Raw genomic sequence first — 113,094 nt, 5'->3', positions numbered from 1 at the left:
GTTCCACCGCCGTTTCGACCGCCAGCTTCGCCTGGGCGGCGCTGACGCGGGTGTAGTGCGCCACGCCGCGCTCGGCCCGCCCGCGCGGCAGGAAGGAGTGGCCGCCCTGCTGCGCGGCCTGTTGCAGCGCGTACACGGCGGCGGCGGTCAGGCGGCGTGGGTCGTCCTGCGCCCCGCCCTGCGCGGCCCACAGCTTGTCGGCGGTCAGGAAGCCGATGCCCTCCACCTCGGTCAAGGCGAACAGGTCGGCACTCAGGCGTTCCAGCGCCGCCTCCCCGAAGTGCTTGACCGCTCGCTGTGCCTGACTGATGCTCAGACCCAGGCCCTGCAACCCCGCCAGCAGGCGCCGCTCCAGCCCCTGCTGGGACCAGCTGCTGACCATCTTGTGCAGCGTAGAGGCCGTGACGCCCGGCACCTGCAGCAGCCGGTCTGGATCGTTCTCCAACACGTCGAAGGTGCTCGGGCCGAACATCCCGGCAATCCTCTTGGCCAGCACCTTGCCCACGCCGCCTACGCGGGCTTCGAGATACGCGGCCACCCCGGCCTCGGTCAGGTCGGCGGGCGCGGCCTCCAGCACCATGTTCAGCACGCGGTACTGGTAGCCGTACTCGCGGTGTTCTTCCATCAGCACGTCGGCGCTGAAGGTGTCCCCGGCGTCCAGCGGGGGCATCACGCCGATCACGGTGGCGTCAGGGTCTTCACCCTCGTCGTTGACGATGCGGGCCGTCATGACGGTAAAGCCCGAGTCGGCGCGGTAACGCACGCGGTTGACCCCGCCGGTCACGCGGAAGGCTTCGGCGGGCGGCGAAAAAGCGGTCACAGGCCAAGTCTAACGTCAGGCCAGGAGGAGGACTGCGAGGGCAGCACGTCGCTCGGACACCGGCGGCTCAGCAGGCCACCCGCCGGTAGTCCGCCTCACGCCCCCCGCGCAGGTACAGGTCCCTGAACATCGAGTTAATGCCCAGGCGACGGGCCTCGGCACAGTTGAGGAACTTCTGCTTATATTCCACGTTCAGCGCGGGTTTGCCACGCCGGACGTACTCGGCCAGCGGCGCACACTCGTCGAACTCCTGGCAGCTCTCGTTCAGGATGCCGTCGAACTTGTCCACCAGCCGCTGCCCGGTGCGGTCCCGGAGCAGCACCTTGTCGGGGCCGTTCTTCTGAAAGATCGCCAGTCCCAGCGCGTGCGCCTCGTCGGCCAGCCAGCCGTTGAAATCGATCTGCTGCTGCGGACTGATCACGCCGCCGGGCACGTTCTCGTCGTTCTGGAGGTTGTCTGGTTCCACGGCGGCAAATCCCTTGTCGCGGCACATCGCCAGCCGCCTGCGCAGAATATCGGCCAGCACGGAGTCGGGCCGGAACACGTCGCGCACGTCCACGAACGCCTCGTCGGTCCAGTCCGGGTCCACGCCCAGTTTCAGCCGGGCCGGGTAGCGCGTGGCATCTGGGCGGTACGGCTCGTAGCTGCCCGCGTTGAGGTAACAGACCAGGTACAGGCCCTGCCCTTTCAGCTCAGCCACGGTGGCCGCAGAGGTCTCGAAGCCGTCCAGGTCAATCAGCCTGATTCCAGCCGGAAGGCTGACCAGTGCCGCCGTCTGCGCCCCGATCTGCCAGTCCCAGCCGTACAGCCCCGCCGGGGGCGGCCCGGTGCGTGGAACCGGCAGCCCCAGCCCGGATTCGCCGATCAGGCCACACGCCACCGCCACGCCCAGGACCAGCCTCACTTTGCTCACCCCCCCACCTTATCCCTCTGGCCGCCCCTTCCGGCGTACAGTGGACGGACCAACAATTCACACCTCTGGGGGACCACCATGGCAGCGAAGTTCATCTTGAAGACGTCCGGCGATCAGTTCATGTTCAATCTGCAATCCGGTAATGGTCAGACAGTCCTGACCAGCGAGCGCTACACCACGAAAGCGGCGGCCACCGGCGGCATTGCCTCGGTCAAGAAGAACGCCGCCGACGACCGGATGTACGAACGGACCGCCAGTGGCCTGCGCTTTAACCTCAAGGCAGCCAACGGTCAGGTCATCGGTGTCAGCCAGAATTACGCCAGCGAGGCCTCGGCAAAAGACGGCATGGACGCCGTGAAGCGTGCGGCGGCAGAAGCCCTGGTCGACGACCAGACCTGAAGTTCAGGCCGGATCAGCGTTCGCCGGTGACCAGCTGCGGGGCAGGCTGCCCCTCGTCGGGCCGGCGCGTCTGGTTGGGGGTGGGCTCGGGAAACTGGGGGTTGGCCTTGCGGTCCGGGGTCCGGGGGTAGGTGCGGGCGTTCACCTCGACGCCGCCGATCATGGCGGGTTCGCGGAGTTTCAGGCGGGTGGTGCGGGCGGGCAGGCCCATGGCAATGCCGTGCGGCTCGATGTCGCCGCGCAACAGGGCGTGGGTGGCCAGTAGGGCGTCGTCGCTGACCACGCTGCCGGCCAGCACCGTGCTGTGGTAAGTGATGCGCGCCCCGCGTCCGATCACCGTGCGCCGCAGGGTCACGTCAGGGCCGTCCAGCACGCTGTGGGTGTGGCTGTAGATGTTGACGTAGTCGCTGATGCTGGCGTTGTCGTGCAGCTCGATGCCGCCGATGTCGTCCAGCAGCACATGGCGGTGGATCACCACGTCGTCGCCGACCTCCATGTTGTAGCCCACGCTGAATTCCACGTTCTGCCAGCACTTGAAATCCCGGCCCACCCGCTTGAAGATGCGCCCTGCCAGAAGGCGCCGCAGCGGGATGGCGATCACCGGATTCTGGCCCACCGGGGTCTGGTCCAGCCCCTTCCACAGCCACAGCAGCGGCTTGACCCGGTCAAACTGCGCCGCGTCGGTCGCCAGGTAGTATTCGGCCTCAAAGGTCACGTTGCGGGCGTCCAGATTCAGGGCGGCGATGGGCGCGTCGCTCAGCAGGTCTGCGTAGCTGCGGCCATACATCGCCTGTGCCAGGACATCGCGGGCCAGGGCATACCGGTCACATTCGGGATCGCTCAGACGGGCGTCGAGATCTCCCAGGAAGGTGGTGTACGCGTCCTGGGCGTCCTGCGCAATGTTTACCGGTTTAAGCCAAGTCACGTCCGATACTTTACCCGCCTGCTGTGAAAAGTAAAGTAGTGTGATGCGCCCACGCCGGACCAGAAGCTCCGCCCTTCCCTGGGTGCATGTGAATCACCCACAGGCAGGCTGGGTGGCGGACTATACCGCCTCCCTATGGGTGGGTGGCTGTGTGGCGGGTAGATAGGCTCGGCTTCTGGAGGCAAGAAGGCGCGCAGTTCGTGTGCCGCCCCCGGCTTTTGTCCGCGCTCAGTTCCCCAGTCCGGTGGCCGTTTGTAGCGGGCCGACCACCACGTTCGCAGCCGTCAGTTTGTTCTGCCACAGCGCCAGTTCCCCGCGTTCGGTCTGGTCGTCGACGACTGTCGAGCGGTTGTTGCTGCAGACACTACGGTTGGCGCTGGTGCAACTGGGCGTCCACAGGTTGTTGTACCAGGTATTGCCGTTGCTGCGAAAGCGCGTCCAGCCGATCAGGTTGTCCTGAATGGAATTGTTGAAGAAGGTGGGTGGCGACTGGCTGGCGCCGCCCTGGATGTCCCACATGTAGGCCCCGACATTCGCCGTGGGAATGATTTCGCCGCCCGGCAGACGACCCGTGGACAAGATGCGGTTCTGCCAGACATGTTGATCGTGGCCGCCCGCGATGGCGACCCCCTGGTTGGAGGTGTTGATGATCTGGTTGCGGTAGACCTCGATGTAGCCTCCCGACACCGCCAGATCCTTGTGTTTGCCGTCCCCGAGCATGATGCCGCCGCCAGAATATGACTTGTCGTTCAGCGGATCCACCGCGTAGGCCCCGTGAATGTAATTGTTGTGAATCCGGATGGGGCTGTCCGGGGTGCCGCTGCTCTCGTACAGGTTGATGTTTTCCTCGGGCGCGCTCTTGCCGGGCTGGTTGACCATCTCGTTCCAGGCAATCTCGATGTTGGGCACCCGGACGACGTGGTTGAGCTGAACGGCCTGCACGTAGTAGCGGCGGCCCGTCGGGCGGCCTGTATGGTCCACGTAGCGCCCGTCGACGTCCTGGACCTTGTTGCGCAGGATCTTGATGGTCTGCCCCTTGGCGGCGTCACCCTGAAACCTGTTGACGTACATGCCGGACGTGCCCTGCATAAAATTGTTCTCGGCCCGCAGGTTGAAGATGAATTCGACCGCCAGAAAGCGGCCCGGAAACGCCTGATCTGCCTGGGGATTCAGGCCATACCCACGGGTATTGCGCACCGTCAGGTCAACGTTGAAGCCGCGGATCAGATCGCCCCGTCCCCGAAGGTTGGAGTTCTCGATGATCACCGGTTCACGCGTTTTGATGGTCACGGCGGGCACTTTGGGATTCAGACTCTGCCAGTTGCCGCGGTAGATGCCGCCCCTGGTGATCACCAGCGGATCACTATAGGAAGGCCCTGCCCCTGGCCCTGCAGGGCCATTCGTGGCCGAGAGGGCCAGAGCTGCGAAACCCAGACCCAGCGTCCATGTCATTGCCACCCGCGTCCCTCTGGAAGCTCGCTTCACGTTGTATACCTCCAGAAGATCTTAATCGATTCCAGAGCATTGGCAGCTTGATGACCGCCGGTCAGCACTAGCCGCATTCTTAGAGCGAGATGGCGTGCTTATTGCTTTGGGCAAGGGCTTGACGCTCTCAGGCGAGGCGAGGCGGCCTGCGGCATGATTGGTTCAGTGGGGCGGTGATTCTGAGGGTGCCAGGGCAATTCAAAGCTCGGCCCTACACCCGTTTCCCGGCTGAAAAGAAGAGGGCGGAGCGCCTCATACGCTCCGCCCCCTCCCGTCCGAATATTCAGTCCGCGAAGCGCTTCAGTACGTCGCGGCTGATCACCAGACGCTGCACCTCATCGGTGCCCTCGCCGATACGGGTCAGGCGGTTGTCGCGCCAGAAACGTTCGACGGGGTATTCCTTGACGTAGCCGTAACCGCCCAGCATCTGAATGGCCTCGTCGCAGGCCTCGACGCCCACCGTGGTGGCGAACAGCTTGGCGCGGGCCACGGGCGTGGTGAAGTTCTCGCCCGCGTCCTTCAGGTCAGCGGCCTTGCGAATCAGCAGGCGGGCTGCTTCCAGTTTGGTGTCCATGTTCGCCAGTCGGAAGGAAATGTCCTGGTTGTGGGCAATGGGCTTGCCGAACTGCTCGCGCCCCAGCGTGTATTTCGCGGCGAACTCGAAGGCGGCGCGGCCCAGGCCCAGGCCCATCGCGGCGATGCCCACGCGCCCGCCGTCCAGCACCTTCATCACGTCCTTGAAGGCGTTGCCGCGCTCGCCCAGCAGCGCCTCGGCCGGCAGGTGGATGTCCTCGAAGATCAGTTGGGCGGTGTCGCTGCTGCGCAGGCCCAGCTTGTCTTCCTTGCGGCCAATCGAGAAGCCCTCAACCTCATCCCGGTTGAACACGAAGGCGCTGATGCCGTCGTTCTTGCCCTTGCCCTCGCGGGCGGCGTCGGTGCGGGCCAGCACGACGTAGGTGCCGCCCACGCTGCCCTGCGTGATGAAGTTCTTGGAGCCGTTCAAAATCCACGAGCCGTCCGCCTGCTCCACCGCCCTGGTCTGAAGGCCGCCGCTGTCGCTGCCGCTGCCCGGCTCGGTCAGGCCCCACGCCCCCAGCTTCTTTGCGCTGGCGAGGTCAGGCAGGAACTTCTGCTTCTGCGCTTCGGTGCCGCCGATCAGAATGTGGCCCTGGCACAGCGAGTTGTGGCTGGCGACGGTCAGGCACAGCGAGCCGTCCACCGCCGCAATCTCCTCGATGATCATGGCGAAGGTGGCGGTGTCCAGCGCCGAGCCGCCGTACTCCTCGGGCGTCTGCGCGCCCATGATGCCCATCTCGCCCAGTTCCTTCACGATCCCCATGGGGAATTCGCCCGTCTGATCGCGCTCGGCGGCGCCCGGCTCCACCTTGTTCTTCAGGAAGGACTTGAGGGCGCCGACAATCGTGCGCTGATCGTCGTTCATGGGCTGGACGTTGGGGCTGATGGCGGCGGCTGAGCGGTCAAGGGTGCTGGTCATGGGTGTTCCCTCCGGAAAGGTCTAAAGGTCTAAGGGTCAAAAGGTCTAAGACGGGATCAAAGCGAGGGTTTGGAGAACGGAGTTCGTCTGGCTGGGAGTAGAGGTCACTGAGTCCGGTCTTTTCCTTAGACCTTTAGACTGTTGACCCTTGGACGCCGCCGTCAGGCGGCCCTCACACCTGAAACACGCCCACCCGCAGTTCGTCCTGATGCGGATTGACCGCACAGGCGTCCAGCGCGCGGATCAGGCGCTCACGGGTGTCGTTCGGCGGGATGATCTCATCCACCCACAGGCGGGCGGCGGCGTAGCGGGGATCGAGTTCGGTGTCGTATTTGGACTTGACCTCGTCGTACAGGCGCTGCAATTCCTCGTCGTCCGGTTCGTGTCCGGCGCGTTTGAGGGCCGCGAGTTGAATGTCCAGCAGCGTCTTGGCCGCCGCGTTGCCGCTCATGACGGCGTACTTGGCGCTGGGCCACGCGAAGATGAAGCGCGGGCCGAAGGCCTTGCCATTCATGGCGTAGTTACCCGCGCCGAAAGACCCGCCGGTAATAATGGTGATTTTGGGCACGACGCTGTTGCTCACGGCGTTCACCAGCTTGGCGCCCCGGCGGATAATTCCCTCCTGCTCGGAGTCGCGGCCCACCATGAAGCCGGTCACGTCGCTCAGGAACACCAGCGGCACCCCCGCCTGATTGGCGTCCAGAATAAAGCGGGCGGCCTTGTCGGCGCTGTCGCCGTAGATCACGCCGCCCACCTCGATGCGCGTCCTGAGTCCCGGCTCACCGCCCGCCTTGAGCTTCTTCTTGATCACGGTGCGCTGGTTGGCGACAAAGGCCACCGGATAGCCGCCCACCCGCGAGAAGCCGCACACGATGGTCTCGCCGTATTCCGGCTTGAACTCGTGGAATTCGCCCCCGTCCGTAATCGAGGTGATCAAGTCGCGCACGTCGTAGGTCTTGCCGCTCTCGAAGCCCACCAGTTCCGTGAGGTCACGCCCGGACGCCTCCCGCACCTCCGCGCGGCGTCTGGCCCACGGGGCAGCGTCGCCCTGCGCGTACAAGTCGGCCAGCGCCCGCACGCGTGCCAATGCCGCGTCGTCGTCCGGCTCCTTGTAGTCCACGGTGCCGGCGATGGCGGCGTGCATGTCGGCCCCGCCCAGTTCCTCGGAGTCCACCACCTGACCGATCGCGGCCTTCACCAGCGCCGGCCCCGCCAGGTACAGGCCCGAACCCTCGGTCATGATCAGGGTGTCGCACATCACCGGCAGGTACGCCCCGCCCGCCACGCAATTGCCCATGATCGCGGCGATCTGCGGAATGCCCCGCGCGCTCATGCGGGCGTTCAGGTAAAAGACGCGGCCGAAGTCGTCCTGATCGGGGAAGATCTCGTCCTGCATGGGCAGGTAGACGCCCGCTGAATCCACCAGGTAGATCAGCGGCAGATGGTTTTCCAGGGCGATGGTCTGCGCCCGGATCACCTTCTTGGCGGTGATGGGGAAGAAAGCCCCCGCCTTGACGGTGGCGTCGTTGGCGATGATCATCCACGGGCGGCCCGCCACGGTGCCGATGCCCGTCACGACGCCGCCGCTGGGACAGCCGCCGACATCGGCGTACATCTCCCACCCGGCGAAGGTCATCAGCTCGTCGAAGGGCGTGCCGTCGTCGGTCAGGCGGGCGATGCGCTCGCGGGCGGTCAGGCGGTTCTTGTCGTGCTGGCGGGCCTGGGCCTTGGCGCCGCCGCCTGCGCGAACCGTGTCCTGATCGGCGGCGAGACGGGCCAGTGCGTCCGCCCAGGCTGAACTGGCGGCAGCCGGCGCTGAAGTGCTGGTGTCGGTGTCGGTCATCTGTAGGCCACAGTCTAACAAACGGTTGTTAGGTCATGGCGCAAGGCGGGGCACAGTCTGGAAATAGACAGTCTGGCAATAGGAGGAGGGCGAAGACAGAACACTGACAGACTGGCGACGAACTTTGGATGCAGGAATGCTTTGTGAATGGTGCCTCACCTGCGTGCCAGCCTAACGGGCGTTTGGCCCGGCCTCCGCTTGTTAAACTGCCCCATGACCGTAACTGACGCGCCCGTTCCTGCCGAGAGTGGGATGACCAGCGGTATGGGCTTTGCCCTGAACGACGACAGCCGCATGATCCTGCAACACGTCCGCGACTTCTGCCGCGCCGAGATCGCTCCCCTTGCCGCCGACTATGACCGCAGCGGCGAGTTTCCGCACCCGCAGTTGCGCGGGCTGGCCGAGATGGGCCTGCTGGGGGCCACCGTGCCCGAAGCGTGGGGCGGCGCCGCTCTGGACAGCGTGACCTACGCGCTGTGCCTGGAGGAGATTTCGGCGGCGGACGCCAGCGTGGGCGTGATCGTCAGCGTGCAGAACGGCCTGCCCGAGCAGATGATCCTGAAGTACGGCACCGACGCCCAGCGCGAGACGTACCTCAAGCCCCTGGCCAGCGGCGAGAGGATCGGTGCGTTCTGCCTGACCGAGGCCAGCGCGGGCAGCGACGCCGCCAGCCTGCGCCTGAGGGCAGTGCGCGACGGCGATGACTGGGTACTGGACGGCGCGAAAGCCTGGATCACCAGCGGCGGTCAGGCAGAAACCTACCTGGTCATGGCCCGTACCGGGGGCAGCGGCGCACGCGGCGTGAGCTGCTTTATCGTCGAGAAGGGCATGGACGGCCTGGGCTTCGGCAAGCCGGAGGAAAAGATGGGTCTGCACGCCGCGCACACCACCACCGTCACCTTTGACGGCGTGCGCGTGCCGCACGCAAACATGGTGGGCGAGGAGGGCCAGGGCCTGATCGTGGCCCTCGCCAGCCTGGACGCCGGGCGCATCGGGATTGCCATGCAGGCCATCGGTATTGCCCGCGCGGCGCTGGAACACGCCAGCAAATACGCGAACGAGCGCGAGCAGTTCGGCAAGAAGCTGCGCGAGTTCGAGGGCGTGTCGTTCAAGATCGCCCGCATGGCCGCCCGCATCGAGAGTGCGCGGCTGGTGGCCCTGAAAGCCGCGTGGCTCAAGGATCAGGGGCAGCCCTACGGCAAGGAGGCCAGCATGGCCAAACTGCTGGCCTCCGAGGCGGCGGTGGACTGCGCCAGGGACGCCATCCAGATTTTCGGTGGCAACGGCTACAGCCGCGACTACCCGGTGGAACGCCTGTTCCGCGACGCCAAGGTCACCGAGATCTACGAGGGCACCTCTGAAATCCAGCAACTGGTGATCAGCCGAGCCGTGTTCGCGGAGCTGGAGGGCTGAGCGGCCCGGCTGACCCGCTGGTCCGGTGATGGACGCCCTGCGCCATCTGCTGTGGCTGCCTGGTGCGGCGCTGGTGCTGGCCGTGCTGCTCGACGCCCTGATGTCCGGGTTGCAGGCGGGCGAGGGGCTGCTGAGCCGCTGGATTCACCGGCTGGTCTACGCCGCCGTTCGCTGGCTGGCCCGCGTCACGCGCCTCCGCTCGGTGCTGGCCTGGAGCACGCTGGCGCTGATCTCGGGCACGCTGAACACCTGGACGGCGCTGCTGTGGCTGGGCTGGAGTCTGGTGTTCTGGGCGCAGCCCGGCGCGCTGGAAGTCGCCAGCACCGAGCAGACCGCCAACTTCGGCGAGGTGGTGTATTTCGTGGGCTACAGCATCAGCACGCTGGGCCTGGGCGACATCATTGCCACCGACAACCTGTGGCGGGTGCTGACGGACGTCGCTGCCATTTCCGGTTTCTTCCTGCTGACCTTCGCCATCACCTTTATCGTCCCGGTGGCCCAGGCCCGCAGCGCCCGGCGGCAGTTTGCCCTGCTGCTGCACCGCGCCGGCCCCGATGCCCAGACGCTCGTGCTGGACGCCGTTCAGGGGTATCCGGATGGGGTGCAAGGACTGCTCAAAGACCTGCACACCCAGCTCAACAGCCTGGACGCGCAGCATCTCAGCACGCCCAACCTGCACCGCTTTCACGAGCAGGAGCGGCGGCAGGCGCTGGACGCCGCCCTGCCCATGCTGGGCGAGGCTCTGCTCGTCATTGGCGGGGCGCTGGACATGGAAGCTCCGCGTGGCCTGCGCCGCAGCCTGGACAGCGTGGACAGCCTGAGCCGTTCTTACGGCTGCGTCTACAGCGGCCCGGATGCCCCCATACCGCCGCCGCCTGACCTGCAACCGCTCAGGGAGGCGGGGCTGCCCGTCCGTTCCGCCGCCGAGTTTGCCGCCTACCTGCAAGAGCATCAGGCTCTGCGCCGCCGACTGCACGGGATGGCCCGCTCCGGCGGCTGGCGCTGGGCCGAGATCGTGCGGGTTGACGCGTCCGGGCACTGAAGCCTGCTTTATGCCGCCGAAATGCGCGTCCCATACCTGTGGCGCAGACTCTGGAGATGTCCGCCTTGAATCCTCTGGCCGCCGCCGTCGCCTTGAGCGTAGGACTGGCCGACGCCGCCCCCTTTATCCTCCAGACCGCGCAGGGTCAGCCGTGGTCACTGGCCAGCGTGCTGGGCAAGGAGCGGGTGCTGATCGTGGGCAATCCGCCCGCCGCCTATCTGGCCGAGGTGCGGCGACAGGACGCGGCCTTACAGGTGCGTGACCTGCGCGTGGTGGCGCTGCTGCCGCCCGGCGACGCCCGGCTGAACGGCCCGCAGACGCTGATGCTGACCCTGCTGGCTGATCCCGATGGCACGGTAGGCGCTCAGTACGGCCGCGCCGCGCTGATCGGCAAAGATACGGGGATCAAGGCGCGTTACCAGACGTTCCCGGCCCTGAACACCGTCGCCGCGCTGATCGACACCATGCCCATGCGGCGGCAGGAGCAGCGGGTGCGGGGGCGCTGAGCGCCCGGAGGCCAGCATTGTTCAGCCCATCCGATTTTTTGAACCGCGTCGAGACGAGGGGGTGGGGGAGGGGATTGTGGTCTTCCGGAGGGCACGTCTTCGTTTAAGCTCGGAGACATGGCCAACCTCCGAGCCCCAGCCCGCCGCTCCCGCCTGCCCGCGCTGGGGGTGGGTGCCCTGCTGATCGTCGGCGCGCTGGCTGGAGCCACGGCGTACACCAGTTCTCAGACCGCGCAGACCCAGCAGTCCCTGGCCAAGACGCTCGAAGCGCAACTGGAGGCCACAGGCTATGTCAGGGTGAAGTCCTCCACCTATCAACGCGGCCTGCTGAGCAGCACCCAGACCATGAACGTGACGCTGGGCAAAGGCACAGAGGACGTGGCTCTGATCGTCGTCAACCATATTCAGCACGGCCCCTTACCGGGTTTCCGCGCGGTGGGGAACGCCGTCGTCGACACTGAGGTCCGCTTTGCTGACCCAGCCCTGCAAGCCAGAGCCGAAAAAGCGTTTGGCAACCGGAAGCCCACCATCCGGACCGTCGTGGGGCTGGGCGGCGGCACCTCCACCCACCTCGACATTCCGGCTGGCATGCTGCTTGAGGAGGGCGACGTGGGAAGTTCCACGTTGAGCTGGCAGTCTCTGATCGGCGACATCGAGAACAGTGGCCTGAAGTCCAGCACGCGGCTCAGCTGGCCCGAATTCAAGCTCACCTCGCAGGAAGGGGCGCTGACCATCAGCGGTATGGCCCTGAACGGCAACGCGGTCAAGCAGAACGATGACGATCCGCTGGGCGTGGGCGAGCAGGTGCTGACGTTGGGGTCCGCGACCTACAGCGGGCTGTCTGGCGGGACGCAGGACGCACTGACCCTCAAGGACCTCAAGGTGAGCAGTTCCAGCACGCTGAGGGATGGTTTTTACAGCGGCGGCGTTCAGTACGACATCGGGCAGCTCGGCTTCGTCATGCCTGACGGCGAGCAGCGCCTGAACAACGTGCAATTCCACCTGAGCCTGGGTCACCTGAGCCGCGAACCGCTGGCCCGCATGGTCACCACCCTGCAAAGCCTGGGCCAGCAGCCCCAGGATGATGTCGAATCGGCGGACCTGACGGAGGCTCAGCGGCAGGCCCTCACTGACGACGCGCTGGCGCTGCTGCGGGCCGGGCCAGTGTTTGCCGTCGATCGCCTGAGCCTCACGCAGCCGGGCGGCGACATCGTGCTGACTGCAAAGGCCGAACTGCCCGGAGCCAGTGAAGTGGACGCCGAAACGGCCCAGAGGCTGGTGTCCAGCCCAGCCCTCGCACTGGGGATGGTCCGGGTACAGGCACAGTTGAAGGCGGCCGAGCCTGCGCTGCGTGAATTACTGGGTGCGCTGGCCCCCGATGCTGCCGCTGGCCTTCAATCCCTGATCGAAATGGGTTATCTGGAGCGACAGGGCAACGATCTGGTCAGCACTCTGGCACTCGGCGGCGGCGAGGCTACCCTCAACGGTCAGGCGCTGGGCGGCGGGTTCTGAAGCTGAAGCCTCACCGGCTTTCCCGCACCAGCAGCCTTACCTCTTCGCTACCTTCGCCCACGCTTTCGCGTTCCAGAAAACCGACTTTCGCGGCCAGCCGCAGGGACGCCAGATTTTCTGGCTGGATCAGACAGAAGGTCTCGTTGCCTGGCAATTGACCGTCCCGCCAGTCCAGCACCGCCGTCACGGCCTCGTGGGCGTAGCCCCGCCCATGCGCCCAGGGCAGCAGCACCCAGCCGGCTTCCGGCACCTTTGCCAGTTCCGCACGTCCGGCCAGCACGTCGCGTTTGAAGCGGCCCAGGCCCACCTCGCCCATTAATCGGCCCGACTCGCGCTCCTCGGCCACCCAGTACCCGAAGCCCAGCAGCGCCCAGTGGCCGGGATGCCGCAGCAGCCGCGTCCACACGTCCTGCCGGGTCAGCGGCCTGCCCGTCGTGTGGCGCGTGACCACCGGGTCTTGCCACAGCTCCACGCATGAAGCCAAGTCGTCGGCGCGGTGCGGGCGCAGGCGCAGGCGCGGGGTGAGGAGGGTGGGGGCAGCGTTGATGTTGGTCAACATGTTGTCGGCCTCGGCATCACTTCTCCTGTTCGGCCAATGCCTTGAACGTCGCATCCATCAGCAACCCTAGATCTCGGGTGTGGTGGTAACGGTTCAGCCCGCCCAGGTAAGCGGCACGATCTGTGTACTGCGGTGCGCGCTGCCCAAAGCTCCAGCACAGCCAGGTCTGTACGGCGCGGGCCAGCCTGCCGTTGCCATCCCAGAAGGGATGAATACGAATCAGTTCGGCGTGTACCCGGGTGGCATGTTCCACGATCTGGTCAGAGGTCAGCGAGGGCAATTTATCGAGATGAACTGAACGTAGGGCGCTTAGCTCGGCCTGTAGCTGGGCAGGAGCTGTCCCCAGGAAAGAACCAAAGGTGATGTTCGCATCTCGCAGCAGACCGGGGCGCATCCGCTCTATTCCAGCGGAAAGCTGGATGTGCCAGGACTTGAGCAGGGCGGAATCCAACGCTTCTGGCGCGGTACTGAGCATTGGTCGGTGCAACAAAAGAAGCGCCCATTCAAGGCGCTCCATGTCGGCAGCACTAAACGGTTTGCCGTCGCTGCCGAGGTTGCCCATGCACCAACTCGTTTCGCCCTCTCCTCTCCAGTTCCCTCAACCGCTCCGGCGTGGTTTCAAACCCTTCCAGGCGCAGGCTGGCCGCAACCTGTCGGTACAATTCCTCGTCTGTCGGCACGAATTGTTTCGGATTTTCAGTCACGGTCAGCCCCCCTTTCGCGGACATTTTACCTCAGTCCGTGTAGGCCCCCACCGCCGCGCTGCTCACCAGCTTGGCGTATTTCGCCAGCACGCCGCGTTTGTACCTCGGCTCCGGCTGCACCCACTGTGCGCGGCGGCGCTCCAACTCGGCGTCGTCCACATGTAGCGTCAGTTCGCAGGTTTCGGCGTTCAGCTCAATGGTGTCGCCCTCATGCACCAGAGCAATCGGGCCGCCCACGTAGGCTTCGGGGGCGACGTGGCCCACCACGAGGCCGAAGGTGCCGCCCGAGAAGCGTCCGTCGGTGATCAGGCCCACGCTGTCGCCCAGGCCCTTGCCGATGATCGCGCTGGTGGGCGACAGCATCTCGCGCATGCCCGGCCCGCCCTTCGGCCCCTCGTAGCGGATCACCAGCACGTCGCCGGGGTTGATCTGATCGTCCATGATGGCGTGCATGCTCTCTTCCTCGGACTCGAAGACGCGCGCCGGGCCGGTGATCTTGATGCTCTTCAGGCCGCTGATCTTGGCGACGCTGCCCTCCGGGGCCAGGTTGCCGCGCAGGATGGCGAGGTGGCCCTGCGTGTACAGCGGCTCCGAGTAGGGGCGGATCACATCCTGTCCGGCGTCCGGCACATCCTTCTCGTCGGCCAAGTTCTCCGCAATCGTCTTGCCGGTCACGGTCAGGCAGTCGCCGTGCAGCAGGCCCTCTTTCAGCAGCATCTTCATCACGCGCGGAATGCCGCCCACCTCGTGCAGGTCGGTGGCGACGTACTGCCCGCTGGGCTTCAGGTCACAGAAGACCGGGGTGGCCTCGCGGATGCGCTCGAAGTCGGCCAGCGTCAGATCGATGTCGCAGGCGTGGGCAATCGCCATCAGATGCAGCACGGCGTTGGTGCTGCCGCCCACGGCCATGATCACGGTGATGGCGTTTTCGAAGGCTTTCTTCGTCAGGATGTCCAGCGGGCGGATGTCACGCTCAATCAGCCCCAGCAACGCGCGGGCGCTGTCGGCGCTGGAGGTGGCCTTTTCGGCGTCCACCGCGCTCATGGTGCTGGAAAAGGGCAGGCTCATGCCCATCGCCTCGAAGGCGCTGCTCATGGTGTTGGCGGTGTACATGCCGCCGCACGAGCCGTTGCCGGGGCAGGCTTTCTTCTCGATCTGGGTGAAGTCCTCGCGGCTGATCTTGCCCGCCCCAAAGGCCCCCACCGCCTCGAACACGCTGACAATCGTGAGGTCTTTGCCCTCGTAGTGCCCCGGCTTGATGGTGCCGCCGTAGACGAAGATGGCCGGAATATTCAGGCGCGCAATGCCGATCATCGCCCCCGGCATGTTCTTGTCGCAGCCGCCCACCACGATCACGCCGTCGTGAGACTGGCCCCGGCTGACCGTTTCGATGCTGTCGGCGATGACCTCGCGGCTGACCAGACTACACTTCATGCCCTCGGTGCCCATCGAAATCCCGTCCGACACGGTGATCGTGCCGTAGACCTGCGGCATGCCACCGCCCTCGTGAATGGCGTCGGTGATGTGCCCGGCCAGCTCGCCCAACCCGTTGTTGCACGGCGTGATGTTGCTCTGCGCGTGCGCCACGCCGATAATCGGCTTCTCGAAATCGCCGTCACCAAAGCCCACCGCCCGCAGCATGGCCCGGTTCGGGGCGCGCTCGTCGCCCTGCGTGACCTGGTGAGAGTTCCAGTTGAGCCTGCGCTTGTTGGCGGTGTCGGTCATGCCCCAGGGTAGCGCCGCCGCCCAGCCGGATAGCCGGGAGACTCAGACAGGTTCCCGGCCTGCTTATACGGACTCCGATTGAAGGGTGTTGAAAACACCCGGAAATCCGAGCGAAGCGAGCAGGAGAAAAACGGGTTCCGGACGTGGAGTGTGGACATCGGAGCTGTCCCGATTTCTACACGAAACAAACGGAATCCGTATTACTCCTGACTGGTGATAAACGGCAGGTTGCGGTCGTACTGCGAGCGATCCAGCCCGTAGCCGTACACAAAGGCGTCGGGGATGGTAAAGCCCAGGTATTCCACCGGCACCTCCACCTTGCGGCGGCTGGGCTTGGACAGCAGCGCGGCGATCTTGATGGTGGCCGGGCCACGCCCTTCCAGGTAATGCAGCAGGTAGTTCATGGTGATGCCGGTGTCCACGATGTCCTCCACCAGAATCACGTGGCGGTCGCTGATCGGGAACTGCAAGTCCTTGACCAGCCGCACCTCGCCGCTGCTCTGTTTGGCGCTGCCGTAGCTGCTGGCCTGCAGGAAATCCATGGTGCACGGCATGTCCAGCGCGCGCACCAGATCGGCGTGGAACATGAACGCGCCGTTCAAGACGCAGATCAGGTGCGGCTCACGGCCCGCGTACTCCTGGCGGATGCGGGCGGCCAGTTCACCCACGCGTGCCTGAATCTGCTCACTGGTGATCTGCACGGGGCCGGGGCCGGGCACAAGGCTGGCCGTGGAAGGGGAGCCGGAAGCAAGACTCATATGGCCGTCAGGCTAACATGCGCCCTCCCCATGTCGCGTGCTCTATCTGGCGTTCTCTGTGGGGCGGCCCCGTATACTCCGGCGCGTGAATGGCCTGCCTCCCCTTGACTTGAGCCGCGTGCCGGGTGTGCTGGGCCGCATCGTGCAGGAGCGGGCCGGGGACTACCGGGAGGCCAGCCCCGAACCCGGCCCCGCCCGCCCCGCCGCCCGCCGCTTCGAGGCGTCGCTGAATGGCCCACAACTGGCTTTAATCGCCGAGGTCAAACGCGCCAGCCCCAGCCAGGGCGCGATTGCCCCGCTGGACCCGGCGCTGTCGGCGCGGGCCTACGAGGCGGGCGGCGCATCGGCCATCAGCGTGCTGACCGAACCCCGGCACTTCGACGGCAACCCGCAGGCGCTGCACAGCGTGACTGGCGCCGTGGACTTGCCCGTGCTGCGAAAGGATTTCGTGGTGCACCCCGCCATGCTGCGCGAGGCTGCCGAGTGGAACGCGGCGGCGGCGCTGCTGATGGTCAGCGTGCTGGGCACGGCCACCGGGGCGTATCTGGAGATGACCCATCATCTTGGCCTGGACGCCCTGGTGGAAGTCCACGACGAGGCCGAGCTGGACGTGGCGCTGGCGGCGGGGGCGCGCATCATCGGGGTCAACAACCGGGACCTCACGACGCTGAACATCGACTTGTCGGTCAGCCCGCGCCTGATCCGGCTGGCCCGGCGGCGCGGCTTTGCCGGCGTGCTGGTGGCCGAGAGCGGTTACCGCAGCCCGGATCAGATCGCGCAGGTTCGCGGGCTGGCCGACGCGGTGCTGGTGGGCAGCAGTCTGGCGGGCAGCGGCGATCTGGCGCGGGCCGCGCGGGATCTGCTGGCAGTCTGATACGGACTCCGATTGAATCGTTTGCAAGAACGATGAAAATCCGAGCGAAGCGAGCAGGAGAAAAGCGGGTTCCGGGCGTGGAGTTTGCAAATCGGCGCTGTCCCGATTTGTAAACGAAACAGACGGAATCCGTATGAGGGGCCGAGACCCCGTCTTCCCGCCCCGGTTTCCGGCGGTGTGGATACTGTCTTCAACCTTCAACTTGCCGTGCCGGCATCCGGGGTACACTGCCGCTTAGTCAATGTCCATCCCTGATGCCCAAACTGTCTTCGTGGTCTGCGCGGACCGCGCCCGCGCCTCGCAGCTGGCGCCGCTGCTGGCCCGGGCCGCCGTCGTGCATGTCGCCGACGCCGAGACCCTGCTGCGCGAGGCGCATGTCCAGCCGCCGGCGGTGGCGCTGCTGTACACCGACCTGCCCGGCGTGCCGCTGTCCCAGGTGCTGCCCATCCTGCGTCAGCGCGCCGAGCTGGCCGGCACGCAGTGGCTGGCAGTGGGCACCCGTGGCCTGGGCGCCCTGCTGTCTGCCGGGGCCGACGCCCTGATCAGCGATACCACCGCGCCCGACGCGCTGGCGCTGCAGGTGAGCAACATGCTGGTCCGCGCCCAGCAGCACCGTGAGTTGCAGGGCCGGGTGGCCGCTCTGCAACGCCGCAGCGACGACTGGGACCACGAGGAACAGGTGCGCGATCAGCTGATCCACATGCTGGTTCACGACCTAAAAAACCCGATCGCCGCCGTGATGGGCCTGCTGGAAATCGTGCAGGACGACGCCCGCGTGCCCGACGACTCGCGCGAACTGCTCAAGGTGGCCCGCGACGAGACCCAGCACCTGCTGCACCTGACTGTCAACATGCTCGACATTCGCAAGATTCAGGCGGGCAAGATGAACCTGCGGCGCGAGCTGATGTTCTCGCCGATGTTTCAGGAGGTCATCGCGCTGGCCAGTGGCGACGTGGGCAGCGGCCTGCGCGACCGCGTGATGCGGACCGAGGTCGAGAGCAACCTCAGTCCGGCCAGTGCCGATCCGGAAATCCTGCGGCGGGTGATGGCCAACCTGATCAGCAACGCCATGAAGCACACCAGCGGGGGCGGCCACATCGCCGTGACGGTCCGCTCGGTGGGCGGGGCCGTGCAGATCAGCGTGCAGGACGACGGCGAGGGCATCCCCGCCGATGATCTCCCCAACCTGTTCGCGGCCTTCGAGCAGTCGCGACTGACCCTGCATGGACGCTTCGACACCGGCATGGGACTGGCCTTCTGCAAGCTGGCCGTGGAGGAACACGGCGGCACCATTGGAGTGCAGTCCGAGCGCGGCCACGGGGCCACTTTCGCCTTCACCCTGCCGCTGGCCCAGGATGCCGACGACGACGATTTCGTGGAACTGCTGAACTGACCTGACCCCTCGTCCGGCTGGTCGGGTGCCGCTCACCGCTGCTCCGGGTCGGCCCGTTGCGTCGCCTGCCGGAGGCGGGGTGGTCTTTCGCTATCAGGCTGGGACAGCGCCCCGGCGCTCAGCCCACAGCGAAGGCGGTCAGCGCGCAGCGAGAGGGGGAAGAAACGCGCCCGATAAGCGTAAACGTGATAAAACGGAGGGGTAACATAACCCACCGTTTTATTCGTTTGCCTCTCTTTTTTTGATGTTACTCGTGCCGTTTTTCACGAACTCATCTGGGATCAGAAAAGAGCCGGGGCAGAAAGGAGCATCGTTATCGAATACCTCAACTTCGTGATCATGTTGCTGGTGGCCGTGGGCATTGGCGTGCTGGCCGTCATCGTCAGCGCCATCCTGGGGCCGAAGAAGGGCAGCCGCGCCAAGCTGATGGCCTACGAGTCGGGCAACGATCCGGAACACGGCGGCGTGGGCACAGGGCAGCGCTTCCCGGTGCATTTCTACCTGGTGGCGATGCTGTTCATCGTGTTCGACATCGAGACGGCCTTTTTCTACCCGCTGGCCGTGGCCTACCAGAAGCTGATTCCCTTCGCCTTCTTCGAGGCCCTGACCTTCGTGCTGCTGCTGCTGGTGGGCTACGTGTACGTGCTGAAAAAGCGGGTTTTGGAATGGGCGTGATAGGCGCTGCGCGCCGTCAAACTGTCAAACCGTCTAAAGGTCTAAAGGCCAAAGGCAAAGCGGTTAGACCCTTAGACCTTTTGACCCTTAGACCGACACCGGAGGTGTCCCCATGCCCCTGAAAGAACTGATCGACCGCGACTGGCAGGAACTGGAATCGGAAGGCATCCTGTTTTCCAGCCTGGAGAAACTGGTGGCCTGGGGCCGCAGCAACAGCCTGTGGCCGGCCACCTTTGGGCTGGCGTGCTGCGCGATCGAGATGATGAGCAGCACCAACGGGCGCAACGACATGGCCCGCTTCGGCTCGGAAGTGTTCCGCGCTTCGCCCCGGCAGGCGGACGTGATGATCGTGGCCGGCCGCCTGAGCAAGAAGATGGCCCCGATCATGCGCCGGGTCTACGACCAGATGCCCGATCCCAAATGGGTGATCAGCATGGGCGCGTGCGCCAGCAGCGGGGGCATGTTCAACAACTACGCCATCGTGCAGAACGTGGACAGCGTGGTGCCGGTGGACATCTTCGTGCCGGGCTGCCCACCGCGCCCGGAAGCGCTGATCTACGCCGTGATGCAACTGCAAAAGAAGGTGCGCGGCGAGGCCTTTGATCAGCTGGGCCACCAGCTGCCGATGGTGGATGCGTGGACCAGATGACGGGCGATCAGGGCGACAAGAAAACCGCTCCGGAGTCCGAGCGGCTGACCGGGCGCGGCGGGGGGATGCAGTCCTCGCAGTCGCAGGCCCAGGGTCAGACCTCCAAACCGCAGCCCCCGCAGACCGTCGCTCGCACTGACCCACCCGACATCACGGTCACGGCGGACGTGGCTGCACCTGTGGCGGTCACGGCCAGCGGCGCAGCGGTGGGCCGGACGTCCGCACCCGCTTTGCCCGCAGACCCGCGCGACGTGACCGGGCTGATCGACGAACTGGGCCTGATCCGGGACGAGACTGGGGAGCCCACCGCCGTCGTTCCGCCGGAGCGGCTGCGCGAGGTGGCGCAGGCCCTCAAGGAACGCGGCTTCATGCTGATGGATACGGTGGGGCTGGATTACCTGGCCTACAACCAGCCCCGCCCCAAGAGATTCGCCGTGCTGCACAACATCTACCACCCGCGCGACCACCGCCGCCTGTTCCTGCGGGTGTGGCTGGATGACGGTCAGCCGCTTGACAGCCTGTACCCGGTGTGGAAGGCCGCCAATTACCTGGAGCGCGAGGTCTACGACCTGCTGGGCGTGGAGTTCGTGGGCCACCCGGACCTGCGCAAGATCCTGACCCCGGACGACCTGGAGGGCCATCCCCTCCGCAAGGACTTTCCGCTGGGCGAAACGCCCACGCTGTTCCGCGACGGACGTTTCCTCGATCCCGCTGCCTTCCGGGCCGGGGTGACCGGGCAGCAGACGGGCCTGACCGGCTACCGGGGCGAACTGCGGCGCGGGCGCGGCGAGGACCGATTGCCGCCCGTGATGCCAGAGGGAGGGCCGAAGTGAGCGCCGGGCCATTGTTCTCCGCCGACTATTTCCGTGAAGGAGGGTTCGCATGACCGGCAAGGACCGCACCACCGTCAAGGAGCGCGATACCCTGCGTGACCTGAGGCAGGACCCGGATTCCGGCACCCTGCCACGCCGCCAGATGACCCCGGACCACCAGGAGTCCACCTCCGGCGAGCGCCTGCAGGGGCAGACCGGGGCGCTGCTGCACACCGAGATCATGTCGCTGAACGTGGGGCCGCAGCACCCCAGCACGCACGGCGTGTTGCGCCTGGTGGTGGACATGGACGGCGAGTACGTGGTCAAGGTCACGCCGCACATGGGCTACCTGCACACCGGCTTCGAGAAGACCTTCGAGAACCGCACGTACCAGCAGGGCGTGACCTACGCGCCGCGCACCGACTACCTGCACAGTTTCGGCCACGAGCTGTCCTACGTCCTCAGCGTGGAAAAACTGCTGGGGGCCGAGGTGCCCGAGCGCGCCATCACCGTCCGCGTGATCCTGCACGAGCTGGGGCGCATCCACAGCCATCTGGTGTTCGTGGGCACGGGGCTGCTGGATCTGGGGGCGCTGACGCCCTTCTTCTACGCCTTCCGCGAGAAGGAGAGCGTGCAGGACCTGTTCGAGGCGGTATGCGGCTACCGCATGAACCAGGGCTATTTCCGGGTGGGTGGCCTGAGCCGCGACATTCCCGAGGGCTGGCCCGCGATGGTCTCGCGCTTTCTGGACCAGATGGAAAAGGGCGTGCAGGAGTACACCACGCTGTTCGCCGAGAACCCCATCTTTCAGGATCGGGCGCGCGGGGTGGGCATCATTCCACCCGAGGTGGCCCTCGATCTGGGCCTGACCGGGCCGAACCTGCGCGCCTCGGGCGTGCCGATGGACAACCGCAAGGACAACCCGTACTGCGGCTACGAGACCTACGATTTCAACGTCGTGACCAGCACGGACGGCGATAGCCTCGCCCGTTTCAACATGCGGCTGTGGGAGTTCGGCGAGAGCATCAAGATCATCCGGCAGGCGCTGGAGCGGCTCAGGCCCGGCCCGGTCAAGGATCCCAACCGCAAGATCAGCCTGCCGCCGCGCCACGAGCTGGAAACCAGCATGGAAGCGGTGATCCACCACTTCAAGCTGGTCACCGAGGGCTTTCACCCCCCGGTGGGCGAGGTCTACGTGCCCACCGAATCGGCGCGCGGCGAGGTGGGCTACTACATCGTCAGCGACGGCGGCAGCATGCCGTACCGGGTCAAGATTCGCGCGCCCAGCTTCGTGAACCTGCAGGCGCTGGAATACGCCTGCGTGGGCGCACAGTTCGCCGACTTGATCACCATTCTCGCCACCATTGACCCCGTACTCGGGGACGTGGACCGGTAAGGAGCCACAGCTTGAGTTACTTCGCCGATAAACAACCCCTGGTGGCCGATATCTTTAGCCGCTATCCCGATTCCCCGCAGGGCCGCCGCTCGGCGCTGATGCCGCTGCTGCGCGAGGTTCAGGACGCCGAGGGCTTCGTGAACGGTTCGCGCATGGACGAGATCGCCGCCCTGTGCGGCACCACCGCCACCGAGGTCCGCAGCGTCATGAGCTTCTATTCCACGTACCACACGCTGCCCACCGGCAGGTACCACCTCCAGGTGTGCAGCACGGTGATGTGTTCGCTGGCCGGTTCGGACGAGCTGTGGGATCACCTGGTGGCCGAGCTGGACGTGCAGTCCGGCGAGGTCAGCGCGGACGGGCGCTTCAGCGTGCAGAAGGTGGAGTGCCTGGGCTCGTGCGGCACCGCCCCGCTGATGCAGATCAACGACGACGGCTACTACGAGAACGTGACGCCGGGCAAGTGCGCCCGCATCCTGGCCTCCCTGCGCGCCGATCTTCAGCCGCTGCCCGACAACCCGGTGCCCGTGACCGTCAACGCCGAGGGCCGTCAGGTGCTGGCGAGCGGCGAGGCGGTGGGGGCCAGCGTGACGGGGCTGAGCCAGTTGCCGGCCATCTCTGGAGGTGAAGCATGACCGCCGTGGCCCCCAACCCACCCAAGCCGATTACCAGCGGCAAAGACCCGCGTTTCGCCCCCACCCTCTACGCCCACGTCGGGCAGCCGGACAGCTGGACGCTGGCGTACTACCGGCGCAACGGCGGCTATGAGGCGGTCAAACGTGCGTTTGGCATGGGCGCGGACGCCGTGATCGACGAGGTCAAGAAGTCCGGCCTGCGCGGACGCGGCGGCGCGGGCTTCGCCACGGGCCTGAAGTGGTCGTTCATGCCGCTGAACGACGGCAAGCCGCACTACATCATCTGCAACGCCGACGAGTCCGAGCCGGGCAGCTTCAAAGACCGGTACCTGCTCTCGGAAGACCCGCACCAGCTGATCGAGGGCATGCTCATCGGCGGGTACGCCATGCGCGCCAGCGTGGGCTACATCTACATCCGGGGCGAATACGTCCACGCCGCCGAACGCATTCAGGCGGCCATCGAGGAGGCCAGGGAAGCCGGACTGCTGGGCAAGAACGTCCTGAACAGCGGCTTCGACTTCCAGCTGTACCTGCACCGGGGCGCGGGCGCGTACATCTGCGGCGAGGAAACCGCGCTGATGAACAGCCTGGAAGGGCTGCGGGCCAATCCAAGGCTCAAGCCGCCGTTTCCCGCCGCCGCCGGGTTGTACGGGCTGCCCACCACCATCAACAATGTGGAGACCTTCTGTGCCGCCACCCAGATCCTGAAGTACGGCGCGGAGTGGCACGCCGAGATGGGCACCGAGAAGAGCAAGGGCATGAAGCTGTTTCAGGTGTCCGGCCCGGTGGCGCGGCCCGGCGTCTACGAGCTGCCGCTGGGCACCACCTTTCGCGAGCTGATCTACGACTGGGCCGGCGGCCCGCTGGAGGAGATGAAGGCCATCATCCCCGGCGGTTCCAGCTGCCCGATGCTGCGCTGGGACGATCGTGTGCTGGACACCCCGATGGACTACGAGAGCGTGGCCGCCGCCGGCTCCATGCTGGGCACCGGGGGCGTGACCGTGATTCCGAAGGCCGATTGCATCGTCAACGCCACCTGGAACATGGTGCGTTTCTACGGGCACGAGTCCTGCGGCAAATGCACGCCGTGCCGCGAGGGCATTTCCAGCTGGATGACCCGCATGTACGAGAAGCTGGTGCGCGGCCACGGCCAGCCCGGCGACGTGCAGCTGATTCTGGACATGTCCGAGAACATCGGGGGCCGCAGCTTCTGCGCCCTGGCCGACGCCTGCCTGGGGCCGGTGCTGAGCAGCATCGCGCTGTTTCGCGAGGAGTACGACTCGCTGGCGCAGTTTCAGACGCCGACGTATCCGCCCCGCAACCGCTGGAAGGACGCATGATTCGCTGCGCTCATCGTCTAAAAGTCAAACCGTCTTACCGTCAAACCGCCTCATCTTTTGCGGTTAGACCTTTAGACCTTCAGACCGTTAGACGCGCCACTGGAGGCGCTGTATGAAAGTCAACGTAGACGGCGTAGAACTCGAACTCCCCGCCGGAACGTCCGCCATCGACGCGGTGTTCGAGGCGGGGGGGGACGTGCCGTATTTCTGTGCCCACAAGTACCTCTCGCCGGTGGGCGCGTGCCGCATGTGCCTGGTGGAAAGCGGCTCGCCGCGCAAGGAAAAGGACGGCTCGTTCGTGATGGACGACGCCACCGGTCAGCCCAAGATCTTCTGGTTCCCCAAGCCGATGGCGTCGTGCACCATGCAGGCCACCGACGGCATGCACATCAAGACCGCCCGCAGCAGCGAGGTCGTCGCCAAGGCGCAGGCCGGGATGATGGAGTTCACCCTCCTGAACCACCCGCTGGACTGCCCCACCTGCGACAAGGGCGGCGCCTGCGAATTGCAGGATCGCGCCTTCGAGTACGGCTACGGGGCCAGCCGCTTCGGCTTTGACCGCCGCCACGCCGACAAGCACTACCCACTCTCGGACTTCGTGATTCTCGATCAGGAACGCTGCATTCACTGCAAGCGCTGCGTGCGCTACTTCGAGGAAGTGCCGGGTCAGGAAGTGCTGGACTTCATCGAGCGCGGCGGCCACACCTTCATCGACACCGAGGAGGGCGGCCTGCCCACCGGCTTTCAGGGCAACATCACGGACATCTGCCCGGTGGGGGCGCTGCTGGACAACGTGGCGCGTTTCCGGGGCCGCAACTGGGAGTATGACCACACGCCCACCACCTGCACCCTGTGCCCGGTGGGCTGCTCGATCACGGTGGACGCCCGCAACGGCCGGCTGGAGCGCATCGTGGCCCGCGAGAACCGCGAGGTGAATGAGGCGTGGATCTGCGACGCGGGCCGCTTCGGTCACGCCTTCGCCTCCGAGCGGCGGCTGACCGTGCCGCTGGTTCGCGTGAATGGCGAGTTGCAGGAGACGAGCTGGGACGGGGCGATTGCCGCCATCCGGGCCGGTATGGCCGGGCGCAACGCCGCCGATCTGGCCCTGTACCTGAACGCCGACAGCACGCTGGAAGAGGGCGTGGCCCTGGAAGCCCTGGCCGACGCGATGGGCACCCGGCACGTCGATCACTGGCCGCGCTACGAGGTGGCGCTGGATGCCATGCCAAACGGCGCGGCGACTTTAAGCGACGTGGCGACTGCCGACGCCGTGGTGGTGGTGGGCGCCGATCTGGGCGAGGAAGCCCCGATTCTGGAACTCCGCATCCTGGAAATGCTGCGCGGCGGCCTCCTCCCGCCCGAGTACACGCACGGCACGGCCATCGCTGACCTGCGGCTGGTGGAGCGCCCGGCGCGTGATCCGCAGAAGCTGGCTGTTGTCGGCAAGGAGTCGAGGCTGTGGGGGCACGCGGGCATCCGCGCGTCCTCCAACGGGCATAACGCCCTGGAGAGGCTGAGCCAGCCGGACACCGCCGAACTGCAGGCGGCGCTGAAACTGCTGACCGACAGCGAGAAAGCGATCATCGTGCTGGGGGCGGACGTGCTGAACGGCGCTTCCGGCTCGTTCGCGGCGCAGCTGAGCGATCTGGCGACGCGCACGGGGGCGAAGGTCATGGCGATTCCCGCGGGGGCCAACAGCAAGGGCCTGGCCGCGCTGAATCTGGTGCCGCGTGAAGGTGGCCTACCGTATGCCCGCGTGGCCGAGGCGCCCGCCGCCTTCATCAGCCGCCTTGATCCGGGCGTGCGGGCACGGGGCCTGACCATCGTCCACGACTCGCACCTGACCGCCACGGCGCGGCTGGCCGACGTGGTGCTGCCCGCCGTGACGGGCTACGAGAAGCGCGGCACCACCGTCAACCTCGAAGGCCGCCTGCTGGAGCTGGAACAGGCTGCCCTGAGCGCGGGCGAGGCCGCTGACCTGATCCGCACGCTGTCCGCCGTTTCTGAAGCGCTGGGCCTGCGCGCCCCGGTGCGCGGCCTGAAGGGAGCGCGGGACCTGGCGGCGCAGCGGCTGGGGATCAAGCTGGGCGGCCTGCCGGAGCGCGGCGTCATCCACCCCCTCCGCACGGCCCACGTCGCCCCCACCGAGCAGGTCTATACCCCACAGCTGTGGACGGAGCGCATGCAGCCCTCCATCCAGACCCTGATTCCCGCCAACCTCCAGCCGCTGCCGATGCTGGGCGCGGCCCCCGTGGGAGGGGATGACTGATGGGGGGCGGTACGCGGTGCGCGGCGCGCGGTGAAAAGAGGGTGAGTGGCAAGTGGCCAGTGGTGGGTGGAAAAAGCCGTCTGCCATTTGTCCTCTGCCTTCTGCGCTCTTTCCATCACCCATCACCCATCACCCATCAACCACCCCGGAGGGTCCCCCATGCCTGACTGGCTGATCGCCGCCCTCATCACCCTGCTCAAGGCCGTGCTGGTGGCGCTGGCGCTGCTGACCACCTTCGCGTACATGACCCTCATCGAGCGCCGCATCCTGGCCCGCATGCAGATTCGCTGGGGGCCGAACCGCGTCGGGCCTTTGGGGCTGCTGCAACCCCTGGCCGACGCCATCAAGAGCATCTTCAAGGAAGACCTGCAGGTCACCATGGCCGACAAGCTGGTCTATACCCTCGCGCCGATCATCGCCATCGGCATGGCGCTGACCGCCTTCGGGGGCATTCCGGCTGGCCCGGCGGGCAGCCTGTTTGGTGAAAATCCCTGGGTGTATAACCTGGACGCCGGGCTGCTGGCCCTGCTGGCCCTGACCTCAATGGGCGTGTACGGCATCTTCCTGGGCGGCTGGGCCTCGGGCAGCAAGTACCCGATCCTGGGCGGTCTGCGCAGCAGCGCGCAGATGATCAGCTACGAACTGGGCATGGGCCTGAGCATCCTGGGCACGCTGATGCTGATCGGTTCCCTGAACTTCCGCGTGATCGTGGAGTGGCAGGCGCTGGCCGGCTGGACGGTGCTGTATCAGGTCTTCGCCTTCGCGCTGTTCCTGGTCAGCTCGTTTGCCGAAGTCAACCGCACCCCCTTTGACCTGCCCGAAGCCGAGCAGGAGATCGTGGCGGGGTACCTGACCGAGTACACCGCGATCAAGTGGGCGCTGTTCCAGATGGCCGAGTACGTCAACATGATCACCGCCTCCGCGCTGATGGCGACGCTGTTCTTCGGCGGCTACCGGGGGCCGGTGTTCCTCGATGGGCTGATCCCCGGCATCAGCGGCGTGCCGATCATCTGGCTGGTGGTCAAGATTGCCTTCTTCCTGTTCCTGTTCATCTGGGTGCGCGCCACCCTGCCGCGGTTCCGTTATGACCAGCTGATGCGCCTGGGCTGGAAGCTGATCCTGCCGCTGGCCCTGGGCAACACCATGCTGGTGGCGTTTTACCTGGCCTTCCTGAAGCCTGCGGGCCTGGGCTACTGGTTCCTGGGGCTGCTGAGCCTGGCCGCGCTGCTGGGCCTGTTCCTGATGAGTGACCGCGTGCGCGGCCTGTGGAGCGCGCCCGCCGCGCCCAAGGTGCCCGAGAAGGGCGCGCGGCCCGTGGGGGGCGATTGAGATGGATGGTCTTGTGAGCGTCCCCTCGCCTTTTTCCGCATCCCTGACCACGCTTAACTCACCCCCTCAAGGAGTTTCACATGGGCGTTCTTGACATTGCCAAGGGCATGGGCCTGACACTGGGCAAGCTGTTCCAGAAGCCCGTGACCGTCAGTTACCCGGAAGAGCGGGCCACCCTGCAGCCGCGCTTCCGGGGGCGGCACATCCTGACCCGGCACCCCGGCACCGGCCTGGAAAAGTGCATCGGCTGCTCGCTGTGCGCCGCCGCCTGTCCGGCCTACGCCATCTACGTGGAGGCCGCCGAGAACGATCCGGCGTCCCCCCACAGCCCCGGCGAGCGCTACGCCAAGGTCTACGAGATCAACATGCTGCGCTGCATCTTCTGCGGCATGTGCGAGGAAGCCTGCCCCACGGGGGCGGTGGTGATGGGCAACGAGTTCGAGATGGCCGACTACCGCTACGGCGATTTCGTGTACGCCAAGGAAGACATGCTGGTGGGTGTGACCGGCTCACTGCCCCAGCGCCGCGAGGCCGCCAGGAGCGGCAAGCCGGTGCGCCTGGGCTTCCAGCTCGACGGCCCGCCGAGGGCGGAACTGGAGGGGGTGGAGTACAAGTGATTTGCTGGTGCAAATGTCAAACGGTCAAACGGTCAAACCGTCTCACCGCTCCTGCACTCTCTTTTGCCGTTAGACCTTTAGACGGTTGGACGGTTAGACCCGCCGTCAAAGGCGGCCAACCATGATGACCGCCTTCATCCTCCTCGGCGCACTGACCCTGGTCGGCGGCATCATCACCATCTCGGCCAAGAACGCGGTGCATGCGGCGCTGGGCCTGGTGGGCACGCTGATCAGCGTGGCCGGGCTGTTCGCCACCCTGAACGCCTCGTTCCTGGCGGCCACCCAGGTGATCGTGTACGCCGGGGCGATCATGGTGCTGTTTCTGTTCGTGATCATGCTGCTCAACGCCAACGCGCCGATCACCGGGCGCGATCCGATTCCCTTCGTGCGTGAACTGGCCGGGCTGGGCGGCGTGGTGCTGGCCGGCTCGTTCACGGTGCTGGCCTTCTCGTACAAGGATCCGCGTCCGGTGGCCGAGGCCACGGCGGCGCTGGGCGGCGGCTCGGCGTCGGTGGTGGGGGAGACCCTGCTGACCCGCTTCCTGCTGCCGTTCGAGGCGGTCAGCATCCTGCTGCTCGTCGCCATCGTGGGCGCAGTGTCGCTGGTCAACCGGCCCGCGCCGCAGCCGGACAACGTGCCGGACAGCGAGGCCGAACCGCTGGCCCCGCAGGTGGGTTCGGCCTCCAGGGGCGGCGGTCAACCCGTGCTTCAGCATCAGGGTCTTCAGCACCGAAACGACGAAGGGGAGGTGCGCGCGTAATGGTGCCCACCGGTTATTACATCGCCCTGTCGGGCATTCTTTTTGCCCTGGGCATGATCGGCGTGCTGACCCGCCGCACCGCCATCATGGTCTTCCTGAGCGTCGAACTGATGCTGAACGCCGCCAACATTGCGCTGGTGGCTTTTGCCCGTTCGTGGGGTGACCTGACTGGGCAAACGGCCGTGTTTATCGTGATGACCCTGGCCGCCGCCGAGGTGGCGATTGGTCTGGCCATCATCGTCGCCATCTTCCGCAAGCGCGAGACCACCAACGTGGACGATCTCGCGGCGATGAAAGGCTGAGTGCTGAGGATGTTGCCCCTTCTGTATCTGCTGCCCCTGCTGCCCCTCATCGGCTTCGCCCTGCTGATGGTCTTTCCGCGCCTGTTTCCCGGCAAAACCGGCGGCTGGCTGGCGACGGGCCTGATCGGCGCGGCCTTCATCGTCGCCGTGCTGCGCTACCTGGGTCAGGGTGACGTGCCCGCGCAGGAAACGCTGTGGACGTGGCTGCCCAACATGGCGCTGAACGCCAACCTAAGCGTCGGCTTCTACCTCGATCAACTGAGCGCCCTGATGGCCCTGATCATCACCGGCATCGGCTTCCTGATCCACCTGTATTCCATCAGCTACATGGGGCATGACCCCAAATTCACGCGCTTCTTTGCCTTCCTGAATTTCTTCGTCGCCATGATGCTGATTCTGGTGCTGGCCGACTCCTACCCGCTGATGTTCGTCGGCTGGGAGGGGGTGGGCATGGCGTCCTACCTGCTGATCGGCTTCTGGTTCAGCGGGCGCGGCAGCGAGTCGTCCGATAAAGACCTGCGCGCGGCGGGCGAGCGCGAGGGCGTCAACAACTCCAACGCCGCCCGCAAGGCGTTCATCATGAACCGCATCGGCGATCTGGGCTTCATGCTGGGCATGTTCCTGCTGTACAAGCTGTACGGCACCCTGAGCATTCCCGAACTCGCCACGCGGGTGGAAGGCGTGAGCGTCGCCACCGCCGGGGTGGAACTGGCCTGCCTGTTCCTGCTGGTGGGCGCGATTGGCAAGAGCGGTCAGTTGCCGCTGACCACCTGGCTGCCCGACGCGATGGCCGGCCCGACGCCCGTTTCCGCCCTGATCCACGCCGCCACGATGGTCACGGCGGGCGTGTACCTGATCACCCGCAGCCACTTCCTGTACGAACTGGCCCCCAACGCCTCGCTGTGGGTGGCCTGGGTGGGCGGCCTGACTGCGCTGTACGGCGCGCTGGCGGCCCTGAATCAGCACGACATCAAGAAGATTCTGGCGTTCTCCACCGTCTCGCAGCTGGGGTACATGTTCCTGGCGGTGGGCGTGGGGGCGTACTCGGCGGGCGTGTTCCACCTGCTGAGCCACGCGTTTTTTAAGGCGCTGCTGTTCCTGGCGGCGGGCGCGGTGATTCACGCCCTGCACGACGAACAGGACGTGCGGCGCATGGGCGGCCTGCGGAAATTCATGCCGTTCACGCATCTGGTGTCCATCGCGGGCGTGCTGGCGATCAGCGGCATTCCCATCTGGAGCGGCTTCTTCTCCAAGGACGCGATTCTGGCCGCCGCCTTCGAGACGCAGCCGGTGCTGTACGCCATCGGCCTGCTGGTGGCGCTGCTCACCGCCTTCTACATGGGCCGCTGGTACTTCCTGGTGTGGCGTGGCGAGTACCGTGGGGCTGCCGCCACCGGCGTCACGCACCCGCACGAGGCCGACACCATCACCAAGATTCCGCTGGGCATTCTGGCGGCGGGCGCAACTTTAATCGGTTTCCTGAACATCCCCACCTTCCTGGGCGGCGGGCACGCCTTCGACGCCTACCTGGGCCGCGCCATTCCGCAGGAGGCGCACGAAATCGCGGCCTCCACCGAATGGCTGCTGACCGTGATCGCCGTGCTGGTGGGCGTGGCCGGGCTGGGCTGGGCCTACCTTCAGCACCGCAAGAACAATCTGGCGAATGGCCCGCTGGGACAGTTCAGCGCCAGCGCCCTGTATCTGGACAACGTGTACGACGGTGTGGTGGCCGCGCCCAGCCGGGCGATTGCCGGGGCACTGGACACGGTTGACCGGGGCACCGACGGCCTGATCGGCAGCATTTCCCGCAATGCGGCGGCTCCCGGCGGGCTGTTCACGCTGTGGCAGAGCGGTTTCGTGCGGGCCTACGCGGTCAGCATGCTGCTGGGCACCGCTGGCATCATCGGCTACTGGGCGCTGAAGATGATCGGGAGCGGGGCGTGAGGGGGTTGATGGCTGATGGTGGATGGTTGATGGCAGACGCAGCTGACGGCGGGCAGAGGGCGGACGGCTTTTCCCGCGTCCCGCCCACCCTGTCCCGCTCCCATCCTTTCCCCATACCCCACACCCCACAGCCCACACCCCACCCGGAGGCCCCCCATGTTTGATCCCCAATGGCTTCCCACCATCATGATCTTTCTGCCGCTGCTGGGCAGTCTGCTGGTCTTCGTGACCCCCAACCGCTGGCGCGACGAGGTGGCCGGGTTCATGGCCGCCGTGACGCTGGGCATCGGATTGATGATCTGGTACGCGGGCGGCTCCGGGCTGCTGAGCCTGAACTGGATTCCGGCGCTGGGCATCACCTACAGCGTGGAGTTGTCTGGCGTCAGTCTGGCGCTGGCGATGGTGACGGCGTTCATGTCGTTCATTGCCGTCCTGTACGCGGCGCGGCGCATTCCCAACCCCGGCACCATGCTGGCGCTGATCCTGGCGATGGAAACCGGGCTGCTGGGCATCTTCGCGGCGCGTGACCTGATCCTGTTCTACGTCTTCTTCGAGGACGCGCTGCTGCCCTCGCTGCTGATGCTGGCGATCTACGGCAAGGCGCACCGGATGCGGGCGCTGGTCAAGTTCGCGGCCTACACGCTGTTCGGCAGCCTGCTGATGCTGGTCTCGATCATCGGCGTGCGTTACCTGGGCGGCAGCCCGACGTTCGCCCTGGTGGATCTGAAACAGAATCTGGTCACCGGCCCGGCGCAGACGTGGCTGTACCTGGGCTTCCTGACCGCGATGGCCGTCAAGCTGCCGCTGTGGCCGCTGCACGCGTGGCTGCCCGATTTTCACGAGCAGAACCACGACAGCGGCATCCCCGACGTGATGGGCACGCTGTACAAGGTGGGCGGCTACGGGCTGTTCACCTTCGCCATCCCGCTGTTTCCCGACGCCTCGCTGGAACTGCGCCCGATCCTGATGGGTCTGGCCGCCTTCACCGCGCTGTATTCCGCGTGGATCGCCTTCGGGCAGAAGGACTGGAAACGCCTGCTGGCCTACGCGGGCCTCTCGCACATGGGCTTCGTGGCGCTGGGCGTGTTCTCGCTGAACGAAACGGCAGTCATCGGCGCGATGTACCTGCTGGCCTTCCAGAACCTGTACACCGGGGCGCTGTTTCTCAGTGTGGGCATGGTGCAGGAGCGCATCGGCAGCCTGGACACCCGCGTGGGCGGCCTGATGACCGGGGCCGGGGCGCTGGGCGGCCTGACCATAGCGCTGTGGTTCGCTTCCATCGCCGTGCCGGGCTTTGCCGGGTTCATCGGCGAGTTCTCGGTGCTGCTGGGCGCGTATCAGGTGTCGCCGTGGCTGGCCTTCATGGCCGGCATCACCACCATTGCCGCCGCCGCCTACGCCCTGACCGCGTTTCAGACCACCTTCTGGCAGGCGCGTCCGCTGGGCAGCGTGGCGGTGCGTGACCTCGTGCACACCGAGTGGCTGATCCTGGGACTGCCGCTGGTCGTCGCCATCTTCTTCGGGGTGTACAGCGCCCCGGCCCTGAACCTGATGCAACCCGCCGTGAAATCCGTTCTCGCTGCCCTGGGAGGCAACTGATATGCCTCAACTCGTCCCGCCCGATGTGGCCTTTCTGCCGCTGCTGCCCATCCTGCTGGTGCTGGCGGGCGCCCTGATCAGCACCCTGCTGGGCTTCTGGGTGGGCCGCCGCACCCTGACCATGATCAACATCGTGACCGTGATCCTGTCGGGCGCGAGCATGATGTCCCTGTGGAACGGGGGCCTGACCTCCTTTGCCGGAAGCCTGCAGGCCGACAACGCCGCCATTCTGCTGGGCCTGATCGTGCTGGTGGGTACGTTAATGTCCCTGCTGGTGTCGCTGGACACCGCGTGGCGCGAGCGGGTGTCCTTCCCCGAATTCGACGCCATGATGATGTACGCCGTGACCGGCTGCCTGCTGATCGTGTTTTCCGGTGACCTGATTGTGATGCTGATCGGGCTGGAGATCATGAGCCTGGCGGGCTACGTGCTGGCCACCTTCCAGGGCTCGCGCCGCGCCGAGGAATCGGGCCTGAAGTACTTCCTGCTGGGCGCGGTGGGCAGCGCTATCCTGATCTACGGCATCGCCTTCGTGTACGGCGCCACCGGCACCCTGAACTACGCCGCCATTGCCGCCAAGGTGGGCAGCGTGAGCAACCTGACCCCCGAAAACGTGGGCATTCTGGTGGGCGGCAGCCTGCTGCTGCTGGCGGGCTTCGGCTTCAAGATCGCCCTGGTGCCCTTTCACCAGTGGACGCCGGACGTGTACAGCGGCGCGCCCACCACCACCTTCCTGTTCCTGAGCACGGTGGTCAAGGTGGCCGCCTTCGCCGGCATGATGCGCGTGTTCGGCGGCGCGCTGACCGACGCCCCCGGCTGGTCGAGTGTCCTACAGATTCTGACGGCGGCCACCCTGATCATCGGCAACACAGCGGCGCTGTTCCAGACCAATTTCAAGCGCATGTTGGCGTACTCGGCGGTGGCCCACACCGGCTTCCTGGCGATGTGCCTGCTGGGCACCCCCGAACTGGGCGGCGCGGCGCTGGGCTACTACCTGCTGGTCTACACCCTGATGACCGGCGCGGCCCTGGCCGTGGTGGCCGCGTTGCAGCGTACGGAAGCCGGATTTGAGATGGGCGACATGCGCGGGCTGTATTACCGCCATCCCGGCTACGCCGTGGCGCTGTCGGTGTGTCTGGCCTCTCTGGCGGGCCTGCCGCCTTTCGCGGGCTTCTTCGGCAAGTATCTGGCGTTCCAGGCCGCCTTCCAGAACGGCTACGTGTGGATCAGCGTGCTGGCCGCCGTCACCAGTGTGGCCGCGCTGGTGTACTACCTGCGCCCCGCCATGCTGATGTTCATGCCTGACCGCACCCCGGCGCGGGAATACGCCCACGGCCAGCGCTTCCCCACCACCTTCACCGTGGGGCTGGGCGTCGCCAGCATCACCGTGCTGGGGATCCTGCCCAACGTCTGGTACAGCTGGGTGGCAAATCCGGCCATCTGGAGTTTCCTGGCCGGACGCTAGGGCATTGGTCAACGAGGCGACCTACCCCCTCGGCCCCCTCCCGCGCGGAGGGGGCTTTTTTGTGGCCCGGACTGTTGGGAGTGTCTAAAGCCTCCCCGTAGGCGTTCACGCAGGACGGGCACAGGGGTGTGCCTAGACTGGAGAAGATGTTGAACTTGACAGGCAGTCTGCGGGTGTTGCCGTGACGGTGGGAGAGAGGGAAGCCATCCTCGCCCTGCTGAATTCTCCGCATGTCACGGCTCCGACGCGGCGGGCGTTGCTGGAACGGCTGGACGCCCGGTACGCGCGTCAGTTTTTTGACGAGGCTGAGTTCGGGCGGTTGCGTGCCCTGTCTGTGCGCCTCGTGCCCCATGACCCGGCCGAGATGGATCTGGCCGGCACGGTGGATCACCGCCTGCACAGCGGCGTGGGCGACGGCTGGCGCTACGCCGACGCGCCGCCGGACGGGGAGGCGTACCGGGCGCTGCTGGCCGCGTTGCCGGAAGGTTTTGAGGCTTTGGGTGGAGAGGCGCAGGACGCCGCCATCCCATCTATTCAGTCCTCCCACCCGTACGCCTTTGAAGACCTGCTGGCCGAGCTGACCGAGGCGTTCATGGCCCACCCGCTGACGCAGTACCGCTTCGGCTACGCGGGTTTTGCGGACGCCCCGGAGTGGCCGCGCGTCGGCCCCAACGAGCTGGAACCCCGCGAGGTGGCGTATGGCCCCCGCTAACGCCCTGCCCACCGATCTGGACGTGCTGGTCATCGGCACCGGGGCGGGAGGCGCACCGCTGCTGGCGCGGTTGGCGGGGGCGGGCCTGAAGGTGGCGGCCCTGGAAGCGGGCGTGCGTCATCCGCCCGAGGGGATCGCCACCGATGAAGTCGCACAGGCGGGCATTTTCTGGCTGGACGAGCGGCTGTCGGCGGGCAACGATCCCGTCTCCTTTGGGCGCAACAACAGCGGGCGCGGGGTGGGGGGCAGCACGCTGCACTACACCGCCTACACGCCGCGCGCCCAGCCGGACGACTTGAAACTGAAAACCGAGTTCGGCGTGGGCGAGGACTGGCCGCTGGAATTTGCCGAGCTGGAGCCGTACTACGACGAGCTGGAATACTTTCTGGGCGTCTCCGGCCCCGCCGAATACCCGTGGGGGCCGCCGCGCCAGCGGGCCTACCGCCACCCGCCGCTGCCGCTGAACGGGGCCGCCCGCCTGATGCAGAAAGCCTGCGCCGAGATCGGCATGAAAACCTCGCCCGCCGCCAACGCCGCCCTGAGCCGCCCGCAGGAGCAGCCCGGCTACGGCACGCGCCACACCTGTACCAACCGAGGCTTTTGCCAGGCGGGCTGTTCGGTGGGCGCGAAGGCCAGCATGGACGTGACGTTTCTGGCGCTGGCCGAATTCCACGGCGCGCGGATCGTGGACGGCGCGCAGGTCACGGCGCTGACGGTGAAGGGCGGGCGCGTGACCGGCGCGGAATTCATGCGCGGCGACGAGGTGGAACACCTTTCCGCCAAAACCGTCATTCTTGCCGCCGGAGCGGTAGAAACGCCACGCCTGCTGCTGATGAACGGCCTCGCCAACAGCAGCGGGCAGGTGGGGCGCAACTTCATGGCGCATGTGGGCGTGCAGGTTTGGGGACAGGTGGAGGATGACCTGCGCCCGTACAAGGGCATTCCCGGCGGCCTGATCAGCGAGGACACCCACCGCGTCCCCGGTTTGGTCGGCGGCTACCTGCTGCAATCGCTGGGCGTGATGCCCGTGACCTACGCCACCCAGTACGCACGCGGCACGCTGAAGTGGGGGCCGGAACTGGTGCGGCACCTGAGCGGCTACAACCACGTCGCGGGAATTAACGTGCTGGGCGAGTGCCTGCCCTACGAGCACAATTACCTGGAACTCTCGGACGAACTCGACGCGCGGGGGCTGCCCAAGCCGCGCGTCCACTTCTCCTTCGGCGAGAACGAGAAGCGGATGACCGCCCACGCCGAGGCCCTGATGCGTGACCTGTGGGGCCGCATCGGCGCGCGGGACGTGTGGGCGCTGCCCCGCGCCGCGCACACGCTGGGCACAGCCCGTATGGGCCGCGATCCCGAGACCAGCGTGGTCAACCCGGTGGGCCGCAGCCACGACATCGAAAACCTGTGGATCTGCGACAACTCCACCTACCCCTCCTCGCTGAGCGTCAACCCCGCCCTGACCCAGATGGCCCTGAGCCTGCGGACGGCGGACGCGCTGCTGGACGGCCTGAAGCAGGCCTGACTCCAAGACACCTCCCCTTAACACCCCCCGAGGAGCCTCATGACCAAACCAAACACCGCCGAACGCAAAGACCTTCAGCCCCTGCCCGAGGCCAGAACGGAACAGGTGGGCTACGCTGTGCTGGGCATCGGCACGCTGACCATCGACGAACTGTTGCCCGCCTTCGCCGTGGGCCAGCGCTCCAGGCTGGCGGCGGTGGTCAGCGATGACCACGAGAAAGCCGTGGCCACTGCTCTGGCTTACGGCCTGACCGAGGCGGATGCCTACGACTATGACCGTTTCGAGGAATTGCAGTCGCGGGACGACGTTCACGCCGTGTACATCGTGCTGCCCAACAGCCTGCATCGTCAGTACACCGAGCGGGCCGCGCGAATCGGCAAGCATGTGCTGTGCGAGAAACCGCTGGCCGCCAATCCCGAGGACGCCGAGGCGATGGTGGGGGTCTGCGCCGAGCACAGGGTCAAGCTGATGACCGCCTACCGCTGCCAGTACACCCCGCACCACTGGCGGGCGCGCGATCTGATCCAGAACGGCAAACTGGGCCAGATCAAGCTGATTCACTCGGTCAACGTGCAGGTGGAGCCGAATGACGGTCAGTGGCGCCTGAGGGACGGGCTGGCGGGCGGCGGTTCGCTGCTGGACGTGGGGCTGTACTGCCTGAACACCATCCGCTTCCTGCTGGCCGAGGAGCCGTCTTCAGTGTACGCCCAGACCTTCAGCACGCCCGGCGACGAGCGCTTCGAGGAAGTCGAGGAAACCGTGGCGTGGCAGATGACCTTCCCCAGCGGCGTGATCGCGCACTGCTCTTGCTCCTACGGCGCGGCGCACGCCCGCACGCTGGACGTGTTCGGCGTGGACGCCCGCCTGACGCTTGACCCGGCCTTCGATTACACCGATCTGCGCCTGACGGTTCAGACCCCCGAGACCATCACCGAACACCGCCTGCCCGAAACCGATCAGTTCGCGCTGGAAATTGACCATTTCTCGGCGTGCATCGAGGAAGACCGCGAGCCGTTCACCCCCGGCGAGGAGGGCTTGCAGGATCAGCGGCTGATGGCCGCCATCTACCAGTCGGCGCGTGAAGGGCGGCCTATCAAGCTGGAGAAGATCGAGAAGAAGGATGCCTTCCGGGGTTCACCGCCCAGTCAGGACTTCGCCGAGCGGGCCTAGGATGAGGCCAACGGTTCTCGTGCACGGTTTCGGCACCTCGCGCCACGTCTGGCGGCGGGTGCTGGAGGGGGTGGATGCGCTGGCCGTCGATCTGATTGGTTTCGGGGACGCGGCGGAGGCGGGCCGGGCCGGGCAGACGGTGGAGGAGATGGCGCAGGCATTGGCTGCAACCCTGCGTGGGGCGGGTGCGGGGCCGTCCCGTGTGGTGGCGCATTCGATGGGCGGGAAGGTGGCCCTCCTGCTGGCCGCCCGACACCCTGAACTCGTGTCCGAGCTGCTGCTGATCGCCCCCTCGCCCCCCACGCCCGAACCGATGGAACCGGAAGGGCGGGCCAAGCTGCGCGCCGCCTACGGGAACCGCGACGCCCTGACCGCCCAGTACCACGACATCACCCATCAGTCCATCCCCGAACGGGACTTCGGGCAACTGATCGCTGACGGCCTGCGCGCCAGCCACGACGCCTGGAACGCCTGGACGGACGTGGGCAGCCGCGAGGACATTTCCGGCGAACTGGGCGGCCTGAAGTTGCCCATCACCGTCCTGTATTCAGAAGATGATCCGGCCATCTCGCCCGACACCATCCGTTCGGAAGTGCTGGCGCGGCTGCCGGGGGCCAGGGCGGTGCCCATCCACGGCAGCGGCCACCTGATTCCGCTGGAAGACCCGCAGGCGGTGCTGAGGCTGCTGGCGGCAAAGGAGACACCATGACCCTGAATTTCAAGGCCAGTGACGTGACCGACGGTGGCATGCACACCTTCGAGGTGGGCGAGCGCAAAGTTCTCGTGACCCGCGACGGCGACGACTTCCATGCCTTCGATGCCATATGCCCTCACGCCGGGGCCAACCTGGGCGACGGCGTGCGCTGCGGCTCCCGCATCGTCTGCCCGTGGCACCACGCGACATTCCATGCGGGCGACGGCTCCCTGATCGAGCCGCCTGCGTTGGAGGGCTTGAAACAGTACCGTGTGCAGCGCGACGGCGACGGGCTGAGTGTCGATCTGGACGATGTGGTTCCCCCAGAGAGGCCAGCCCCCAGCCATCAGGATCACCACACCGTCATCATCGGCGGCGGCGCGTCCGGTTTTATGGCGGCCCAGACGCTGCGGGACGGCGGCTACGAAGGCAAAATCACCATGCTGACCGCCGAGAACCGCGCCCCGTATGACCGCACGGCGCTGAGCAAGGCGTACCTGAGTGGCAAGAAACCCGCCGACAAACTGCCGCTGGGCGGGGCCGACTGGGCGCAGGAAAACAAGATTGATCTGCGTGAGGGCGTGAAGGTCACGAAACTGGATCGGGACACCCGCGCGGTGCATCTGGACGGCAGTGATTCCCTCGGGTTTGACGCGGTGATCGTCGCCACCGGGGCCACGCCCCACACCCTGAAGGTCCCCGGCGCGGAGCTGGACGGCCAGTACCCGCTGCGCTCCTTCCGCGACGCTCAGGCATTGAGGGATGCGGCGCAGGGCAAGCACATCGTCATCATCGGCTCCAGCTTTATCGGCCTGGAAGCGGCGTCCAGCTTGGTGGAAGGAGCCGCGTCGGTCACGGTGATCGGCCAGGACGCTGAAGTTCTGAGCCGCGCCCTGACGCCGAAAGTGGGGCGGGCCATCCGCAAACTGCACGAGGACAACGGCGTCAAGTTCCATCTGGATGCCGAAGTGACGGCCATCGAGGGTTCGGCTAAGGCGGAGGCTGTGCGCCTGAAAAGCGGAGAGAGCGTCAAGGCGGATCTGGTCTTGCTGGGCATCGGCGTGAAACCCAATTCCGATTTGCTCTCAGCCCTCGCCAACGAGAAGGGTGCCGTGCCCGTGGACGCCGAACTGCGGGCCGCGCCGAAGGTCTACGCGGTGGGCGACATCGCCCTGTCTCTCACCGTGCTGGGCGAGATGCGCGTGGAACACTGGCGCGTGGCCTTGCAGGAGGGCATGACCGCCGCGCAGAGCATTCTCAAATCTTCCGATCTGGAGCCGATGAACAGACGTGTGCCGTTCTTCTGGACCCAGCAGTACGGCAAGAGCCTGCGCTACGTGGGGCACGCCGAGAATCTGGACGACACCCACCTCTGGGGCAACCCGGACGAGCTGAAGTTTATCGAGTTTGCCTTCAAGGACGGGCAGGCCGTCGCCGCCAGCGGCATGGGCATGGACAAAGACCTCGCCGCATTTGAGGAGTTGCTGCTGTTGGGGCGTGCGCCGGGGGCGGGGGAAGTTAGAGCGGGGGAATTCAGTCTGGCAGAGCGGCTGAAATAAACCTGAACACCACAGCGCCACCTCCGAAGAAGTGGCGTGTGGTGGGGGCGCGGCGCGCGTCGAAGCCGTGGAAGTGAAGGGTGAAACGTGCGGTGTCAGCGGTGCAGGGTGCTGGGCGTGCCCGGTGAGAGGGTTGACGCCGCCCCGGCGTCCCTGGCTCGCCGAAGCGAGTGGTGCAGCCTTATCCCCGCTGCGAGGTAGGTTTCCGCCCGCACGGACGCGGCCCCGCCCCTACTGTGCGCCTAGACAGGCAGTTCGGTCAACCAGTTGAGTTGCTGAATCTGCGTTTCCAGTTCCCGCCGCACTTTTGCCAGCGCGTCCACCTGCTTTTGCAGGTCGCGGGCGGGGATCACGGACAGGATGCGGACCTCGCTGTTGCTGTAGCGGGTCTGGCGCTCGGAGGCGGTGGCGGCGGCGCGGCGCAGCACTTGCAGGCGCAGATCCAGTATGTCGCGGCGGGTCAGGGCGGCGGTCAGGCTCATGCCGTCGGGCAGCGTGGCGCTCAGGTTGGCGCGGTGGATGCGGGGGATCAGCACCTCCAGTGCGTCCGTGACTTCCATGAATTCCCTGAGCAGTTGTTGCGGGTCTTCGCTGGGTTTTTCCCTCTCCTGAACCAGCATGTTTCTGACGATGCGTTCTTCAAGCTGGGCGGCGCGCTTTTGCAGGTCGGCGCGCTCGATCAGGGCTTCGGCCAGTTTCATGACGGCATCTTAAAGCGTGATCTGCCCGCCTAAGCCACAAGGCGCACGATTTATAAGTCCTGGCATTGTTATGCTCCCTTCTAAGATGCCGTTCGATGCCCGCGCCCTGACCGCCCTGGATTTTCCCCGTATTCGTGAAGCCCTCGCCGAGCGCAGCAGCACCTCGCTGGGCGCAGAGCGGGCCAGGGCGCTGTCGCCTTCGGGCGATGCGGGCCGCATTGCCCGCGAGCTGGACGAGGTGGAGGACGCCCTGTTCGGTGTCAGCCTGAGCCTGGGCGGCATTCAGGACATCCGCGAGCTGCACGCCCGCACGCAGGACGGACGGGTGCTGAGCGGCCAGGAACTGCTGACGGCGGCCTACTCGCTGGACGGCGCGATGACCGTCAAGCGCGCCATCCACGCCAATTCACGCGGCCCGCTGCGCGAGGTGGCCCTGGGCCTGGGCGAACACTCCGAGCTGATCCGGCGCGTGCTGTCGGCCCTCGACCGCGACGGCGGCGTGCGCGACGACGCCTCCCACCGCCTGCGCGACCTGCGCAAACGCATTGAGCCGTTGCGCGGGCGCATCCGCGAGAAGCTGGCCGCCACGCTGGAAAAATGGGCCGACATCCTGCAGGAAAACATCGTCACCATCCGCCGCGACCGCTACGTGCTGCCGGTGCAGGCCAGCCGCGTGGGACAGGTGCAGGGCATCATCGTGGACGCCAGCGCGACGGGGCAGACCTACTTCGTGGAACCGGCGGCGGTCACGCAACTGAACAACGAGCTGACCCGCCTGATCTTGGACGAGGAGGCCGAGGTTCGCCGCATCCTCATTGAATTGTCGGGTCTGCTGGCTGCCGACGCCGACGTGCCGATGACCCTGAACACCATCGGTGAGCTTGACCTGATCGCCGCCCGCGCCCGGCTGGCGCGCGACTGGCGCCTGAACCGCCCCGAGCCGGTGACCGACGGCAGCTACGACCTGCGCGAGGCGCGGCACCCGCTGATCGACAACCCCGTGCCCAACGACATCCGGCTGGGCGACACCAAGCTGCTGCTGATCACCGGCCCCAACATGGGCGGCAAGACGGCCACCCTCAAAACGCTGGGGCTGGCCGTTTTGATGCATCAATGTGGGCTGTACGTGGCGGCGGCCAGCGCCAAGTTGCCCGTCGTCAGCGACGTGCTGGTGGACATCGGCGACGAGCAGAGCATCGAGGCGTCCCTCAGTACCTTCGCCTCTCACCTGATGCACCTGCGCTACGTGCTGAAACACGCCTCGCCGGACACGCTGGTGCTGGTGGACGAGCTGGGCAGCGGCACCGACCCCAACGAGGGGGCGGCCCTCTCGCAGAGCATCATTGAGGCGCTGCTGGCGCAGGACGCGCGCGGCATCGTGACCTCGCACCTGTCGCCGCTGAAGCTGTTCGCGCTGGAAACGCCGGGCCTGAAGAACGCCAGCATGGGCTTCGATCTGGAGACGCTGGCCCCCACCTACGCCCTGCAGGTGGGGCAGCCGGGCCGCAGCTACGCGCTGGCGATTGCGGGGCGCATGGGTCTGCCCGAGGGCGTGCTGGAGCGGGCCACCGGGCTGCTGGGCGAGGACGCCGGCATCATGGAACGCATGCTGGAGGGCCTGGAGCGCGAGCGCGAGGGTCTGGCCGCGCAGTTGGAGGCCACCGCCAGCGCCCGCCGCGAGGCCGAGGCCGAGCTGGGCCGCGTGCGCCAGGAGCGCGAGACCCTGGACACCCGCCGGGGTGAAATGCTGGCCGAGGCGTCGCAGAAGGCCGAATCGCTGTACGCCGACGCCATCGAGCGGGTTCGCACCCTGCGCGCCCGCGCCCAGGAGGACAGCGCCCGCCCCCGCGTGATGCAGGAACTGCGCGAATTGCGGGTGGCCGCCCAGAAATCCCGCCCTGCCCCCGCCGTGCGCGAGGAACGTGGCGATCCGATCCGGGTGGGCAACATGGTGGACGTGCCCGCCTACAACGCGGGCGGGCAGGTGCTGGAGCTGCGCGGCGACGATCTGGTGGTCCAGCTGGGCGTGATGAAGGTGGGCGTCAAGCGCCGCGACGTGCGTCTGCGCCCTGAACCCAAGGTCACGGCTCCGAAACAGAAAAGCCGGGGACTGCGCACGGCGTTCGCGGGAACCACCCCCAGCAATTTCGCCTCCGAGCTGCAACTGCGCGGCCTGGGCGTCGAGGAAGCCGTCGAGGAGCTGCGAACCGCGATCCTGGAGGCGTCCGCCCTCAAGGAAACGCCGCTGCGGGTGGTCCACGGCAAGGGCCAGGGCGTGCTGCGCCGGCTGCTGCGCGAGTACCTCAAGAACGACAAGAAAGTGGAGTCCTTTCACGACGCCGAACCCAACCAGGGCGGGCACGGCGTCACGGTGGTGAACATCCGGGTCTGAGCTTCGGCTGTGAGGTTTTGCGCTGGACACGCACGGGCTGTCATGCAGTGGACAGAAAGATTCGGCAAGATGGAGGCGTGAGCTTTCGCCGTTCCATCTCCCGAACTTCCGCTGCCCGGCGGTTGCGCTTTCGCCCCAAGCTGCTCTCTGCCTGCCTGCTGAGCCTGGCGGCCGGGTCAACCGCTGGGGCGCAGGCCACGTCAAGCGACAGTTCGCTGTTCGGTCTGAAATTCCCCTCCGGCTACTTCAGCCGTTTTGACCGCGTCGAGGTGCTGGCCTCCAATACGGACGGCTACGGCGCCCGCTTTCTGCCGGTACCAGTCACGGCTGACCTGCGCGTGACCCTGGTCAAGACGCCCACGGGGCTGGACTACGGCGTGGGCAGCCAGCTGGGCAATCTGAACGTCCTGGTGGGCGTCTTCGGCGGCGTGCCCAAAGCCGAGATGAACCAGAGCCTGCCGTCGGGCTTCCAGTGGAACGGCTTGGTGCAGGGCAAGGGGGCGCTGTCGCGTTTTGCCTTCGGCTACACCCACAGCGGGAACGATGGGCGATTCCGGCTGCTGAATGCGGTGGGGCTGGCCGCCGAAGCGGGCGTCGGTGCCCCCTACGGTTACTCGGAAGTCAGCGGCTTCGCCCCGCGCTCCTTCGGCAAGCTGAACACGGCGGTGGGACTGACCGGGCGCCTGTACACCTTCCCCCTGCAGATGGACGCCCAGGCCAGCTTCGATCTCAGCCTCAGCGCCAACTATTCGCCCCTGCCAGGGCTGCTGCTGGAAGCGTCGCATCTGGAACGCGGCGTGGCGGGGAGGGTGCCCATCGGGGGCTTCGGGCTGGGCCGGGTGCAGGAGAGCAACTTCGCGGCAACATACCGGCTGGCTGGCCCCGACACGGCGCTGCGGGTGGGGGCGCTGCGCAGCCGGGTGGCCCGCAACTGGGCCGGCGACAGGACCACCCTGCTCGGCGATGTCCTGCTGCGCAGCTCCGCACTGCCCAGCATGCTCGGCCCCAGCGTCGGCTATCAGTGGGGGCCGGGGGGCCAGGACGGCCACTGGTTGGTCAGTCTGGTGGCACTGCCCAAATAGGCGGCGAAAGGCAGGAGAGGGCGTGCTACCTTCTCCCCCGTGATGGCCCCGTGACCCGCCCATGACTGCCCACCACCCGCCTCCGCCGCTGACGCTGACCCTGCTGGCAGCCGGCACGGCGGCGTTCTTCACGCTGGGCGTCATCCAGGCGATGTACGGCCCCGCGTTCACGCTGTTTCAGGACCGCTACGGGGTCTCCACCGCCGGGGTGGGCCTGATCGCCAGCGCGCATTTTGTGGGCTCGGCGCTGGCCCCGCCGCTGGTGGGCATTCTCCTGATCCGCTTCAGCCTGCGCCGGGTGGTGGTGGCGGCGCTGCTGACCCTGGCGCTGGGCGTCACGCTGGTGGCGCTGGCCCCCAGCTGGCCGCTGGCGATTGCCGGGGCGCTGCTGGGCGGCTTCGGGCTGGGCGGGGTCAGCGGCGGCCTGAACGCGGCCTATGCCAGCATCGGCACGCGGGCGGTGAATCTGGTCAACGCGGTGTTCGGGCTGGGCAGCATCCTGTCGCCGCTGCTGGTGGCCGGGGCAGGCGGCAACCTGGCACTGCCCTTCCTGACGGTGGCGGCCCTGTGCGGCCTGACCCTGCTGAGCGCGCGGGTCTGGGGCTTTCCGGCCATGCGCGAACAGGTGCTGCCGCCCTCGCCGGGCCGGGCCGGGGTGCAGGTGGGGTTCTTCCTGGCGCTGCTGGCGTGCTACGTGGGTCTGGAAGTCGGCTTCGGCGCGTGGGCGGGCCGCCACCTGCAAAGCCTGGGCTACGCTTCGTTCGCCGTGATCGTCGCCGGGTACTGGGGCGGCATGACGGTGGCCCGCGTGCTGACCGGGCTGTTCGGGGCGCGGGTGCGGCCGGAGCGGCTGGTGCTGGCCTGCGCGGCGCTCACGGTGGGGTGTGGGTTGGCGGCCACGCAGGCGGCGTTGGCCCCCTTCGCGTACATCCTGGCCGGGCTGGCGCTGGGGCCGGTGTTCGGCACGACGCTGGTGTGGACCACCCGCAGCCTGCCCGCGCGCTGGGTGCCGTTTCTGCTGACCTCCGGCAGCGTGGGCGGGATTGTGGCCCCGTACGTGCTGGGCGTGCTGGCGGCGAAATTCGGCCAGGGTGCCATTCCCCTGGCGCTTGCGGCGCTGGCCGCCATGCTGGTGGCGGTGGTCTGGGGCACCCTGCGCGTGACCCGGCAGGCTCCGTCCGTTCGCCTGACCGCATGAAAATGGATTGCCACTTCGTGGGGGGTGTGCCACAATGCGCGCTACTTCTCACATTCGCCGATTTATTCCAGTCCCGCCGGTCAAGGCCGGCGGCGTAACGGAGGACCCACAATGACGCAAGCAACCAAGACAGTCAGATTGACCCGCGAAGGCTACGAGCGGCTGCAGCGCGCCCTCGGTCAGGAGCAGGCCCGGCTGGCGGAGGCCACCCGCATCCTGCAGGAGCAGATGGAGACCAGTTCCGACACCGAGGACACGGGCCTGGAGGACGCCAAGCGCGAGAAGATGAACATCGAGGCCCGGATCGACGAGCTGGAAGACACCCTGGGCCTGGCCACCATCATCGAGGAACACGAGAACGACGGCCGGGTGGAACTCGGGGCCATCGTGGTTCTGAGCAACGAGACCACCAAGAAGGAAACGAAGGTCATGGTGGTCAGCGCCCCCGAGGCAGCCGTCACCGGGGGCAGCCTGCCGCGCGTCAGCGAGGACAGCCCGGTGGGCAAGGAACTGATGGGCCGCAAGAAGGGCGAGGCCTTCGTGGTCAACCTGGACAACGGCAAGCAGATGAAATACAAGGTCAAGAGCATCGAGTACTGAGGCGGGCGGCCAGCCACAGGCAGAGGGCTGAGTCGCGCGTCCTCTGCCTGTGGCCTTTGGCCTTCAGCCCGCCGTGGTCATGCCCTCCGCCACCCGCCTCAGTTGCCCGTTCGCATCGTCCTGCACCACGCCGCCGTGGTAGGTCACGGCAGTCTGCACGTCCAGTTCGGCCATCTTGTTCACCGACTGGCCCGCCGCAGCCATCTCCGGCGTGAGCTGCGCCCTGGGGGGCTGAAGCTGTCCACCCTCTGAAACCAGCGCGTCGCCAGTAATCAACGTGCCCGTGCCTTCCAGGTACAGGCTCAGGTGGCCGGGGGTGTGGCCCGGTGTCAGGATCACGCGCACGCCCCCGGCCAGCGGCAGCCGTTCACCCTCGTGCAGGGTGCGGTCTACTCTGACGGCCACGCGCGGCAGGCTCAGGCGGGCGCGGACGTGGGGCGGGGTCTGTGGATCGGCCAGCAGGGCCGCCACCCGTTCCTGCGGCGGCATCTTCTGGGGCCATTCCTCGCCCTGAATGAAGGGGGTCTCGCGCTCGGAAGCCCACACCTGCGCGCCACTGGTCTTCACGATGGCCTCCAGACTGCCGATGTGATCCAGATCGTGGTGCGTCACGATCACCTGGCGGACGTCCTTCAGCGTGGCGCCCACCTCGGCCAGCGCCGCCTCGATTGCCCCCTCCATGCCGGGAACGCCGGTATCCACCAGGGTGTGCCCGGCCTGCGCGTCCAGGATCAGCACCGGGTGCAGCAGGGTGGGGCCAGTGCCGAAGTCGGTGCCCAGTTCCAGCACCAGCAGGTCATCGTTGAGTCGCATGCGGCAAGTATGGTTTGTGGCCGAGAGGAGAGCTGAAGGCGGGGCCACAAACCCTGTGGCTGACGCGGCGGCGGCTATACTCGCCCCCATGTCTGATGTTCCCGCCACCCCTGCGCCTGATGGCCCGCCCCGCCCCGACAATCTGCACGAGCAAACGGTCAGCCGCCTGAACAACCTGGACGCGCAGGTGGCCGCCGGCTTCGAGGCGTCGCCGTACTCGTACCCGCGCACCCACAGCACCCGCGACGTGCTGGCTGCCCATCCCGCCAGCGATGAAAATGGTCTGGAAGCCGGGCAGGACTGGCCCGACGAAACCTACGCGCTGGCCGGGCGCGTCACGCTGCTGCGGCACATGGGCAAGGCGGCGTTTGCCGATCTGACCGACGAACACGGCCGCCTGCAACTGCATTTCTCGAAACAGGACACCGAGAACTTTGGTCCCACCAAGAAGATCGATCTGGGCGACATCATCGGCGTGCGCGGAGTTCCCTTCGTGACCCGCACCGGGCAACTGACCCTGCGCGTGACCTCGTGGCAGCCGCTGGTCAAGAGCCTGCACCCGCTGCCCAGCAAGTTTCACGGCCTCCAGGACGAGGAACTGCGCGCCCGCCGCCGCTACCTGGACCTGATGATCAACCCCGAGCGCCGCGCCGCCTTCCGCACCCGCTCGCGTGCCATCCGGTACATCCGCAACTTTCTGGATGAGCGCGAGTTCATGGAGGTGGAGGGACCGACGCTACAGGTGGTGGCGGGCGGCACCGAGGCCAAGCCCTTCAAGACGCACCACAATGCCCTGTCGCACGATTTCAGCCTGCGCATCAGCCTGGAGCTGTACCTCAAGCGGCTGCTGGTGGGCGGCTTCGAGCGCGTCTACGAGATTGGGCGCAACTACCGCAACGAGGGCATCGACCGCACCCACAATCCCGAATTCACCATGCTGGAGGCGTATTTCGCCTATGGCGACTACCAGGACATGATGCGGCTGGTAGAGGAGATGGTCTCCGGGCTGGTGCAGGAAGTCACGGGTTCTGATCGGCTCACGTATCAAGGCAAGGAAATCAGCTTCGCCCTGCCGTTCAAGCGGCTGGATTTCGTGACCGCGCTGAAGGAGGCGGCAGAGCTGGACTTCGAGCCGACGGACCTCGCCAGACTGCGCGAGTGGACCGACGCCAAGCACCCGGACCTGCGCAAGGTGCCGGATTACAAGCTACTGGACAAGCTGTTCGGCGAGTACGTCGAGGACAACCTGATCCAGCCCACCTTCGTGACCGACGTGCCGCTGGCGATCAGCCCCCTCGTCAAGGCGCACCGCAGCCGCCCCGATCTGGCCGAGCGTGCGGACCTGTTCGTGGCTGGTTTCGAGCTGGCCCCGATCTATTCCGAGCTGAACGACGCCCTGGACCAGCGCGCCCGCTTCGAGGCCCAGAGTGCGCGCCGCGACGCTGGTGACGATGAGGCCCACGAACAGGACGAGGACTTCCTGCTGGCCCTGGAATACGGCATGCCGCCCGCCGCCGGCATGGGCATGGGCATGGACAGATTGGCGATGCTGCTGACCGACAGCGACAGTATCCGCGACGTGTTGCTGTTCCCGCTGCTGCGCCCCGAGGGGCAGGCGGGCGAGGCCGAAGCGCAGGTTTGAGCTGGACCGGCCCTGCGGCCTGCCGCCTCAGGACCACGGGATCTGGACACTTTTTGCTGCCCCCGCCGCAACGGTGGACCGGTATCAGGAAAAAAGGTCACATTGAATTGACAAACATGTCGCAATTGGCGCAGCATGAGGTCTGTACCTGTTTGACAGACAAGCGAACCCGGTTCGTCCACGAGGCCCCCGCACCCGGCGTGCGCCGCTGCCTCCCTCTTTTTCTGTTGCCTTTTTGCTGTCCCACTTTCTCCGGAGGAACCCATGATCAAGACCCCTATTAAAAAAGCCCTGCTGATCGCCGCCGCCCTGGCCACCACCACCAGCGCCCTGGCCGCCGGAAAGCTGGAAATCTTCTCATGGTGGGCCGGCGATGAGGGCCCGGCCCTGGAAGCCCTGATCAAGCTGTACAAGCAGAAGTACCCCAATGTGGCTGTGGACAACGCCACCGTCACGGGCGGCGCGGGCACCAACGCGCGGGCGGTGCTCAAAACCCGCATGCTGGGCGGCACCCCGCCCGACTCCTTCCAGGTTCACGCCGGGCAGGAACTGATCGGCACCTGGGTGGTGGCCGGGCGCATGGAAGACCTGAGCAGCCTGTTTAAATCCGAGGGCTGGAGCAAGGTGTTCCCCGCCGACGTCATCAAGCTGATCAGCTCCAAGGGCGGCATCTGGAGCGTGCCGGTCAACGTCCACCGCAGCAACGTGATGTGGTACAATCCCGCCAAGCTCAAGGCCTGGGGCGTCACCGTGCCCAAAACGTGGCCCGAATTCATCAGCACCTGCGCCACCCTGAAGAAGAAGGGCGTGGCCGCGCCGCTGGTGGTGGGCGAGAACTGGACGCAGCAGCACCTGTGGGAGAACGTGATGATCGGCACGCTGGGCGCGCAGGGCTGGGAAAACCTGTGGGCCGGCAAGACCAAATTCACCGATCCCAAGGTTGTGGGCGCGTTTACCACCTTCGGCAAGGTCATGGACTGCGCCAACAAGGACGCCTCGGGTCTGAGCTGGCAGCAGGCCAGTGACCGCATCGTCAGCGGCCAGAGTGCCTTCAACATCATGGGCGACTGGGCCGCCGGGTACTTCACCACCACCAAGAAGCTGGAACCCGGCAAGGGCTTCGGCTGGGCCACCGCCCCCGGCACGTCCAAGACCTTCGTGATGCTGGCCGATTCCTTCGGGCTGCCCAAGGGCGCCAAGGACCGCGCCGAGGCCATCAACTGGCTCAAGCTGCTGGGCAGCCGTGAAGGCCAGGACACCTTCAACCCCCTCAAGGGCAGCATCGCCGCGCGCACCGACAGCGACCTGAGCAAGTACAACACCTACTCGCGCAGCGCCGCCACCGACTGGAAGAACAGCAAGATCGTCGGCAGCATGGCCCACGGCGCCGTCGCGCCCGAGAGCTTCACCAGCGCCTTCGGGGCCGTGATCGATCAGTTCGTCGCCACCAAGAACAGCGCCGGGGCCGCCGCCGCCGCGCAGGCGCTGGCCGTCCGCTCGGGCTTCGGCAAGTAACGACTGAGGACGTAGTTGGCGGTGCGCGGGACGCGGTGAGAGAGACCGCGTCCCGCGCACCGCTTCCCGCTGTCCCGACGAAGGAGGCCCTATGAAACGCCTGAGCAAAGACCGCCTGTGGGCCATCGCCGTGCTGACGCCCAGCATTCTGCTGATCGGCATTTTCGTGTATTACTTTATCGGGCGTACCGTGTACGTCAGCCTGACCGACTGGGGCAACGATCCGGCGCAGGCGCTGGCGCTCAATCCCATCATCCGCTGGGTGGGCCTGCAGAACTACTCCGAACTGTTTACGGGCTTCCTGCAGGGCCGCTTCCGGCAGGAACTGGTGAACACGCTGTTCTTCACCCTGTTTTTCATCCTGGGCTGCCTGGGCGTGGGCCTGGGGCTGGCGCTGATCCTGGATCGCAACCCCCGGGGCGAGGGCCTGTGGCGCACCATCTTCCTGTTTCCCATGAGCCTGTCGTTCATCGTGACTGGCACCATCTGGCGCTGGATGCTGCAACCGCAGGGCGGGGTGAATCAGGCTCCCACCCTGCTGGGGGGGCAGCCCTCCACCTTCGGGTGGCTGAGCAGCAACGACTCGGCCCTCAAATTCGACTGGAACAACCTGCCGCTCATCACCGCCGCCGTGGTGGGCGCGGTGCTGATCGTGGTGGCCGTGCGCGCCGCCCGCGAGGGCCAGCGCACCCGCACCCTGGTGGCCGCCGCCTGCGCCGCGCTGCTGATCGGCTGGGCCATCTTTGTCGGGCCGAACGTGAAGCTGCTGGCCGCGCCAGAGTTGCACGGCTTCAACTTTGCCATGATCGGCATCATCATCGCCGCCGTGTGGCAGATGAGCGGCTACACCATGGCGCTGTATCTGGCCGGGCTGCGCGGCATCCCCGAGGAACTGCGCGAGGCCGCCAAGGTGGACGGGGCACGGGACGCCCAGATGTACCGCTTCGTGATCTTCCCGCTGCTGTCGCCCATCACCCTCAGCGCCATGATCATCCTGGGACACATCAGCCTGAAGATCTTCGATCTGGTGTACGCGATGGCCGGCCCCGACAACGTCGCCGCCAGCGTTCCGGCGCTGAACATGTACCTGACCAGCTTCCGCCAGAACCAGTTCGCGCTGGGCGCAGCCATCGGCACCATTCTGCTGATTCTGGTGGCCTTCGTGATCGTGCCGTATCTGGCGAATCAGTTCAAGGGTGAGGAGGGCCACGCGTGAGGGGGGAGGTTGTCGATGGTGGATGGGTGATGGTTGATGGGAACAGCCAGGGCGACTTGCTTCCAGCGAGGGCTTGCTTCGTGGCCCCCTCTCGTGCCGAGCTGTCGCAGTTCCCCCGTCCGCTCCGGGCTGTCCCGATCAACCACACGGGGCACACGGATAAGGCTTCGCCCATCTTTTCCCACAAGCCACAAGCCACGCGCCACCTGCCGCGCCGGAGGCCCTCATGACCGCTGTTCCCCAGCCCACCGTCTCTGCCACCCAGGCACGCCGGGCGGGTGGCCTGGGCCGCGCCGTCACGTACCTGCTGCTCGTCGTGGCCGCGCTGTTCTTCCTGATTCCCATCTATCTGGTGTTCGCCACCGCGCTGAAAACGCCGGACGCCATTGCTTTGCCGACGGCGTGGCACTGGCCCGCGCAGCTCAACTGGGCCAGTTTCTCGGAGGCGTGGGACAAGGTGGGCGGCAACATGCTCAACAGCCTGTTCCTGGCGGTGACCGCCACCCTCCTGAGTGCCCTGCTGGGCAGCCTGAACGGCTACGCGCTGAGCAAATGGCGTTTCCGGGGGGCCAATACCCTGTTCGCGCTGATGCTGTTCGGCATGTTCATTCCGTATCAGGCGGTGCTGATTCCGCTGTTCCAGTTCATCAAGGGGCTGGGGCTGTACGGCAGCATCTGGGGCCTGATCCTGGCCCATGTGGTGTACGGCATTCCGATCACCACCCTGATCTTCCGCAACTTCTACGCCGACGTGCCCGACGCGCTGGTGGAGGCCGCCACCATCGACGGCGCGGGCTTCTGGGAGATCTATGCCCGCGTCATCTTCCCGATCAGCATTCCCGGCTTCGTGGTGGTGATCATCTGGCAGTTCACGCAGGTCTGGAACGAGTTCCTGTTCGCGGCCACGCTGACCAACACCGGCAGCCAGCCCGTGACCTACGCGCTGTCGCAGCTGGCCGGGGGTCAGGCGGTGTCGTGGAACCTGCCGATGGCCGGGGCGATTCTGGCAGCGCTGCCCACCCTGCTGGTGTACATCGTGCTGGGGCGCTATTTCGTGCGCGGTCTGCTGGCCGGAAGCGTGAAGGGATGAGAGGGACGGCTTGGCGCGTCTGGTGCACATCAGCTGACGTCACACTTTTTGAAGTGGTTAGAAAATATTGAGAGGATTGAGGCGAGGCGTAAGATAACAGAATGATCCCAGCCTCAAATTCCCTGAGATCACAACATTTTTGTGGAGTGACAGTTCGGGCGGGGGGGGGGTTGTTCTTCAAGAGCGGTCGGTATCCCTCTGAACCGGACATCTTGCTTTCAAGTCGCGCCTGGCACGCGAAAGGGCGTGCTCAGCAGCCTGATCAGTCCGGGTAACTTGGGTAGGTTCCACCGGAGGGCATGGCACCGCTGTTCCGCGCCGTACCGCACGAGGCTCATGGCCGTTCGGCCATGGGCCTTCACCTTGACTGGCACCTGTGCCTGGAGCCACACGCCCACCCGCAGGCAGCTGACCCACGCCAGGATGACCAGCCCGAACAAGCGTTCCAGTCGGTCCGGTCGAGTGCTGCCCATGCGCTCTAGGTCAAAGCCGCGCACTTTGATGCTGGCGAAGGTGCACTCCGCGGACCAGCGAGCTCGGTACAGCACACACGTGTCCCACGCGCTAAAATCCGTGATCACGACCTGCATCACCTCGCCAAAGATGTTGGCCTGCTCGGCAAGGTACCGCACCTCCCCGACCTTCAAATCGCCGAACCACTCGTCCACGCGCAGCTGATCGATGACGGCGTTTTCTCGGATGCGGATGGCCCGTTTGGTCTGTGATTAGCGCCCCCCCGAGTGCCCGGCTTCCAGCCGGGCACTGCTGCCGCTACCATGCTGTCCATGGGCGCTGGGATGACCGAGAAGGATCTCTTCGAGATCATCCGTCGCCAGTCCGAACAGATCGACCAACTGATCGCCGAAAACAAAGCTCTCAAGGCCGAAATCGCTCGCCTGAAGAAACGCATCGAAGAACTCGAACGGCGGGAACGCAAGTACGTTGCCCCCTTCAGCCGGGAGCAATGCACCACCGATCCCAAATCACCAGGACGCCGTCCTGGTGAGGGCACCTTCGTGCACAAGGCCCCACCCACGCCGCAACAGATCACTCAGACCGTGCAGATTGACACGCCCAATACCTGTCCTCGCTGTGGGTTCATGGGGCCGCTGATCTTCACCCGTCAGGACAAGGCCTGGGTCACGGAACTCGCCCCTCGGAACGCCATGCAGGTCACCGAGCATCACGTGCCCATCATGGAATGCCCGCAGTGTCACCACGCGGTGCGTGGTGACCATCCCAACCTGAAAGCCGATCAGGTCGGTGCCACGCGCCACCGACTCGGCCCTGTTCTGCACGCCACCCTTCAGACCCTGCATCACGAGCTGGGCCTTCCAGTCCGCCACATCGGGCGGGTCATGAATCTCCTCGGCGGCATCCAGGTCATGCAGAGTGCGATCACGCAAGCCGCCCAGCGGCTTGCGGCTGACGGCAGCGCCTTGTCTGCCCACGTCGATGGACTACAGACACAGCTCCAACAGGCACCGTTCGTGCATCACGACGACACCGGCTGGCGGATCGGCGCCCAGAACGCCTGGGTGGGCACCTTCCGCAGTGCGGACACCGTGATGTTCCGCGCCAACCTGCGGCATACGAACGTGGAAGTCCGAGAAGGTCTGGGGCAGAATTTCACGGGCGTGCTGGTCAGTGACCGCTTCTCCTCGTACGACAGCCGTTTCCTGCAGGACGTCCAGCAACAGAAGTGCCTGGCGCACCTGATCCGCAATGCAGATGAGGTCGCCGCTGGAGAACAGCGGCGACCTGGGCGGGGAGAGCTGTACGGACAGCGGGTTGCGCAGGTCTTCCGGGATGGCATCCGACTGCATCGGGACGTGACAACGGGTGTATGCACGCGAGAGGAGTACGGGCAGCAGGGTGAGTTCCTCACCCTGCTGCTGGACGCCCTGCTGAATCGGGCGCCGCTCCAGTCGAAAGCGAACGAGCGACTTCGACTGGGCATCCTGAAGCAGCGCGTGCTGGATCGGTTGTGGCGGTTCCTGAAGGACCCGGACATTCCACCGACGAACAATGCGGCCGAACGTAGCTTGCGGACGGTGGTGATGGCGAGGAAGGTCTCGCAGTGCAGCAAGAATGCAGTGGGCGCGCAGACGTACATGCGGATCAAGCCACCGTGGAGACCGCGCGATTGCGCCGTCAGGACCCCGTCGCGGTCCTGACCGGCCTGATGCGCTGACCGGGTGCTCGGCCTTTCGACCGACCGCTAATCACAGACCCCGTTTGATGCCCTTGCGTCTCAGGAACCGGAACCACCAGCCGCCGACTGGAGACCAGTTGGATTCGCCTGACCGTGCCGCTGTTTCCGTCGTGATCGAGGGCAGTCCAGACGAGAGGCACCGTGTACCCGTGCAGCACGACGCCGAGCACCAGAAGGTCCAGCGGTGAATCCCCACGTTCCCAGGTAGTGCGGTTCATGCTGAGCAGCAGTTTTCCGGGAGGCAGCAGAGCCAGCAGGAACGCGAGAAAGACGGATTCCGTGAGCTGTGAATCCCGGCAGCCACGTTCCACCCGGCGTCGCTTGGCCTCGGTGGAGTTGGCCCCGGAAAGATGGGCGCAGAGACCGCTCTGGTTCACGCTTCGGGCCGTGACCATGGCGAAGACGAGATTGACGACACGCAGTCTTTGAAGTGGCGGGTGAGTTCGGTATGCTGGAGGGCGGCGGGTTTTGAGGGCGTCACACACCCAAAACACCGCCGTTTGGCGTGCCGGTTCGCGATTTATCATACGTCCAGGAATTTCCCGTTCAGCACAAGTTCAATCTGAAGATGTCCGGTAAAGAGGGCGTTAGGTTTAGATTGGCGTGAACACTGCCTTCTCATCTACTTGAGGCAACCTTGGGAATGTTGTGATCTATTCCCAGAGGGTCTGAGGTGCATTTTTTTGGTTAAAAATCAGGAAGAAGCCTTTCCCGGACAAGCAGAATCAATTTTTCTCACCCCCCCTTTAAAATCGAAGTCGTAGGCTGTGCTGACGCCCGCCTTAAACGTGTGGAGTTTTCATATGCAAACAGCAGCCATGACCCGATTGAGTGCCGCGCGAGCTATTTTCCGTTTCACAGCACTCTCTTCCTGCCGCCAGCAAGACAGTGGGACGGGGGTGCGCTTCACCAACGCGTGTCGGGGCTTACTTGTGACGCATCCGGTCTGCGCTCCAGTGGTCTGCCAGAATGCGCCTTTCGAGGTGCAAGTTAACCGGGTCATGCACTGGAGTTTCATTAACCTCATCCTTAAGGTGCCTCGCGCTGGGAAGAGCACTTTCAAGCGTGTGGTGCGGTATATCAGGGTAGGCCCAGTTCTGGGGGTATCGGCGTGAGTGCCCCCCTCCCTTCGGCGCCTCAGTTCGGCGCTTTCCAGCAGGATCTCCGCGGGCAGGGACAGGAGACAGAGCTCGAGATCAATCTGGTCTCGCTGTGGCTGGGTATGCGCCGCGTCTTGCCCCTGGTGGTCCTGGTGGCGGCCAGTCTGGCGCTGGCGGCCTACCTATGGACACGCGCTCAGCCGGTCGTCTACGAAGCGTCTGCCACTGTGATCGCTTCCAGCGCACAGAGCCAGATCGGCGTGGTGGGCGGCACTGTCGTCTCGCCGTTGCCAGTGGCTACGGTAGAAAAGGTTCTCCAGAGTCCACTTGTTCTGCGCCCGCTGATTGCGGCCATACAGGACAATGCGGCCATCGCACCTGCTGAGCGACAGGAGATTGTCGTGAACCTGGAGCAGGAACTGTCTGCCGCACCGGCCGCCTCGCGCCAGCGTACAGTTTCGGTCAGTGCCGATCCGGTTACAGGCGAGAACAGCGTTTACACCCTACATGCCCGCGCACCCTCAGCCAGGGCGGCACAGGTGCTGGCAGATCAGGCCAGTGCTGTGCTGCTGGCCTGGGACGCTCAGCGGACCTCGCGCGACGTGGCCCTGGCCCGGACCAACTTTACCCTTCAGCTGGCCCAGGTGGACCGGCGGCTGGCCCTGCCTGGCCTGTCTACCCTGGAACGGCAGACCCTGGTGTATCGCCGCGCGACTATGCAGGACAATCTGGCCCAGCTGGCCTTTCTGGCCTCCGCACGGACGGGCAGCCTGAAACCGCTGTCTAGTGCGGTCGCTCCGGTTGATCCCGTCTCGCCGTCTGCAGCGCGCAACGCCGCCCTGCTGGGCGTGCTGGGTTTAATTCTAGGCACGGGCCTAGTGGCTGTATGGTCCGTGATGCAGCCGTATATTCAGACGGAAGATGATCTGCTGGGACTGGGACTGCCGGTTCTGGGTCTCTTGCCTGGGCGCAGAGCAGGGAGAGCATTCCGCCAGCGGGACAGCGTGGCCCAGGACGCCCTGGGTTTCTTGCAGATGCGGCTGCTGGGTGCCCTGCGCGGCAAGGCCCATCCGGTGGTGCTGGTGGCCGGAGTCAGGGCGAGAGGCCCCGGGGACGGTGCGGGGGTCAGCCGTCTGACCACCGAACTGGCAATCAGCCTGGCGCAGTCGGGCAAGCGGGTGCTGATTGTCGAGGTGGCGGGACGGCGTGGGGAGCCATCTCTGTTCCCTTCCATGCTGGAAGGGTCGGAGACGTTGCCGTGGCACCCGCTGGACCATGTTCAGGTGGCCGAGCTCCGTGAGGGTGTTCACCTGTTGCCCGCTGCCCCGTACGCGGGGCGTGGGACCGAACAGACCGGGCGGCCTGACCTAGGCCAGTGCCTGCGCTCGTGGAGTCAGAGTTATGATCTGGTACTGCTGAACACCCCGCCGCTGCTGGATCAGGCCCAGGGGTTGACGCTGAGCGAACAGACAGACGGCGTCCTGCTTGTGGTCAGAACGGGGCGGACTTCGCTGAGCGATCTCAGACGTGTGCTGCGCTCCGTTTCCGGGGTGGGGCTGCCGCTGGTGGGCTGCGTCCTTGATCGGACGTCCGCCTCCCCTCGCCGGATGTCTTCCACGCCACTCCTGCCCCCGATAACCGCCTTGGCAGAAGCCCGCACCGGGGAGACGCGCTAACTATGGGCGTGCGGATGTCCAGTGGGGCCGCGCCTCTGCGGACGGCGGGTCGGGCCGCCTCAACCCGGCTGGCTGGACTGCCCCAGGCGGCGGCGCTGCTGCTGGGCGACGTTCTCAGTGCCCTGCTGGCGCTGGCGCTGGCCTCATGGTTGCTGGTGCTCCTGGGTCGTCCCCCTCTGCGTCCTGAAGAACCACTGATCTGGATGGGCCTGTGGATCGCGTGGCGCGCCCATCAGGGGCTGTATCCGGGCTATGGCCGTTCCCCTCAGACGGAACTGAGGTTGCATACCGTGGGCACGGTGCAGGTAGCGTTGGCCCAGCTTGCGGCAGCTTTTGCTACCCATCGTCTGGCCCCCAGCGTGACTGGCCTGATTTTGCTGTGGGCCTCACTGCTTGTGCTGGCCCTGATTTTCCGTTACGGCGTCCGTGCCCTGCTGGTGCACTGGGGCCAGTACGGCCGCGATATCAGCGTTATTGGTGCGGGGCGTACGGCGGCCCTGACCATTGCGCATCTGCGCGCCCATCCCACATACGGCCTGCGGCCTGTTGCAACTTACGATGACAATCCTGTGTTACACGGCACAGGTGTTCATGGGGTGCCGGTGGTCGGTCCGATTGCTCTGGCGCTGACCGATCCTCTCACTGAACAGGCCCTGATCACTATTCCCGGCGCACGGGCCGAAATCCAGCGTCAGCTGGTGAACAGCATCTATGCCGCGTTCCCCATTACCTGGGTGGTGCCGGACCTGTTCGGGGTGCCCAATCAGGCCCTGCAACCCCACAATATTGGTACGGTGGCCAGCCTGGAAATCCGCAACAATCTCAGGAGTGGGCGTGCGCGCCTGACCAAGGGCATGATCGATGTGTTGGCGGCGTGCATCTTGACGGCGCTGTTGCTGCCCTGTCTGCTGGTGATTGTGGTGGCGATCAAGCTCGATAGTCCTGGTCCCGCTGTATACCGTGCCCGTCGGCTGGGCCATGGCGGCCGCCCCTTTAACTGCTACAAGTTCCGCAGCATGCACAGCGACGCAGAGACCAAGTTGCGTGATGTCCTGGCAAACTGCACTGACCTGAAAGCCGAGTTTGACGCTACCCATAAACTGAAGGACGACCCACGCGTAACGCGGGTCGGGGCTTTTCTGCGCCGAACCAGTCTGGACGAGTTGCCGCAGTTGTTCAATGTTCTGCGTGGCGAGATGAGCCTGGTGGGGCCGCGGCCTATCGTCCAGGCAGAGATTGTGAAATACGGCGCGGTCTATGGGATCTATAAGCAGGTCCGCCCCGGCATGACGGGCTACTGGCAGGTCAATGGGCGCAGTGACACCACTTACGACGAGCGCGTGGGGATGGATCAGTTCTATGTGACCAACTGGAGTCCATGGCTGGATCTGTTGCTGATGATCCAAACTGTACGCGTGGTCGTGGTCGGCAAAGGAGCGTACTGAATGGGACATAGCTCTATCCCGGCTGTGCGGCAGGCGGGATTGGGCAGCAATACGGCGTGGATGTTGCTGGGGCTGGCGGCGCGCTTTACGCTACAGTTGATTTCCTTCGTCCTCTTGGCCCGTTCCCTCGGCGCCGCAGCTTTTGGCGCCTTTTCCGGTGCTCTGGCCCTGTCTACTCTACTCTCTCCTGTCGTGGAGTTGGGGGGCTACAGCATGATTGTGCGGGACCTCAGCCGGGGTGTGGTGGCGCGCCTGGCCCTGGGGCGCGCATTGTATGCGATGATCTTCAACGTTCTGCCGGGTTTAGGCTTGCTGGCCGTCATCAAGTGGCTGGCCCTTCCAACAGTGCCTTGGCAGGTGGCGCTGTGTGTGGGGGCAGCAGAACTCATAGGTGCGCGCTGGTTGTCCCTGGTGAGTGCCGTTCACGTGGGGCAGGGCATGCTATGGCGCAATGCGGTTCTCGAAGTGGTGTCGGGGGCGACTCGCCTCCTGCTGGTGGTGGCCCTGACGGCCACACCCTCACTCTCTTTGTGGGCCTGGTTGTACCTGCTGCAGAGTGTGCTGATCGGTGCAGCAGCCCTGAGTTGGACCATCATGAGCTACGGCCGGCCTAGCGTTGGCCGCGTCGATCTTCGGGAGCGTTTTCAGGAAGGACTGCACTTTGCTGTCGGAACTTCAGCCCAGAATGCCTATACTGACGTTGATAAAATTATGTTGCCGCGTCTGGCAGGGCTGGAAGCGGTGGGGATCTATACCGGGGCTTTCCGCTTTGTGGTGGTCGCGTTTCTGCCACTCAACGCATTTCTCGGAGCGCTCTATCCCCGGTTTTTCGAGGCTGGACAGTATGGTTATTCGGCCGCCCGACAGGTGGCGTGGCGGGCGCTGCCCATCACGGCAGCCTATGGCCTCCTGGCCTGTACCGGTTTATGGCTGGCTGCGCCCCTGTTGCCGCGTTTATTGGGACCAGGCTTCGGAGAGTCGGTACAGGCGCTGCGTGCCCTGTCTGTCCTGTTATTGGTACAGAGCCTTTACTTCCCCTTCGCCGACGCCCTGACAGGAAGCGGATTACAGCGCGTCCGGACGGCTGGGCAGGTGGGCAGCCTGATCTGCAATATAGGCCTGAATCTTGTGCTGATTCCTCGTCTGGGTTGGTTGGGGGCGGTATATAGCAGTATCACGACGCAAGTCATGCTGTTGTTCATCTGGGGAGGGTATTACGGTGTTCGATCACCAAAACAGTGAGGCTCTGGTGCTTGTTCCCAGAGAAAGTCATCCGACCGGGGGGGTCAGCAGTCATCTCGAGCTGCTCAGGCATACGCTGTCTGCCCATGTCAGTCATGCGTACTGGCATCTCCCCCCGGTGAGCAAGGTGCACAAAGCGCTGCTCGTGGCCAAGCATAGTGGAGATGTTGACGCCGCCCGGCGAGACAACGTTCGCCGTAAAGTTGCGCAGTTGGAAGCGCAACTTCGGGTCCGTGCTATGGCCTGGCCTTTCGCGAGACTGATTCATGTTCACGACGTGATTGCCGGTCTGGCCGCTGTCAATTTTCGTGACAGCTTCGGGCGTTCCCTGCCTGTGTTATATACAGCGCACGGTCCGCTTTCCAGAGAGATTCGCATGGATACGGGCGATGAGGAATTGGCCAAGTTCATTGAGCAATTGGAGGGCAAATTCTATGCTCGCCTTGATCGTGCCATTGCCGTGGACACTGGGCAGGCCGAGATCCTGAGCGGTGATTTCGGTGTGCCACGAGGCAAGATTACAGTGATTCATAATGCGGTCGATGTGGTAAACGTCGGCCGCCCTACTCCGGAGTTTCAGGTGCGGCGAGAAACGGCGCAGAGAATTCTGGTGCTTCCTCGTCGCCTGGTAGAGAAGAATGGTCCCCTGGTGGCTCTGGAGGCGCTCGCCCTGCTGCCCCCGTATTATCGGCTTTGGGTTGTGGGAAACGGTCCACTGCGCTCCCAGTTTGAGGCCAGGACAGCCAGCCTGGGTCTGGAAGGGCGGGTTCGCCTGTGGGGCGAGCAACCTCGCAGCAATGTGATGGAGTTGATGCGGCAGGCGGATGTAATTGTGGTGCCTTCTGTTCCTGCACATGGCGTGGTAGAGGCTACCTCGATTGCGGCACTGGAAGGAATGGCGCTGGGCAAGCCGGTTGTCGCGTCGGCCATCGGCGGTCTGGTCGAACTAATCCAGTCGGGCCAGACAGGGTTGTTGGTGCCGCCCGGTGACGCCCGAGCGCTGGCTAGAGCCGTCCTGTCCCTAGAGCAGTCTGATTTCGGTGGGGCACTGGGTAGACAGGCCGCCGACTTCATCCGGCGCTCCTGGTCTTCGGACCATTGGGCGGCGCTCACCTACGCTGAATACCAGCGCCTACTGTGAAGTTCTCCCTGATCGTGTGTACCCTGGGGCGGGTGGCGGAATTAGAGCACCTGCTGGCTTCCCTGGCCAGCCAGTCCTACACAAATTTCGAAGTCATCCTGGTAGACCAGAATATTGATGGGAGACTGGACTCGCTGCTGGCAGCCTACGCTTCATGTTTTGCGTTGCGTCATCTGCACTCTGCTCCAGGCCTGTCGCGCAGCCGCAATCTGGGATTGTCGTATGCCACGGGCGAGATCATTGCCTTCCCTGACGATGACTGCTGGTATCCGGACGACTTGCTCGCGCAGGTGGCCGAATTCTTTGATGATCATGCACTGGTGGGTGGTCTGTCTGGCCGGGCTACCGATGGCAGAGGCAAAAACGTGGCGGGCCGGTGGGACCGGCAGGCGGGACTGCTCACCCTCGAAAACGTCTGGAGCCGCGCCATTTCCATCACCATCTTTCTGCGCCGGGCGGTGGTCACGCGCGTGGGGCCGTTCGACGAAACGTTGGGGGTTGGTGCGGGCACTCCATTCGGGTCCGGTGAGGAAACCGAGTATCTGATTCGGGCCTTGAAGGCCGGAACTGCGCTGTTTTACTCTCCCCGGTACGTGGTGTACCACCCTGAGCCTGCCGCTGAATACGGTGATTGGGCAGTGGCCAGGGCCATGGGTTACGGTCTTGGCATGGGGCGGGTGCTCAGCATGCACGGGTATGGCGTCGGCTTTGTCCTCAAAAGCCTGATTCGTCCTTTGGGAGGCAGTCTGCTTTTTTTCCTGATGGGACAGGAGGGCCGGGCCAGATTTCATCTGAATGTCGCCAGGGGCCGCTGGGCTGGCTGGCGGCAGCGCCCATGATTTTTGCCTCAGGGACCAGGGGCATGGCTGCGTCCTCCGCGGCCTGGAACACTCCAGCGAGGTTGACGCTGGGCGTGGTCTTGCTGCTGTTGCCACTGAGCTCAGCCGTTAAACCTCTCCTAGGGCTCTCCGATGACGCGTTGTGGATTGATCCCTCGCTGCTACTGGCACCCCTGCTCCTGCTGATGATCCCACGCGTCCGGATTTCGCTGCTGACGCTGTTGCTCCTGCTGGCAGCGCTCCTTGCCATGTGTCACGGCGCTGTGCTCGCTGACCTGACCCTGGGCGGCAAGCAGGGCCTCTATGACCTCGTGCGGGAGCCCGCCCGATTGGCGCTGTGCCTGATGCTTTTCACGGGCGTCGCCCACTTCGCGCGGAAACAGCCCATCCTGGTGGTCCAGTACCTCCATTTCAGCGTCTTGCTTCAAATGGCTTTTGCGGCTGTGGTCTGGTTAGGAAGTTCCAGAATCTTGACCCTGCCTGATCCGCTGGGACAGTACGCGGTGGATCTGGGCAACAGACAGGCGCTGTGGCTGGAGTCGGGGGCCATCGCACGGTTGAGTGGCAGTTTCCCGGAGTCCCCCCCTTTCGGGCTTTTCATGCTGTCTTGCCTGTTCGTCTTCTACGCCGCTCGGAAGCTTCCCGGTCTCCGGGGCCTAACCCGTTCAGGCATGGTCGTGGCAGCTCTGGGCGCGGCCCTATCGCTGTCCGATCAGATCGTCATTGCCCTGGGGGTCTTTCTGACCTGGGTGATTCTCGGAGTGCTGCGCCAGTTTCTCACTCGCCGCAGCGTCAAATTGCTGCCGCTGCTGATTCCGCTGGCGCTGCTCTGTGCAGCGGGAGTTTTTTCGGCCCAGCGGGTGCTGGCCAAGTTCTCCGAAGTCGGCAAGACCGGGGCCAGTATCGTTGCCACCAGTGGCGGTGAACGGAGTTTTCATACCCAATACGCCCTCGGTCTGCTGGGCGAGCATCCCAGCGCCGCCGTATTTGGTATGGGTCCGGGACGCTATGGGGCCTACGCCGCTAGAACAGGTCTTTTTCCAGACACAGTGACCATTCAGGTGACGCCATTAGAGTGGCTGGTGGAAGATGGGGCGCTGGGACTGGTGGCAGTGACCGCATTTCTTTACGCCGTCTGGAAGCGTGCTCGCCGCACGCTGGGCAACATGGCCTTTCCGGTGATGCTCTCGCTCCTGCTGGGCATTTTGTTCCAGGCCAACTGGAAATGGAGTGGCTGGTTTATAGCGCTGGCATTCCTGTATGGTTTGGGCCGACATGTGACCGACAGCAAGTTACCGTTGAAGGAAGTCGTTGAATGAAGATCATGATGGACAGCCGATGGGATGGACCGCACGGTATAGGCCGCTTCGCGCAGGAATTAAAGAGTCGCCTCTCGCCCCGCTTTGCGTTGTCGGGCTTCCCCCTATTGCATCCGCTCGAAGGCATCTGGCTGAGTTGGCAAGCCTGGCAGGCCCGTCCGGACGTTTATTTTTCGCCCGGCTTCAATCCGCCGCTGTTCTGCCCAGTCCCTGTGGTGTTCACCATTCATGATCTGATTCATCTCAAGGTGCCTGAGGAAGGCAATCCGCTCAAGGCGCGGCTCAGGGCGCTCTACTACCAGTACATTCTGCGGCCTGCAGCGCGGCGGGCTGCCCGGGTGCTGACGGTTTCCGAGTATTCACGCCGCCAGATCATGGCATGGGGCAGTCTGAACCCCGAACAGGTGGTGGTGGTGGGCAACGGCGTGGACGCGGCCTTCAGTCCGCACGGCCCACGTCACCAGCCTGGCTTTCCCTACCTGCTGTATTTCTGGAACGGCAAGCCGCATAAGAACGCGCTCCGGTTGCTTCAAGCGTTCGCTGGTCTGGGCGATGGGCAGGTACGCCTGCTGGTTTCCAGCGCCCCGGATGACGAACTGCGCCACCAGGCCCTGCGGCTGGGCGTGGCCGACCGCGTGGTGTTCGCGGGCGGCATTCCCGAAGCCGAATTGCCCTCCTATTACCGGGGAGCAGAGGCTCTGGCGTTTCCAAGTCTTTATGAGGGCTTCGGGCTGCCTGCGCTGGAAGCCCTGGCCTGCGGTACGCCAGTGGTGACCTCGAATGTCACCTCGCTTCCAGAGGTTGTGGGAGACGCGGCGGTTCTGGTCAACCCCTACGATCCGGCGTCCATTACTCAGGGGCTCCAGCACGTCATGGAGGATCAAGGTCTGCGTGCCAGCCTGAGGGCAGCCGGACTGGAACGTGCCCGGTGTTTCTCGTGGGCCACCACGGCGGTGCGGGTCCAGGCAGCTCTGGCTGAGGCGGCGCGGTGAAGACGGCCCTTGTGCATGATTGGCTGGTGGCCTACGCAGGCTCGGAGAAGGTGGTCGAGGAACTGGCGGCGCTGTGGCCCACGGCACCGATCTATACCTTGTTCCACGATCCGGCTTCCATGCTCGCCACACCTTTTGAAGGCCGCGATATTCGTGTTTCCAGCCTGAACCGTCTGCCCGGTTCGGCGCGGCGCTACCGCAGTTTCCTGCCGTTGATGCCCTTTGCAGCGGAGCAGTTTGACCTACGCGGTTACGATGTGGTGATCTCCAGCAGTCATGCAGTCGCCAAGGGAGTGCTGGTCAGTGCCGAACAGCTTCATCTCAGCTACGTGCATTCGCCGATGCGCTACGCCTGGGACCTGTATCAGCAGTATCTGGAAGAAGCCAACCTGACAAGTGGCGCGCGGGCCATGCTGGCGAAAGTGATTCTGCACTACCTGCGGCTGTGGGACAGCACCACGGCCAACCGGGTGGACGTGTTCATGGCGAATTCGCAGTATGTGGCACGCCGGATCTGGCGCACCTACCGCCGTCCGGCGCGGGTGCTGTATCCCCCCGTTCAGGTAGAGCGCTTTGACCCGGGGCGCCCGCGCGAGGACTTTTACCTGACCCTCTCACGAATGGTGCCTTACAAGAAAATGGACCTGATCGTGGAGGCTTTCGCGCGGAGCGGTAAGCCGTTGGTGGTGCTTGGGGACGGGCCAGACCGTGCCAAGATTGAGGCGCTTGCCACTCCCAATGTCACCCTGCTGGGCCGCCAGTCCGACGCTGTGGTCGCCGATTTGATGGAACGTTGCCGGGCTTTCGTGTTCGCTGCCGATGAGGATTTCGGGATCACGCCGGTGGAGGCCCAGGCGGCTGGGGCACCAGTCATCGCCTACGGAAAGGGTGGTGTGCTGGAAAGTGTGGTTCCCAACCGGACCGGTGTCTTTTTTGGTCAGCAGCAGGTCACCAGTCTGAACCGGGCCGTGGAACTGTTCGAGACCCATCCCGGATTCGACGCGCGAATTATCCGGCAGCAGGCCGAGTGTTTCGGCCCAGCACAGTTTGCCACCGGGGCCACCATGATAGTGGACGCCGCCTACGCCGCATTTCAACGTCAGGAAGACCCGGAGCGCGCGGTTATGAAGCTGGATGCTCTGGTGAAAGAAGAGTGACTTCCCGTTCCGGGGGGAGCGCCGTAACCACGTCACCGGGAGCCTTCGAGAATATTGATCTGAACAGGCCGCTTCCGTCTGGCTGGAAATTGATGGGCCTATCCGCTCCCATTTCGGATGGAGACAACCTGTTTCGCAGTATGACCGGGTCCTCAAGTTCCATTGCGTTTCCTTCTGATCAGGCCAAATACCTGCTCCTGCGCTTTCAGCTCTTCTCACCTGCCACGGATGTCAGGTCAGAGGTTTATTTGAACGGCACGCTTTTGGGTGAGACCCGTTTTCCCAGAAACCATTATGCTGGCGTAACTGAAATGGGTGGGTTCACTCGGCAAGGCCAGAATGTCCTGACCATCGACTACCACTGTGGGGGGCAGACGTGCAGGACGCCAGTCTTACAGTATTGGACCAGCCTGGAGTTTCGCCTTCCTGTGAACACGCATGCGAGGGAGCAAGTCGGTCTTGCCGCTGAGCGCTGGCAGCTGAATGTGCCGGACACGCCACTGAACATCATTGGCGCGAGCCCAATGCTTTTTGATGGGGCCAATTATTTTCGTCAGGTCAAGGGGGAGGGCTTTCGGCTGAGCTGGGCTGAACACGCCCGTCCCCTCAACGTCACTTTTCAGATTGAGGCTGCCGAGCCAGTGCGGGTGATCAGTCGCGTCGGCGAGCAGACGGTCTCGGTGGTCTCATCGGAGGCTCGGGAGGAGGGACGGCAGACGGTGTCTCCCGCCGTATCGCTGCTGACTCATGGTGAAGCCCAGGCGCTAAACGTCGAAATCCAGTGTCTGCAATCAGGAATAGGTTGCGCTGCCCTCTATTTTCCCAGTGTGACGGTGCTTCCAGAGCCGGTGAATGCGCCGTTTCATGCATGGGCGGCGGTCCTGGTGGCGGCCCTTCTTATTCTGGTCCTCAAATTTCTTCTGAATCTGCGGCGCATTTGGTAGTGAAGATGTGTATGGGGCGCGGGGCTGACAGATACAGCAGGCTGCGCTCCTTTACTCTTCCTGTTCTGCAGGAAGCAGGTCTCACGGCTTCTGCTCCCTCGGCGGTCCAAAAGGGTGGGTTGGCTTCGTCAGCGCTGTGCGTAATAGCTGGCTTATGATGTTGGCGCCGGAATAGTCCGTATTCTCAGACTGAGACCCACGCCCACCCACCACAGTTCAGCAAAGTGCTGGCTGGGAACAGCAATCACCACATCCACCACGTTCATGGCTGTAAAACCGTAGAGCACTGCGACGATCAGGAGGTCACCCATCAGCGCAGCACGCCACAGCGCGTACCCCATGACGCTCAGCAGGCCCAGTGTACCGACCACACCGGTTTCCAGCATCCAATGCAGCCAAGCGTTGTGGGCAATCAGCCACACGCTCGACCAGCGACTCAAACCATCAGGACAAGCGACGTCGTTCCGGGCCAGGGTGGGGGTCAGTTGACAGCCATCCTTAAACAGGTAGGTCAGGTAAGGGCCGCCCTGATAGGGCCCGACGCCCCCTACTGGCGAAGTTTGCCAGCCCTGTACGGCGTCACGCCAGACAAATTCGCGCCCGCTGGTCTGGTCGTTGAGCAGTCGTTCGACGGGTTTGAATGGGATATTCAGTGTGGTGTTCAGGGTGGCCAATGCCAGAATCAGTGCGGCCGGCAGGAGTACCCACCATTGTCGCCCACGCCTTGCAAAGACCAAGGCGGCCACAGTGCCCACCCCCAGCGCCAGCAGCGGCCCCCGGCTGCCCGCCGCCAACAGGGTCACCAGCGCCAGCGCCCCGGCGGGCCAGCGCCACCAGCCCCCGCCCCGCCAGAACACGCTGATCCACAGGGCCACCACCGCCACCAGCCCCAGCGAAACCACGTAATAGTACGGGTGGCCCAGCCGCTCCTGAACCCCGGTCCAGCCCTGGGTGAACAGCGTGTAGCCCCAGGCGGTCCCAAAGATCACCAGCTGGCCCCACAGCAGCGGCCGCAGGTTGCGGCTCTCGCGCAGATACACCCCTGCCGCGATCATCGCCAGGATCAGCAGGGTTCGGGCGGCGGCCAATCCCAGCGACAGCAGCGGGCGCGGCGTGAACAGCGCGGCCACCAGCTGGGTGCTGGCGAAGAAAAAGAGAATGTACCGGGCGGTCAGCGGCAGCGTTCTGAGCCGGCCCAGCGCACCGAAGGCTGCCAGATACAGGGGTGGAAAGACGGGAATCAGCGCGATCAGCCAGCTCACCTGACGGGGCGGTGTGACAGGGTGGGAGCGGGAACTCACGCGGCAGTGTAGGGCATCTGGCGAAGGGCCTTCCACAGCACGGGCTGAGCGCAAAAGCCAGAGGGCCTGGCCGCGCGAAAACTTGCGCGGCCAGGCCCAGAGTCTTCACTATTTTGAGAAATTACAGCTCCTGCCGTCTTACTCCACCGTCACGCTTTTCGCCAGATTCCTCGGCTTGTCCACGTCCTTGCCCAGCGCCGTGGCCGTGAAGTAGGCCAGCAGTTGCATCGCCACCGCGTTGACCACCGGGCTGACCATCTCGTGGGCGCGGGGCACGTAGATCACGTCGTCGCCGTGGCGGGCGTTCTCGGTGTCGCCGTCGCTCAGGAACAGGATGACCTTGCCGGCGCGGGCGCGCACCTCCTGCACGTTGCTGATGGTCTTTTCCAGCAAGCGGCTCTCGGTGGCGATCACGGCCACCGGCAGATTGGCGTCGATCAGGGCAATCGGGCCGTGCTTCATCTCGCCCGCCGCGTAGGCCTCGGCGTGGATGTAGCTGATCTCTTTGAGCTTCAGCGCGCCCTCGTAGGCGGTGGGGCTGTTGACGCCGCGCCCCAGGAACAGGTAGTCGCGGGCCTGGTGGTACTTCTCGGCCACCTGCTTAATGGCCTCCACCCGTTCGGGGGCCAGCGCTTCCTCCACCAGCCGGGGCAGCTCGCGGGCCGCCTTGAGCAGCTCGGCGCCCTGCTCCTCGCTTAACGTGCCGCGCGCCCGGCCCAGCCAAAGTGCGAGCATCACGAAGGCGCTGACCATCGAGGTGTACGCCTTGGTGCTGGCGACGCCGATTTCCGGCCCGGCGTGGATGTACAGCGTGTCGTCCAGCTCGCGGGTCATGCTGCTGCCCTTGGCGTTGATCACGCCCAGCGTTTTCGCGCCGTGCTTCTTGGCCTCGCGCAGGGCTTCGAGGGTGTCGATGGTCTCGCCGGACTGGCTGACCACAATCGCCAGCGTGTGTTCGGACACCAGCGGATCGCGGTAGCGGTACTCGCTCGCCACGTCCACCTCCACCGGAATGCGGGCCAGTTGCTCGATCAGGTATTCGCCCACCAGCCCGGCGTAAAAGGCAGTGCCGCAGGCGATGATGCTGATGCGCTTGAACGAGGAGGGATCGAGGTTGATGTCCAGATTGACCTCGCCGGTGTCGTCGTGCAGGCGGCCGATCAAGGTGTTGGTCAGGGCGGTGGGCTGCTCGTAGATTTCCTTGAGCATGTAGGTGTCGTACCCGCCCTTCTCGGCGGCCTCGGCGTCCCAGTCGATGTGTTCCACGGCGCGCGTCTGCTCGTTGCCGTCCAGATCGGTCACGCGGAAGCCGTCGTCGTTCAGCACCACCATGTCGCCGTCGTGCAGGAAGACCATCTTGCGGGTGTAGGCCAGCAGGGCCGGCACGTCACTTGCCAGGAACATCTCGCCCTCGCCGACGCCCATCACCAGGGGGCTGACCGTGCGGGCCGCGACGATCTCGCGGTGATCGACGTGCGTGACCACGATGCCGTAGGCCCCACGCACCTGCCCCAGCGCCGTGCGAACGGCTTCGTACAGGTCACCGCTGTACGCCTCCTCGATCAGGTGGGCCAAGACCTCGCTGTCGGTCTCGCTCTTGAACTCGTGGCCGCGCGACATCAGGGCCTCTTTCAGCTTCAGGTAATTCTCGATGATGCCGTTGTGGATGATGACGATCTGGCCGTCCTCGGTGGCGTGTGGGTGCGCGTTGGTGTCGTTGGGCAGCCCGTGGGTGGCCCAGCGCGTGTGCCCGATGCCCAGCGTGCCGCTCAGGGGCGCGCTGCCCAGTTCCGCTTCCAGGTTGGCGAGTTTGCCCGCCTTCTTCTTGACCGCGATGCACGCGCCGTCGCCAATCGCCACGCCCGCGCTGTCGTAGCCCCGGTATTCCAGCTTGGAGAGGCCCGAAATCAACACGTCCTGCGCCTGCCTGCTGCCGATATAACCCACGATTCCGCACATAAGAACTCCGCCCCGCCTCTTCAGGTGAAAAGTACGGGAATGCCTGTGTCATTTTGTCGGGTCGTGTCCGGCCTTATGCCCGCGTTACCGCTGGGTTTATCGCCGCGACTTCCCGCATCTGCTGTGCAGACCCGGCGGGTAGGTGTCGCCCACACCTGGAGGCATCCGCAGAAAAATCGCTGACCTCCACCTCGTTTCCCACCCAGACGTTGCGGGTGGGCCTTGCGCTGCCCTGTTGGTGCAAAGCCCCCGGCATGAGAGGGGTTTGCCGCCAGATCATAACATCCCTATGTGGCCTCCGGTGAGCACAATGCTCAGGTGACGCGGGTCACTATCGCTGCCCGGCTGTCCCGGCGAACCGCACAGTGAGGGCCGTCTCCCGTTTGTCCCGGCTGCGCTTGCTAGGCTATACGCCGGTTGGGCCGCTGTACGGAGAATTCCTGTCCGGCCCGCTCCCCGATCTGCTTCCCCCGCCCACCTCCCCGCTTCAAGGAATCCTGCCATGCCCACCTACCTGTACAAGAACACCGACACCGGAGAAATCTACGAGTTGCGCCAGAGCATGCGCGACGACGCCTACACCGCCCATCCCGAAACCGGCGTGCCGATCAAGCGCGTGCTGGCGCGGCCCAGCATCGCCTTTAAGGGCAGCGGCTTTTACGCCAACGACTCGCGCCCCCGCGAAAAGTCCGAGGGCGGCGGCAGCAGCGAGAGCAAGCCCGCACCCAAAACCGAGAGCAAGAGCGGGGCCAGCAGCAAGGGCGGCGGCGAGGGGTGAACGCTGCCCGCGTTGTGGGTGCGGCGCTGCTGCTGACGGCGGCCGTGGCGGGCGCGTATGTCACGGGCCGGGTCAGCGCCCAGCGCGCCCTGGTCACGCCGGACGAGATCAACACCGTCGAGGTCACGCAGAACGCGCTGCAGGCGGTGGTGCGGATCGACAACCGCCTGCAGCGCGATCAGCTCCAGCCCGGCGACGATCCGGTCGAGACCGGCACCGGCTTTTTCTACAAGAAAGACCTGATCGTGACCAACTACCACGTCATCGAGTTTCAGGACTCGCTGAGCGTCACGCTGTACAACGGGCGCAAGGTCTCGGCCAAGATCGAGGGCGTCGATCCGGGCATCGATATCGCCATTCTGCGCGTGACCGGCGTGACGGCTCCCAAGACGCTGAGCTTCGGCAGCAGCGCCCGCCTGATTCCGGGGCAGAAGCTGACCGCGATGGGCACGCCCCTCAAGATTCCCAACTTTGTCAGCACCGGGATCTTCAGCGTGATGGCGACGGCGGACAACGTGCCGCGCAACGACCCGCTGGGAACGGAAATCGGCGAGTACCTGATGACCACCGCCAGCATCCAGCAGGGCAACAGCGGCGGCCCGCTGCTGGATTCGCGCGGCTTGGTGGTGGGGGTGGCCGACGCCAACGCGGCCCCTAACAACCTGATCCCCGGCGTGATCGGCATCGCCATTCCCGGCGATCTGGTCAAGCAGAGCCTGGACGATCTGGAGAAGATCGGGGTTCCGCAGCGCGGCACGCTGGGCGCCACCCTGATCGATCTGTCCACCCTGCCGCCGGCCCTGCGTCAGCTCGCGGGCCTGTCGAGTTCCGAGGGCGCGCTGGTCATGGACGTGCCGGCGGGCAGCGCCGCCGCCCGTGCGGGGTTGCGCGGCAGCCTGCGCAACAGCAGCGATCAGTTGCTGGCCCCGCTGGGCGACATCATCGTGGCGGTGGACGGCGTGCGCGTGCAGAACTCCTTTGACGTGACCCGGCTGGTGGCCGCCAAACGTCCCGGTCAGACCGTGAATCTGCGCGTGTGGCGCAACAAGAAGAGCGTGGACGTGAAGGTCACGCTGCTCAAGCGGACGTTGCAACAGACTGGACGCTAGAAGCTCGGCGGAGATCGAAAAGGGGAGACGGGAGGCGGTATGGCCCCGTCTCTTCTGCTGTTTGCGGGCAGGACGAGCGGTAGGCTCTGCGGCTGCTCCTTCGCCGGGAACTTTTTCTTTCCATCCTCGTATCACAGTGATATCACCCTGAGAGGAGGGAACCGGTATGAGTGAACTGAAAAAAGCGTCCCTGGAAAGAGCGCCGGAAGTGGTCGGCCCCGAAGGTGGAATCTCCACCCGCAGCGGCGTGGCGAGCGTGGAGCGTCCCGCCTTTGGCCTGCCCGGTGTGCCGATCTTCCTGCTATGGCTGGCGCTGGTGGCCTTGGCGGTGTGGCTACTGGTGGCCGGTCGATTCCTGCTGAGCGTGGTGCTGGGCGCACTGCTGTTCTTCGCCGTGATCGGGTTTTTCATCGTGCAGCCCAATCAGGCCAAGGTGCTGACCCTGTTCGGGCGTTACGTGGGCACCGAGCGGCGCAATGGCATGTACTGGACGAACCCTCTGACGGTACGCAAGAACGTGTCGCTGCGCATTCGCAACTTCAACTCCGAGCGGCTGAAGGTCAACGACCTGTCGGGCAATCCCATCGAGATCGCCGCCGTGATCGTGTGGCGCGTGGTGGATTCGGCGCGGGCCACCTTCGACGTCGAGGACTACGCCGAGTTCGTCGCCATCCAGTCCGAGACGGCGCTGCGCCACCTGGCCTCGCAGTACCCCTACGACAACTACGAGGAAAGCGGCATGAGCCTGCGCGGCAACGCCGACGAGGTGGCCGAGGCGCTGGGCCGCGAACTGGCCGCCCGCTTAGGCCACGCCGGGGTGGAAGTGCTGGAAGCCCGGCTGTCGCACCTGGCCTACTCGCCGGAAATCGCCGGGGCGATGCTGCAGCGCCAGCAGGCCAGCGCGATCATCGCCGCCCGGCAGCAGATCGTGCAGGGCGCGGTGGGCATGGTGCAGATGGCCCTGCGCGAACTGGCTGATCAGAACATCGTGGAGCTGGACGAGGAACGCAAGGCCCAGATGGTCAGCAACCTGCTGGTGGTGTTGACCAGCGAGCGCGGCACCCAGCCCATCGTGAACGCCGGGAGCCTGTACTAGCGCGCCCCTGAAGGCAGAGGAGGCACGCATGGCCCGGAAGAATTACCCCCTGCGGATCAGCCCCGAACTCTACGCCGCCCTGGAACGCTGGGCCGCCGATGACCTGAGAAGCGTCAATGCCCAGATCGAATATTTACTCACCCAGGCAGCGCGCGAGGCGGGACGGCTGAAGCCAGGAGCAGAGCAGAAGAAGGCGGAGACGCCCGATTGACCAGAAATCCAAAAATAGGTGTGGGAGGCAGTGAATACTCGCCTCCTACACCTGTTCTACGTCCGTGAGAACCACACGAAGATGAACACCCAGGACACCACCGCCAGCCCCACGCTGAAGAGCAGGTAGTTGCGGAGCCACGGGCGAACCTCCACGAACTGCGGGCTGATCACGGCGGCGAGCAGCACGAACAGCGCGGGCGTGACCAGCAGGGCGGGCAGGGTGATCCCGCTGGGGTAGATGAAGCCGGCGAAGAGCAGCGTGAAGATCAGCAGCGCCCCCGCCGCCGACAGCAGCCGCAGTTGCAGGGCCAGTTCAAAGGAGAGGCGGGCCGGTTTGCGGGACATGGCCCAGTGTAGCTGCCGGCCTCCTTCCGGTTGTTGTCAAGCCCGGCCCGGCCCCTTCCCCGGCGGCAGACCGCGCTATGCTCCCCCCTGGTTATGTATCTGGTGATTGAAGGCCCCATCGGGGTGGGAAAAACGAGCCTGGCCCGGCGGCTCTCGGCGCGCTACGGCGCGGAACTGAACCTGGAGGTGGTGGAGGAAAATCCCTTCCTGGCCCGGTTCTACGAGCAGCCGGAGGCCTACGCCTTCCAGGTGCAGGTGTTCTTCCTGCTGTCGCGCTTCAAGCAGCTCTCGGCGCTGGCCCAGCCGGGGCTGTTCAGCGGCAACGTGGTCAGCGACTACCTGTTCGCCAAGGACTTCATCTTCGCCGCCATGAACCTCAAGGACGCTGAATTCGCGCTGTACGAGGATCTGTACTCGCACCTGTCGCCGCGCCTGCCCACCCCCGATCTGGTGGTGTACCTGCGCGCCGACACCGACGAGCTGCTGCGCCGCATCGCCCGCCGGGGCCGGCCCTTCGAGCAGGACATGCAGGCCGCCTACCTGGCCGAGCTGACCGCCCGCTACGACGAGTATTTCCGCACCTACGCCGGGCCGCTGCTGACCGTGCAGGCTGGGGACATCGACTTTGTGGGCAACCCAGAACACGAGGAACTGATCCTGGCCCGTGTCCACGAGGCGCTGACGGCGGGGCAGGCGGCGGACTGATGCGCCGCACCCTAGGGAAGGGCTGATGTACCTCGCGGTCTCGGGCAACATCGGCAGCGGGAAAAGCACGCTGACGCGCATGCTCTCGGAGCGCTACGGGTTGCGCCCAGTGTACGAGCCCTATGCCGACAACCCGTACCTAGAAGACTTTTACCGCGACATGCGGCGCTATTCCTTCCACTCGCAGGTCTACTTCCTGTCGCGCCGGCTGGAGCAGCACCTGAATCTGGTGACGGGGGCGCGGTACGTCATTCAGGATCGCACCGTCTTCGAGGACGCCAACATCTTCGCCCGCAACCTGTTCGAAAGCGGCCAGATGGAGGCGCGCGACTGGGCCACCTACGGCGGGCTGTACGAGGGCATTCTGCCGGCCCTGCGCGTGCCGGACCTGCTGATTCACATCGACGCGGGGCTGCCCACCCTGCGCCGCCGCATCGCCCTGCGGGGCCGCAGCTACGAGCAGGACATTCCCGACGCGTATCTGGCGGGCCTGAACCGCCTGTACGACGCCTGGATCGCGGACTTCGACGCCTGCCCGGTGCTGCGCGTGCCTGGGGACGAGCTGGATTTCGTGGCCGATCCACACGCCTTCGAGCGTGTCTGCGCCCGTGTGGGCGCGCACGGCTTCGGCCTGCCGCTGCCGCGCTGACACGGTGCGCGTCCTGAACGTTCCGGTCTCCGCCGAGTTGCGGGCGCTGTGGCGCGGCTGGCTTGCCCCCGCACGCCAGCCGCTCTTTCTGACAGGGGAGGAGGCTGCCGCGTTTGATCTTCAAACCCTCCCGCGTGCCGAACTGACGCTGACGCCCGAGGAACGCGACACCCATGCCGTCTGGGGCATCTCGGCGGCGGCAGACCGGGTGGCGTGGCTCGAATTGGCCGACTGGCACGGCCTCGGGTCAAAGCGTCAGCGCGAGTTACTGGCGCTTCAAGTGGGGTACAAACGCGGTAACATCCCCCGCCGCCGCGACTTTGCCGATCTGCTGCCCGGCCTGCCGGAAGCCCACTTTCTCTGGACGCCTGATCGCCTGACCGACGCCGTGCTGCAACGCGTCGTCACGCTCAGCGCCGGAGACACCCCCTGTCAGAAGTCCGGGGTGCCGGAAAGCGTGTGGGAGGCGGCCTCCGCTCACCTGCCCCGTGTCCGTGAACTGGCTGGAACCTTCGCTCGCCACAGCGGCGCGAACTGCTTCGGCGCGGTGATGGGCGCGGCGGGCGTGCCTGGGGCCGAGAACGAATGGATGGGGCGCGAGCCGTTCGGGGCATTCTTGCAGGAGCGCACCCGTTCCGGTGGCGACGATACCCAGCCCGGCACGGTGCTGCTGTGGCGCAGCGCCGATGGGCTGGCCCAGCACGCCGCCGTCACGCTGGGGGAGGGCTGGGCCTTTCAGAAAGCGTCGCAGGTCTGGACGTCACCTCGCGTCGTGCTGCGCGTGAACGAGTTGAAACGGGCAGTGCGTCAGCGGGGCCAGCGTCGGAGTCGCCTGACTTTGCGCTAGCTATCTGCCCTTGCGGGTCAACTGGTACAGCGTGTAGGCGTTGAACACGGCCAGCACCAGACTGACAATCGCCAGCGGCCAGTTGTTCGTGGTCGCGAACCGGATGGTCAGGATGCCCCAACCGCACACCAGCGCCGTGACCAGCCAGATGCGCCATGCAGGAGCGTTCATGCTTGAAACCTCATGCGCCCATCCTAGCGGCCAGGACGCGGGACATGGGTTGGCGGACGAACAGTTGGGCGGCTTGCCGGGTCACCCCAGCTTCATTTTCCCAGGCTGGAGGCCAGCGCCGCGCGCACGGCGGCCCCGGCATTCAGGGTGCCGCTGCCGCAGCTGCGGGCCGGCTCGGGATCGCAGTGCCCGCCGGGAAACGGGGTGGCGGTGCGGGTCAGCAGGCCCCGCAGTTGCGCGGGCGTCAGGCGGGGGCGGGCGCTCAGGAGCAGGCTGGCGCCGCCGCTGACGTGTGGGGCGGCCATGCTGGTGCCGTCCGGCGTCCGCACGCCCCCCGGCCCGCTCAGGCTGCTGACCGGAATGCCGTGGCCGGTCTCGCCCCCCGGCGCGGCCAGGGCCACGCTGCGCCCCCAGTTGGCGTAGGCGGGGCGCGTGCCCACCTGCGTGGCGCTGGTCACGGTCAGCACGTTCCGGCACCCTGCGGGCGAGTAACCAGCCGCGTCCGCGCCGTCGTTGGCGGCCCCCACCACCACCAGCGCGCCAGCAGCGGTCACGGCATTGACCGCGTTCTGAATGCGGGCGTCGCAGCCAGTCAGCGGGATGAAGTCCGCGAACAGGCTCAGGTTCAGCACTTTCGCCGGGTTGGGATTGGCCGAGACGCCTGGCACCGCGATTCCCGCCGCCCAGCGCAGGCCATCAGCCAGATCCTGCGGATCGATCAGGCCGTCCACCCCCGCCACCCGCACGTGGACGATGCGCGCCGAGGGATTGATCCCGGCCATGCCCCGGCCGTCGTGGGCGGCGGCGATGATGTTGGCGACCACCTCGCCGTGGTAGGCGAACTGGCCCACCCCGCTGGCGTCTGCGTCCCGCCCATTGCCGTCCCCGGCCCGCGCGGGGTCACGCACGAAGTCGTAGCCGTTCACCACCCGTCCGGCCAGTTCCGGCGAGTTGACAAATCCGGTGTCCAGCACGGCCACGGTGATAGAGGGCGTCTTGGAGGTGCTGACCTTTCGCACCGTTTCGGGCAACAGCGTCCAGGCCTGCGGCATGCCGATGGTGGTCATGTCCCACTGGCGGGGGTACAGCGGATCGCCCGGCTGGTACGCGGCGGGCGGAGCGGGAGGCGTGACGGGCAGCGGCACCAGGGGCGGCGCGGGTTGGGGCCGGGTGGGCGCGGACGGCGCGATCTCGGGTGGGGGCTGTGTCGCTGGCGACTGAGGCCTGGGGGGTTGAGGCACGGGGGCGGTCTGCCCCGGCGGCAGTGCGGGAATGGTGCCCAGCGTGGCGGCCTGCCCCCCCACACTCAGCAGGGCAGCGCACAGCAGGGGCAGGGTGGAGGCGGACAGTTTCACCCCGTCAGTCTGCCGCTTGCGCCTGATGCCCGGCTGAGGAGCCGAGGTTCGCCCTGGGCGCTAGCATCCACGTCATGACTTCAAAAACATCGTCTGGCCGCCGTGTGGTGGTGCTGACCGGCGCGTCCAGCGGTATTGGGCTGGCGACGGCGCGTGAACTGGCAGGGCGCGGGCACGCGCTGGTGCTGGCCGCGCGCCGCGAGGATCAACTCACTGCCCTGGCCCGCGAACTCGATCCCAGCGGCTCGCGCGTGATCGCCGTGCCCACCGACGTGACCGACGCTGCCTCGCGCCGCGCCCTGATTGAGGCCGCCCACGCGCAGTTCGGGCGCATCGACGTGCTGATCAACAACGCCGGGGTCACGGTGGAGCGCGGCTGGTGGTGGGACGATTCCGATCCGCTGCGGGTGATTCGCGTCAACCTGGAAGCGCCCATCGAACTGGTGCGGCTGGTGCTGCCCCAGATGCGCTCGCGCGGCAGCGGCCACATCGTCAACATCGGCTCGGTGGCGGGGCGAGCGGCCACCAACGGCATGTACAGCGCCAGCAAATTCGGTATTCGCGGCTTCTCCCTGGGGTTGCGGCGCGAGCTGCTGGGCAGCGGCGTGGACGTCAGCCTCGTTTCTCCCGGCTTCGTGAAGAGCGAGATGACGGCCCGCGCCCGCCTGCCCATGCCGGGGCCGGAAGTGGTAGCCCGCGCCGTGGCCGGGGTGCTGGAACGCCCGCGCCGGGAAGTGACCGTGCCGGGCATCTACCGCGCGGTGGCGCTGCTGAACGGGCTGTTGCCTGGGCTGGCCGACCGCCTCGTGCGCCGGGTGGTAATCGCGCGGCGCTACGGAAGCCAGTGAGGGTTCAGGCTTTACTCTCCCAGATACCGCCGCAACTCGTCGATGTTGTGGCTGGTGCCGATCAACACCAGTTTGTCGTGGGGGCGCAGCTCATCCTCGGCGCGAGGGGTGACCTCGATCTTGCCCGAGCGGCTGACCGCGATGATCTGCACGCCGAAGCGCCCGGTCAGGTTCAGATCGCGCAGGCTGCCTTTGAGGCGCTCGTTGGCCTCGATTTCCACGATGGCGTAGTCGCCGCCCAGATCCAGCGTGTCCACGATGTTGGGTGTGGCGATCTGGCGGGCCAGCCGCACGCCCATGTCGTGTTCGGGCCGGATCACCAGATCGGCCCCGATACGCTCCAGCACGCGCCGGGCCATCTCGTCCACCGCCTTGGTCACCACGTAGGGCGCTCCCAGGCTCTTGGCGTTCATGGTGGCCAGGATATTGGCCTGCACGTCGGTGCCGATGGCCACCACCACCACGTCGAAGTCGCCCACGCCAATCGAGCGCAGCGCCCGCTCGTCACTGGCGTCCACGATGGCCGCGTGCGTCACCAGGTTCATCACCCGTTCCACGTTCTCCTCGTTGTGATCCACCGCCACAACTTCATGGCCCATCTCGTAGAGGGTGGTGGCAACGGCGGTGCCGAAACGGCCCAGGCCGATCACGAGGCATTGTTTGGTCTTCATGGGGTGGGGGGTTTCCTTTGGGTCGTGGGGATTTGATGGTGCGGTAGAGAGGTCTAAGGGTCTGAGAGTCTAAGGGTCAAAGCGAAAAGATGCTGGCTCCCGTCCTTGGACCTTTAGCCCCTTGACCCTTAGACGGCCTCGCAGAGGCCACTCACCCCACCAGAATATCCCGCTCCGGCGGGTACTTGATGTTGCGCTTCTGGGTGCTGCGCAGGCTGAAGGCCACCGCGAAGGTCAGCGGCCCGATGCGGCCCAGGTACATCAGCGCGGTCAGGATCAACAGGCCCGGATCGTTGAGCAGGTGGGTGGTGTTCATGCTCAGGCCCACGGTGGCGGCGGCGCTGACCGTCTCGAACAGCAGGTGCGTGAATCCCAGTTTGGGATTGGTGGCCAGCAGGGCAAAAAAGGCGGTGGCGACCAGCAGCGTGTACAACGTCGTAATGCTTCCGGCCCGCACCACGTTCTCGTTCAGCACCCGCCGCTGAAAGACGATCAGCTCGCCGCGCCCACGCACCATGTTCCATGCGCTGCCCACCAGAATGGCAAAGGTGCTGGTCTTGATGCCGCCCCCGGTGGAGCCGCTGTTGGCCCCGATAAACATCAGCCCGATCATGGTGAAGATGGTGGCGGTGTTCATGGCCTCGATGTTGACGGTGGAGAATCCGGCCGAGCGCGGTGTCACACTCTGAAAGAAGGCGGCCAGGAACTTGCCCGGTGTGGACAGCGCCCCGAGCGTCTTGGTGTTCTGCCACTCCACCAGGAGAATGACCAGCGTGCCCAGGGCCAGCAGAATGGCGGTGGTCAACACGGTCAGGCGACTGTAGACCAGCAGGCGGTTCTTGCGCGGGCTGAACAGGTGCGAGACGTAGTTGAGCTGCACCAGGAAACCCAGCCCGCCCAGAATCACCAGAACGGCCAGGGTCAGGCTGACCAGCGGGTCCTGTGCGTAGGGGGCCATGCCGCCGGCCAGCACCACGAAGCCGCCATTGTTGTACGCGCTGACCGCGTGAAAGACCGCCTGGTACAGTCCCTCGCCCAGCCCGTACTGCGGCACGAAGCGAAAGGACAGCAGCACCGCCCCCACCAGTTCGGTGACCAGCGTGTACGTCAGGATGGCCCGCAGCAGCGGCAGCACGCCGCCCACGCTCAGCGCGTTCAGCTGGGCCACCAGCCCCTGCCGCTCGCTGAAGTTCAACCGCCGACCCGTCAGGAAGGCGAACAGGGTCCCGAAGGTCAGGATGCCCAGCCCGCCGATCTGCACCAGAATGATGATGATGACCTGCCCCAGCCGCGTAAAGGCCTCGCCGGTGTCGGCCACCACCAGACCGGTGATACAGATGGCGCTGGTGGCCGTGAACAGCAGGTCGATGCTGGTCAGCGCCTGCGCCCCGGCCCGCTGAACCCCCGGCAGGTGCAGCAGTCCGGTACCGATCAGGATGCCTGCGGCGTACACCAGCGCCAGCAGTTGAGCGGGCGTCAGCCGGGCGCTCAGGGCGCGGCGGGGCAGGGGATCGGGGCGGCTCACAGGAGAGGGCAGTCTAAGAGGCGGGGGGCAGCGGGTCAAACCGGATATCCTTCAGGCAACACAAGGGGCCGGACACCCGCAGGTCTCCGGCCCTCATGGGGTGCGCCGTCAATCAGTCGGCAGCGATTTCGGTGGGGGCAGCGTTCACGGCTTCGATGCTGATGAAGCGGCCCGTGTTGCCCCGGTTGGTGAACACGACGCGGCCGTGCTCCAGCGCGAACAGGGTGTGGTCACGGCCCATGCCCACGCCGGGACCCGCCTTGAACTTGGTGCCGCGCTGGCGGACCAGGATGTTGCCGGCCTTGACGACTTCGCCGCCGAACTTCTTGACGCCCAGGTACTTGGGCTGGCTGTCGCGTCCGTTCTTGGACGAACCTACGCCTTTCTTATGTGCCATGTCGTTCTACCTCCCCTTAACCCTTGATCCCGGTGATCTTAATCGCCGTGAAATCCTGGCGGTGGCCGGTGCGGCGGCGGTACTGGATGCCGCTCTTGTACTTGCGGATGTAGATCTTGGGGCCACGGCCGTGTTCCACCACTTCGGCGTTCACCACGTAGTTGCTCACGGCGTCGCCGAACAGCGCGTTCTCGCCGCCCACGAAGATGGGGGTCAGGTCCAGCGTGTCGCCGGCCTCGCCTGCCAGGCTCTCCACGCGGATCACGTCGCCTTCCTGCACGCGGTACTGCTTGCCGCCGGTCTGAATAATTGCAAACATCGTCTACCTTCCTTGTGCTGCCGCCGCCGGAACGCTGCCGGACGTGGCCTCTCTTGCTGCCGCGCCCGTGAGGCGCAGCACACCAACTTGGAACTGTAACACAAACGGGACCGCCCCGTTGCCGTGTGGAAGAAAACCCTTCCAGACAACGGGGATGCACAGGTCACACGCCCCGGCAGGCAGGGCAAAAAGAGGTGTGGTGTGCGTGTTCCCGTGTCTGTGGAGGTGTCCTCGCGGTACACCTGGACTCAGTAATGAGCCGCGTTTTCTCTGTCCTCCGGCGCGGCCTGTTTTGGGGCCGCTGCGAAGACACAGCATAGCAAAGGAGGGCCGCGTTCGGCCAGAGGGGGGAACTTCATTTCGCCCCGCCGCGTACTGGGGCTGTGATCACCCGCCTCAAACCCATCTGGCGCGACGCGCTGGCCCTGCTGTTCGCGGTGTGGGACGCCCGCACGCCCATGACGGCGCGGCTGGGGGCGGTGCTGGCGCTGGCCTATGCCCTGAGCCCGGTTGACCTGATTCCCGATGCGATTCCGGTGCTGGGCCTGGGCGACGACTTGCTGGTGGTTCCGGCCATTCTGGCGGTGGCGGCCCGTTCGTTGCCCGCTCCGGTGCTATTGAGTGCCCGCGCCCGCAGCGCCGCGCTGCAAAGGCGTTTGCCGTGGCTGTTGCCCGCGTTGGGGGTCAGTTTGATTCTGGGCATGGTCTTGCTGGTCTGGGCGCTGTGGCGGGGCCTGAGCGGGTAGACGGGAGCCTGTGTTGACGGCCAGTTTTCAGAGCCCGCAAATCTGCACCTCGGCATCAAATATTCATGCTAATTTCGCGCCGTATGAAACCCCCCCTTGCCCTGCTGCTGGTGCCTGCCCTTCTGCTGGCCGCCTGTAACCCCGAAAAGCCGCCTGTCGTCAATGCCCTGAGTGGGACAATGGCGGAGGGCGAACTGGTCCCGGATTCCGAAAACAATAACAATCTGGTCTTCAAGAGCAGTGCCTGGACTGGGGGTGCCGGGACGGTCAAGACGGTGGTGCTGCCCGATATGTCCGATCTGGCTCTGATGCTGACATCCACGCCATTGAGTGCCGACGGAAAATTCTCTTTCGCCACTCTTCCAGCACCCCCAGCGGACACGCTCACCCCTATTTCGGCAGGCTCTCAGACACAGCCGGACTGCACAGGCGAAATCAAATTCAGTGATCCCGCAACACAGGGCATTGATCTGTTCATCTCGGTTAAAACGGATCTGCGGGCAGGCCTGGCGCGCCAGCTGGTCATCGATACCACTGGTAACATCACCAAGACTTCGGGGCTCGTCTATGTCGACAGGGATCTGAAAGTGAGCGGCACACTGCGCTGTACCTTTACTGGAACAGACAACCTCACTCGCGTCTCTGTCAACGACAACGATGTCCAGCTGCATAAAGGATGGAACTCCTTGGTCGGCTCAGTTAAGACGGAGACTGTCGGCACTGTCATGACCACCACCACCACGACAAGAGCAGGAACTCTGGGCGATGCCAAATGGTATCTGCTTGGGGGCAGCAGCGCTCAACCGCTCAGCCTGCAGAAGTCCAGGCTGCCTTCCTTCTCCTTCTTCCGCTGAATCCCCCTCCGCTCAAGGCCCGCCCGCTCCGTGCAGGCGGGTTTTTCGTTGTCGCCTAACCCCGCGTTAACCCGGCCCGCTACACTGGCGCCCATATGCGCTTACTGCTGGTGGAGGACGATCCGCGCATCGCCGAGCCGACGGTGGACGCGCTGCGCGAGGCGGGCTACGCCGTGACCTGGGCGCAGACTGGACCCGAGGGGCTGGAGGCCGCGCTGCTGGGCGACTTTCCTCTAATCGTGCTGGATGTGATGCTGCCCGGTCTGGACGGCTTTGAAATCGCGAGGGAACTGCGCGCTGGCGGCGTCGAAGCGGCCATCCTGTTCCTCACCGCGCGTGGCGATCTGGGCGACCGGGTGCAGGGGCTGGACCTGGGCGGCGACGCGTATCTGGTCAAGCCGTTCGCCGTGCCGGAGCTGCTGGCGACGCTGCGGGCGCTGTCACGCCGCGAGCGGGGGCAGACCGCGCCGCAGGTCTCGTTCGCGGACGGGCGCGGCGGGCTGGACACGGTGGCCCGCACGGTGGTCTGGGACGGCGCGGAGGTGGCGGTCACGGGCCGCGAATACTCGCTGCTGGAGGCCCTGGCGCTGACCCCCGAGCGCTGGTTCACCCGTGAAGAGCTGCTGGACCGCGTGTGGGGGCCGGAGTTTGGCGGCGAGGCCCGCATTGTGGACGTGTACGTGCGCTACGTGCGCCGCAAGCTGGCCCCCGAGGCCATCACCAGTGAGCGCGGGCGTGGGTACCGGGTGGAGCGGTGACGGCTGGGCTATGGGCCGCTGGGCGGCGGGCGGTGAGCCGCCGGGTGTGGGGACAGGTCATCGCCCCGCATCCGTGATGCGCCTGACCCTGCGGCTGCGGCTGGCGCTGTTCTCAGCGCTGGCCACCGGGCTGGCCGTGTTGCTGGTGGCGACGGGCCTGTTCTTCGCCGTCAACAGTTTTCTGCGCCAGGCCCAGGTCGAGCGGCTGCTGACCACCAGCGCGGTGATCGCGGTGCAGTTGGACGCCGCGCTGCAACGGGCCAGCGACCGCAACTGGCCTTTTGGCCTGACCAAGGTGGGCATCACGCAAGAAACCCTGGAAACGCTGATCGACACCCGGGGCCAGAACCGCACGGTGGAGGTCCGGCTTGAGCTTCCGGGCGGCGGCCCGCTCTCTGAAGTCCACACCACGCGCTTTCCGAGGGGCGTGCCGCTGGACCTGCCCCTGGGCGTGGGCGTCAGCGGCGATCAACTGCTGACCGTTCAGGACCTGCGTGGCTCGGACCTGCGCCTGACCGTGATCTCGGACGCGCGGGCGCTGGGCGAGGCGCGGGAGGCGTTCACGCGGGCGCTGGCGTGGCTGCTGCCGCTGGCGCTGCTGCTGGCGCTGGGGGTGGGCTTTTTTGTGGCGGGCCGGCTGCTGCGCCCGGTGCGGACCCTGGAAAATGCGGCGCGCGAGGTGGGCGAGGGCGCGCAGCTGCGCCGCCCCCTGCCCGGCGCGGGAGAGGACGACGAGCTGTCCCGGCTGGCGCTGACGCTACAGGGCACCTTTGCCCGGCTGGCCGACGCCCGTGACCGCGAGCAGGCGTTTATGCGGGCCGCCGCGCACGATCTGCGTAGTCCGCTGGCCGCCCTGACCGCCCGGGTGGAGGGCAGTCTGGCCCGTGACCGTGACCCGGCCCGCTACCGCACGGACCTGCAGGAGATCGGCACGGACCTCACCCGCCTGTCCACGCTGACCAACCACCTGCTGCTGCTGGCCCGTGACGCCTCACAGCTGGCCCGCGCGCCGGTGTCGCTGCGCGAGCTGGCCGCCGACGCCGTGGACCGCGCCCGCGAACTGGCCCCCGAGGCGGACGTGGACCTGATCGCCCCAGAGCCACTGACCGTGTTGGGGGACCGGGTGCTGCTGGGACAGGCGATCTGGAACCTGACCATGAACGCGGTGCGCCACGCTCCCGGCGCCACCGTGACGGTCACGCTGGGCCGGGCAGACGGGTGGGCCACCGCCACCGTCCACGACGACGGTCCCGGCGTGGACGCCGAGGTGCTGGCCCGGCTCGGCGAGGCCTTCTACCGCCCCGACGCCAGCCGCAGCGGCGAGGGCCACGGGCTGGGACTGGCGCTGGTCCGCCGCGCCGCCGAACTGCACGGCGGCACGCTGACCCTGCACAGCGCGCCGGGCGAGGGCTTCACGGCGGCGCTGCGCCTGCCGGTCTCCGCCGGGTCGGCCATCAGCTGAACCCCTCATGGGCAGCACGTGGTGGGCGCTGGCGGTTCCCCTGCTGGACGCGGTTTCCCATCCCGGTACGGGCTGATCTCCCGTGCCCTCACCCTCACTTCTTGCAGGTCAGCTGAACGCGCAGGCTGGGGTCTGGCACGCTGTACTTCACCCCTAGATAAGGGGGAAGGTCACTGTTGATCTGCAGGATGAACTTGCTGGGCTTCAGGGCCTGCGCCTGTGCCTCGGTCGTTCCCGTGGGGTAGGAAAAACGCAGGGTAAACGTGTTGACCCCGCCCTGCAGCACGTCCTGACTCCAGGGCTTCAGGAAATCAGAGTCGTTCAGGGCCAGGGTGCTGCCGTCCGTCAGGACCAGGGCCGGCTGGCTTCCGCCGCTGCTTGCCCCGAAGCCGGTGCTCATCAGGGAGGTGGTCTTCTGGGTGCCGTTTCGGACCTCAAGCTTGACCGCCCAGCCGGGCGTGTCTGGACCCCCGGGATCCGCAGTGTGAATCGGGCTGAGCGACACGACCTTGACGCGCCAGATGCCGTTGAACAGCGTCTGGTTGATACAGCCCTCAAGCGCCGTGATCTGGTTGGCCCCGCCGGCCGCTGTGGGGGCTGCCGAAGCGGCGCTCTTCTGGGTCAGGGTCAGGGTATTGCCCTTGACGCTGCCCGTGATGCCCAGCCCTTTCAGCGCCGAGAGCGGCACGTATGTCTCGCCGTTCATGACGACCGCGGGTTTGGTGGCGACCTGCCCATTGACGATGATGCTGTAACTGCCCGCCGCCAGGGCCAGACCTGTGAGCCCCAGGGCAAGTCCGCCGACCACTCCCCATCTCCTGCGTGTGACCATATTTTCCCCTGTGCCGCCAATCCCAAGGAGTGACACTGGTGGGCGCTCCGTCCCTGAGACGTGAACGCGAAGGGATCTACGCGGTACGGCTTCAGCATACCCTCCGGCCGCGGGAGCACCAGCACAAAGGGCCGGTGGATGTTCCGGCGGCGCTGAAGTCACCGCTCCACTGCCGCTGCCCTTGTGTGGGGTATGGAAGACCCGTGGGGTGATCTGAGACAACAAAAAACCCCGCATCATGCGGGATTTTTCTTTGGCGGGCCCTGCAGGACTTGAACCTACGACCCTCGGTTTTGGAGACCGATGCTCTACCAACTGAGCTAAGGACCCTCGCCCACTGCGGATCGGCCATCACCGCAAAATGCGGCACCGGCTCGCGGGCGTGTACAGGTTAGCAGAGGCGGGGAAACGGTGCAAGGCGGGTGGGCCTCTGCAGGCCGCCTAGCTCGGGGCGGCCCCGGCGTCGTTTCTCGGCGCCTCTTCTTCCGGGGGCAGGATCAGCGGGAAGGTGTGCAGTTCCTGCACCTCGCCCCGCTCCTCACGGGTCAGGCTCAGGGCCTGCACGGTGAAGCGGTCCAGCGGGGGCGTCAGGGCCTGCACCTGTTCCCACAGCAGGTCCTCGGCCCACGGCAGGATGCCCAGCGCCAGCGTCAGGTGCGGGCGGTAGTCGGCGCCGTCGTACGGGGCTCGGCTGGATGGCCCGATGCTCAGCACGCGGGCATGCAAATTGGCCAGCGCCGCGTCCAGCTCGAATTCCAAGAAGATCACGCCGCTCAGGCGTTTCCAGCCGCGCACCCGGACCTCCAGCGCCGGCTCGCCGCGCAGGCCCTCGCGGAAGGCCGCCACCAGTTCACTGCCCTCCAGGCTGGTCTGAAACGGGGCGCGTAGGTTCAGGTGGGGCAGGCCGAAGCCGCTCACGTTCAGCGCCGCCTGGGTGCGGCGCATCCAGGTGTCCAGCACCTGCGGCGGCCACGCCACCAGGCTGAACAGCGGCCGGGCCGGCTCAGGAAGGGGAGGCAGGGAGTGGGTCATGGCACAGTCCTGGGCCTACTGTACTCGCTCATGTTCCCGTCAGCCCTGCTCCGGTCAGCCTGGCCGGCCCGCGTCAGCCGACGATCCGGTAGCGGCACGCGCTCTGCCCACAGGCGATGCGGGTCTCGCGGACCACGGGCGTGCCCAGCAGGCCGGCGTACAGCTGCAGCTCGGAGTCGCACAGCTGGCCGTACTGCCGGGCCACCGTCAGGTTGGGGCAGTTGCGCTGGGTCAGGCACCAGTCCGGACCGTCCTGCTCCAGCACGGTGTCGAAGCCCATGTCGGTCAGCAGCGCCGCGAGCCGCTGAATGCGGTCTTCCAGCGGCAGATGGGTGGGCAGTTCAGTCTCCAGCCGCGCCGCGATCTCGGCGTTGCGGGCGTCCAGCACCTTCAGGACCGCGCCCTCGCCGAACAGGCCCTCGACGTGGCGCAGCACGTCCACGCACAGGCCGGAATAGGTGCGCGGAAAGGCCGCCTCGCCGCGCTCGGTCAGGCTGAAGACGTGCTGGGGCCGGCCGCGCCCGCCGGGCCGCTCGGTGCGCGACTGCAGCAGGCCCTGGTCCTGCAGGTCCCCCAGGTGACGGCGGGCCGCCGGAATGCTGACCTCCAGCCGCGCGGCCAGATCCTGCGCGGTCTGCGGTCCGTGGCGTTTGACCAGTTCCAGCAGCCGCACCTTGGTGCGTTCGGGCGGGGCAGGCGGCGGTGGTTCCGGGGCCGCCATGTGGGCCGCGCCGCCGCTCATACGACGGTCAGCTGGTCCGGCAGATCGGCCAGCGACTGCGCGAGTTCCTTGTTCACCGCCAGCACGCTGACCTGTCCGGCCAGATTGCGGGCCACCCCGATCAGCGCCCGTGCGGCGGGGGTGTCCGGATGCGCCAGCACGGCGGGGATTCCGGCGTCGCCGTCCTGACGCACTTCCATGTCGATCGGCACCTCGCCCAGCAGCGGGTACCCCTCGCCCAGCTTGCGGCTGCCCCCGCGCCCGAACAGGTCATAGACGTTGCCAGTGTCCGGCGCGACAAAGTAACTCATGTTCTCCACCACGCCCAGCACCGGCACGCTGGCCTTGCGGAACATATCGATGGCCCGCGCCGCGTCGATTAACGCCACGTCCTGCGGGGTGGTGACGATCACGGCCCCGGTGACCTGCACGGTCTGGGTCAGCGACAGCTGCACGTCCCCGGTGCCCGGCGGCAGGTCCACGATCAGGTAATCGAGTTCACCCCAGGCCGCGTCCTTGACGAACTGCTGCACCGCCGAATGCAGCATCGGCCCGCGCCACACCAGCGCCTGCCCGGCGGGGGAGAGGTTGGCCATGCTGATGAACTTCATCCCAAAAGCCTCGATGGGCTGCATCTTGCGCTCGGCGTTGGCGGTCACGCGGGCCGCCCCCTGCCCCAGCATGTGCGCCACGCTGGGACCGTACACGTCGGCGTCCAGCAGGCCCACCCGCGCGCCGTCCGCCGCCAGCGAGGCGGCCAGGTTCACCGCCACGCTGCTCTTGCCCACGCCGCCCTTGCCGCTGCCCACCAGCAGCACGTGCTTGACCCCCGGCAGCGCCGGTTGCGCGGCCATCCGCACGGTGGCGCCGAAGGTCACCACCGCCTCGCTCACGCCGGGCACGGTCAGCGCCGCCTCGCGGACCTCGCGCTCGATCTGGCCCTTGAGCGGGCAGGCCGGGGTGGTCAGGTTGACCTTGATCTGGGCCACGCCGCCGGTCACCTCGGCCCGCTCGATCATGCCCAGGGACACCAGATCGCGGTGCAGTTCCGGGTCGTTCACGGTGCTCAGGGCAGCCATCAAGGCGTCATGCATACGGCCATTAGTAGCGCAAAGCCGGGCTGAGGGACAAGCCACACGCTCACAGTGGGCGTGCCGTGGGATGGTTCTGGGGGCGCCGCATCTGGGGCGGGGGAGATGGGTGGAGACGGGCAAGAGGAGCCGGCACACGCCCTCGGCTCCGCCCTCCCACTGGCCCTGCTTTTTGCCGGCATTCCCTCTGCCGTCCTGCTGGGCAGGCCGTCTATACTGGGCCGTGTGAAGCCCATTGGCCCCTACGTGGCAGTTCAGGCCCTGCCTCCCCCGGCGAGTGGTGTGGCGGCGGCGGACAGCATGATCCAGACGCTGCGGGCCACCGACCGGCTGACCGGCATTCCGGTGCTGCTGCATGTGCTGCCCCAGGCCCAGAGCCTCCCCGAAGTGCCGGCTTCGCCGCACCTGCTGCCGGTGGTGGACAGCGGGGTAGACGGCGAGCAGGCATACCTGGTGACCGAACTGCCGCTGCAGGCCCATCCCGCCCTCGATCCGTTGCTGGCCGCACGCGGCGCACTGGCCGCGCTGGACACGCTGCATGGGCAGGGCCTGGCCCACGGCGGCGTGAGCCAGTCGCAGCTCTGGAACCACGACGGCGGCGTGGCGCTGGCCGGAGCGGGCCTGCCCTGGCGCGAGGACGCCACGCCCCAGGCGGACCTGAGCGATCTGGCCCTGACCCTGCAGGCCATGGGCGCGCTGCCCGAGGCCCTGGCCCCGCTGCGTGACCAGCCCGGCACCCTGAGTGCGCGTGCGGCGCTGGCGCGGCTGGCCGACGCGGCCCCGGATGGCCCGCAGGGTGTTGTGGCGGGGTCCGGTGGGTCCCTCCCCCCGGCAGCGGCGGCGCCACTTCCAGAACCGGGAACGCGTGGCGCTGACCCGACACGCACAGCAGAGGCCGTTGGCCTGTCCCGGACCCCGGCGGTCCGGGTGGTGGCCCGGTCCCAGGCGCAGGAAGCGGACGAGGGGCAGGCGGCGGCCTCTTCCACATCGGGTGTGGCCGCGCCGTCCGGGGCGGGTGGGCCAGAGCAACTGGCAGGCAAGGCCGAGCAAAAGGCGGCTGGGCAAGGGGAGGCCACCGGGCAACTGGGCCGTGACGCCCCGGCTCCGGCGCCTCTGGTGTCGCCCTTTTCCAATGCCCCCACGGGCCAGCCCGAGACGCCGCAGGAGCGCCGCAAGCGCCAGAACGACGAGCGGCGCGAGCAGGCCATGCTGGACAGTCAGGCCGCCGCCCAGCGCAAGGCCGCCCGGCTGAAGGCCCAGCAGGAAGAGGAGGCGCGCCACGCCGCCAGCGCGGCGGAACAGGCGGCGCTGGGGGTGCCGGTGCCCGAACCGTTCCAGATGGGCTTCGTGCCCACCCAGCCAGCGGGCGAGGCCCGCGCAGGAGCGGACGTTCAGAGCCGTCAGATCGAGCGCCTGCCCGCCTCGTTGCGCCGTCCGTCCGGCCCGCCGCAGGACGCGGTGCAGCGGCTCCCCGGCGGCGAGTCTGCTCCGGCCCGTGCCTCGGCGCGCAACCTCACGCCCATTCGCATCGGCTGGGACGAGGACGATTCCTGGCGGGTGGTGCGCACAGCGCCCGAGACGCGTCCCACCCCGCCGCTCATGCGCTGGGTGCCGCTGGCGCTGGCCCTAGTCGTGCTGCTGGTCCTGGCGCTGGTGTGGGCGCTGGGGGCCCGCACGCCCAGTGCCGCCGGCGCCGATCCGGTCAGCGCAGGCCGCAGCGTCTCCAGCCGGGCCGTCACCTTCACCGTGCGCGGCGCCGCCGGGGTCACGGCCCAGCTCAGCGTGGTCTCGGCCCCCGACGGCGCAAACCTGAACGCCGGTCAGAACCTGGGCGCCGTGCCCGGCCAGATCCAGTTCCCGGTGGAGGGCCCCTACCGCCTCAAGGTGGTGGCCCAGGGGTACCGCCCCGCCACCCTGGACCTCAAGGTTCCGCGCACGCAGCCCGTGACGATTGATCTGGGCAACTGAAAGCGGGGAAACGTCCCCACGTCTTCCAGCGCGACGCACGGAAAAATACAGGACAACAGCGGGTGATACGGACTCCGATTGGAAGGTGTTGAAAACACCTGACAATCCGAGCGAGACTCGCAGAGCTGCGCTAGCAGAGGAATAGCGTCCTCTCTTCGAGCTGTCCCAGTCATGGGCGTCTGTCCATGACGACAGCGAGCAGGAGAAAAACATCCCTCCGGACGTAGAGTGTGGACATCGGAGCTGTCCCGATTTCTGTCGCGTTACAAACGGCAGTCCGTATGACCTGAGTGTCACGGCCTCGGCAGTCGGACGCCGGCGTGCCGCACTCCGGCAGGCTCTGGCCCACCCGCGCTCAATGCGGATGACGGCCCTGGGCAGGCTGCACCGCGCCGCGCCAGGGATCATGGACCGGGGTGGCCGGGCTGCCGGGGCGTCCAGCGTCCAGCACCGTGGCGACATTCATGGCAAAACCGCGTGACCACGCCATCAGCAGGGTCAGCAGCGCATAGATGGCCGCGCCCGCCAGCATCGCCCCTGCGCCCAACAGCAGGGTGCGGCGCAGGAAGCTGGGCGTCAGACCCAGCGAGACCAACTCTGGATCATCCACTGGCGCGCCGCCCACGAAGGCGGAGACCGCCAGCAGCGGTAGTCCACCCAGCAGCAGCCCCGCCAGGCCCAGAATCAGCAGGATCAGCGTGAACAGCAGCCACGGCTCGACACCGCGCGCGGCGGGACGCACCGGCACCGGCCGGTGGGCCCGCGCCACCACCGCGTCCAGCCAGCGCCGGATGGCGGCCAGGATCAGCCAGGTGAGGATGATGGTGGGCAGGCTCTGCACCACCACGCCCAGCACGATGGCCCCCACCTCCACCGGGCCGAAGGCCATCGCCCCAAGGGTCTGCGGATCGAGTGGGCGGATCAGGCCGAAGGTGAGGGGCAACACCAGCAGCGGGACCAGCGCCTGCAAGATCGGCGCGATCTGCCCCAGCGTGATCCAGGGCCGCACCGTGCGGGCGCTGCGCTCCTGCGCCGCAAGGTGGGCCGCGCTCGGGCTGAGGGTCTGGTCCCGCACCGCTCCCACCGCCTGCCGGGCCACCAGCACCGCCCACACGGCGAGGGCCGTGCCCAGCAGGGTCAGGCCCAGCAGCGTCGGCTGCGCCCAGGCGGGCACCAGTTCCGCGAAGTCCAGGTTGGGCAAATCCCCGCTGCTCAGCTCGTTCAACGCGGCTAGTCGGCCCGGCAGTGCCTCAAACCCCCACCGCAACGCCCAGGCGCCCGCCAGACCAGCGGACACCCATAGGATTGCCAGCAGGCCCAGCGCGCCCTGAATGCGCCCGGCACGGAGCGTCACCCCGGCACGGGCCGCCGCGAGTTCGGCGGCGGTGACGGGCAGGTCTGGAGAACCAGTCGGCGCGGCAGGAGGCGGCTGAGTCATGCCCGTATGGTGGCACGCCCCGCCACATGCGGATCACGGTGGGCGCCTGCGCTCCGCTCAGTCCGCCGTGACCTCCACGCCCTTCCAGAAGGCCACGCGGTCCCGGATCTGCTGCGCGGCGTCCTTGGGCTGGGGGTAGTACCACACGGCGTCCGGATTGCGCTGGCCGTCCACCTCCAGCGTGTGGTAGCTGGCCGTGCCCTTCCAGGGGCAGACGGAATGCGTGTCGCTGGGGCGTAAATATTCTGACTTCACGCTGTCGGCGGGAAAGTAGTGGTTGCCCTCCACCACCACTGTGTCGTCCGACTGCGCGATGACCGTGCCGTTCCAGGTGGCTTTCATGCCCCAGGGTACGGCGGCCCGGTGGGAGAGACCGTCGCCGCGCCTTCACTCATGGTTCTGCCGCTCACGATTCTGGGCGCCTGTCTATTCTTCCCGGCATTGACAGCGGATCACCCTGGGCATTCAATAGAGGCCGCATGAAAACCCTTCCCCTGCTGGGGCGCGTCAGCGCCGTCACGGTTCTGAGTCTCTCGCTGGCGGCGTGCGGCCTGTTCAAGGCGCCAGACAAAGGCCCGGATACGGTCCGCACCTGGCAGGACGAGGTGATCTATTTCGCCATGACGGACCGCTTTGCCAACGGCAATCCTGCCAACGACAACGGTCCCAATCGCAACGCGGGCGATAGGGCCGACAGGTCCAATCCGCTAGGGTGGCACGGCGGCGACTTTGCGGGCCTGAAGGCCAAGATCGAGGAAGGGTATTTCAAGCGCATGGGTTTCACGGCGCTGTGGATCACGCCGGTGGTGTTGCAGGTTCCAGCCATTCCAGTGGGCGACGGCCCCAACAAGGGCAAGTCATTTGCCGGGTATCACGGCTACTGGGCCGAGGATTTTTTCAAGACCGATCCGCACCTGGGCAGCCTGGAAGAGTACCAATCGCTGATCGACACTGCCCACAAGAACGGATTGAAGGTCATTCAGGACGTGGTCCTCAACCACGCCGGGTACGACGCCACATTGACCAAGACGCATCCGGACTGGTTCCACACCCAGGCCGAATGCGACGCGTCCAGCAACCCCACCACCGACTGCCCGCTGGCCGGTCTGCCCGATTTCAAGCAGGACCTGCCCGCAGTCACGACCTACCTGAACGACTTCATCCGGTACTGGCGCACCAACACCGCCATCGACGGGCTGCGGATCGACACCATGAAGCATGTGCCGGACAGCTACTGGAAACAATTCTTTGCCCCTGGCGGCGCAGGTGATGCCGGCAAAATCTGGTCCGTGGGCGAGGTCTTCGACGGCAATCCGGCGTATCTGGCGCACTTCATGGACGATCTGGGGTCGCCCAGCGTCTTCGACTTCGCGCTGTACTACGCGGTCAGCCAGCAGATGAGCAGCGCGGGCGGCAACCTGGACCGCATGGCCGACGTCTTCGCGCAGGACGGCGTGTACCAGGACGCCAGCCGTCTGACCACCTTCGTGGACAACCATGATGTCAAGCGGTTTGTCAGCGAGGTGACCGGGAAGGGCGGCACCCCCGCGCAGGCCGCCGAGCGGCTGGACATGGCGCTGTCTACCGTGTACTTCTCGCGCGGCACCCCCAGCGTGTGGCAGGGCACCGAATACGCGCAGCCGGGCCAGGGCGATCCCTACAACTTCCCCCTGGGCGAGGGCAACCGCGAGGACATGGACTTCAGCAAGTTGGCGAATAGCGCACTGGACGAGCGCCTGGGTGCCCTGGCCGCCGCCCGCGCGAAATACCGCGCCCTGACGCACGGCGCCCAGCAGGAGCTGTGGCGGCCCAATGGTGGGCCGGGCATCCTGGCCTACCGCCGGGTCATCTCGAATGTGGCGGGCACGGCGGGTCAGCCGGTGGTCTTCGTGGTCAACAATGGGGACACGGCCACCGAACTGTCCACCCTGAGCGGCGGAGGCATTCCCCTGCTGGGCACCTTTGGCGGCGGCGCGCTCACCGAAATTACCGGGCATGCCTCCAACCTGAGCGTCAGCGGGGGCAAACTGGTGGGAACGGTTCCGCCACGCTCCGTGCTGGCGGTCACGGGCGCGGCGGGGGGCGGCGCGGGCGGCACGGTGAATCCCAGCCTGCCCGAAGTGGCGGCCCTGGCGGCCCGGCCCGGCGACAGCGCCGTGGAACTGACCTGGACCCCCAGCAGCGATGCCGGGGTGAGCGGTTACCGCGTTTACGCCAGAACAGGCGACGGCACCGAACGCCTGCTGAACTTCGCCCCGCTGCCGAAAGACACCGGTAAGTATCTGGCGCGCGGCGTAACCAATGATGTCGCCACCACCTTCCGGGTGGTCACGGTGGATACAACTGGCGCCGAGAGTACCGGGGCCACCGTCAGGGCCACGCCCAGCAGCAAGAACACGGTCAAGGTCACCTTCACCGTGGACGCCCGCAGCCAGGGCAATGGCCCCGTTGAACTGCGCCGTTTCGACACTGGCAGCCAGCTTGAACTGCCCATGACGCAGGAGAGCCGCGGCATCTGGAAAACCACTGCCGACCTTCCCCTGTTCCGCCAGATCGAGTTCAAGTTCGGCAACGATGGTTCTGGCGCCAAAAACAGCGGTTACGAGGGGCCGGACCAGGGCAACCGCCGTTACGTTGTCGGCGCAGACGGCAACAGTTACAGCGGCACCTACGACTTTATCGAGGTCCCCGTGCCCCCGGTCATCGAGGGTAAGGTCACGGGGGCGGGCGGCCCGCTGTCCGGCGCGCTGGTCGAGGCGGGCAGCGCCAATCCAAAGCTGAACTACGCCCTGACCTTTGCAGACGGCGGCTACACCCTCTTCGCCCCGGCGGGCGCGCAGACCCTGAAAGCCTCGGCGGCGGGTTTCACGGACGCCACCCGTCAGGCTACCTCGCCGGGGACGGGCGCGGACCTGACCCTGACCAGGGAAGTCACCAACGCCAAATACACCATCGACGGTGTGCTGAGCGACTGGAAAACCCTAAAAGTCAGCGTGCAGAGTCCCATGAAGGGCGGCTTTGACGCGGACAACAATTTCCTGACCCTGCTGGCTGACAGCGACGCCACCTACCTGTATCTGGCCTACACCTACCGCGTCTTAGGCAACAGCGCCATCGTCTACCTGGACACCGGCGCAGGCGGCGCGCTCAAGGCCGACAACTTCGAGGCGTGGAAGCGGGCGGTCACCTTTGGCGGCGGTATGGGGGGCGTGGACGCCTTCGTGGCCCGCTACGAGAACCAGGCCGCGCAACTGCGGCGGGTCAGCAGCGACACCGCCACGCCTGAAGTGCTGCCCGCCGACTACAGGTACGCCGCCAGCGGCACCCTGCCGGCCCAGACCGTGGAACTGGCGATTCCCTGGACGGCACTGGGCCTGACGGGAGCCCCAGCGGGAGGCGTCAACATCGTGGGCGGCATCTTCGGCGGCGACGGCTACGGCGCGGGCGACATCGTGCCCGACGCGAACAGCACGCCGTCTGGCGCCAACACCATCGGCACGGACAGCGAGCAGCGCCGGGCCACCTTCACGGCCCCGGTCAACGTGAAGTAGCGGCAGGGGAGGTGTGGTGGCCTGCGATCAAAACTCTTTTTGGTCTGCTGATGCTTTCCAAAAAGGCCGGGCAGCCCTGGGACGGTTTGAGCGGCTGGGACCGGGCGGTCGTCCTCCTGTTCGCCTTGTCTCTCCTGAGTGGCTCCTTTGAACTGGTGGCCTTCCTGTCCCGCAGAATCGGCCAGGACAAAATGAAAAACTGAATCCGGAGTGCGCGGGCGGGCGGCGCGGGATCGGGCTGCCCGTGACCGTCTGGCCCTGCCTGACAATTCCATGACATAACAGGAGACAATACGGAGGATTTGTCATGGTCTTATCCAAATTCATGCCCAGCAACCCCAAGTTCAGCGCCCGCTTCGCCGAGGCCGCCCGCAATGCCCATGCCACGGCCCAGGCCCTGGTGGACCTGCTGGAAAACTACACCGACGTGGAGGCCAAGGTTCAGCGTGTGCGTGACCTGGAACACGTCGGGGACCGCCTCTCGCGCGAGGTGACCAACCTGCTGGCCGAGTCCTTTATCGTGCCGTTTGACCGCGAGGACATCATCGCCCTGAACGCCGATCTGGACGATCTGGTGGACGATATGGAGGACGCCGCCGTCAAGCTCAGCCTGTACCGCATCCAGACGCCGTTGCCGCAGATGGTCCAGCTGGCCCGCGTGGTGGAGGCCCAGTGCGTGTTGCTGGCCCAGGGCATGCCCCTGATCGAGGACACCGGCAAGGTGGGCGAACTGGCGAAGATCGCCGAGCAGATCTACACCCTCGAAGATCAGGGGGACGACATCAGCGACGAGGTGCAGCGCGTGCTGTACGACGGGGTGACCGATGTGCCCGGCATGATCGTGGCGATGCGCAGCGGCGAGATCGTGGACCTGATCGAGAACGCCAGCGACCAGGCCCAGCGGGTCGCCAAGACCGTGGAGAGCATTCTCCTGAAGAACGCCTGAGACGCTGTTGATGGAACCCGCACTCATCGGCCTGATCGTCATCGTCGCGCTGGCGCTGGCCTTCGACTACATCAACGGCTTTCACGACACCGCCAACGCCATCGCCACCTCGGTCGCCACACGGGTGCTGACGCCCGCCCAGGCCATCGCCATGGCCGCCGTCTTCAACGTGGTGGGGGCACTGACCGGCACCGCCGTGGCCAAGACCATCGCCAGCGACATCGTGCCGCAGAACTTCGCCACCCTGGAACTCGTGGGGGCGGCCATCACCAGCGCCATCATCTGGAACCTGTACACCTGGTGGAAGGGGTTGCCCAGCAGCTCCAGCCACGCGCTGATCTTCAGTCTGGTGGGGGCGGGCGTCGCGGTGGGCGGCTGGGGCATCATCATTCCCAAAGGGGTGCAAAAGACGGTGGCGGGCCTGTTCACCAGCCCGGTGCTGGGCTTCGTGATTCCGATTCTGCTGATGGTGCTGCTGTCGTGGCTGGTGCTGCGCTGGATGCGGCCCCGCGTGGTGACGCGCACCTTCCGCTGGGCGCAGATCTTCAGCGCCGCCTTCATGGCCTTCTCGCACGGCAGCAACGACGCGCAGAAGACCATGGGCATCATCACCTTCGCCCTGAGCGCCTACGCGGGCACCCAGTACGACCACGTGCCGCTGTGGGTGATTCTCTCGGCGGCCACGGCCATGGGGTTGGGCACCGCCACGGGCGGCTGGCGCATCATCAAGACCATGGGCTTCAAGGTGGTCGACCTCAAGCCCGTGGACGGCTTCGTCGCCGAGACGGGGGCCGCCATCATCATCGAGACGGCCAGCCGCCTGGGCATTCCGGTCAGCACCACCCACACCATCAGCAGCGCCATCATGGGCGTGGGCACCACCAAGGGCTTTAAAAAGGTCAAGTGGCAGGTCGCCGGGCGCATCGTTACCGCGTGGTTCACCACCATTCCCACCTGCATCGCGCTGGGCTGGGCCATTCATAAGCTGATTCTGGCGTTGGGCGTGTAGCGCAGGCGCAAACAGGGCGCGTGTGGGCCTTGGAAGAGGGGAGACGAGAACGCCGTTTCCCCTCCTTTTCTTGTTTCGGGTTATCCGCCTGCCTGCTCTGGGTCTGTCTGCTTTCCGAGCGTCTGTTCTCTGTGCGACAGCGCCAGCAACTCGTCCAGCAGAGCGTGGGCAGTGCGGGAGGGCACGTCCGGGGTCAGGGCGGTCAGGTCACGGTTCAGGCCGGGCAGGGTCAGAGCGGGGCTGGCGAGCTGTCCGGCGGCGCGTTCCCGGCGCACGCTGAGCTCGGAGACGAAGGCGGCGCCCAGCCCGCTGATCACGGCCTCCTTGATGGCCTCCGTGCCGGCCAGTTCCAGCACCGGGCGCACCGTGACTCCGGCCTGCCGCAGCACGCCCTCGGCCACCTCGCGGGTGCCGGAGCCGGACTCGCGCCAGATGACCGGCAAGCCCTGCAGGTCTGCTGCGTTCAATTGGGGGCGGTTCAGCGGATGCCCCGGCGGCAGGATCAGGCGCAGGGTGTCATGGCCGATCACGCTGGCCCGTATGCCCTCGGTGGGGGGCTGCGCCGGCCCCTCGATCAGCGCGAGATCCGTCTCGCCGGCCAGCAGGGCGCGCACGGCGCCGTGGGTGTTGGCCGTCTGGATGTTCAGCGTGACGGCGGGGTGCCGGGCGTGAAAGGCGGCCAGCGCGCGCGGCAGCACGTGCGCCGCGAGGGTGTTGCTGGCCACCACCCGCAGCGTGCCCCGCTGCAGGCCCTGCAATTCGGCCGCGAACAGCCGCGCGCCCTCCAGCGCCCGCCCCAGCGCCTGGGCGTGCGGCAGCAGCGCCTCGCCCGCCGGGGTCAGCCGCATCCCCAGGCGGTGCCGGATCAGCAGCGGTTCGCCCACCGAGGACGCCAGCAGCTTGAGCTGGCTGGACACCGACGGCTGGCTGAGGTGCCGCTCGCGCGCCGCCGCCGTGAGGCTGCCGCTGCGGGCCACGGCGGCGAAGGTCAGCAACTGTTCAGGGTGAAGGGCCATGACCAATTATAGATTTTTTTGAGGTCTCTTTCCAAAAATTTCAATTTGATTTATGTCAAGGCGACTTCTAGCCTGCGGACATGTCGAGCCTGATTGTTATTAAGAGGTTGCTGCCGGGCCTGGCGCTGGTGGCCGCGCTGACGGCGGCGGCGTACCTGCTGTCCACGCTGCCGGGGCTGCGGGTGCTGGGAGCACTGGGGCTGGCGCTGCTGCTGGGGCTGGCGGTACGGGGGTTGGTGCGCCTGCCGGCCAGCGTGCAGCCAGGGGCCGGCTACGCGGCCCGCACGCTGCTGCGGCTGGGTGTGGTGCTGCTGGGCGTGCGGCTGAACTTCGTGCTGTTCGCGCAGGCGGGGCCGCAGGTGCTGCTGCTGGATCTGGCGGTGATCGGCACCGGCCTGCTGAGCATGACCTGGCTGGCGCGGCGCTGGGGGCTGCCGCGCGGGCTGGGGCTGGCGGTCGCAGTGGGCTCCAGCATCTGCGGGGCGTCGGCCATCGCCGCCGCCGCGCCGATCATCCGCGCCGACGAGGACGAGGTCTCGGTGTCGGTGGCGGTGTGTTCGCTGCTGGGGACGGTGGGGGTGGTGGGCTACAGCCTGCTGGCGCTGCCGCTGGGGCTGGACGCGCAGCGCTACGGCCTGATGACCGGTTCCAGCCTGCACGAGATCGCGCAGGTGCTGGCGGCGGGGGCGGCGCAGGGGGGCCACGCCCTCGACTTCGCCATGCTGACCAAACTCACGCGGGTGGCGCTGCTCGCCCCGGTGCTGCTGCTGCTGGGCGCGGTGCTGCGGCGCCGGGACGCGGGGGTACCCTCCAAACAGACCGCACAGGCCGCCCGGCCTCCCCTGCTCCCCGCCTTCCTGGTGGGCTTTCTGCTGGTCGGCGTCGTCAGCAGCGCCGGGCTGCTGCCGTCGACCCTCACGAACGGGATGCAGACCGTCAGCCTGCTGCTGACGGCGGCCTCAATGGCGGGCATTGGCCTGGGCGTGAATTTTGCGGTGCTGCGCCGCCTGGGCGGGCCGGCGCTGCTGGTGGGCGGTCTGGGCTTCACGTTGCTGCTCGCGGTGTCGTTCGTGGGCACGTTTGGGGGCTGATCGACGCCGCAGCTTGCGGGCTGGCGATGCCCGCTGCGGCGAACGGTTCTCACCTCACCCGCACGCTCTCGCCCACGCATTCGCGTCCGCGCAGCAGTTCGGCCAGCACCTCCGCGCCGCGCACCACGCCCAGCGCCGGGCGGGAAAAGTGGGCGTTGGCGTCCACCGCCCACACCTGGCCGTCCTGCACCGCCCGCAGATCGCTGCGCTCCAGCAACTGGCGGGCAAAATCCGCGTTCCGCGTCAGGCCGTAGCCGCAGCACATCACCACGATCACGTCGGGATCGAGGGCCGCGATCTCGTCCCAGGTGGCCCGGCCCGAATCAATGCCCGGTGCGCCCAGCACGCTCACCCCGCCTGCGCGCGTCACCTGCTCAGGCACCCAGTGGCCGCCGTAGAAGGGCGGGTCGACCCACTCCAGCGTCAGCACGCGGGGCGCGGTCTGAACGGGCGTGACCGTGTCCCAGCGCCGCTGGGCCTCGGCGGCCAGCGTCTCGCCCTGTCCGGCCACGCCCGCCGCTCCGGCCAGGGCGCGCAGGTCGTCCAGAATCCCGGCCACGCTGCGGCCTTCCAGGCTCAATACGTTGGCGGCGGGCAGACAGCCGGGCAGGTAGCGCACCGCCTCCTCGATGGTTCCCGGCGTGACCGCGCAGACCTCGCACACGCCCTGCGTGACCACCAGATCGGGATTGAGGGCGTCCAGCACGTCGCCGTCCACGCTGTAGAGGGCCAGGCCCGCACGCACTGCCTCGCTCACGGCCCGGTCGATCTCGGCCTGGGAGGCGCCCGCGTCCACAATCGAGCGCGTCAGCACCGGCAGGCCCGCCGCGCCCGGATGGTCACACGAGTGGCTGATCCCGGCCAGCCGTGCGCCCAGGCCCAGGTCGAACAGCAGGTCGGTGGCGCTGGGCAGCAGGCTGACGATGCGGTCTGGGGCGTGGGTCATGGGGCCAGGGTAACGGGTGGACCGCAAACGGCCAAGGTCAGCGGCTGGCCCACACCTCCACCAGGCCGCGCAGGGTCAGGGTTTCGTCGTAGTGGTCGATCTCGCGGCAGATGCCCTCGATGGTGCGGGCAAAGCCCCCGGTGGCAATCGCGACGGCGGGGGCCGGGAGTTCGGCGCGAATCCGGCGCAGCAGGCCGTCCACCATCTCGGCGTAGCCGTAGACCAGACCGGACTGCAGCGCGTGAACGGTGTTCTTGCCAATGGCGCTGGCCGGGGCCTCCAGCGTGATGCGCGGCAGCTTGGCGGCGCGGGCGAACAGGGCGTCGGCGCTGACCTGCGCGCCTGTCGCCAGCACGCCGCCCAGAAAGCGCCGCCCCCGCCCGATCACGTCGAAGTTGGTGCTGGTGCCGAAATCCACCACCACGGCGTACTCGTGACGGCCCAGGTACTTCTCCGCGCCGAACAGGTTGCACAGCCGGTCCGCGCCCACGGTGTCGGGCGTGTCCAGTTCCACGGTCACGTCGGGCAGGCTCAGGGCCGAGACGCTGAAGGCCTCCACACCGTAGTGCCGCCGCAGGGCCAGCGCGTAGTTCTCGCCCACCGGGGGGGCCACGCTGCTGAGAATCGCCGAGCGCGGCACCTGCGCGCCCGCCACCGAGAACAGGCCGTGCAGTTGCAGCGCCAGATCGTCGGGCAGCGACTCACGGTTGGTCCGCACGCGCCAGGTGTGGGTCAGGCTCCGCGTCTCGTCCGCGAGGCCCAGCACGGTGCTGGTGTTGCCGATGTCCACGGCCAGAAGGGGAAAGGTTGGCACAACCGGGAGTCTAGAGGGTGTTGGGGCGCAGGCGTGCCGTCCACGAAAAAACCTCCACCCGCAGGGGAGGAGGCGCAGGTCCAGCGTGACGCGCTTACTGGAATTTGCTGAGGTCCACCACCACGCTGTAGGCGCAGTCGGTGTCGGCCTCGGTCTTGATCAGGAGGTCCATCTTGTCCCCGGCGCCCAGCCCGGCCTTGAGGGGTTCGAAGTAGTAGACCAGGGTGCCCTGGTAGGGGCCTTTGGCGGGCGCGGTTGTTGCAGGCGCTGAGGCAGTGGTCGCGTCCGTGGTGGTCGCAGGTGCGGCAGCCTGGGCAGCGGCGATCGGTTTCCAGTCGTTGACGTAGGTGGACCGGACCGGCGCCACCAGCGAGCCGTCCTTGCCCTTCAGTCTCACCAGGTAGGCGCTGCGGGCCTGTTCGGTGGGCAGGCCGCGCACCGCCACGTCCACCCGCAACTCTCCGTTGGCAAGGCGCTTGCTGGCAAAGTCGTCCCCCAGCGCCTCCTTGGCGCTCAGGTTCTTGAAGGAGTCGCGGGCGTCCTGCGCCTGGAAGAACAACTGATCGGCCTGTCCACTCACCGTCAGAGAGGCGGGGCGGCTGCCGGTCGAGTAGTCCGTGGGGGCGGCCAGCCAGCCCTCCACGCAGGCCGGGCCGCCCATGTACGCGGTGACGACCTTCGGCCCCGCCACAAACTGACCGTCCTTGACCCCCAGGTCCACGGTCAGAAACGTGGGCACCGGGGCGCGGCGGCCATACGCGCCGTCGATCACGTTCTTGGCGACGGTTTCTTCCAGTTGAGGCACCCAGGCCAGCGCTGGGCCGGACAGCAGGGGCAGCGAGATCAGTAGGGCCATCAGGTGGGTGGGTTTACGCATTCTGCACTCCATTTAGGGACTTGTGGTTGACGGGAAGCTGATGCCGGGGCCGTGGACGCGACGGGTCACTGCCGCTTCTCAATTCTTGAGGTAGACCACCCGGCACGCCTGACCCGCCGAGCGGAACTGGGCGGCGGCGGCGGCGGACAGCACGGCGTCGGTGATGTAGTTGCTGGTGGGGGCAAATTTGGTGGCCTGGACGCCTTGCGCCTTGACCCGCGTGACGTTCTTGAAGTCGCCGATCTGGCCCTCGCTGGTGATGTAGGTCTGCAGGTTGCCTTCCTGCACCAGCTGGCTGCTCACGCCCTTAATCAGCGCCGCGTCCGGCCAGACCTGTTTGCCCGCCTGATCGAACACGAAGCTGGACTGGGCACGCTGGAAGGCGGCAAAACCGCGCACGTCCACCACCACCGTGCAGTTCAGCAGGCGGTCCTCGCTGCCGCCGGTGCCGCCGCCCCCACCGCCGGCGCGGGCAGTCACGCCACCGTCATCGCCTGCTCCACCGCTGCCCGTGGCCCCGCTCCCGGCTGCGCCTGGACGTGAGGCCGCCGGAGCCGTACCTGCGCCGCCCTGGCCTGTTCCAGCCTGACCAGAGCCGGGCTGGCCTGCGCCGTCCCCGCGCCCGCTGACGGGTGTGCCGGGGGCGGGGCTGCCGCCCGTGCCGCTGCCGGTGCCGCCCGCCGATTCGCGTGGGGCGGCGGGGGCGCCGGGCGTGACCCCGCCGCTGCCTGCCGTCCCCCGCGAGGGAGCCTCGGCGGGACTGCCGGGCGTCGTGGTCGTGCCGGGCCCGGCCGACGTTCCCTCGGCCGGGCGGGCACTGACTGGCGCGCTGCCCGTGCCTGTTCCGGCAGCCCGATCTCCCGGCGCGGCAGCCACCGGAGCCGCAGGTGCGGGGGCTGCGGCCGGTCCCGGAGTGCGGGCCGGCGTGGCGGCGACAGGAGCGCTGCCCTGGGAGTCAGGCTGCGCGCCGGGGGCTGCACGGGCATCCCCAGCCCCGGCAGCGGGCACCGCCGGAATCGGGGTGCGGCTGGGGCGTGCCGCCACTGGGGCCGGGGCGTCGTTGGTGGGGGTGTCCGTCACGGCCCCTGCCCGGCCCGTCTCGGCGCGTGGAGTCACCGGAATGGGCGTTTCGCGGGACGTGACTGGAGCGGCGGGCGCCGTGGCCTGGGGTGCGGCGCTGGCCTGTGGGCGGGCCGGAATGGCGGCCACCGGCTCCGTGCTGGCGCTGCGGCTGGGCGCGGCGGGCGCAGCCTCCGCAGGTGATTGGGGGGCGGGCGCCTGGGCGGTGGGCCGCGCCGTGGTGGGCGCTTGCGTGGCCGCGGTCTGGTCCCTGGCCGGCGTGCCTGAGGCGGGCGTGCTGTCCCCCGGCGCCGGGGGCGCGGCGTCCTCGCGGCGGGGCAGTGCGGTCACGGCTTCCGGCTGGGGTGCAGGCGCGGCGGGGGCGGCCTGCACCGGTTCGGCCGGCGTGTCCGGCGCGGCGGTGCGGGCCTGGGGCTCCACGCTGCCCACCTGCGGCGTGACCACCCGCTCCGGGGCGATCTCGGGCGCCGGTTGCGGCGACGGCACCGTGGGCGCGGTGGCCGCCGTGCGGGCCGGGGCCGGGGCCTCGGGCGTCGGCTGGGTCGCCGGGGTTCGCTCGGCCGGGGTGGGCGCGGGGGGCTCCGCCTCTGGAGTAGCTGGCGCCTGTGCGGCTGGGGCCGCTGCTGGTTTTGCGGGTGCAGGCGTCTCGGCCGCCGTTTCAGCGGGGCTGGGGGGCGGCGCGGGCGACGGTGCCCTGACCTGCGCGGCGGGCGGCGAGGGCTGGGGTGCCGGGGTGGGTGTGGGTGCCGGCGTGGGCTGAGGCGTCGGGGCCGGTTCGGGCGCGGGTGGTGGGGTGGGGGCCGCTCTGGCTGGGGTGGGCGCCGGTTTGGGCGGCGCGGCGGGCCTGGTGGTGACGGGTTTGGGCGTCACAGGCTTGGTCACGGCGGGCTTCTGCGTCAGCGGGGCGCTGGCCTGTTCAGGCAGGGTTTCCGGCGGGGGGGCCAGCGTCACGACTTCCAGCGGGGTTCGCAGCGGATCAGGGGTGGTCTGGAAGGTCTCGGGCGTGCTGGGACGCAGCAACAACAGGGCGGTGAATAGGGCCGCATGCAGCCCCAGGGTGGCTGCCAGCGCCCGGTAACGTTCGAGGCCCTCGGCAGAGAAGCCCGACGGGGTCCGGGGGGGCGGGGAAGTGGTCATGTCACTGGCTGGGCCTCGTGCCCAGCGCCAGGCGTTCGCCGCCCGCCTTCTTGATCACGTCCATCACGCGGACCACCGTGCCGTAGCTGCCGCGCTCGTCGGCACGCAGGCCCACCACACCGCCCGAGGTGCCCAGCAGGGGCTTGAGTTGCCCGCCCAGTTTGGTCAGGGTGGTTTCCTGGCCGTTCAGAAACAGCTTCCCGGCGCGGTCCACGCTCACGATCGGCAGCGCGGGGGTCTCCTGCACGGTGGTGCTGGCGCGCGGCAGGTCCAGCGGCAGTGCGTTCTGGCGGGCGCCCAGGCTGCTGGTCAAGAAGAAGAAAATCAGCAGCAGCAGCACCACGTCCACCATCGGCGCGAAGTCGAAGGTCACGCCGTCCCCGCTGTCGCGCATCCGGCGGCGGGTTGGGGAGCGGGTCATCGGCCCTTGCCCGCGCCGCCGTCACCGCGCGGGGCTGCGACCGGCTGGGTGGGGGTGGTCGTGCGGAAGACGCCGGTGTTGTTGGGGCCGCTGCTGATGGCCCTGGCGCTCTCGCTCGTCTCGTCGAAGTCGAAGGCCAGCACCGGCACCGCGCCGCGTTCCTGGCCGCGGTAGACCGGCGTTTCGTCAGGCTGGGCGCCGTACTCCTGAGTGCGGTACTCCTGCTCCCTGGACCGCTGTTCTCTGGGCACCCGGGGTTCGGGCCGCAGGCGGCCTTCCGGACGGGCCAGCCAGCCAGGCAGATCCTCGCGCACCCGTTCGGCGGCTACGGCAATGCGGTCCGCGCGGGCACGCAGGGCGTTGCGGGCCACGTAGGCGATGATCGCCACGATCAGGCCGCCGGCCGTGTTGACCAGCGCCTCGCTGATGCCGGTCGCCAGTTGCGCGGGGGTGGGCGCCGCCGTGGAGCTGAACACCAGGAACGAGCGCACCATGCCGATCACGGTGCCCAGCAGGCCCAGCAGCGGGGCGATCTGCGCGGCGGTGCCCAGCGCGCTCAGGCCCGCGTACAGCCGGGCGTCCTCGGCCAGCAGGGCCGACTGCATGGCGGCCCCGGCGGCGTCCATCCCCCGGTCCGCGCGGCCCAGCCCGGCCCGCAGCACGTTGGCGGCGGGCGATGGGTGACCGGCGCGGTCCACCTCGGCCAGCGCCGCCGCCGGGCCGCTTTCCGCCGTCACGGCCCGCGCCCGCTCGATTAAAGCGTCGGCGTTGCGCCCCAGCCGGGACAAGGCCTGCGCCCGCGCCACAGTCAGGTAGACGACGTACAGGGACAGGGCGATCAGCACCCACAGGAGTGGACCGGCGGCGCGCGCGAGATCAAGGACATTCATTGGCTACACGGGTAGCACGGGGGCGCGTGACAAGCATGAAAACGTGGTGCGGCGACCTCATTTGGCTCAGGAGAGGGCGGGGCAACCGGTACCGTTGCGGGGCGCGTCGACAGGCCCAGTCGGGGTCAGTCTGTCTGGAGTGGATACCATGTCCTCACCGGGTCCTCAATCCCTACCGATGCACTCGACTTTAATCTCGCGAACGGCTAAAATGGGAGGGTAAGTAGGAATCATTCTCAAGAAGCAGCCGTGCTGCCCAAGCGAGAGTGCTGACCCAGAGCGCCAACAAGGAGCCTATATGACCCAGACTGAACAGCCGCACCAGATCGAGATTCGCAACCTGCACGCCAGCGTGGGTGACCTGCCCATCCTCAGGGGCATCAACCTGACCATCCCGCGCGGCGAGCTGCACGCCGTGATGGGGCCGAACGGCAACGGCAAGAGCACGCTGGCCAAGGTTATGGTGGGCGATCCCGAATACACCGTCACCGAGGGCGACATTCTGGTGGACGGCGTGAGCATCCTGGAGATGGAACCCGACGAGCGCGCCCGCATGGGCCTGTTCCTGGCCTTCCAGTACCCGGTCGAGATTCCCGGCGTGACCATCGCCAACTTCCTGCGTCTGGCCATGCAGGCCCGCAAGGAAGAGGGCGAGGAAGTGTCCTTCACCGAGTTCTACGGCAAGCTGCAGGCGGCCCTCAAGACGCTGGACTGGGACGAGAGCATCGTCGAGCGTTACCTGAACGCGGGCTTCTCCGGCGGCGAGAAGAAGCGCAACGAGATCCTGCAGATGCTGATGCTGGAACCCACCTACATCATCATGGACGAGACCGACTCGGGCCTGGACGTCGACGCCCTGAAGGTGGTTGCCAAGGGCGTGAACTCTATGCGCGGCCCCGGTCTAGGCGGCCTGATCATCACCCACTACCAGCGCCTGCTGGACTACATCGTGCCGGACAAGGTGCATATCATCGTGGACGGCAAGGTCGTGCAGAGCGGCGGCCCCGAACTGGCCAAGAAGCTCGACAGCCAGGGCTACGACTGGGTCAAGGAACTGGCGACGGCCTGACGCGGCGCCCAGGGGTCCAGTGCTGACTCCGCCGGCCGCTCAGCCCCCTCAACCCTCCACAAGGAGTCCAAATGACCATCAATCCTGAAGTCAACGACATCAACAACACCTACGAGTACGGCTGGAGCAATCCTGAGAAGTACGCCGTTAAGGCCCCCAAGGGCCTGCGCCGCGACGTCGTCGAGATGATCTCCAAGGCCAAGGACGAGCCGCAGTGGATGCTGGACTTCCGCCTCAAGGCGCTGGACATCTTCCTCAGCAAGCCGATGCCCGAGTGGGGCGCAGACCTGTCCGGCCTCGATCTGGACGAGATCTACTACTACATCAAGCCCGAGGGCATGAACGCCCGTTCCTGGGACGACGTGCCGGAGGACGTGAAGAACACCTTCGAGCGGCTGGGCATCCCCGAGGCCGAACGCGCCGCGCTGGCCGGGGTGGGCGCGCAGTACGAGTCGGAAATGGTGTACCACAACCTCAAGGAGGAGTGGGAAAAGCTGGGCGTGGTCTTCCTGAGCATCGAGGACGGCCTCAAGGAGTACCCGGAACTGTTCCGCGAGCACTTCGCCACCATCGTCCCGCCCGAGGACAACAAGTTCGCGGCCATCAACAGCGCGGTCTGGAGCGGCGGCTCGTTCGTGTACGTGCCCAAGGGCGTCAAGGTGGACATCCCCCTCCAGACGTACTTCCGCATCAACGCCGAGAGCAGCGGCCAGTTCGAGCGCACGCTGATCATCATCGACGAGGGCGCGCAGGCCCACTACATCGAGGGCTGCACCGCCCCGTCGTACAGCTCGGACTCGTTCCACTCCGGCGTCATCGAGATCGTGGTCAAGGAAGGCGCGCGCTTCCGCTACAGCACCATCCAGAACTGGAGCCACAACGTCTACAACCTCGTGACCCAGCGCGCCGCCGTGTACGGTAACGGCGTCATGGAATGGGTGGACGGCAACCTGGGCAGCAAGGTGACCATGAAGTACCCCGCCTGCTACCTGCTGGAAGACGGCGCACGCGGCGAGGTGCTGTCCATTGCGATGGCCGGGCGCGGGCAGCACCAGGACGCCGGGGCCAAGATCGTGCATTTTGCGCCGCACACCAGCGGCTCGATTGTTTCCAAGTCCATTTCCAAGGACTCGGGCCGCAGCAGCTACCGGGGTCTGGTCAAGATCTACGAGGGCGCGAAATACGCCAAGACCAACGTGGAATGCGACGCCCTGCTGCTGGACGACGAGGCCCGCACCGACACCTACCCCTACATCGAGATCGAGGAAAAGACCGCCCGCGTGGGCCATGAGGCCACCGTGTCCAAGATCAACGACGATCAGATCCTGTACCTGCAAAGCCGGGGCCTGAGCGAAGACCAGGCGGCGGGCCTGATCGTGCGCGGCTTTATCGAGCCGATTGCCAAGGAACTGCCGCTGGAATACGCGGTGGAGCTGAACCGGCTGATCGAGTTGGAAATGGAAGGCTCGGTCGGCTAAACGGATGCTTGGCAAACTTAATTGGGTGGAAGGCTCTAAGCATAGAGAAGCTTCTTACGAATTTGCTGTGGATGGTCAGCCGGTTGTCGCAACAATCAAATCACGGGAACCAGGCTCTATGGGTAGTGATTTCGGGGCGTCGGCCTCCTTCGACTTGAACGGCGATAATCAAGATATCTATGCGACTGGCAACACTCCTGAAGATGCCATTCATTCAGTTCAAGAGAAGATGGATCGTTGGCTGGAATCAGTAAGCAACTCTTCTCTGAAATGACCCATCACCCCAGTCTGTGAAAGCTTTAGCTGGGGTAGCCCCTTTCCCTGGCTCCCTCTGATGGGAGCTGGTGGCGAAGCCGACTGAGGGGTTTTCCCACGCTGCGGCACTGGCATGGGGTAGCCCTTATCAGGTGTATTCCTGGTCTGCAATTCCCCGACTGGCAACTGGAGAAACGTTGAAACTCAACCACATCAACCTGGGCGTCACCGACGTGCCCGCCACCGTGGAGCTGTTCCAGACCTATTTCGGCCTGCGTCCGGCGGGGGATGGCATGCCGATGGACGAGCGTATGGCCTTTCTGCGCGACGACAACGGCTCCTTGATTTCGGTGTTCAAGGCCAAAGACGTGGCGTATCCCAAGGTCTTCCACATCGGCTTCCTGCAGGACACGCCGGAACAGGTGCGCGCCATTTACCAGCAACTGACCGACGGCGGCTACACCATCACTCCTCCCAGCGAGAACCACGGGCGGCTGACCTTTTATTTCAATACACCGGGCGGCTTCGTGCTGGAAGTCGAATCTTTCTTTCGCTAAGCCCCGCCCCCGATCTTCAGGAGGAACCATGACCCAACTCAGCGAACAACTCTCCCAGCACGGCGGCCCCGAATGGCTGACCGCCAAGCGCAAAGCCAGCTTTGACCTGTTCGACACCCTGGAAGTCCCGCACAGCGGTGTGGAAGCCTGGAAGTACACCCAGGTCAACGTGGACTTTTCCAAGCTCAATCCCCACCCCAAGCGCGAAGTCGTCTCCGACATCTCCAAGCTGCCTGAAAGCGTGCAGAAGCGCCTGAAGGGCACCGACGTGGGCGCCTTCCTGGTGCTGGACGGCCCCGACGTGGTCTACCGCACTGAACTGCCCGCCGAACTGACCGCCAAGGGCGTGATCTTCACCGATCTCAAGACCGCCGTGGAACAGCACGCCGACAAGGTGCAGCAGTACCTCTACAGCGTGGTGCCCGCCGAAGTGCCGGATGACACCACCATCGCCGCCCCCGGTACCACCCCCAGCAAGTCCCCCGATCCCAGCGAGGGTAAGTTCTCCGCGCTGGCCGCCGCGTTGTGGACGAACGGCGCCTTCGTGTACGTGCCGCGCGGCGTGGACGTGGAGCTGCCGCTGGGCTCCTTCCGCGTGATGAGCGAGGCCGGCACCTTCACCGCCACCCGCACGCTGGTGGTGACCGAGGAAAACGCCAGCGTCACGTTCATCGACGAGCAGGACTCCGAGGAACTGCCCGGCACCTACGCGATTGGCGCGGTGGAACTGGTGGTGGGCGACGGCGCACGGTTGCGCTACGTGTCCATCCAGAACTGGGGCAAGGGCGTGACCCACATCCAGCGCCAGCGCGGGCAGGTGGGCAAGGACGCAGCCCTGAACAGCCTGGTGGTCACGATGGGCGGTACCCTCAGCCGCACAGAAATGCAGAGCCACCTGCTGGGCCAGGGCTCGAACTCCGAGATGCTGGCGCTGTACTTTGCCAACGAGGATCAGCACTTCGATCACTACACGCTGCAACACCACGCGGCGGCCAACGCCTACAGTGACCTGCTGTACAAGGGCGTGGGCGACGATCAGAGCGTGGGCGTGTTCTCCGGCATGATCAAGGTGGATCTGGGCGCCCAGAAAACCGACGCCTACCAGAAGCACCGCACCCTGATGCTGTCCAGCGAGGCCCGCAACTTCAGCGTGCCGCAGCTGGAGATCAACGCCAACGACGTGCGCTGCAGCCACGGCAGCACCACCGGCCCGGTGGATGAGGAACAGATGTTCTTCCTGCGCTCGCGCGGCATCCGCCAGGAACTGGCCGAGAAGATGCTGGTCACCGCCTTCCTGGAAGACGTGCTGACCCGTGTGCCCCTCAAGAGCGTGGTGGGCTACATCGAGGGCATCATCGCCGAGAAGGTGGGCGCCGCCTGATACGGATTCCGATTGAAAGGTTTGCAAAAACCTTGAAATCCGAGCGGACGCGAGCAGGAAAGAATACGGGTTCCACGTATGGATTGAATCTTCGGCGCTTTCCCGAAGGTTCAAGGAATTAAGCGGAATCCGTATGAGGCCCCACGGCCCCCCATCTCCCCAGCTTCCCGAGTCAGCCCCCACCAGGGCTGGCTTTTTTCTGGCACCGGTCCGGCGGCCTTGCGTCCACCGCCTGTGCTGCTTTTGTAGGGGACGCGTGGTCATTTGCCGCCTGACCAGTATCATTCTCTGGGAGCTGCACAGATGAACAAGGGCAGGATAGAGGCGTTTTCCGACGGGGTGCTCGCCATTGTCATCACGATCATGGTGCTGGAACTGGCCGTTCCGGAGGGCCATGAGCTGGCGGATCTGTTCAGGGCCTGGCCCAAGATTCTGGCCTATGTGGTCAGTTTCCTGTACGTGGGCATCTACTGGAACAACCACCACCACATGTTTCAGGCGGTGCAGCGGATCAACGGCCCGGTGCTGTGGGGCAACCTGCACCTGCTGTTCTGGCTGTCGCTGTTGCCCTGGCTCACGGCCTGGGTGGGGGAGAGTCGTTTTGCCCCCACACCACTCAGCGTGTACGCCTTCGATCTGCTGATGTGCGCGGTGGCGTTCGCCCTTCTTCAGCAGGCGCTGATCCGCGCCGATCAGCACAACAGCCTGCTGGCACGGGCCGTGCGGGGCGGCCTGAAAGAAAAGGCCTCCACGGCAGCCTACGTCGTGGCGCTGCTGCTGCCGCTGCTGGGCCAGGCGGCGGCGGATGTGGCGGGGCTACTGCTGCTGGGCGTGGGGCTGAGCTGGGTGATTCCAGACCGCCGCATCGAGCGCGCGTTGGCCGAGGCTGAAGGCTGAGCCGCGCCGCCCGTAGTTCTCCTGGACACTTTGGTAATGGTTCGCAGTTCATTCTGTCCGGCGTACCCCCAACGGGGTGGGAAATGGGGGTGCTGCAGGCAGTCTGGACCGCTCTATGCTGGGCACAAGTAAGGAGCCCGTATGTCCAGAGTGCTGTTGCCCGCCGTCCTGTTGCTGACCGCCGTTCTCAGTGCCTGCGGCGGCGTCCAGTCCCCTCCGGCCACCCTTGATCTGGAGGGCCAGACGTCGCTGGCTGTCGGCGCCCCGGCCAGCCTGACCGCCGTGCTGCGCGGTCTTAGCGGCGATCCCATCCCCGCCACCGTCACCTATACGTCCAGCCAGCCCAACGTGATCAGCGTGGATGGACAGGGTCAGTTGACGGTCAAACGCCTGACGGCCACCAGTCGGCCGGTGGAACTCACTGCCAGCGCGGCGGGCCGCACCGCCACCATGCTGGTCACGACCTACGGTCTGGAAGTGGCGGTGGGGACCTACGTGTGGAACCTGCAGGCAGCGGGGGCCGCGCCTGGGCGCTTCGTCGTGGTCCGCTACCGCCCCGAGAGCGAGGCTGAGGCAGTGCAGGCGTCGACGTATACGGTCACCGCTCCGGGCGATGAACGCCTGACCTGCCCCCTGTCCCAGAACGCCGTGGAACGGGCATGCTGGTGGGCCGAGGCGGACGCCACGAAGTACCCGTCGGGCGAGTACCGGGCCAGCCTGGTCCAGAACGGCGTGACCTACACCACCACGGCGTCCCTGCCGGACCCTGAGGCGGCGCTGGGCTTTGTGGGCGGGGCCTCGGCGACGCTCAGGGGGAGAGACGTGACGTTTGCGGGCGAGCTGCCGGCTGGAGCCGGGTGGTTGTACGCCTATGTGGCAAAGCGCATGTTGCAGACCTCGGCCCTGCCTGGCCCCCGGTTGCGGAGCCAGGGCACGGAACCGACGAATGATTCCCGGTCGGTCTCGGTGTACGCCACGGCCCTGCCCGCCACGCTGACGGTGGGCGCCGCTGTTCCTGCTGGGGCCTACGAGGGCTGGATCACGGCCATGCCGAGTAACCTGAGCAGCTTCGACGAGGTGCTGCCCGAGCAGTTCAACGTTTCGGCCACGTTTGGCGGCCCGGTCACGCTCAGGTAACCCCGGCGCGGGGCTGACCTGATCCGGCGGCTTCCTTAGCCTGCCAGCGGCTGCAGTGCCTGGGTTGTTAACGTATCGGGATGGGCGTCCAGCACCTCGTCGGGCACGCCGGCCAGCGCGGCCCGCACCACGTCCAGCCCCGCGCCCGGCCGGTGGCCCCCCTCGCTCAGGGTGCGTTTCCAGTGCCGCGCGCCCGGTTGCCCGGCAAACAGGCCCAGGGTGTGCTTCATCATGCGGTTCAGGGGCTGACCCGACCGCAGTTCGGCGGCCACGAAGGGCAGAAAGGCCTCGATGACCTCGCGGCGGGTGGGCGGCGTCATAGCCTCGCCAAACACGTCGCGGTCGGCGGTGGCCAGGATGTAGGGGGTCTGGTACGCCGCCCGTCCGATCATCGCGCCGTCGGCCCACGTTAACGCGGTGGCCGCGTCGTCCAGCGACAGCAGCCCACCGTTGAGCACCACCGTCAGTTCCGGAAAGTCGGCCTTGAGCTGCTGCACCACGTCGTAGCGCAGCGGTGGGATCTCGCGGTTTTCCTTTGGCGAAAGGCCCGACAGCCAAGCCTTGCGCGCGTGGACGATGAACGTTTCGCAGCCTGCCGCCGCCACCGTCCGCACAAAATGCTGAAGGTGTCCATAGCTGTCCAGATCGTCGATGCCGATGCGGTGCTTGACCGTAACGGGCAACGTGGTGGCGCCGCGCATGGCCTCCACCGCGCGGGCCACCACGTCCGGCGAGGCCATCAGGCACGCGCCGAAAGAACCGCTGCTCACGCGGTCGCTGGGGCAGCCGCAGTTCAGGTTGATCTCGTCGTAGCCGTAATCGGTGGCAATGCGGGCGCACTCGGCCAGCGCCGCCGCGTCGCTGCCGCCCAGTTGCAGGGCCACCGGATGCTCGGCCTCGCCGAAGGCCAGGTGCCGCTCGCGGTCGCCGTGCAGAACCGCACCCGTCGTGATCATCTCGGTATACAGCAGCGTACGGCGGGTCAGCGTGCGGTGAAAGGCGCGGCAGTGGCGATCCGTCCAGTCCATCATCGGCGCGACGGACAGGGTGTGCGGGGGCAGGGAGGAGACGGCCATGGCAAACGGCAGTGTAAAGGGAGGCGCAGCGGCCAAAAGTGCCTCCACGCCTCCCCGATGTCTAGTGCGGGGCCTACCTATGGCTACAACTCCCGTCCCGTCCCGGTGTCCGCATCGAACGTGGTGCCCGAATCGT

Annotated in this window: 105 protein-coding genes, 1 tRNA gene and 1 pseudogene (2 of these 107 running past the window's edge); 69 read left to right on the top strand and 38 right to left on the bottom strand. The window is 66.5% G+C overall.

Annotated features, from left to right (window positions below; all coding sequences use genetic code 11):
• Positions 1 to 820, bottom strand: partial view of an SF1B family DNA helicase RecD2 gene (gene recD2, locus FHR04_RS02220; protein ID WP_139400460.1) — the 5' portion only. 1,340 nt of this gene lie to the left of the window's left edge; the window shows 820 of its 2,160 coding nt (coding positions 1-820); it begins with the start codon at positions 818 to 820; its stop codon lies off the left edge, out of view.
• Between the two features lie 67 nt (positions 821 to 887).
• Complete coding sequence (locus FHR04_RS02215; RefSeq protein WP_139400458.1) at positions 888 to 1,733, bottom strand: endo alpha-1,4 polygalactosaminidase; 846 nt, start codon at positions 1,731 to 1,733, stop codon at positions 888 to 890.
• 78 nt (positions 1,734 to 1,811) lie between these two features.
• Here FHR04_RS02215 and FHR04_RS02210 point away from each other — a divergent pair, with 78 nt between their 5' ends.
• Positions 1,812 to 2,132 (top strand): YegP family protein, encoded by a 321-nt coding sequence (locus tag FHR04_RS02210; RefSeq protein WP_039682020.1) that lies wholly within the window; start codon positions 1,812 to 1,814, stop codon positions 2,130 to 2,132.
• A gap of 13 nt (positions 2,133 to 2,145) precedes the next feature.
• On the opposite strand, the gene FHR04_RS02205 is transcribed toward FHR04_RS02210, so the two are convergent.
• The 4 genes from FHR04_RS02205 to FHR04_RS02190 all read right to left on the bottom strand — a co-directional run bounded on the left by FHR04_RS02205 (position 2,146) and on the right by FHR04_RS02190 (position 7,880).
• Positions 2,146 to 3,057 carry an acyltransferase gene (locus FHR04_RS02205; protein WP_170213818.1) on the bottom strand — a complete coding sequence of 304 codons (912 nt, stop codon included), beginning with the start codon at positions 3,055 to 3,057 and terminating at the stop codon, positions 2,146 to 2,148.
• Between the two features lie 228 nt (positions 3,058 to 3,285).
• Positions 3,286 to 4,410: a hypothetical protein gene (locus tag FHR04_RS02200; RefSeq protein ID WP_139400456.1), complete on the bottom strand. Its 1,125-nt coding sequence runs from the start codon at positions 4,408 to 4,410 to the stop codon at positions 3,286 to 3,288.
• Between the two features lie 415 nt (positions 4,411 to 4,825).
• Positions 4,826 to 6,037 (bottom strand): acyl-CoA dehydrogenase family protein, encoded by a 1,212-nt coding sequence (locus FHR04_RS02195; RefSeq protein ID WP_139400454.1) that lies wholly within the window; start codon positions 6,035 to 6,037, stop codon positions 4,826 to 4,828.
• Positions 6,038 to 6,209: 172 nt separating this feature from the next.
• A complete protein-coding gene (locus FHR04_RS02190; RefSeq protein ID WP_139400452.1) occupies positions 6,210 to 7,880 on the bottom strand; it encodes an acyl-CoA carboxylase subunit beta in 1,671 nt (556 codons plus the stop codon).
• Between the two features lie 213 nt (positions 7,881 to 8,093).
• Between FHR04_RS02190 and FHR04_RS02185 the strand changes: the two genes are divergently transcribed.
• The 4 genes from FHR04_RS02185 to FHR04_RS02170 all read left to right on the top strand — a co-directional run bounded on the left by FHR04_RS02185 (position 8,094) and on the right by FHR04_RS02170 (position 12,353).
• Entirely contained in the window at positions 8,094 to 9,293 is a 1,200-nt protein-coding gene (locus FHR04_RS02185; protein WP_375782557.1) for an acyl-CoA dehydrogenase, read from the top strand.
• 28 nt (positions 9,294 to 9,321) lie between these two features.
• Positions 9,322 to 10,335 carry a potassium channel family protein gene (locus tag FHR04_RS02180; RefSeq protein ID WP_139400450.1) on the top strand — a complete coding sequence of 338 codons (1,014 nt, stop codon included), beginning with the start codon at positions 9,322 to 9,324 and terminating at the stop codon, positions 10,333 to 10,335.
• A gap of 56 nt (positions 10,336 to 10,391) precedes the next feature.
• Entirely contained in the window at positions 10,392 to 10,841 is a 450-nt protein-coding gene (locus FHR04_RS02175) for a DUF4174 domain-containing protein (protein ID WP_139400448.1), read from the top strand.
• A gap of 117 nt (positions 10,842 to 10,958) precedes the next feature.
• Positions 10,959 to 12,353 (top strand): YdgA family protein, encoded by a 1,395-nt coding sequence (locus FHR04_RS02170; protein WP_139400446.1) that lies wholly within the window; start codon positions 10,959 to 10,961, stop codon positions 12,351 to 12,353.
• A gap of 10 nt (positions 12,354 to 12,363) precedes the next feature.
• On the opposite strand, the gene FHR04_RS02165 is transcribed toward FHR04_RS02170, so the two are convergent.
• The 4 genes from FHR04_RS02165 to hpt form a co-directional block, all read right to left on the bottom strand.
• Positions 12,364 to 12,912 (bottom strand): GNAT family N-acetyltransferase, encoded by a 549-nt coding sequence (locus FHR04_RS02165; RefSeq protein WP_211344164.1) that lies wholly within the window; start codon positions 12,910 to 12,912, stop codon positions 12,364 to 12,366.
• 16 nt (positions 12,913 to 12,928) lie between these two features.
• Positions 12,929 to 13,474, bottom strand: coding sequence for a Fic family protein (locus tag FHR04_RS02160; RefSeq protein WP_139400444.1), 546 nt, complete (start codon positions 13,472 to 13,474; stop codon positions 12,929 to 12,931).
• 172 nt (positions 13,475 to 13,646) lie between these two features.
• Positions 13,647 to 15,341, bottom strand: coding sequence for a dihydroxy-acid dehydratase (gene ilvD, locus FHR04_RS02155; RefSeq protein WP_139400442.1), 1,695 nt, complete (start codon positions 15,339 to 15,341; stop codon positions 13,647 to 13,649).
• Positions 15,342 to 15,541: 200 nt separating this feature from the next.
• Positions 15,542 to 16,099 carry a hypoxanthine phosphoribosyltransferase gene (hpt, locus tag FHR04_RS02150; protein ID WP_039682044.1) on the bottom strand — a complete coding sequence of 186 codons (558 nt, stop codon included), beginning with the start codon at positions 16,097 to 16,099 and terminating at the stop codon, positions 15,542 to 15,544.
• Positions 16,100 to 16,184: 85 nt separating this feature from the next.
• On the opposite strand from hpt, the gene trpC reads away from it, so the two are divergent.
• The 21 genes from trpC (at position 16,185) to FHR04_RS02045 (ending at position 39,821) form a co-directional block, all read left to right on the top strand.
• On the top strand, positions 16,185 to 16,973 hold the full coding sequence (gene trpC, locus FHR04_RS02145; protein ID WP_249038925.1) for an indole-3-glycerol phosphate synthase TrpC: 789 nt from the start codon (positions 16,185 to 16,187) through the stop codon (positions 16,971 to 16,973).
• Between the two features lie 241 nt (positions 16,974 to 17,214).
• The gene (locus tag FHR04_RS02140) at positions 17,215 to 18,366 is read left to right on the top strand and encodes an ATP-binding protein (protein ID WP_139400440.1); all 1,152 of its coding nucleotides are present in this window, start codon (positions 17,215 to 17,217) and stop codon (positions 18,364 to 18,366) included.
• Between the two features lie 339 nt (positions 18,367 to 18,705).
• Positions 18,706 to 19,041: an NADH-quinone oxidoreductase subunit A gene (locus FHR04_RS02135; protein ID WP_039686449.1), complete on the top strand. Its 336-nt coding sequence runs from the start codon at positions 18,706 to 18,708 to the stop codon at positions 19,039 to 19,041.
• A 112-nt stretch (positions 19,042 to 19,153) separates the two neighbouring features.
• Positions 19,154 to 19,690, top strand: a complete 537-nt coding sequence (locus FHR04_RS02130; protein WP_029474828.1) for a NuoB/complex I 20 kDa subunit family protein — start codon at positions 19,154 to 19,156, stop codon at positions 19,688 to 19,690.
• A 206-nt stretch (positions 19,691 to 19,896) separates the two neighbouring features.
• Positions 19,897 to 20,523 (top strand): NADH-quinone oxidoreductase subunit C, encoded by a 627-nt coding sequence (locus FHR04_RS21285; protein WP_052195617.1) that lies wholly within the window; start codon positions 19,897 to 19,899, stop codon positions 20,521 to 20,523.
• Between the two features lie 142 nt (positions 20,524 to 20,665).
• The gene (nuoD, locus tag FHR04_RS02120) at positions 20,666 to 21,898 is read left to right on the top strand and encodes an NADH dehydrogenase (quinone) subunit D (RefSeq protein ID WP_139400686.1); all 1,233 of its coding nucleotides are present in this window, start codon (positions 20,666 to 20,668) and stop codon (positions 21,896 to 21,898) included.
• Between the two features lie 11 nt (positions 21,899 to 21,909).
• On the top strand, positions 21,910 to 22,533 hold the full coding sequence (gene nuoE / locus FHR04_RS02115; RefSeq protein ID WP_139400438.1) for an NADH-quinone oxidoreductase subunit NuoE: 624 nt from the start codon (positions 21,910 to 21,912) through the stop codon (positions 22,531 to 22,533).
• Complete coding sequence (gene nuoF, locus FHR04_RS02110; protein WP_139400437.1) at positions 22,530 to 23,873, top strand: NADH-quinone oxidoreductase subunit NuoF; 1,344 nt, start codon at positions 22,530 to 22,532, stop codon at positions 23,871 to 23,873. The genes nuoE and nuoF overlap by 4 nt, the downstream gene beginning before the upstream one ends.
• 112 nt (positions 23,874 to 23,985) lie before the next feature.
• Positions 23,986 to 26,142, top strand: a complete 2,157-nt coding sequence (nuoG, locus tag FHR04_RS02105) for an NADH-quinone oxidoreductase subunit NuoG (protein ID WP_139400435.1) — start codon at positions 23,986 to 23,988, stop codon at positions 26,140 to 26,142.
• Positions 26,143 to 26,301: 159 nt separating this feature from the next.
• Positions 26,302 to 27,471, top strand: coding sequence for an NADH-quinone oxidoreductase subunit NuoH (gene nuoH / locus FHR04_RS02100; RefSeq protein WP_039682057.1), 1,170 nt, complete (start codon positions 26,302 to 26,304; stop codon positions 27,469 to 27,471).
• Positions 27,472 to 27,551: 80 nt separating this feature from the next.
• A complete protein-coding gene (gene nuoI, locus FHR04_RS02095) occupies positions 27,552 to 28,088 on the top strand; it encodes an NADH-quinone oxidoreductase subunit NuoI (protein WP_039682059.1) in 537 nt (178 codons plus the stop codon).
• A gap of 121 nt (positions 28,089 to 28,209) precedes the next feature.
• Positions 28,210 to 28,848, top strand: a complete 639-nt coding sequence (locus FHR04_RS02090; protein WP_081994826.1) for an NADH-quinone oxidoreductase subunit J family protein — start codon at positions 28,210 to 28,212, stop codon at positions 28,846 to 28,848.
• A complete protein-coding gene (nuoK, locus tag FHR04_RS02085) occupies positions 28,848 to 29,150 on the top strand; it encodes an NADH-quinone oxidoreductase subunit NuoK (protein WP_039682061.1) in 303 nt (100 codons plus the stop codon). Before FHR04_RS02090 ends, nuoK begins: the two co-directional genes overlap by 1 nt.
• Positions 29,151 to 29,159: 9 nt before the next feature.
• Positions 29,160 to 31,094 carry an NADH-quinone oxidoreductase subunit L gene (gene nuoL / locus FHR04_RS02080; RefSeq protein WP_139400433.1) on the top strand — a complete coding sequence of 645 codons (1,935 nt, stop codon included), beginning with the start codon at positions 29,160 to 29,162 and terminating at the stop codon, positions 31,092 to 31,094.
• Between the two features lie 156 nt (positions 31,095 to 31,250).
• Positions 31,251 to 32,693, top strand: a complete 1,443-nt coding sequence (locus FHR04_RS02075; protein WP_139400431.1) for an NADH-quinone oxidoreductase subunit M — start codon at positions 31,251 to 31,253, stop codon at positions 32,691 to 32,693.
• Between the two features lies 1 nt (position 32,694).
• Complete coding sequence (locus FHR04_RS02070; protein WP_139400429.1) at positions 32,695 to 34,158, top strand: NADH-quinone oxidoreductase subunit N; 1,464 nt, start codon at positions 32,695 to 32,697, stop codon at positions 34,156 to 34,158.
• Between the two features lie 181 nt (positions 34,159 to 34,339).
• Complete coding sequence (locus FHR04_RS02065) at positions 34,340 to 34,870, top strand: gluconate 2-dehydrogenase subunit 3 family protein (protein ID WP_139400427.1); 531 nt, start codon at positions 34,340 to 34,342, stop codon at positions 34,868 to 34,870.
• Complete coding sequence (locus FHR04_RS02060; protein ID WP_139400425.1) at positions 34,857 to 36,398, top strand: GMC family oxidoreductase; 1,542 nt, start codon at positions 34,857 to 34,859, stop codon at positions 36,396 to 36,398. Before FHR04_RS02065 ends, FHR04_RS02060 begins: the two co-directional genes overlap by 14 nt.
• A 39-nt stretch (positions 36,399 to 36,437) precedes the next feature.
• Complete coding sequence (locus tag FHR04_RS02055; RefSeq protein WP_139400423.1) at positions 36,438 to 37,568, top strand: Gfo/Idh/MocA family protein; 1,131 nt, start codon at positions 36,438 to 36,440, stop codon at positions 37,566 to 37,568.
• A gap of 1 nt (position 37,569) precedes the next feature.
• Complete coding sequence (locus FHR04_RS02050; RefSeq protein ID WP_139400421.1) at positions 37,570 to 38,277, top strand: alpha/beta fold hydrolase; 708 nt, start codon at positions 37,570 to 37,572, stop codon at positions 38,275 to 38,277.
• The gene (locus FHR04_RS02045; protein WP_139400419.1) at positions 38,274 to 39,821 is read left to right on the top strand and encodes an FAD-dependent oxidoreductase; all 1,548 of its coding nucleotides are present in this window, start codon (positions 38,274 to 38,276) and stop codon (positions 39,819 to 39,821) included. The genes FHR04_RS02050 and FHR04_RS02045 overlap by 4 nt, the downstream gene beginning before the upstream one ends.
• A gap of 242 nt (positions 39,822 to 40,063) precedes the next feature.
• On the opposite strand, the gene FHR04_RS02040 is transcribed toward FHR04_RS02045, so the two are convergent.
• Entirely contained in the window at positions 40,064 to 40,522 is a 459-nt protein-coding gene (locus tag FHR04_RS02040) for a DIP1984 family protein (protein WP_139400417.1), read from the bottom strand.
• Positions 40,523 to 40,607: 85 nt separating this feature from the next.
• Here FHR04_RS02040 and FHR04_RS02035 point away from each other — a divergent pair, with 85 nt between their 5' ends.
• The 4 genes from FHR04_RS02035 (at position 40,608) to FHR04_RS02020 (ending at position 45,794) form a co-directional block, all read left to right on the top strand.
• A complete protein-coding gene (locus FHR04_RS02035; protein WP_183944756.1) occupies positions 40,608 to 42,914 on the top strand; it encodes an endonuclease MutS2 in 2,307 nt (768 codons plus the stop codon).
• 77 nt (positions 42,915 to 42,991) lie between these two features.
• Positions 42,992 to 43,996 (top strand): hypothetical protein, encoded by a 1,005-nt coding sequence (locus FHR04_RS02030; protein WP_139400413.1) that lies wholly within the window; start codon positions 42,992 to 42,994, stop codon positions 43,994 to 43,996.
• A gap of 61 nt (positions 43,997 to 44,057) precedes the next feature.
• Entirely contained in the window at positions 44,058 to 45,194 is a 1,137-nt protein-coding gene (locus tag FHR04_RS02025; protein ID WP_139400411.1) for an MFS transporter, read from the top strand.
• A 111-nt stretch (positions 45,195 to 45,305) separates the two neighbouring features.
• A complete protein-coding gene (locus FHR04_RS02020; RefSeq protein ID WP_039682084.1) occupies positions 45,306 to 45,794 on the top strand; it encodes a GreA/GreB family elongation factor in 489 nt (162 codons plus the stop codon).
• A 63-nt stretch (positions 45,795 to 45,857) separates the two neighbouring features.
• Here the strand turns inward: FHR04_RS02020 and FHR04_RS02015 are convergent, their stop codons facing one another.
• Positions 45,858 to 46,607 (bottom strand): MBL fold metallo-hydrolase, encoded by a 750-nt coding sequence (locus tag FHR04_RS02015; protein WP_139400409.1) that lies wholly within the window; start codon positions 46,605 to 46,607, stop codon positions 45,858 to 45,860.
• Between the two features lie 88 nt (positions 46,608 to 46,695).
• Here FHR04_RS02015 and lysS point away from each other — a divergent pair, with 88 nt between their 5' ends.
• The 4 genes from lysS to FHR04_RS01995 all read left to right on the top strand — a co-directional run bounded on the left by lysS (position 46,696) and on the right by FHR04_RS01995 (position 52,070).
• Positions 46,696 to 48,249: a lysine--tRNA ligase gene (gene lysS, locus FHR04_RS02010; protein ID WP_139400407.1), complete on the top strand. Its 1,554-nt coding sequence runs from the start codon at positions 46,696 to 46,698 to the stop codon at positions 48,247 to 48,249.
• A 264-nt stretch (positions 48,250 to 48,513) separates the two neighbouring features.
• Positions 48,514 to 49,764: an ABC transporter substrate-binding protein gene (locus FHR04_RS02005; protein ID WP_139400405.1), complete on the top strand. Its 1,251-nt coding sequence runs from the start codon at positions 48,514 to 48,516 to the stop codon at positions 49,762 to 49,764.
• Between the two features lie 91 nt (positions 49,765 to 49,855).
• Positions 49,856 to 50,980, top strand: a complete 1,125-nt coding sequence (locus FHR04_RS02000; protein WP_039682092.1) for a carbohydrate ABC transporter permease — start codon at positions 49,856 to 49,858, stop codon at positions 50,978 to 50,980.
• Positions 50,981 to 51,206: 226 nt separating this feature from the next.
• Positions 51,207 to 52,070: a carbohydrate ABC transporter permease gene (locus tag FHR04_RS01995; protein ID WP_139400403.1), complete on the top strand. Its 864-nt coding sequence runs from the start codon at positions 51,207 to 51,209 to the stop codon at positions 52,068 to 52,070.
• A 218-nt stretch (positions 52,071 to 52,288) separates the two neighbouring features.
• Here the strand turns inward: FHR04_RS01995 and FHR04_RS01990 are convergent, their stop codons facing one another.
• On the bottom strand, positions 52,289 to 52,738 hold the full coding sequence (locus FHR04_RS01990; RefSeq protein ID WP_249038924.1) for a transposase: 450 nt from the start codon (positions 52,736 to 52,738) through the stop codon (positions 52,289 to 52,291).
• A gap of 117 nt (positions 52,739 to 52,855) precedes the next feature.
• On the opposite strand from FHR04_RS01990, the gene FHR04_RS01985 reads away from it, so the two are divergent.
• The 10 genes from FHR04_RS01985 to FHR04_RS01940 all read left to right on the top strand — a co-directional run bounded on the left by FHR04_RS01985 (position 52,856) and on the right by FHR04_RS01940 (position 66,140).
• Entirely contained in the window at positions 52,856 to 54,247 is a 1,392-nt protein-coding gene (locus FHR04_RS01985; RefSeq protein WP_249038923.1) for an IS66 family transposase, read from the top strand.
• A gap of 1,149 nt (positions 54,248 to 55,396) precedes the next feature.
• Entirely contained in the window at positions 55,397 to 57,061 is a 1,665-nt protein-coding gene (locus FHR04_RS01980) for a CpsD/CapB family tyrosine-protein kinase (protein ID WP_139400401.1), read from the top strand.
• Positions 57,062 to 57,063: 2 nt separating this feature from the next.
• Positions 57,064 to 58,506, top strand: coding sequence for an undecaprenyl-phosphate galactose phosphotransferase WbaP (gene wbaP, locus FHR04_RS01975; RefSeq protein ID WP_139400398.1), 1,443 nt, complete (start codon positions 57,064 to 57,066; stop codon positions 58,504 to 58,506).
• Positions 58,507 to 59,748 carry an oligosaccharide flippase family protein gene (locus tag FHR04_RS01970; RefSeq protein WP_139400396.1) on the top strand — a complete coding sequence of 414 codons (1,242 nt, stop codon included), beginning with the start codon at positions 58,507 to 58,509 and terminating at the stop codon, positions 59,746 to 59,748.
• The gene (locus FHR04_RS01965; RefSeq protein ID WP_139400394.1) at positions 59,726 to 60,889 is read left to right on the top strand and encodes a glycosyltransferase family 4 protein; all 1,164 of its coding nucleotides are present in this window, start codon (positions 59,726 to 59,728) and stop codon (positions 60,887 to 60,889) included. Before FHR04_RS01970 ends, FHR04_RS01965 begins: the two co-directional genes overlap by 23 nt.
• The gene (locus FHR04_RS01960) at positions 60,886 to 61,728 is read left to right on the top strand and encodes a glycosyltransferase family 2 protein (RefSeq protein WP_211344163.1); all 843 of its coding nucleotides are present in this window, start codon (positions 60,886 to 60,888) and stop codon (positions 61,726 to 61,728) included. The genes FHR04_RS01965 and FHR04_RS01960 overlap by 4 nt, the downstream gene beginning before the upstream one ends.
• Before the next feature lie 62 nt (positions 61,729 to 61,790).
• Positions 61,791 to 63,047 carry a hypothetical protein gene (locus FHR04_RS01955; RefSeq protein ID WP_139400390.1) on the top strand — a complete coding sequence of 419 codons (1,257 nt, stop codon included), beginning with the start codon at positions 61,791 to 61,793 and terminating at the stop codon, positions 63,045 to 63,047.
• Positions 63,048 to 63,052: 5 nt separating this feature from the next.
• Entirely contained in the window at positions 63,053 to 64,039 is a 987-nt protein-coding gene (locus tag FHR04_RS01950) for a glycosyltransferase family 4 protein (RefSeq protein ID WP_249038922.1), read from the top strand.
• Positions 64,036 to 65,196, top strand: coding sequence for a glycosyltransferase (locus FHR04_RS01945; RefSeq protein WP_139400386.1), 1,161 nt, complete (start codon positions 64,036 to 64,038; stop codon positions 65,194 to 65,196). The genes FHR04_RS01950 and FHR04_RS01945 overlap by 4 nt, the downstream gene beginning before the upstream one ends.
• A gap of 140 nt (positions 65,197 to 65,336) precedes the next feature.
• Positions 65,337 to 66,140, top strand: coding sequence for a hypothetical protein (locus FHR04_RS01940; RefSeq protein WP_139400384.1), 804 nt, complete (start codon positions 65,337 to 65,339; stop codon positions 66,138 to 66,140).
• Positions 66,141 to 66,292: 152 nt separating this feature from the next.
• Here FHR04_RS01940 and FHR04_RS01935 read toward each other — a convergent pair whose 3' ends face one another.
• Both FHR04_RS01935 and glmS read right to left on the bottom strand, forming a co-directional pair.
• On the bottom strand, positions 66,293 to 67,441 hold the full coding sequence (locus tag FHR04_RS01935; RefSeq protein WP_139400382.1) for an O-antigen ligase family protein: 1,149 nt from the start codon (positions 67,439 to 67,441) through the stop codon (positions 66,293 to 66,295).
• A gap of 138 nt (positions 67,442 to 67,579) precedes the next feature.
• Positions 67,580 to 69,400 carry a glutamine--fructose-6-phosphate transaminase (isomerizing) gene (glmS, locus tag FHR04_RS01930; protein WP_139400380.1) on the bottom strand — a complete coding sequence of 607 codons (1,821 nt, stop codon included), beginning with the start codon at positions 69,398 to 69,400 and terminating at the stop codon, positions 67,580 to 67,582.
• Positions 69,401 to 69,902: 502 nt separating this feature from the next.
• Between glmS and FHR04_RS01925 the strand changes: the two genes are divergently transcribed.
• The 4 genes from FHR04_RS01925 to FHR04_RS01910 all read left to right on the top strand — a co-directional run bounded on the left by FHR04_RS01925 (position 69,903) and on the right by FHR04_RS01910 (position 72,594).
• Positions 69,903 to 70,178, top strand: a complete 276-nt coding sequence (locus tag FHR04_RS01925) for an FmdB family zinc ribbon protein (protein ID WP_139400378.1) — start codon at positions 69,903 to 69,905, stop codon at positions 70,176 to 70,178.
• Positions 70,175 to 71,287, top strand: coding sequence for a S1C family serine protease (locus FHR04_RS01920; protein ID WP_039685246.1), 1,113 nt, complete (start codon positions 70,175 to 70,177; stop codon positions 71,285 to 71,287). The genes FHR04_RS01925 and FHR04_RS01920 overlap by 4 nt, the downstream gene beginning before the upstream one ends.
• Before the next feature lie 166 nt (positions 71,288 to 71,453).
• Positions 71,454 to 72,383 carry an SPFH domain-containing protein gene (locus tag FHR04_RS01915; RefSeq protein WP_139400376.1) on the top strand — a complete coding sequence of 310 codons (930 nt, stop codon included), beginning with the start codon at positions 71,454 to 71,456 and terminating at the stop codon, positions 72,381 to 72,383.
• A 28-nt stretch (positions 72,384 to 72,411) separates the two neighbouring features.
• On the top strand, positions 72,412 to 72,594 hold the full coding sequence (locus FHR04_RS01910) for a type II toxin-antitoxin system antitoxin (protein ID WP_039685244.1): 183 nt from the start codon (positions 72,412 to 72,414) through the stop codon (positions 72,592 to 72,594).
• A gap of 56 nt (positions 72,595 to 72,650) precedes the next feature.
• On the opposite strand, the gene FHR04_RS01905 is transcribed toward FHR04_RS01910, so the two are convergent.
• Complete coding sequence (locus tag FHR04_RS01905; RefSeq protein WP_039685242.1) at positions 72,651 to 72,941, bottom strand: hypothetical protein; 291 nt, start codon at positions 72,939 to 72,941, stop codon at positions 72,651 to 72,653.
• Between the two features lie 93 nt (positions 72,942 to 73,034).
• On the opposite strand from FHR04_RS01905, the gene FHR04_RS01900 reads away from it, so the two are divergent.
• The 3 genes from FHR04_RS01900 to FHR04_RS01890 are packed head-to-tail and all read left to right on the top strand — an operon-like array spanning position 73,035 to position 75,142.
• Positions 73,035 to 73,646: a deoxynucleoside kinase gene (locus tag FHR04_RS01900; RefSeq protein WP_039685240.1), complete on the top strand. Its 612-nt coding sequence runs from the start codon at positions 73,035 to 73,037 to the stop codon at positions 73,644 to 73,646.
• A 25-nt stretch (positions 73,647 to 73,671) separates the two neighbouring features.
• On the top strand, positions 73,672 to 74,295 hold the full coding sequence (locus FHR04_RS01895) for a deoxynucleoside kinase (protein ID WP_139400375.1): 624 nt from the start codon (positions 73,672 to 73,674) through the stop codon (positions 74,293 to 74,295).
• Positions 74,243 to 75,142 carry a hypothetical protein gene (locus tag FHR04_RS01890; protein ID WP_249038921.1) on the top strand — a complete coding sequence of 300 codons (900 nt, stop codon included), beginning with the start codon at positions 74,243 to 74,245 and terminating at the stop codon, positions 75,140 to 75,142. The genes FHR04_RS01895 and FHR04_RS01890 overlap by 53 nt, the downstream gene beginning before the upstream one ends.
• On the opposite strand, the gene FHR04_RS20840 is transcribed toward FHR04_RS01890, so the two are convergent.
• The gene (locus FHR04_RS20840) at positions 75,143 to 75,313 is read right to left on the bottom strand and encodes a hypothetical protein (protein ID WP_169745420.1); all 171 of its coding nucleotides are present in this window, start codon (positions 75,311 to 75,313) and stop codon (positions 75,143 to 75,145) included.
• A gap of 92 nt (positions 75,314 to 75,405) precedes the next feature.
• Positions 75,406 to 76,662, bottom strand: a complete 1,257-nt coding sequence (locus FHR04_RS01885) for a S8 family serine peptidase (RefSeq protein ID WP_260170076.1) — start codon at positions 76,660 to 76,662, stop codon at positions 75,406 to 75,408.
• A gap of 80 nt (positions 76,663 to 76,742) precedes the next feature.
• On the opposite strand from FHR04_RS01885, the gene FHR04_RS01880 reads away from it, so the two are divergent.
• The gene (locus FHR04_RS01880; protein ID WP_139400371.1) at positions 76,743 to 77,516 is read left to right on the top strand and encodes an SDR family NAD(P)-dependent oxidoreductase; all 774 of its coding nucleotides are present in this window, start codon (positions 76,743 to 76,745) and stop codon (positions 77,514 to 77,516) included.
• Positions 77,517 to 77,527: 11 nt separating this feature from the next.
• Here FHR04_RS01880 and FHR04_RS01875 read toward each other — a convergent pair whose 3' ends face one another.
• The 4 genes from FHR04_RS01875 to rplU form a co-directional block, all read right to left on the bottom strand.
• Positions 77,528 to 78,187 carry a potassium channel family protein gene (locus FHR04_RS01875; protein ID WP_039685229.1) on the bottom strand — a complete coding sequence of 220 codons (660 nt, stop codon included), beginning with the start codon at positions 78,185 to 78,187 and terminating at the stop codon, positions 77,528 to 77,530.
• Between the two features lie 151 nt (positions 78,188 to 78,338).
• A complete protein-coding gene (locus FHR04_RS01870; RefSeq protein WP_139400369.1) occupies positions 78,339 to 79,712 on the bottom strand; it encodes a TrkH family potassium uptake protein in 1,374 nt (457 codons plus the stop codon).
• A 112-nt stretch (positions 79,713 to 79,824) separates the two neighbouring features.
• On the bottom strand, positions 79,825 to 80,109 hold the full coding sequence (gene rpmA / locus FHR04_RS01865; protein ID WP_039685227.1) for a 50S ribosomal protein L27: 285 nt from the start codon (positions 80,107 to 80,109) through the stop codon (positions 79,825 to 79,827).
• Positions 80,110 to 80,125: 16 nt separating this feature from the next.
• Positions 80,126 to 80,428 (bottom strand): 50S ribosomal protein L21, encoded by a 303-nt coding sequence (rplU, locus tag FHR04_RS01860; protein ID WP_039685225.1) that lies wholly within the window; start codon positions 80,426 to 80,428, stop codon positions 80,126 to 80,128.
• A 383-nt stretch (positions 80,429 to 80,811) separates the two neighbouring features.
• Here rplU and FHR04_RS01855 point away from each other — a divergent pair, with 383 nt between their 5' ends.
• The 4 genes from FHR04_RS01855 to FHR04_RS01840 all read left to right on the top strand — a co-directional run bounded on the left by FHR04_RS01855 (position 80,812) and on the right by FHR04_RS01840 (position 84,248).
• On the top strand, positions 80,812 to 81,174 hold the full coding sequence (locus FHR04_RS01855; protein ID WP_139400367.1) for a YkvA family protein: 363 nt from the start codon (positions 80,812 to 80,814) through the stop codon (positions 81,172 to 81,174).
• Between the two features lie 83 nt (positions 81,175 to 81,257).
• Positions 81,258 to 82,028 carry a hypothetical protein gene (locus FHR04_RS01850; RefSeq protein ID WP_139400364.1) on the top strand — a complete coding sequence of 257 codons (771 nt, stop codon included), beginning with the start codon at positions 81,258 to 81,260 and terminating at the stop codon, positions 82,026 to 82,028.
• Positions 82,029 to 82,123: 95 nt separating this feature from the next.
• Positions 82,124 to 82,786 carry a response regulator transcription factor gene (locus FHR04_RS01845; RefSeq protein WP_139400362.1) on the top strand — a complete coding sequence of 221 codons (663 nt, stop codon included), beginning with the start codon at positions 82,124 to 82,126 and terminating at the stop codon, positions 82,784 to 82,786.
• A gap of 76 nt (positions 82,787 to 82,862) precedes the next feature.
• On the top strand, positions 82,863 to 84,248 hold the full coding sequence (locus FHR04_RS01840) for a sensor histidine kinase (protein WP_139400683.1): 1,386 nt from the start codon (positions 82,863 to 82,865) through the stop codon (positions 84,246 to 84,248).
• Between the two features lie 94 nt (positions 84,249 to 84,342).
• Here the strand turns inward: FHR04_RS01840 and FHR04_RS01835 are convergent, their stop codons facing one another.
• From FHR04_RS01835 to FHR04_RS01815, 5 genes are all read right to left on the bottom strand, one after another.
• Positions 84,343 to 85,056 (bottom strand): hypothetical protein, encoded by a 714-nt coding sequence (locus FHR04_RS01835; protein ID WP_139400359.1) that lies wholly within the window; start codon positions 85,054 to 85,056, stop codon positions 84,343 to 84,345.
• A gap of 278 nt (positions 85,057 to 85,334) precedes the next feature.
• Positions 85,335 to 85,410 (bottom strand) — tRNA-Trp (locus tag FHR04_RS01830).
• A 111-nt stretch (positions 85,411 to 85,521) separates the two neighbouring features.
• Positions 85,522 to 86,112: a 2'-5' RNA ligase family protein gene (locus FHR04_RS01825; RefSeq protein WP_139400357.1), complete on the bottom strand. Its 591-nt coding sequence runs from the start codon at positions 86,110 to 86,112 to the stop codon at positions 85,522 to 85,524.
• A gap of 73 nt (positions 86,113 to 86,185) precedes the next feature.
• Positions 86,186 to 86,854 (bottom strand): helix-turn-helix transcriptional regulator, encoded by a 669-nt coding sequence (locus FHR04_RS01820; protein ID WP_052195500.1) that lies wholly within the window; start codon positions 86,852 to 86,854, stop codon positions 86,186 to 86,188.
• On the bottom strand, positions 86,851 to 87,927 hold the full coding sequence (locus FHR04_RS01815; protein ID WP_139400356.1) for an Mrp/NBP35 family ATP-binding protein: 1,077 nt from the start codon (positions 87,925 to 87,927) through the stop codon (positions 86,851 to 86,853). The genes FHR04_RS01820 and FHR04_RS01815 overlap by 4 nt, the downstream gene beginning before the upstream one ends.
• A gap of 222 nt (positions 87,928 to 88,149) precedes the next feature.
• On the opposite strand from FHR04_RS01815, the gene FHR04_RS01810 reads away from it, so the two are divergent.
• Entirely contained in the window at positions 88,150 to 89,892 is a 1,743-nt protein-coding gene (locus FHR04_RS01810) for a hypothetical protein (RefSeq protein WP_139400354.1), read from the top strand.
• 355 nt (positions 89,893 to 90,247) lie between these two features.
• On the opposite strand, the gene FHR04_RS01805 is transcribed toward FHR04_RS01810, so the two are convergent.
• Positions 90,248 to 91,330 (bottom strand): hypothetical protein, encoded by a 1,083-nt coding sequence (locus FHR04_RS01805; RefSeq protein ID WP_139400352.1) that lies wholly within the window; start codon positions 91,328 to 91,330, stop codon positions 90,248 to 90,250.
• A gap of 57 nt (positions 91,331 to 91,387) precedes the next feature.
• Entirely contained in the window at positions 91,388 to 91,672 is a 285-nt protein-coding gene (locus FHR04_RS01800) for a DUF427 domain-containing protein (protein WP_039685184.1), read from the bottom strand.
• Between the two features lie 137 nt (positions 91,673 to 91,809).
• On the opposite strand from FHR04_RS01800, the gene FHR04_RS01795 reads away from it, so the two are divergent.
• From FHR04_RS01795 to FHR04_RS01780, 4 genes are all read left to right on the top strand, one after another.
• Complete coding sequence (locus FHR04_RS01795) at positions 91,810 to 94,881, top strand: alpha-amylase family glycosyl hydrolase (protein WP_139400350.1); 3,072 nt, start codon at positions 91,810 to 91,812, stop codon at positions 94,879 to 94,881.
• A gap of 11 nt (positions 94,882 to 94,892) precedes the next feature.
• Positions 94,893 to 95,084: a hypothetical protein gene (locus FHR04_RS01790; RefSeq protein ID WP_139400348.1), complete on the top strand. Its 192-nt coding sequence runs from the start codon at positions 94,893 to 94,895 to the stop codon at positions 95,082 to 95,084.
• A gap of 104 nt (positions 95,085 to 95,188) precedes the next feature.
• Positions 95,189 to 95,827, top strand: coding sequence for a DUF47 domain-containing protein (locus FHR04_RS01785; RefSeq protein ID WP_039685180.1), 639 nt, complete (start codon positions 95,189 to 95,191; stop codon positions 95,825 to 95,827).
• Positions 95,828 to 95,837: 10 nt separating this feature from the next.
• Complete coding sequence (locus tag FHR04_RS01780; RefSeq protein WP_139400346.1) at positions 95,838 to 96,836, top strand: inorganic phosphate transporter; 999 nt, start codon at positions 95,838 to 95,840, stop codon at positions 96,834 to 96,836.
• Between the two features lie 80 nt (positions 96,837 to 96,916).
• Here FHR04_RS01780 and FHR04_RS01775 read toward each other — a convergent pair whose 3' ends face one another.
• On the bottom strand, positions 96,917 to 97,852 hold the full coding sequence (locus FHR04_RS01775) for a LysR substrate-binding domain-containing protein (protein WP_139400344.1): 936 nt from the start codon (positions 97,850 to 97,852) through the stop codon (positions 96,917 to 96,919).
• Positions 97,853 to 97,932: 80 nt separating this feature from the next.
• Between FHR04_RS01775 and FHR04_RS01770 the strand changes: the two genes are divergently transcribed.
• Positions 97,933 to 98,943, top strand: a complete 1,011-nt coding sequence (locus tag FHR04_RS01770) for a YeiH family protein (protein WP_139400342.1) — start codon at positions 97,933 to 97,935, stop codon at positions 98,941 to 98,943.
• Positions 98,944 to 98,992: 49 nt separating this feature from the next.
• Here FHR04_RS01770 and FHR04_RS01765 read toward each other — a convergent pair whose 3' ends face one another.
• The 6 genes and pseudogenes from FHR04_RS01765 to FHR04_RS01740 all read right to left on the bottom strand — a co-directional run.
• Complete coding sequence (locus FHR04_RS01765) at positions 98,993 to 99,889, bottom strand: ABC transporter substrate-binding protein (RefSeq protein WP_139400340.1); 897 nt, start codon at positions 99,887 to 99,889, stop codon at positions 98,993 to 98,995.
• 37 nt (positions 99,890 to 99,926) lie between these two features.
• A complete protein-coding gene (locus FHR04_RS01760) occupies positions 99,927 to 100,703 on the bottom strand; it encodes a type III pantothenate kinase (RefSeq protein WP_039685172.1) in 777 nt (258 codons plus the stop codon).
• 94 nt (positions 100,704 to 100,797) lie between these two features.
• Positions 100,798 to 101,580: a hypothetical protein gene (locus tag FHR04_RS01755; RefSeq protein ID WP_139400338.1), complete on the bottom strand. Its 783-nt coding sequence runs from the start codon at positions 101,578 to 101,580 to the stop codon at positions 100,798 to 100,800.
• Positions 101,581 to 101,658: 78 nt separating this feature from the next.
• Complete coding sequence (locus tag FHR04_RS01750) at positions 101,659 to 103,797, bottom strand: hypothetical protein (RefSeq protein ID WP_139400336.1); 2,139 nt, start codon at positions 103,795 to 103,797, stop codon at positions 101,659 to 101,661.
• A 1-nt stretch (position 103,798) separates the two neighbouring features.
• Positions 103,799 to 104,218, bottom strand: a complete 420-nt coding sequence (locus FHR04_RS01745; protein WP_039685156.1) for an ExbD/TolR family protein — start codon at positions 104,216 to 104,218, stop codon at positions 103,799 to 103,801.
• 257 nt (positions 104,219 to 104,475) lie between these two features.
• A pseudogene (locus FHR04_RS01740) lies at positions 104,476 to 105,108 on the bottom strand (MotA/TolQ/ExbB proton channel family protein); the annotation flags it as partial.
• A gap of 298 nt (positions 105,109 to 105,406) precedes the next feature.
• Here FHR04_RS01740 and sufC point away from each other — a divergent pair.
• The 7 genes from sufC to FHR04_RS01705 all read left to right on the top strand — a co-directional run bounded on the left by sufC (position 105,407) and on the right by FHR04_RS01705 (position 111,882).
• Positions 105,407 to 106,177, top strand: coding sequence for a Fe-S cluster assembly ATPase SufC (gene sufC, locus FHR04_RS01735; RefSeq protein WP_039685153.1), 771 nt, complete (start codon positions 105,407 to 105,409; stop codon positions 106,175 to 106,177).
• Positions 106,178 to 106,248: 71 nt separating this feature from the next.
• Complete coding sequence (gene sufB, locus FHR04_RS01730; RefSeq protein WP_039685151.1) at positions 106,249 to 107,655, top strand: Fe-S cluster assembly protein SufB; 1,407 nt, start codon at positions 106,249 to 106,251, stop codon at positions 107,653 to 107,655.
• A 4-nt stretch (positions 107,656 to 107,659) separates the two neighbouring features.
• Positions 107,660 to 107,929: a hypothetical protein gene (locus tag FHR04_RS01725; RefSeq protein ID WP_139400333.1), complete on the top strand. Its 270-nt coding sequence runs from the start codon at positions 107,660 to 107,662 to the stop codon at positions 107,927 to 107,929.
• Between the two features lie 178 nt (positions 107,930 to 108,107).
• On the top strand, positions 108,108 to 108,467 hold the full coding sequence (locus tag FHR04_RS01720) for a VOC family protein (protein WP_039685149.1): 360 nt from the start codon (positions 108,108 to 108,110) through the stop codon (positions 108,465 to 108,467).
• A 28-nt stretch (positions 108,468 to 108,495) separates the two neighbouring features.
• Positions 108,496 to 109,848 (top strand): Fe-S cluster assembly protein SufD, encoded by a 1,353-nt coding sequence (gene sufD / locus FHR04_RS01715; RefSeq protein WP_139400331.1) that lies wholly within the window; start codon positions 108,496 to 108,498, stop codon positions 109,846 to 109,848.
• 303 nt (positions 109,849 to 110,151) lie between these two features.
• Positions 110,152 to 110,745, top strand: coding sequence for a TMEM175 family protein (locus tag FHR04_RS01710; protein ID WP_139400329.1), 594 nt, complete (start codon positions 110,152 to 110,154; stop codon positions 110,743 to 110,745).
• 141 nt (positions 110,746 to 110,886) lie between these two features.
• On the top strand, positions 110,887 to 111,882 hold the full coding sequence (locus FHR04_RS01705) for a hypothetical protein (RefSeq protein ID WP_139400327.1): 996 nt from the start codon (positions 110,887 to 110,889) through the stop codon (positions 111,880 to 111,882).
• A gap of 35 nt (positions 111,883 to 111,917) precedes the next feature.
• On the opposite strand, the gene dusA is transcribed toward FHR04_RS01705, so the two are convergent.
• Together dusA and FHR04_RS01695 are read right to left on the bottom strand one after the other, a co-directional pair.
• Entirely contained in the window at positions 111,918 to 112,958 is a 1,041-nt protein-coding gene (dusA, locus tag FHR04_RS01700) for a tRNA dihydrouridine(20/20a) synthase DusA (protein WP_139400325.1), read from the bottom strand.
• An 83-nt stretch (positions 112,959 to 113,041) separates the two neighbouring features.
• Positions 113,042 to 113,094 carry the end of a hypothetical protein gene (locus tag FHR04_RS01695; RefSeq protein WP_139400323.1) on the bottom strand. It continues 175 nt past the right edge of the window, so only the last 53 of its 228 coding nucleotides appear in the window; the start codon falls outside the window, past its right edge; its stop codon occupies positions 113,042 to 113,044.

The sequence above is a fragment of the Deinococcus radiopugnans ATCC 19172 genome (assembly GCF_006335125.1).
Taxonomy (GTDB): Bacteria; Deinococcota; Deinococci; order Deinococcales; family Deinococcaceae; genus Deinococcus; species Deinococcus radiopugnans.
This window is presented reverse-complemented; position numbering and strand designations above follow the sequence as displayed.

What these genes read in the sequence shown, in the direction of transcription:
- FHR04_RS01780 (WP_139400346.1), top strand. Translation starts at nt 95,838, where the DNA reads ATGGAACCCGCACTCATCGGCCTGATCGTCATCGTCGCGCTGGCGCTG.
- FHR04_RS01845 (WP_139400362.1), top strand. Translation starts at nt 82,124, where the DNA reads ATGCGCTTACTGCTGGTGGAGGACGATCCGCGCATCGCCGAGCCGACG.
- FHR04_RS01770 (WP_139400342.1), top strand. Translation starts at nt 97,933, where the DNA reads ATGTCGAGCCTGATTGTTATTAAGAGGTTGCTGCCGGGCCTGGCGCTG.
- nuoF (WP_139400437.1), top strand. Translation starts at nt 22,530, where the DNA reads ATGACCGCCGTGGCCCCCAACCCACCCAAGCCGATTACCAGCGGCAAA.
- FHR04_RS01875 (WP_039685229.1), bottom strand. Translation starts at nt 78,187, where the DNA reads ATGAAGACCAAACAATGCCTCGTGATCGGCCTGGGCCGTTTCGGCACC.
- FHR04_RS02130 (WP_029474828.1), top strand. Translation starts at nt 19,154, where the DNA reads ATGCCCCTGAAAGAACTGATCGACCGCGACTGGCAGGAACTGGAATCG.
- FHR04_RS01745 (WP_039685156.1), bottom strand. Translation starts at nt 104,218, where the DNA reads ATGACCCGCTCCCCAACCCGCCGCCGGATGCGCGACAGCGGGGACGGC.
- FHR04_RS02190 (WP_139400452.1), bottom strand. Translation starts at nt 7,880, where the DNA reads ATGACCGACACCGACACCAGCACTTCAGCGCCGGCTGCCGCCAGTTCA.
- sufC (WP_039685153.1), top strand. Translation starts at nt 105,407, where the DNA reads ATGACCCAGACTGAACAGCCGCACCAGATCGAGATTCGCAACCTGCAC.
- FHR04_RS01925 (WP_139400378.1), top strand. Translation starts at nt 69,903, where the DNA reads ATGCCCACCTACCTGTACAAGAACACCGACACCGGAGAAATCTACGAG.
- FHR04_RS02175 (WP_139400448.1), top strand. Translation starts at nt 10,392, where the DNA reads ATGTCCGCCTTGAATCCTCTGGCCGCCGCCGTCGCCTTGAGCGTAGGA.
- FHR04_RS01815 (WP_139400356.1), bottom strand. Translation starts at nt 87,927, where the DNA reads ATGCATGACGCCTTGATGGCTGCCCTGAGCACCGTGAACGACCCGGAA.
- FHR04_RS01970 (WP_139400396.1), top strand. Translation starts at nt 58,507, where the DNA reads ATGGGACATAGCTCTATCCCGGCTGTGCGGCAGGCGGGATTGGGCAGC.
- FHR04_RS02020 (WP_039682084.1), top strand. Translation starts at nt 45,306, where the DNA reads ATGACGCAAGCAACCAAGACAGTCAGATTGACCCGCGAAGGCTACGAG.
- sufD (WP_139400331.1), top strand. Translation starts at nt 108,496, where the DNA reads ATGACCCAACTCAGCGAACAACTCTCCCAGCACGGCGGCCCCGAATGG.
- FHR04_RS02040 (WP_139400417.1), bottom strand. Translation starts at nt 40,522, where the DNA reads ATGAAACTGGCCGAAGCCCTGATCGAGCGCGCCGACCTGCAAAAGCGC.
- FHR04_RS02060 (WP_139400425.1), top strand. Translation starts at nt 34,857, where the DNA reads ATGGCCCCCGCTAACGCCCTGCCCACCGATCTGGACGTGCTGGTCATC.
- FHR04_RS02005 (WP_139400405.1), top strand. Translation starts at nt 48,514, where the DNA reads ATGATCAAGACCCCTATTAAAAAAGCCCTGCTGATCGCCGCCGCCCTG.
- nuoL (WP_139400433.1), top strand. Translation starts at nt 29,160, where the DNA reads ATGTTGCCCCTTCTGTATCTGCTGCCCCTGCTGCCCCTCATCGGCTTC.
- FHR04_RS02000 (WP_039682092.1), top strand. Translation starts at nt 49,856, where the DNA reads ATGAAACGCCTGAGCAAAGACCGCCTGTGGGCCATCGCCGTGCTGACG.
- FHR04_RS02070 (WP_139400429.1), top strand. Translation starts at nt 32,695, where the DNA reads ATGCCTCAACTCGTCCCGCCCGATGTGGCCTTTCTGCCGCTGCTGCCC.
- FHR04_RS01820 (WP_052195500.1), bottom strand. Translation starts at nt 86,854, where the DNA reads ATGAGCGGCGGCGCGGCCCACATGGCGGCCCCGGAACCACCGCCGCCT.
- FHR04_RS01705 (WP_139400327.1), top strand. Translation starts at nt 110,887, where the DNA reads ATGTCCAGAGTGCTGTTGCCCGCCGTCCTGTTGCTGACCGCCGTTCTC.
- ilvD (WP_139400442.1), bottom strand. Translation starts at nt 15,341, where the DNA reads ATGACCGACACCGCCAACAAGCGCAGGCTCAACTGGAACTCTCACCAG.
- FHR04_RS02170 (WP_139400446.1), top strand. Translation starts at nt 10,959, where the DNA reads ATGGCCAACCTCCGAGCCCCAGCCCGCCGCTCCCGCCTGCCCGCGCTG.
- FHR04_RS02055 (WP_139400423.1), top strand. Translation starts at nt 36,438, where the DNA reads ATGACCAAACCAAACACCGCCGAACGCAAAGACCTTCAGCCCCTGCCC.
- FHR04_RS01895 (WP_139400375.1), top strand. Translation starts at nt 73,672, where the DNA reads ATGTACCTCGCGGTCTCGGGCAACATCGGCAGCGGGAAAAGCACGCTG.
- nuoD (WP_139400686.1), top strand. Translation starts at nt 20,666, where the DNA reads ATGACCCCGGACCACCAGGAGTCCACCTCCGGCGAGCGCCTGCAGGGG.
- FHR04_RS01900 (WP_039685240.1), top strand. Translation starts at nt 73,035, where the DNA reads ATGTATCTGGTGATTGAAGGCCCCATCGGGGTGGGAAAAACGAGCCTG.
- FHR04_RS02160 (WP_139400444.1), bottom strand. Translation starts at nt 13,474, where the DNA reads ATGGGCAACCTCGGCAGCGACGGCAAACCGTTTAGTGCTGCCGACATG.
- FHR04_RS02075 (WP_139400431.1), top strand. Translation starts at nt 31,251, where the DNA reads ATGTTTGATCCCCAATGGCTTCCCACCATCATGATCTTTCTGCCGCTG.
- hpt (WP_039682044.1), bottom strand. Translation starts at nt 16,099, where the DNA reads ATGAGTCTTGCTTCCGGCTCCCCTTCCACGGCCAGCCTTGTGCCCGGC.
- FHR04_RS02135 (WP_039686449.1), top strand. Translation starts at nt 18,706, where the DNA reads ATGTTGCTGGTGGCCGTGGGCATTGGCGTGCTGGCCGTCATCGTCAGC.
- FHR04_RS02045 (WP_139400419.1), top strand. Translation starts at nt 38,274, where the DNA reads ATGACCCTGAATTTCAAGGCCAGTGACGTGACCGACGGTGGCATGCAC.
- FHR04_RS01765 (WP_139400340.1), bottom strand. Translation starts at nt 99,889, where the DNA reads ATGACCCACGCCCCAGACCGCATCGTCAGCCTGCTGCCCAGCGCCACC.
- FHR04_RS01710 (WP_139400329.1), top strand. Translation starts at nt 110,152, where the DNA reads ATGAACAAGGGCAGGATAGAGGCGTTTTCCGACGGGGTGCTCGCCATT.
- FHR04_RS20840 (WP_169745420.1), bottom strand. Translation starts at nt 75,313, where the DNA reads ATGAACGCTCCTGCATGGCGCATCTGGCTGGTCACGGCGCTGGTGTGC.
- FHR04_RS01940 (WP_139400384.1), top strand. Translation starts at nt 65,337, where the DNA reads ATGACCGGGTCCTCAAGTTCCATTGCGTTTCCTTCTGATCAGGCCAAA.
- FHR04_RS01840 (WP_139400683.1), top strand. Translation starts at nt 82,863, where the DNA reads ATGCGCCTGACCCTGCGGCTGCGGCTGGCGCTGTTCTCAGCGCTGGCC.
- FHR04_RS02050 (WP_139400421.1), top strand. Translation starts at nt 37,570, where the DNA reads ATGAGGCCAACGGTTCTCGTGCACGGTTTCGGCACCTCGCGCCACGTC.
- FHR04_RS01880 (WP_139400371.1), top strand. Translation starts at nt 76,743, where the DNA reads ATGACTTCAAAAACATCGTCTGGCCGCCGTGTGGTGGTGCTGACCGGC.
- FHR04_RS02185 (WP_375782557.1), top strand. Translation starts at nt 8,094, where the DNA reads ATGACCGTAACTGACGCGCCCGTTCCTGCCGAGAGTGGGATGACCAGC.
- FHR04_RS01950 (WP_249038922.1), top strand. Translation starts at nt 63,053, where the DNA reads ATGATGGACAGCCGATGGGATGGACCGCACGGTATAGGCCGCTTCGCG.
- FHR04_RS01725 (WP_139400333.1), top strand. Translation starts at nt 107,660, where the DNA reads ATGCTTGGCAAACTTAATTGGGTGGAAGGCTCTAAGCATAGAGAAGCT.
- glmS (WP_139400380.1), bottom strand. Translation starts at nt 69,400, where the DNA reads ATGTGCGGAATCGTGGGTTATATCGGCAGCAGGCAGGCGCAGGACGTG.
- FHR04_RS01825 (WP_139400357.1), bottom strand. Translation starts at nt 86,112, where the DNA reads ATGACCCACTCCCTGCCTCCCCTTCCTGAGCCGGCCCGGCCGCTGTTC.
- FHR04_RS02035 (WP_183944756.1), top strand. Translation starts at nt 40,608, where the DNA reads ATGCCGTTCGATGCCCGCGCCCTGACCGCCCTGGATTTTCCCCGTATT.
- FHR04_RS01755 (WP_139400338.1), bottom strand. Translation starts at nt 101,580, where the DNA reads ATGCGTAAACCCACCCACCTGATGGCCCTACTGATCTCGCTGCCCCTG.
- FHR04_RS01910 (WP_039685244.1), top strand. Translation starts at nt 72,412, where the DNA reads ATGGCCCGGAAGAATTACCCCCTGCGGATCAGCCCCGAACTCTACGCC.
- FHR04_RS02090 (WP_081994826.1), top strand. Translation starts at nt 28,210, where the DNA reads ATGATGACCGCCTTCATCCTCCTCGGCGCACTGACCCTGGTCGGCGGC.
- FHR04_RS02025 (WP_139400411.1), top strand. Translation starts at nt 44,058, where the DNA reads ATGACTGCCCACCACCCGCCTCCGCCGCTGACGCTGACCCTGCTGGCA.
- dusA (WP_139400325.1), bottom strand. Translation starts at nt 112,958, where the DNA reads ATGGCCGTCTCCTCCCTGCCCCCGCACACCCTGTCCGTCGCGCCGATG.
- FHR04_RS01750 (WP_139400336.1), bottom strand. Translation starts at nt 103,797, where the DNA reads ATGACCACTTCCCCGCCCCCCCGGACCCCGTCGGGCTTCTCTGCCGAG.
- FHR04_RS02180 (WP_139400450.1), top strand. Translation starts at nt 9,322, where the DNA reads ATGGACGCCCTGCGCCATCTGCTGTGGCTGCCTGGTGCGGCGCTGGTG.
- nuoK (WP_039682061.1), top strand. Translation starts at nt 28,848, where the DNA reads ATGGTGCCCACCGGTTATTACATCGCCCTGTCGGGCATTCTTTTTGCC.
- lysS (WP_139400407.1), top strand. Translation starts at nt 46,696, where the DNA reads ATGTCTGATGTTCCCGCCACCCCTGCGCCTGATGGCCCGCCCCGCCCC.
- FHR04_RS02015 (WP_139400409.1), bottom strand. Translation starts at nt 46,607, where the DNA reads ATGCGACTCAACGATGACCTGCTGGTGCTGGAACTGGGCACCGACTTC.
- nuoG (WP_139400435.1), top strand. Translation starts at nt 23,986, where the DNA reads ATGAAAGTCAACGTAGACGGCGTAGAACTCGAACTCCCCGCCGGAACG.
- FHR04_RS01850 (WP_139400364.1), top strand. Translation starts at nt 81,258, where the DNA reads ATGAAACCCCCCCTTGCCCTGCTGCTGGTGCCTGCCCTTCTGCTGGCC.
- FHR04_RS01915 (WP_139400376.1), top strand. Translation starts at nt 71,454, where the DNA reads ATGAGTGAACTGAAAAAAGCGTCCCTGGAAAGAGCGCCGGAAGTGGTC.
- FHR04_RS01985 (WP_249038923.1), top strand. Translation starts at nt 52,856, where the DNA reads ATGGGCGCTGGGATGACCGAGAAGGATCTCTTCGAGATCATCCGTCGC.
- FHR04_RS02195 (WP_139400454.1), bottom strand. Translation starts at nt 6,037, where the DNA reads ATGACCAGCACCCTTGACCGCTCAGCCGCCGCCATCAGCCCCAACGTC.
- sufB (WP_039685151.1), top strand. Translation starts at nt 106,249, where the DNA reads ATGACCATCAATCCTGAAGTCAACGACATCAACAACACCTACGAGTAC.
- nuoH (WP_039682057.1), top strand. Translation starts at nt 26,302, where the DNA reads ATGCCTGACTGGCTGATCGCCGCCCTCATCACCCTGCTCAAGGCCGTG.
- rpmA (WP_039685227.1), bottom strand. Translation starts at nt 80,109, where the DNA reads ATGGCACATAAGAAAGGCGTAGGTTCGTCCAAGAACGGACGCGACAGC.
- FHR04_RS01805 (WP_139400352.1), bottom strand. Translation starts at nt 91,330, where the DNA reads ATGACTCAGCCGCCTCCTGCCGCGCCGACTGGTTCTCCAGACCTGCCC.
- wbaP (WP_139400398.1), top strand. Translation starts at nt 57,064, where the DNA reads ATGGGCGTGCGGATGTCCAGTGGGGCCGCGCCTCTGCGGACGGCGGGT.
- FHR04_RS01995 (WP_139400403.1), top strand. Translation starts at nt 51,207, where the DNA reads ATGACCGCTGTTCCCCAGCCCACCGTCTCTGCCACCCAGGCACGCCGG.
- FHR04_RS02165 (WP_211344164.1), bottom strand. Translation starts at nt 12,912, where the DNA reads ATGTTGACCAACATCAACGCTGCCCCCACCCTCCTCACCCCGCGCCTG.
- FHR04_RS02140 (WP_139400440.1), top strand. Translation starts at nt 17,215, where the DNA reads ATGTCCATCCCTGATGCCCAAACTGTCTTCGTGGTCTGCGCGGACCGC.
- FHR04_RS01775 (WP_139400344.1), bottom strand. Translation starts at nt 97,852, where the DNA reads ATGGCCCTTCACCCTGAACAGTTGCTGACCTTCGCCGCCGTGGCCCGC.
- nuoI (WP_039682059.1), top strand. Translation starts at nt 27,552, where the DNA reads ATGGGCGTTCTTGACATTGCCAAGGGCATGGGCCTGACACTGGGCAAG.
- FHR04_RS01785 (WP_039685180.1), top strand. Translation starts at nt 95,189, where the DNA reads ATGGTCTTATCCAAATTCATGCCCAGCAACCCCAAGTTCAGCGCCCGC.
- rplU (WP_039685225.1), bottom strand. Translation starts at nt 80,428, where the DNA reads ATGTTTGCAATTATTCAGACCGGCGGCAAGCAGTACCGCGTGCAGGAA.
- FHR04_RS01795 (WP_139400350.1), top strand. Translation starts at nt 91,810, where the DNA reads ATGAAAACCCTTCCCCTGCTGGGGCGCGTCAGCGCCGTCACGGTTCTG.
- FHR04_RS01905 (WP_039685242.1), bottom strand. Translation starts at nt 72,941, where the DNA reads ATGTCCCGCAAACCGGCCCGCCTCTCCTTTGAACTGGCCCTGCAACTG.
- FHR04_RS02210 (WP_039682020.1), top strand. Translation starts at nt 1,812, where the DNA reads ATGGCAGCGAAGTTCATCTTGAAGACGTCCGGCGATCAGTTCATGTTC.
- FHR04_RS01800 (WP_039685184.1), bottom strand. Translation starts at nt 91,672, where the DNA reads ATGAAAGCCACCTGGAACGGCACGGTCATCGCGCAGTCGGACGACACA.